The organism is Acinetobacter sp. 25-47-122 (assembly GCF_056779695.1).
In genome coordinates this window covers 57,672-169,083 of the sequence record NZ_JBWYIJ010000008.1, presented here as the reverse complement: position 1 = coordinate 169,083, position 111,412 = coordinate 57,672, and the positions used below count along the sequence as shown (strand labels likewise).

Here is a 111,412-nt window from a genome sequence, read left to right as displayed (position 1 = left end):
GTTGAAATGGAAGTTCGTGAACTTCTTTCTACTTATGACTTCCCAGGTGATGACACTCCAGTTATCCGTGGTTCTGCTCTTGCTGCACTTAACGGTGAAGCTGGTCAGTTCGGTGAAGATGCAGTTGTTGCTCTTGTTGAAGCGCTTGACACTTACATCCCAGAGCCAGAGCGTGCTATTGATAAAGCATTCTTAATGCCAATCGAAGACGTATTCTCTATTTCTGGTCGTGGTACAGTAGTAACTGGCCGTGTAGAAGCTGGTATCGTGAAAGTAGGCGAAGAAGTTGAAATCGTAGGTATCAAAGACACAGTTAAAACTACAGTTACTGGCGTTGAAATGTTCCGTAAACTTCTAGACGAAGGTCGTGCGGGCGAGAACTGTGGTATCTTATTACGTGGTACTAAGCGTGAAGACGTACAACGTGGTCAAGTACTTTCTAAACCAGGTGCGATCAAGCCACACACTAAATTCGATGCAGAAGTATACGTACTTTCTAAAGAAGAAGGTGGTCGTCACACTCCATTCCTTAACGGTTACCGTCCACAGTTCTACTTCCGTACAACTGACGTAACTGGCGCGATTCAATTGCAAGAAGGCGTTGAAATGGTTATGCCTGGTGACAACGTAGAAATGTCAGTAGAATTGATCCACCCAATCGCAATGGACCCAGGTCTACGTTTTGCGATCCGTGAAGGTGGTCGTACAGTTGGTGCTGGTGTTGTTGCTAAAGTAACTGCATAATAGAAGTATAAACGAAAACCGAGGGTTTCGATTCTCGGTTTTGTTATAGGTCAGTAGTTCAATTGGTAGAGCGTCGGTCTCCAAAACCGAATGTTGGGGGTTCGAGTCCCTCCTGGCCTGCCAAATTATTTTTGATAAAAAGCTTGATGCTGGCTAAACTGGTCATATAATAAGTCGCGAATTCAACGACGAGTACAAAAATGTCGAATGATAAATCGCGTGACGCATTAAGCGACGCGCCAATTCCTCAAAGAAACAATTCCGCTGAAGTCGTTAAGTCTGGTTCACCAGTTGACGTGATTTTATGGATTATTGCATTGGCATTACTTGCTGGTGCACTTATGGTAAATCAACATCTTCCAGCATATTGGGTTCCCGCAAACAATATTTGGGTGCGTGTTGGGGTAATTTTGGCTTGTATCGTTGTGGCTTTAGGTTTATTATACGCCACCCATCAAGGCAAAGGCTTTGTTCGTTTGTTGAAAGACTCACGCATTGAACTGCGTCGAGTGATTTGGCCAACAAAGCAAGAAACAGTAACTGCATCATGGCAAGTGTTACTTGTTGTTGTAATCACCGCTATTGGTTTATGGTGTTTTGATTACATTATTAGTTGGTTGATGAAGTTTATTATCGGGTAAAAGAGCTATGAAACGTTGGTACATTATTCATGCCTATTCAGGTTATGAAAAACAAGTGATGCGTTCGCTTAATGATCGAATCCAGCGTAGCGCTGTTGCCGATAGCTTTGGTGAAGTCCTTGTTCCTACCGAAGAAGTGGTAGAGATGAAGGATGGTAAGAAACGTAAGTCAGAGCGTAAATTCTTTCCTGGCTATGTGTTAGTTGAAATGGAAATGAATGACGATACTTGGCACATTGTTAAAGAATGTCCAAAAGTACTCGGATTTATTGGTGGTACGGCAGAAAAGCCTGCTCCAATTACGCAAAAAGAAGCTGACGCGATTCTTGCACGTGTACGCAATACTGGCGAAGCACCTCGTCCTAAGACAATGTTCGAGCCAGGCGAAGAATTATTGGTTACTGATGGTCCATTCACAGACTTTAAAGGTGTGGTGGAAGAAGTTCAGTACGAAAAGTCACGCTTAACGTTGACGATTAATGTATTCAATCGACCAACTCAAGTTGAATTGGAATTTCGCCAAGTCGAAAAAACAATTTAATTTGGATTGGTTGAAAACGCCCGATTTTATTAATCGGGCATTGTTGTTGTAACGGTATCGTTACTTGTAAATATTGGGGAGCCTTAATCGGCGTTTGTACCCAGAGGTAATTGAAATGGCTAAGAAGATTGACGGCTATATCAAGCTGCAAGTTCCAGCTGGTAAAGCGAATCCATCTCCACCAATCGGTCCTGCACTAGGTCAACGTGGTGTAAACATCATGGCATTCTGTAAAGAATTCAATGCTGCTACACAAAAACTTGAAGCTGGTCTTCCGATTCCTGTAGTGATCACTGTGTACAACGACAAGTCGTTCACATTTATCATGAAAACTCCGCCTGCTGCTATTCTGCTTAAGAAAGCTGCTGGTATCCAAAAGGGTTCAGCTGTACCTAACAAAACTAAAGTTGGTAAGTTGACTCGTGCTCAATTAGAAGAGATCGCGACTACTAAAGAACCAGATTTAACTGGTGCTGACTTAGACGCGCGTGTACGTACCATTGCTGGTTCTGCACGTTCTATGGGCTTGGAAGTGGAGCTTTAAGACATGGCTAAATTAACTAAACGTCAAAAAGCGATTGCAGCTGCTGTAGAAGCGAACAAAGTTTATACTTTGGAAGAAGCTGTAGCAGTACTTTCTAGCCTTCCAGCTGCTAAATTCAAAGAATCTTTGGATGTAGCTGTAAATCTAGGTGTTGATCCTCGTAAATCTGACCAAGTTGTTCGTGGCGCGACTACACTTCCTGCAGGTACTGGTAAAACTGTACGTGTAGCTGTGTTTGCTCAAGGCGCTGCTGCTGAAGCTGCTAAAGCTGAAGGCGCGGACGTAGTTGGTTTTGATGACCTTGCTGAAAGCATTCAAGCGGGTAACCTTGACTTTGATGTAGTAATTGCTGCTCCAGATGCAATGCGCGTTGTAGGTAAGTTGGGTACAATCCTTGGTCCACGTGGCTTAATGCCAAACCCTAAAGTGGGTACTGTAACTCCTGACGTAGCAACTGCAGTTAAAAATGCAAAAGCTGGTCAAGCGCGTTACCGTGTAGACAAAGCGGGTATCATCCACGCTGCGATCGGTCAAGTAGGTTTCACTGCTGAAGCTGTTCGTCAAAACGTTGAAGCTCTTGTAGCTGACCTTAAGAAAGCAAAACCTGCGACTTCTAAAGGTGTTTATATCAAAAAGATCACTTTAAGCTCAACTATGGGTCCTGGTCTTACTATTGATGTAACTAACGTTTCTAACTAAGTTTAACTTAGACAGAATTTTAAAGCCCTGAGTAAGATTTGAAGCGCTGCTTCAAATCTTACGCAAGATACCGGTTTGGGATTTCTTGCGAACTTAGGCAAACTTTGAATTGGTAAATGAGAATTTATCAGCGTCAAAGACCTCAGGCGAGGGGAGTTTTATGCTTCGCTCTTAATATTCCAGCCTGCGTAGACGCGGTGGTGTGATTTAGTTCATCCTCCGCGTGTTGACTCAGTGATGAGTTAACGAACTGGGAGTGTACTTCGCGTGAGTACATGAATCACCGTTAGGAGGTTTTACAATGGCTCTTCTTATCGAAGACAAAAAACAGATCGTAGCTGAAGTTAACGCTGTTGCTTCTACTGCTTTCACTGCTGTTGTTGCTGACTACCAAGGTTTAACTGTTGAGCAATTAACTGCTCTTCGTGTTGAAGCTCGTAAACTAGGTGTTACTACACGTATCGTGCGTAATACTTTAGCTAAACGTGCTCTTCAAGATACTCAGTTCGATATCTTGAACGACAACCTTGTTGGCCCAACAATTTTAGCTTTCTCGACTTCTGAAGACGACATGGGCGCAGCTGCTCGTTTGTTTGAAGAATTCGCTAAAACTAATAAAGCATTTGAACTTAAAGCTGCTGCATTCGATGGCAAGGTTTATCAAGGTGCTGAAGTTAGCGTAATCGCGAACCTTCCGAACCAAGAAAAAGCGCTTACTATGCTTGCAAACGTTCTTCAAGCTCCTATTTCGAAATTGGGTCGCCTTATTACTGCGCTCAAAGAGAAAAACGAGTCAGAAGCTGCTTAAGCTTAATAAATCAATTTCCACACCATTCAATATCCATTTGGAGTTATTCTCATGGCTTTAACTAACGAAGAAATCTTAAACGCAGTTGCTGAAAAAACTGTTCTTGAACTTGTTGAACTTATCTCTGCTTTTGAAGAGAAATTCAATGTATCTGCTGCTGCTGTAGCTGTTGCTGCTGCTCCAGGTGCTGGCGCTGCTGCTGCTGAAGAACAAACTGAATTCAACGTAGAGTTGACTTCTTTCGGTGCTAACAAAGTTGCTGTAATTAAAGCAGTTCGTGAAGCTACTGGTCTTGGTCTTAAAGAAGCTAAAGATTTAGTTGAAGGCGCTCCAGCTCTTCTTAAAGAAGGTGTTTCTAAAGAAGAAGCTGAAGAACTTAAGAAGAAACTTGAAGAAGCTGGTGCTCAAGTTACTGTTAAGTAATTTCGCCATGGGGCCAATATTAATTTGACCCCAAAAATTGGCTGATGGCTCTTGGGTCATCAGCCTTTTTGCGTTACAATTATCGGCTCGATTTTTGTTAACTTGATGTAAAAATCATCAATACTAACTATAATTGAATAAAATCAAACGCTTACCAATATTTTTCCATGTTTAAAAATATTGTTAAGCGTTTTAATACCACTGAACATTGCAGCATTTGAACAAAGTGGTGGTCATATCGACCTGCGTAATTCCTTCTAGACCCGTTCTGCAGGCGGGTTTAGTTTACTTTCCGAGGACTCCAGATGGCATACTCATATACCGAAAAGAAACGGATCCGTAAGAATTTTGGTAAATTGCCCCAAGTGATGGATGCTCCGTACCTGCTCGCGATTCAAGTCGACTCGTACAGAACGTTCCTTCAAGATGGCAAAACACCAAAAAACCGCGAAGATATCGGTCTCCAAGCCGCATTTCGTTCAGTTTTTCCAATTGAAAGTTATTCTGGGAATGCTGCTTTAGAATTCGTTGAGTATAGCCTTGGTAAACCAGAGTTTGACGTTCGCGAATGTATTCTTCGTGGCTCAACTTATGCGGCACCAATGCGCGTAAAAATTCGTTTGATCATTAAAGATCGCGAAACGAAATCAATTAAAGACGTACGTGAACAAGAAGTGTACATGGGTGAAATGCCACTTATGACACAGAACGGTACGTTCGTGATCAATGGTACTGAGCGTGTAATCGTATCTCAATTACATCGTTCACCTGGTGTGTTCTTTGATCATGACAAAGGTAAGACGCATTCAAGTGGTAAGGTGCTTTATTCTGCACGTATCATTCCTTACCGTGGCTCATGGTTGGACTTTGAATTTGATGCTAAAGATTTAGTATACGTACGTATTGACCGTCGTCGTAAGTTACTTGCGACTGTGATTCTTCGTGCCTTGAACTATACAAACGAACAAATTCTAGACATGTTCTATGAAAAAGTTCCTGTATATCTAGACATGGGCAGCTATCAAATTGACTTGGTTCCAGAGCGTCTGCGTGGTGAAATGGCACAATTTGATATCACAGATAATGACGGTAAGACAATCGTTGAGCAAGGTAAACGTATCAATGCGCGTCATGTTCGTCAAATGGAAGCTGCAGGCTTAACTAAACTTCCAGTACCTGATGAATATTTGTATGAGCGTATTACTGCTGAAGACATTACATTACACAATGGTGATGTGATTGCTGCAAACACAGTTCTTAGTCATGAAGTAATGGTTAAAATCGCTGAAGGCGGCGTTAAGCAATTTAACCTACTTTATACCAATGACATCGATCGCGGTTCATTCGTAGCTGATTCATTACGTGCTGATACGACTTCTGGTCGTGAAGAAGCGCTTGTAGAAATTTACAAGGTAATGCGTCCAGGTGAGCCACCAACGAAAGAAGCTGCAGAAAACTTATTTAACAACTTGTTCTTCTCTTCTGAACGTTATGACTTATCACCAGTTGGTCGTATGAAGTTCAACCGTCGTTTGGGCCGTCCTTACGAAGTGGGTACGGATCAGAAGTCACGTGAAGTTGAAGGTATTCTTTCAAACGATGACATCATTGACGTATTAAAAACACTGGTTGAAATCCGTAACGGTAAAGGTGAAGTCGATGATATCGACCACTTAGGTAACCGTCGCGTACGTTCTGTTGGTGAAATGACAGAAAACCAATTCCGTGTTGGTCTAGTTCGTGTTGAACGTGCTGTGAAAGAGCGTTTATCACAAGCAGAGACAGATAACTTGTCTCCACAAGACTTGATTAATGCAAAACCAGTAGCGGCTGCAATCAAAGAATTCTTTGGTTCAAGCCAGTTATCTCAGTTCATGGATCAAAACAACCCATTGTCTGAAATTACACACAAACGTCGTGTATCAGCATTAGGTCCAGGTGGTTTAACACGTGAACGTGCGGGCTTCGAAGTACGTGACGTACATCAGACTCACTACGGTCGTGTTTGTCCAATTGAAACGCCTGAAGGTCCAAACATTGGTTTGATCAACTCATTATCTGTATATGCGAAAGCGAATAGCTTTGGTTTCTTAGAAACTCCATATCGTAAAGTTGTTGATGGTCGTGTAACGGATGAAGTTGAATATTTATCAGCAATTGAAGAAGTAGGTACTGTGATTGCACAGGCCGATTCTCAATTGGATAAAGATGGTAACTTAACAGAAGAATTCGTATCTGTTCGTCACCAAGGTGACTTCGTACGTATGCCGCCAGAAAAAGTAACGCACATGGACGTATCTGCTCAGCAGGTTGTTTCTGTGGCTGCGTCACTGATTCCATTCCTTGAACACGATGATGCGAACCGTGCATTGATGGGTTCAAACATGCAACGTCAGGCTGTTCCTACGCTGATTGCTGACAAGCCTCTTGTTGGTACAGGTATGGAAGCGAACGTGGCGCATGACTCAGGCGTGTGTGTGATCGCGAAACGTGGCGGGCGTATTGAATACGTAGATGCATCTCGTGTCGTTATTCGTGTGAATGAAGATGAAATGGTTGCGGGTGAAGCAGGTGTAGATATTTACAACTTGATTAAATACACACGTTCAAACCAAAACACATGTATTAACCAAAAAGTGCTTGTGAACCTAGGCGACAAAGTTGGTCGTGGTGATGTACTTGCTGATGGTCCATCAACTGATGGCGGTGAATTGGCACTTGGTCAAAACATGCGTGTCGCGTTCATGACTTGGAACGGTTACAACTACGAAGACTCGATCTTATTATCTGAGCGTGTTCTTCAAGAAGATCGTTTGACGTCTATTCACATTCAAGAACTCTCTTGTGTCGCGCGTGATACTAAACTTGGTTCAGAAGAAATTACTGCTGATATCCCTAACGTAGGTGAGGCTGCTCTTTCTAAGCTTGATGAATCAGGTATTGTCTATATCGGTGCTGAAGTAACTGCTGGCGACATCTTAGTTGGTAAAGTAACACCTAAGGGCGAAACGCAGTTGACTCCTGAAGAAAAATTGCTTCGTGCAATCTTTGGTGAAAAAGCAGCTGATGTGAAAGACTCTTCACTTCGTGTTCCATCTGGTACGAAGGGTACAGTTATCGACGTTCAAGTGTTTACTCGTGATGGTATCGAGAAAGACGAACGTGCTCAAGCGATTGAGAAAGCTCAACTTGATGCATACCGTAAAGACTTGAAAGAAGAATACAAAATCTTCGAAGAAGCTGCACGTGAGCGCGTTGTACGTTTGTTGAATGGTCAAGAGTCTAATGGCGGCGGTACAACAAAACGTGGCGACAAGTTAACTGATGAAATTCTTTCAAATCTAGAACTTGTTGATCTACTTGATATCCAACCAGTAGATGAAGGCATCGCGGAGCGTTTAACTCAAATTCAAGTATTCTTGAAAGAAAAGAGTCTTGAAATCGATGAGAAATTCGCTGAGAAAAAACGTAAGCTTTCTACTGGTGATGAGTTAACAACTGGCGTATTGAAAGTTGTTAAAGTTTACCTAGCAGTAAAACGTCGTATTCAGCCTGGTGATAAGATGGCGGGTCGTCACGGTAACAAAGGTGTTGTATCAAACATCTTGCCAGTTGAAGACATGCCACATGATGCGAATGGTGTTCCAGTAGATATCGTATTGAACCCACTAGGTGTACCTTCACGTATGAACGTGGGTCAGATTCTTGAAACTCACTTGGGTATGGCTGCGAAAGGTCTTGGTGACAAGATCGATCAAATGTTGAAAGAACAACGTACTGTACTTGAACTTCGTGAATTCTTAGACAAGATTTACAACAAAGTTGGTGGCGAGCAAGAAGATCTTGATAGCTTAACTGATGATGAAATCTTGGCACTTTCAGGCAACCTCCGTAAAGGTGTTCCACTTGCAACACCAGTATTTGACGGTGCCGAAGAAGGTCAAATCAAAGAGTTATTAGAACTATCTGGTCTTTCACGTACTGGTCAGACAGTACTGTATGATGGCCGTACTGGTGAACGTTTTGACCGTCCTGTAACTGTAGGTTACATGTACATGTTGAAATTGAACCACTTGGTTGATGACAAGATGCATGCGCGTTCTACAGGTTCTTACTCGCTTGTAACGCAACAGCCGCTTGGTGGTAAAGCACAATTCGGTGGTCAGCGTTTCGGTGAGATGGAGGTCTGGGCACTCGAAGCATATGGCGCAGCTTATACGCTTCAAGAAATGCTGACTGTGAAGTCGGATGACGTTGAGGGTCGTACCCGTATCTATAAGAACATTGTAGATGGTAACCATTATATGGACCCAGGTATGCCTGAATCGTTCAACGTATTGACCAAAGAGATCCGTTCTTTAGGTATCAACATTGAACTGAAAAATGGTGACTAAATCCCCCTCAATCCCCCCTTTGATAAAGGGGAGACTTTCCCCTCTTTAAAAAAGAGGGGTTAGGGGAGATTACCAATTCAGTTAAAAAACAATATTTGTGACCCAGTTGTGAAGTGAAAATCTCCACAACACACGGAGAAAAAAATTGAAAGACTTGCTCGATATCATGCGCAAAAAGACGGATTCAGACGGTCATGCTCCTGTAGAGTTTGATCGCATCCGTATTGGTCTTGCGTCACCAGAAATGATTAAGTCATGGTCTCATGGTGAAGTTAAAAAGCCAGAGACAATTAACTATCGTACGTTCAAACCTGAACGTGATGGTTTATTCTGTGCCAAAATTTTTGGTCCAGTAAAAGATTACGAATGCTTGTGTGGTAAATACAAGCGTATGAAATACAAAGGCGTCATTTGTGAAAAATGTGGCGTTGAAGTAACAACTGCGAAAGTTCGTCGTGAACGTATGGGTCACATTGAGCTTGCTTCACCAGTTGCACACATTTGGTTCTTAAAATCACTGCCTAGCCGTATCGGTCTTCTTTTAGACATGACGCTACGTGATATCGAACGTGTATTGTATTTCGAATCTTACGTTGTAACAGATCCTGGTATGACTCCGTTCGAAAAATACCAACTTCTGAATGACGAAGAATACTTCACAGCATTAGAAGAGCACGGTGATGAATTCACTGCGAAAATGGGTGCTGAAGCAGTTCAAGATTTGTTGAAAGACATTGATCTTGAGGCTGAGATTTCTCGTTTACGTGAAGAAATTCCGAATACAACTTCTGAAACGAAGCTTAAGAAAGCATCTAAGCGTTTGAAGTTAATGGAAGCGTTCAAAGAGTCGAATAACAAACCAGAATGGATGGTGTTGACTGTACTTCCTGTACTTCCACCAGATCTTCGTCCGCTTGTACCACTTGAAGGTGGTCGTTTCGCGACATCTGATTTGAACGATCTTTATCGTCGTGTGATCAACCGTAACAACCGTTTAAAGCGTCTTCTTGATCTAGCTGCTCCAGATATCATCGTACGTAACGAAAAACGTATGTTGCAAGAATCTGTAGATGCATTGTTAGATAACGGTCGTCGTGGTCGTGCAATTACTGGTTCGAACAAACGTCCTCTTAAATCTTTGGCAGACATGATCAAAGGTAAACAAGGTCGTTTCCGTCAGAACTTACTTGGTAAGCGTGTTGACTATTCTGGTCGTTCGGTAATTACTGTAGGTCCTACTTTACGTCTTCACCAATGTGGTCTTCCTAAGAAAATGGCACTTGAGTTATTCAAGCCGTTTATTTTCGCGAAATTACAAGCGTCTGGCCAAGCAACTACCATTAAAGCTGCGAAGAAAATGGTTGAGCGTGAGACTCCAGAAGTTTGGGACGTTCTTGCATCTGTGATTCGTCAACATCCAGTGATGTTGAACCGTGCGCCAACACTTCACCGTTTAGGTCTTCAAGCATTTGAGCCTGTACTGATTGAAGGTAAAGCGATCCGTCTACACCCACTCGTATGTGCTGCGTTCAACGCCGACTTCGATGGTGACCAAATGGCGGTACACGTTCCATTAACACTTGAAGCTCAATTAGAAGCTCGTGCGTTAATGATGTCAACGAACAACATCTTGTCTCCAGCAAACGGTGAACCAATCATCGTTCCATCGCAAGACGTTGTCTTAGGCTTGTATTACATCACCCGTGATGCAATCAATGCCAAAGGTGAAGGCATGGTGTTCGCGGATACTCACGAAGTAAACCGTGCGCTTGCAACAGGTCAAGTTGATTTACATGCTCGTGTTAAAGCTCGTGTACATCAAACTGTGATCAATGAAAATGGTGAGCGTGAGCAACAAACCATTATCGTTGATACAACACCAGGCCGTTGCTTACTTTGGGAAGTTGTGCCAGAAGGTTTAAGCTTCGAGCAAATCAACGTTGAGATGACCAAAAAGAACATCTCTAAATTGATCAACTCTTGCTACCGTAAGCTTGGTTTGAAAGATACTGTTATTTTTGCTGATCAATTGATGTACCTCGGTTTCCGTCAAGCAACACGTTCAGGCGTGTCTGTTGGTATGGAAGACATGGTGATTCCACCTGCGAAGTATTCAATTATCGAGAAAGCTGAAGTTGAAGTTCGTGAAATTGAGCAACAGTTCGAACAAGGTTTCGTAACTGCCGGCGAACGTTATAACAAAGTTGTCGATATTTGGGCGCGTACAAACGACCAAGTAGCGAAAGCGATGATGGATAACTTGTCTTACACGACTGTTAAGAACAAACAGGGTGAAGACGAGAAACAAAAATCATTCAACTCGATCTACATGATGTCTGACTCGGGTGCCCGTGGTTCGGCAGCTCAGATTCGTCAGCTTGCAGGTATGCGTGGTTTGATGGCAAAACCGGATGGCTCAATTATTGAGACACCAATTAAAGCGAACTTCCGTGAAGGTTTGACGGTACTTCAGTACTTCATTTCAACACACGGTGCGCGTAAAGGTTTGGCCGATACAGCATTGAAGACAGCGAACTCGGGTTACTTGACACGTCGTCTTGTAGACGTAGCGCAAGACTTAGTGATTACTGAGCCAGATTGCGGTACTTTTGACGGTCTAGTAATGACGCCATTCATTCAAGGTGGTGATGTTATCGAGAACTTAGGTACTCGTGTACTCGGTCGTGTATTAGCTGAAGATGCGAAGCGACCAGGTTCTGATGAAGTGGTACTACCACGTAATACACTCATCGATGAGAAACTTGCAAACTACCTAGAAGAGCAAGGTGTCGATGAAGTTAAAGTGCGTTCAGTTGTAAACTGTGCATCTACTTTTGGTGTATGTGCGAAATGTTATGGTCGTGACCTTGCACGTGGTCACTTGGTGAATCCAGGTGAATCAGTGGGTGTAATGGCTGCTCAATCAATTGGTGAGCCAGGTACACAGTTAACGATGCGTACATTCCACGTGGGTGGTGCTGCGAGCCGAACTTCTGCTGCGAACAGTGTTCAAGTACGTAATGCAGGCTTTGTCCGATTCCATAATGTGAAGACAGTTCAACACGCTAAAGGTCACTTGGTGTCTGTCTCTCGTTCTGGTGAGATTGGTATCACTGATGACATCGGTCGTGAGCGTGAGCGTTATAAACTTCCTTACGGTGCCTCAATCTTGATTAAAGATGGTGGTGCGGTAGAAGCTGGCGGTATTGTAGCGACTTGGGATCCGCATACGCATCCATTGGTAACAGAAGTTGCTGGTAAAGCACGTTTCAGCCAAATTGCTGATGGCGTGACTGCAACATCGAAAACTGATGATGCAACAGGTATGACGACAGTTGAAATTTTACCTGTAACGTCTCGTCCAGCTTCTGGTAAAGACTTACGTCCAGCGATTGTGTTAGATACAGTTGATGGTGGTGAACAGTTCTACTTCTTACCACAAAATACAATTGTGACTGTCCGAGATGGCGAAACAATTGGTGTGGGTGATGTAATTGGTCGTGTACCTCAAGAAACTTCACGTACTCGTGATATTACCGGTGGTCTTCCACGTGTAGCTGACTTGTTTGAAGCACGTAAGCCGAAAGAACATGCGATCCTTGCAGAAGTTTCAGGTGTTGTAAGCTTTGGTAAAGAAACTAAAGGTAAGAATCGTTTGGTGATCACACCGGATGATGGCTCAGAGATTTACGAAGAGTTAATTCCTAAGTGGCGTACGATTAACGTGTTTGAAGGTGAGCATGTTAACCGTGGTGAAACGATTTCTGATGGTCCGCAAAATCCACATGACATCTTACGTTTGAAAGGTGAAGTGGCATTAACCAACTACATCGTGAACGAAGTTCAAGACGTATATCGTCTCCAAGGTGTAAAAATCAACGATAAGCACATTGAAGTCATCGTACGTCAAATGTTGCGTAAAGTTGAGATCATCGATGGTGGTGATACAAGCTTCATCAAAGGCGAGCAAGTGGATTACATCCGTGTTGTCCAAGAAAACCAAGCAGTACTTGCTCAGAACAAGTTCCCTGCGAAGTTTGAACGTCAATTGATGGGTATCACGAAAGCTTCACTTTCTACTGACTCGTTCATTTCTGCTGCATCGTTCCAGGAAACAACACGTGTGTTAACTGAAGCTGCTGTAACAGGTAAAGAAGATGATTTACGCGGTCTAAAAGAAAACGTGGTTGTTGGTCGCTTGATCCCAGCGGGTACAGGTTTGGCTTACCACTTAGAGCGTCGTCGTCAAGAAGCAGAAGCTGCTGAACACGAATTGGTTAATGACTTCTCTGAAGTTGACCAAGCGTTCTCACAAGCATTAAATGAAGATCAGTTTTAATCTAAACTGAATTAAGAAGGCACCTACGGGTGCCTTTTTTTATTGAGTTTGATAATGTGAATTTGAGGCTAAATATCTATTTTGAAAAAAACTCTTTACAAATAGCATCATTTTCGCGTTCTCTTGTAACAGAAATTGAAAATTTTATTCTCTAGATCGCGATATGCTTATATAAATAGACAAAGAGGGACATCAAGATGAAAAAGTTAACAGCTGTCATGGCGATGGCAACCGTATCTACAATGCTACTTGCAGGTTGTGAAAGCATGACGCCGAATCAACAGCGTATTGGTGCAGCTGCTGCAGGCGGCGCACTTGGTGGTGGTGTTGGTAATAATGTTGGTGGTGGTGTTGGTGCAACGCTTGGTGGTGGTGCAGGTGCCGCTGTAGGTAGTAAAGCTCAAGGGGGCTCAGATCGTAATGCCACTTATAGTGGTGTAGGCGGTGCAATCGGGTCTGCAGTCGGTAAAAGTATTTTTGGTGGTAACTCTGGCGCTGCAATTGGTGGTGCAATTGGCGGCGGTGCAGGAGCAGCGATAGAGCAAAAGCGATAGAACAAAATAATCGTTAATTTGCTAAAGTGATAAAAAAAAGCGCTCATAGAGCGCTTTTTTTATTAACGGAAACGTGTGGCTTTTGCCTTCTTGCGACGGATATACACAGTTTTGTGAACTTCTGCGATCCGTAAGCCTGATTCATCCATAATATTCACAGTATAGTTACGGTAAACAGGAGCATGATTGCTAGCGAGCTCTTTGATGAGTTGTATTTCACTGGAATCAATGCGGATATCTGCATAAACAGTGCTACGACCAGGAGTTAAAAAATCGATGCTTGCAGCCTTATCCCAAACAATATATTTATCACCTAAGTGATACATGAGTAATGTCATATAGAATGGGTCAACCATAGAATAAAGGCTACCGCCAAAGTGGACACCCACAATATTTTTATTTTTTCGTGTAAGTGGCATTTTTACACGAATATGATGATTTTTTAAGTCGATTTTATCGATAGTAATGCCTGCGCCTTGAAAGGGTGCAAAGCTATTAAACATATACTTGGAGATTAACGGAATTGTCGTTAGCTTTTTCAAAATACTCATTTAGGTCAATTATTTTTATTTCATTAGTTAGCATACTAAAGTACAAAAAATATTCTGGCATTGATCGAAAATCATCGTAGACCAAGAAAACGGTCAATCAATAACAAAAAAGGTTGAGCATATTATGCAATTTGAATCGCATTGGATTAACACGACAGATCAACAAAAACTCTATGCTAAAACATGGGGAGATCGGAATAAGCCGGCATTGGTGCTTGTGCATGGTTATCCAGACAATCAAGAAGTATGGGAACCAATCATTTCGAATTTAATCGAAGATTATTTTGTTGTAACTTATGATGTGCGTGGCGCTGGTCAATCGAGCGTACCGAAAAAGATTCGCGCTTATGCATTAGCTCAACTGTCTTTGGATTTGGAGAGTGTGGTAAATCATCTGTTGCCAAATCGAAACTTTCATGTGGCAGCACACGATTGGGGCTCAATTCAAACATGGGAATCCGTAACAGAATCTAAATTTAAAGGTCGTATTCTTTCATATACCACTATATCTGGACCATGCTTGGACCATGCTGCTTATTGGATGCGTGAACAATTCAAACATCAAAAACCAAAGTTCTTTAAGCAATTGATTAAGTCTTGGTACATCGTACTATTTCAGCTACCCGTAGTTGCACCGACGATGTGGAATTTTCTCAATCCAGATCGCTGGGGCAAAATATTTGAAATTCTTGAAGATACAAAAGGCTTACCTGTAAACCAAAATATCTCTAAGGATGGTGAGTATGGTGTGGCACTGTATCGCGCGAACTTTATTCCACGTCTAACGATGCCTCGTCAACGTCATGCGATTTGTCCCGTTCAAGCGGTGGTCTTAAAACGTGATAAATATGTAAGTCCTGAGTTGATTGATGAAATTCCAAAATGGGCGACAGGTTTTGAACGTGTTGAGGTAGATGCGAATCACTGGGCAGTTTTAAGTCGTGCACAAGAGATCGCATCGTATATTAAACAATTTGCAAAAAAAAATGCGCAAGGCGAATAGAATCTGACGAGTGAAGGTTTCAACCCCTGATGAGCAGATTTATTACAAACAAATTCTGATAAAATAGTTTTTTTGTCTGATTCCTATTTCTTATGTTTGCAATTCTTGCTGCCATTGGGGTCATGTTTGGCCTCTCTTTGGCTCGTGTGCCTGTGGTATTTGCACTGATCATTGGTGCTGTAACAGGAGGCCTATTGGCTGGTCTTGGTTTACAAGGCACTATGGAAGCGTTTAATGGTGGTTTAGGCAAGGGTGCCCAGATTGCTTTAGCTTATGGTGTACTTGGTGCATTTGCCTTAACTTTGGCTCGTTCAGGTTTGCCAGATCTTCTAGCATATAAAATGATTAATTCACTTAAAGGTGAGGCTAATCTTAAAATACAAAATCGTGTCAAATATGCCATCTTTGCAACGGTTGCAATAGCGGCTGTTTGTTCTCAAAACGTAATTCCCGTGCATATTGCTTTTATTCCTGTATTGATTCCACCATTATTGATGGTATTCAACCATTTAAAGCTTGATCGACGATTGGTTGCATGTCTACTCACATTTGGTTTATGTGCAACCTATATGTTGATCCCAGTCGGTTTTGGTGCAATTTTCCTAAATGATATTTTAGGTCAAAACATCAATACTTTTGGTGAACCACTTGGCTTCCAAATTGATTATGATCAAATCCCTTCTGCGATGGCGATTCCTGTGTTTGGGATGTTCGTAGGTTTATTAATCGCAGTGTTTTATAGCTATCGTAAACCACGAGAATATCGTGACATTCATGTCGAAGAACAACCACAAAGCATTTCGGGTGAAATGGGTGTTCGAGAAGGTTCTGCGAAACCGGAGGTTTCTAAATTTACGATTTATATGGCGGGGGTTGCTGTTTTAGCAACGCTTGCAGTGCAATTGTATTCTGATTCGATGATTTTAGCTGGTTTAGTCGGCGTGGCGATCCTAAGCTGTGCAGGTATTTTCAAGTGGAAAGAAGCTGACGATGTCATCATTACTGGTATGCGTATGATGGCACTCGTGGGTTTTATTATGATCGCAGCACAAGGTTTTGCAGCCGTGATCGGCGCTACTGGTCAGGTTCCAACGCTAGTTGAGGCTTCAGTCGCATGGATTGGTGATAGTCAAGGTTGGGCAGCATTCTGGATGTTACTCATCGGATTGTTAATTACACTAGGTATAGGATCATCATTCTCCACAGTGCCAATTCTTGCAATCATTTATGTCCCATTATGTATTCAGTTTGGTTTTAGTCCAGCAGCAACAATTGCGCTCATAGGTACTGCTGCAGCTCTAGGTGATGCAGGCTCTCCAGCTTCAGACTCGACTTTAGGACCAACATCAGGCTTGAATATGGATGGTCAACATGATCATATGAAAGACAGTGTGATTCCGACATTTATTCATTTCAATATTCCATTGATGATTTTTGGTTGGATCGCGGCAATGGTCCTATAACTACATTTAAAAAATGATTGAATAAAAGGCGATTAATATAATCGCCTTTTTTATTTTAAATCAGATTAAAATAGTAGGATTAAATAAAAAATTCCGAGTAAAATAATATGATTAATAGGTTATTTAAAATAATTGATGGTTTTATAATTGACTAAATTGGTATGATTTAAAATAAATTATTATTATAATCAGTTATTTATAAATAAAATGTATTTTATTTAATTTTTGAGAGTTGCATATTAATTTTTGGCATGTTTATTATATTTAAATAGTGGTTTATTTAGATATTTCTTTCAGAGGTTATAATAATGTTAAATAAAATTGCACTGATTGTTTTAGTTGGGATGTCAGCAAATGCGCTGGCAGGAGAATGGCAACTTAAGGTAGGTGCATCTGCAATTTCTCCAACGCAAGATACCACTGTGGCTGCTCTAGGAGGAGCTAAAGTGGAAGCCGATGATGAATTTGCTTTTACCCCTTCGGTGGAATATTTCTTTAATGATCAAATTTCTGCTGAATTATTATTAGCCACACCAGTTCGCCATGATGTTTTGATTAATGGCGCTGATGCAGTGACGATTAAACATTTACCACCAACACTGACTGCGAAATATCATTTTAAAAATACCTCGGGATTTACACCATATGTTGGTCTTGGTGCAACAGCATTTATCGCTTGGGATGAGCAAGGCGTTCAAAGTGTAAAAGAAGATTTTGGTTATGCAGCGCAGTTAGGTTTCAATTTCCAACCAGCTGATGCAAAAAACTGGGGTGTATTTGCTGACGTACGTTATGCAGATTTGAACCCTGAAGTGAATGTAGATGGAACAACAAAGTTCAAGCTAGATATAGATCCAGTCATCTATAGCATTGGTTACAGCTACAAATTCTAAAAATAAAGTTGCTCCTAGCCCTATTATTCAATAGGGCTTTTTTTATGTGTTGTACTATAACAGGTAGAAAATACCATATAAAAAAACAATTTTTTTCAATAATCTAGAAAGCTCATAACCGAGTAGTATGCATGAAGAACCAATTCATAAAACTCATCATTGTACTGGCTGCATGTGGAAGTGTTCCAGTATTTGCAGCGAGTTTTGATTGCAAAAAGGCGCAGTCCGAAACTGAGAAAGCTGTTTGTGAACATCGTATCCTGAATGATGCAGATGTTAAAATGGCTACGACTTATCAAATTCTACGTCGTTTAGTACCGATGGGAATGCGATCAATCATTCAGAATGAACAAGTCAAATGGCTGGAATTACGTGATCAATGCCAAGCAAATTTGCAATGCTTAAATCATGTCTATCAAATGCGTCAGCAAAAACTAGAAATACATCTTGATCGAATTTACAAACAAGGTCCTTTTTAAAAAAATTTAATTTTGACCATTGAAAAAATTAGAAGCTACACCATTCATTAAGCATTCAAAAAAATTGTTTTGATGTGTTTAAGGAGTAGTTTATGAGCGAGCAGAATACACAAAAACATAGTTTCCAAGCGGAAGTTGCTCAGCTTTTACATTTAGTGACGCATTCACTTTATTCAAATCCAGAAATTTTCCTTCGTGAGCTAATTTCAAACGCTTCAGACGCATGTGATAAATTACGTTTTGAAGGGATTAATCATCCTGAATACTATGAAAATGATCCAGATTTACGTGTTCGCGTACAATTGGATAAAGATAATAAAACCATCACCATTTCAGACAACGGTATTGGTTTAAGCCAACAAGAAGCTATTGATAATTTGGGTACGATTGCTAAATCTGGTACTAAAGACTTTATGTCTAAATTAACCGGTGATCAAAAGTCAGATGCACAGTTAATTGGTCAGTTTGGTGTCGGTTTTTATTCTGGCTTTATTGTCGCTGATAAAATCACAGTTGAATCACGTCGTGCAGGGGCTGAAGCTTCAGAAGGTGTACGTTGGATCAGTGGTGGTACAGGCGAATTTGAAGTTGAGCAAATTACAAAAGAAGGTCGCGGTACAGATATTATTCTACACTTGCGCGAAGACGCATTAGATTATTTGCAAAGTTATAAAGTAAAGCAAATTATCAATAAATATTCAGACCATATCAGTTTACCAATTCAAATGGAAAAAGAGGTATGGCAACAAGAAGAAGCAGCTGAGGGCGAAGAAGCGAAACCAGGCCAGTATGTCAAAACGGGTGAATGGGAGGCGATCAATTCTGCCAGCGCATTGTGGACACGTAGTAAGAATGACATTACTGAAGAACAGTATATTGAGTTTTATAAAAACTTAAGTCACGACTTTGAAGCACCGATTACTTGGGCGCATAACCGTGTAGAAGGGAGCACTGAATATACGCAATTACTGTATATCCCAAGTAAAGCACCGCACAACATTTTCTCACGTGAAGCGAAAGCAGGTATCAAGCTCTATGTGAAACGTGTCTTCATCATGGATGATGCAGATAATCTCATCCCGAACTATTTACGATTCGTTCAAGGTGTTGTGGATAGCGCAGACTTACCGTTGAATGTGAGTCGTGAATTACTTCAAGAAAGTCGAGATGTTAAAACCATCCGTGAAGGTAACACACGTCGAATCTTAACAACTTTAGATACTTTAGCTAAATCTGAAGATGAAGCAGATCAAGAGAAATTTAAGAAGTTTTATGCTGAGTTTGGTTCTGTCTTAAAAGAAGGTTTGGGTGAAGATTTCACCAATCGTGACCGAATTTTGAAGCTTCTACGCTTTGCAACTTCAAACAATGATGAGGTCACCACTTCATTGGCTGACTACAAAGCAGCAATGAAAGAAGGTCAAAAGGCGATTTATTATGTAACGGCGGAAAGCTTAGCCGCTGCTAAAAACTCGCCACAACTTGAATTATTCAAGAAAAAAGGCATCGATGTTCTGCTAATGACTGAACGTGTAGATGAATGGGCAATGGAATTTGTTCATGAGTTTGACGGGACACCAATGCAGAATGTCGCAAAAGGTGCTGTAGACTTAGGTGATTTACAGGATGCTGAAGAGAAAAAGGCATTAGAAGCGGCGGCTGAGCAGTTTAAACCTGTGGTTGAAAAGTTGTCTGAGTCATTAAAAGACAAAACCAAAGAAGTGCGCGTAACCACTCGTTTGGTTGATTCTCCAGCGTGTCTGGTAACTGGTGAAGGCGAATTGTCTCCACAGTTGATTCGCATGTTAAAACAAGCAGGTCAAGCAGTCCCAGAAAGCAAGCCAATTTTAGAGATTAACCCTGAGCATCCATTAGTGAAAAAATTGGATGGTTCAGCACAATTTGACGATCTTGCAAATGTGATTTTTGATCAAGCGATGATTGCGGAAGGTGGTTTACCAGAAGATCCAGCTGCATATTTAAAACGCATTAACAGCTTATTATTGAAATAAGCGCATATTTTAAATTGTGATCCAAAGCCTATCTTCGGATAGGCTTTTTTTATGCAGCGCCGTCGTAGGATGTAAAAGGAACTATTTAAGCTTTGGGTTAAACTAGATAAATTTTTTCGATGTTAATGATAAAAAAATACGTCCAAGTTTTGATTTGTAAAACATATTAAACAATAATAATTAATCTATAATAGCGATCATTAAATATTGGGAATATTCTATGAAAACTTCAATGATGCTCGCATTTAGCATGTTTTGTCTGAGCTTAACCAATGTCTCTTATGCAGAACAAGATGTGAAAAAAATTGTTCGAAATGATCGTGTAACCGTGGTGAAGCATCAAATTCCACAGTTTGATATTAATCCTTTTGTGGATAGTAAACGTATCGCACGCACAGATCGTGTCGGTTATGTTTTACCTAAAACTGAAGCTGAAGTGGTGCCTAAAAAAACACGTATTACACGTAATGATCGTATCATGATTCAAAAGCCTGTCATTTGAGAATCTAAGATCCAAAAAAAGCCCATCAGTGATGGGCTTTTTTTATGACTATTATCGAGCGCTAAAATCTAGCTTCAAGACGAACTAATGCACGAGGATAGTGTGATCGATCTTCACGCTTGTCATTAAAATAGTTAAGATCACCTTGAACAAAGAACCATTCGCGGAATAAGGGTTGGCGCCAAGAAACAAAAGGTCCCCAACTGTTCATACGTAAATCATCGTTGTTGTAATAACCACCCACATACATACCATAGTTAAAGCGGTTATCATGGAAAAACTGATGTTGGCGATAGGTACGATTATCCCAAGTCCAATCATCATCCTGCTCATCTGCATAAGTTAGATAAAGCTGATTTGAAATAAACGCTTCATTTGGACGTGCGTGGGTGAGTTCCAAATTGGTTCTTAGATAATTTTCACTATCTATACCATAACGATAGATTTGTTCAGCATGAAAGGAAAAATCATTCCCGAGAGTCCAATCTTTTTTTGCCTTCAAGCGGGCATAAATGTCATCTCCAGATCGAATACCTAAATCAGCATCTAAATCGAAAGGTAACTTATCAGACAGTTGTGACCAACGTAATGCGATCGAACTGTTATCTTCACGGATTCGCTTAGTGTCGACATTTTTGTCGGGATCACCAGCAGGATTTTCATTGGTAATGGCAATATTGTTGTCAATTTCATTATCCAGTGAATCATCACCAAAGACTAAACTTAATTTACGCTCTAAGGTTGGTAAGTCGATTTTACCGCGTATACGTGGCTTGAATTCGTAATCATCATACTTATTCCATTTATTATCAAAGATTACACGTAGCGTTGCTTTGGCGGTTTCATCTTCATAACCTTCACCAAACCAACCATCGATTCGCTGAGCGGTTCGGTCTGCCCAGTGGCGAATCGATTTTTGACGTCGGTCAATCCATGATAAATCTTCAGTCGCTTGGGTCGGGGCGTATATTTTTTTATTGGATTGTTCAGGGAATAGAGTGGGGGTTGAATCTACCATGCGAGGAACGTAGTTAATCCAACCTAAGCTATTTTCATCCGATGTTGGCCAATCTTTTTGTTGAAATTCTAAAGGATAGTCTAAAGTAGAGAATTCGCTACTGACACTGATTTCATCTGTTTGATAAGGATCAGTCAAGTGATCTATCTGATCTTGGCTATACACGAAAGTACTTAAAAAGCTACAACTTAAGACAAGACTTAAGGTTGACGGTTTGAATTGCTGCATGATTCTTTTCATATTCGCTCTAAGTCATTTTCATTGTTAAGCCACTGAATTTATTTATAAAATTAAAAATGGGCTTAAGCATCGTGATATTATTAAAAATCAATGTTTGATCTATTCTAATGAATTGTTCAACAAAATTCACAATAAACAACAATGAATTTGAAGTGATTTAAAATTGGAACAGATAATGAGAAGACTTGAAACTGAAATAATTTTATTAAATGATTGTTTTATAGATAAAAAAAGACCTCCTTGGGGAAAGAGGTCTATAAAAATTTACCATGTATAGAGTCATGCAGTGAATCTATACATGAAGTATATTCAGTTCCGATTCACTTGAATAGGCTTGTTTATGCAACGCTGAATTCTATTTTTATAACAGTCTAAATATGGCTTAAGTCATGCAACCTTAAACCAGTATTTAGGTTGTCGAAGGTGTTTTATGATTTGCTTGGTGGTACTTCACAATGCTCATCAGTACAAGTTTCTGCATCTTCAACAGTGGGTTGATCTGTTTGTTCATTGGCAGTTGTTAATACTTTGTTAATCACATCTTGGAAGACTTCAGTCGGTTGAGCACCAGCTAAAGCTACACGCTGATCGAATACAAAGAATGGTACGCCAGTCACTTTCAATTGATCACGTGCAAGTTCTTCATCAAATTGGACAAAATCGGCATATTGATCAGAATCCAAAATATCATCCACTTCAACTGGATTTAAACCAATGCGCGAAGCAACATCTTCGAGGGTTTCACGCTCGCCAATGGCTAAACCTTGGGTCATATAGCTATAAAAAAAGGCTTCTTTTGCTTCCGAACCCAATCCTAAGCTTTGTGCATGATGAATAATTCGATGGGCGTTGAATGTATTTCCTGAGTTGGCATTTTCCCAATTGAACTCGATGCCTTCTGCTTTTGCCATTTCCGCAATATTGCGTTGCATTTCTTCAACTTCAGCGACAGTACGCCCATATTTTAATGCTAAACGTTCGCTATTTGAGACTTCTTGACGTGGCGGTGCATCAGGATCTAGCTGAAAACTGTGCCAATGGACTTCAAGTTCTACACCAGTTGCAGCAGCTGCTGCTTCTAAACGTTTTTTTCCGATATAGCAAAAAGGGCATACTACATCTGACCACACATCTACACGCATAAAAAATCTCTAATCATCATTTATGAATCTATAGTGTGGGCAATGACAACAAAATTAAAGGTCTAAATCTGAAACGCAGAGTTTCAATCCGATATATTTCTGTCGAAAATATGAATTTTGCGTAATAAATTATTGAAACTTGATCACAGAATCACGAATAAATCGACAAAATCACAGCAATATCCACTAAATTCATTCCTATTTCTGCTTAAAAAATATGCTATACAATACACATCATGTGCTTGTCATTGTTCGCAAGTGATTCATTACTCAAACAAAAAAAAGGATAGGAGTTTGAGATGCGCGGAATTTTAGCGGTGGTTATCGTCATGGTGACCTTATTATTTGGTTATTGTGCCTACGCGCAAAATGAAAAAAATGATGAAGTGCAACGTCAACAATTTGATTTGGTGATGACGGAAAAAATTGAGCAGCTTTATGTTCAAGCGAAGGATTGGAAAACCCCTCTGAATTTTAAAGTTGAAGATGAGCGTTTGGATGGTGACTATAAGGTACTTTCTGAATTTATTTTGAAGTATTGGGTAGACAATATTGAATCACGAAATATGTATTTACGTGAGTTAGATCAAGCCAAGTGGGATGAGTTTCTGAACGTTCGTCGCCTAGAATTAGATAAAAAGAATAAATATCAAGACACCGAAAAGATATTTGTCCAAGTGAAAAAAATTCAATCTGAATATCAAACGCGTGACCAACAAATTTATGCGACAGCTTTACAAGCGCTTGATGCTTTGGAGATGAAAGCAGACTTGCGTGAGCCAATGAAAGAAAAGTTAAAATTCAGCCGACAGCATAATAATGATCAAGCTTTGTTTGCTTTAGAACTTAAGATCACAAAAAAAGCTGAAGAAATGTTTGAGTTTTTGAAGAATCATGACTGGCAACGCCGTAATGAAATGATCCTATTTAAAAGTGATCTCAGTGTGAATCGCTTTAACGAGTTATATCGCGAATTAAATCAATTACAACGCGAAATTGATCAGTTAAAAAATCAAAATGCCGAAGTGATTGAAGCACAAACAGTGAATCAAAGTCCAAGTTCTGAACCCGTTGTTCAGGAAGAAACGCAATAAACATTCTTTCTTGGTTGTTTCTTTCAGCGTGGTTATAAACAATGGACGCCTGTTTTACTCACGGAGTAAAGCAGAGAATGCTTTACTTGAAAGTAAATGTACATCATGAACATGCTCAATTTTAGGATTAATATGTGCTTTTTCTTTCCATTGATCTAAGGTGATACCATTATCGAGGACTTTTTTGTCATATAAATAGTTTGGAATTAAGCCTGGTAAGGTCACGCGATAATCTCGTGGAATTTGTCCTACTGCATGTTCTAATAAATCAAACAAGATGGTCGTACAATTGCTGATATAGGTGTTATACCAAACTGGGGTATGATTTAGCCGATTGGCTTTGTTCAGGAATTCTAAAAACAACATCTGAATTTCGGTTTGATTCATTTGAATTGGATAAATATAGACATCTTCTTCGCGAATATTTGAGCGGGTATAAATCAAATCATTTTCATCGCCTACGACCAGTGCCAATTCATACTGCCGAAAAAAACCGCCAATGGTGGAGAAACCTTCATCCTTTTCCTGACGAACCTCTAAAGAAAATGCGAGATGTTCGCCACCATCAAAACCAAATGTAATAAAAACATGCGCAATAGGACCTTGCATAAAATGAGATACCACTAAATCTATACGATCTAACTTTTCTAAATCGTATTGTCGTGTTTCCCATCGCGTCACGTAGTCTTTATCACTGTGCCAAATAAAATTTCTGACATTCTGTAATTCCACTTTGCCATCTTTGAATTGGAATTGAATAATTTTGTCGGTTTCATCCTGCCAAACGCGATCATTGCGCGGCTCTAAGGAAAAAAAGCTAATCATGGCAATCAAAAAAATAATCAAATACGCCCATGTGAAATAGGGCTTATAGCTGTGTTGCTTGAAATGGAATATCCCTGTAATGATGGCAAGTCCAACCCAAAACAAGATTAGTGCATAAGTGAAAATGGCATTAACAGGCTGATGTGTCCAAATGAATAAGATTGCCCAGAGTGATGTGAGACATAAAAATATAACGAGTAGGCTGTTTTTTATTTTAGTTTTCATGGCTGATGGATATGTATGAGTTTTCTATTTTTATAATGAATTGAAGTTAAGCTTTGAAGTCCATATTTGTAAAATCAGACCGAGTCTTGAAATTCAGTTGCTTAGCAAAACCTTTAAAAAACACTTGAAACCATTTATCTGAGTGCTGATGAATACGTAAATAAATTGGTGTAGTTTAGATAAATAATAGCTCTATTTGTTTAGTTATTCTTCTTTCTTGGTGCTCGATTTGAACGATGCATGTCAGAGTCTTGCTTATGACTAATTCTAAATTATGTTTGATGTTCGGTGTGATCTCAGCTTTGCTGATGAGTTTGACTCATGCCGAAAATATTGCGAGCCTGCCTTCAATTCAATTGTTGGCGGACGATGACTTACGTGATGAAGTTGTGACGACTGTTACACCTTTTCAAGAAGATCAAAAGGTGCGTCAATCTTTGCAACATCAAGTGATCAAAAAAGAACAGGATATTCAAAATGCTGCTTTAGAGCAAAGTTCACCTGCACTGAATATTCAACCAAAAACCCCAGTGCCTGATATGAGTCATCTATCACCTTTACAGCAGCAGTATGTTTTGTCTGTTGCAGCAGGTTTACAGTCGAATGATCCGAGTTCAGGCATTTTTAGAATGTTAGAGCCTTTAGGGATTGATCGGGAAAAAGCATTGAATCATGTACGTCAGGGAGGAGGCGTGATTCCAGTGACCTTTGATGAGCAACGTTTAAATCAGTTGTTTGGTGATCAATGGCGTGGTGGTATTAAATAAATTCTAATAATCATATTATTCTTTTAGGGTATAATTATAAGCATTATATAAACTTGTAGTAAAAATACAGGATACAACATGTTTAAAGTCATTGGAAAGGCAAGAGATTTAAAAAGTAATACTGATGTTGTTTATTGTCAGGTAAGTCCTGAAAAGTATCTAAAAATTGTGGGTGATGATTTTCAAAATTTTGAATTACAAAGAAAAAAAGAAAATCACAAAGGATATGGTCGATTGAAACAGGATATTATTGAAGGAGCATTACTGCCTTCAATAACTTTAGCTGTAAAGCATGATCTTGTAGAGGATATTGTAAAGAATATAGAGGATATAGATAAGTTAGAGAAAAGCTTATCTTCAGAGGATGGCATAGTAGATATTTTAGATGGATTACAACGTACGTATATTTTAAAAGAGTTGAAAGAAAATAATGTTGAATTTAAAGAAGGGCAAAGCTTACTTTTAGAGTATTGGTTAGAGTTAGATCTTAAAAACATCGTATATAGAATGATTGTATTAAACTCTGGTCAAAAAGCAATGTCGATGCGTCATCAAATTGATTTACTTTTTGCAACTACTAAGCAAACTATACAAGAAAATGTAGATGGTATTGAGCTATTTACAGAAAGAGATGGTGCTCGACGAACATCTGCCAATAAATATCCATTAAATAATATAGCCGCGGCTTACTATTCGTTTCTTAAAGCTTCTCCAGAACAAGACAGTGAAAATATTGTTAACGATCAAATCAAAAACAATGAAATTTTCGAGTCAAGTAAAGAAAAAATAAATGAAGATTTTGATACTTTTATAAAAATATTAAATAAATTTAAAGTTATTGATGGGCTTGTTTGGCAATTATATCAAGATGAACCAAACATAGATGATGGGCATATGTGGTTAGGTTCTGATAACGTTATTGTAAGTTTTTTTGCTGCAACTGGTTTACTAGTAAAAAATAATATGCAGGATAAGGTTTTCTCAACTTTAGATAAAATGATTAATTCATTACATAATTTAATTGAGCAGGGTGCCCCTTATGATTATTTTAATTTAGATACTTATGAAAATCTTTTAAAAGGTATTAATTCTAAAAAACTAAATATAGGTTCAGCTAGAAGAAAATATATATTTTTAATGTTTAAAGAGTATTTGAAGTCTGATGGTGATTTTGATTTTAAAGCTTGTTGGGATATGGCGGCTATCTAAATGCAACAACTTGATAGTTTAAAGGATCGATACTTAGATAGCCTCGGTGAAACTAACCGTAATATCATAATTAAAAAAGTAACTTTTAATGATTCAATGTATGTAGTAGTCGATGGATTAGTCTTAATAGATGTTGAAGAGGTAGATGAGCTTATACGACATGAAAAGAGCATCACTTTAAAATATGATGGAAGTGAAATTGGTGCATTGTTAATAACTGATATTAATAAAAATATTTATGATTTTAGCGATTTAACTTCCTCAGAAATTATATATTTAATTTCAAAAAAAATTTTAGGAGAAAATCTTGATTCTGTAAAATTTGAAAAAAATTTTGTTTTAATTAAAGAGGATTTTTTAATTAAATATATTAGAGATTTTTATGAGACTTCAAGTTTTTGGGGTAAATATTCACATGATTCTAAAAGTCATAATTTTGTACCCCAGATAAGTGAAATTGAAATACCTGAAAATATATTTAAATTTCCAACACCATTTCATAAAAATACTTCTATAAATAATTTAATTTCTGTTTCACCTTTTGATAAATATCTAAAAACGTACCATCAGATTGAATTGTTATTTAATTTAATAATGGTTAAGGCTATACAAAAAATTGATATATCGAGTATTAATAATATTAATAGTATTTATAAGGATTTAGGAAAAAACGAGTTTGAAACTATAGTCTATATTATTGATAAATATTCAAAAATTGATGAGAAATATTTGAAGATTATTGTGGATGGGTTTGCCAATAATGAAAATTTATGTGAAGAGTTTCTACAAAAATACTCAAAGTCCTCTAATCCGTTATCCGATATAGTGCGTTGGGAAAAGTTTAAGAAGTTTGCAATTAAGTCAAATCAAAGTGGCTGTATTAGTTTAGATGATTTTTTTAATATAGCATGTGATGAGAATGTTGCATTTTCCAAACCGACGCAGAAACAAGATTTTATAAATATAATAAGACGTATTAATGGATATTGGATTTATAGAATTAGATGTAGTATTGCACATAATAAGCTTGGTGAATTCATCTTTGAGTCTAATGAATCTCATTATGAATTTGTATATAATTACGGATTGCCACTGTTGACTACAACTTTATCTTGTATATTTGCAGATAAAGATTTTGAACAGTTATTCTCATAAAAAACCCCGCAATAAGCGGGGTTTTCTTTGGTCACGTATTTAAAAACTTAAACACGTTCGATCACAGTTGCGATACCTTGACCTAAACCAATACACATCGTCGCAAGACCGATTTGTGTATCTTGTTGTTCCATCACGTTTAACAACGTCGTTGTGATACGAGCACCAGAACAACCCAATGGGTGACCAAGCGCAATCGCACCACCGTTTAAGTTCACGATGTCTTGTTTGTCATGTAAACCTAGACCTTTCAATACTGAAAGACCTTGAGCAGCAAATGCTTCGTTTAACTCAACAGTTTGAATGTCACCAATGCTCAAGCCAGCACGTTTAAGCGCTTTTTGAGTTGCTGGAACTGGACCATAACCCATGATCGCAGCATCACAACCTGCAACCGCCATAGAGCGAATTACAGCACGTGGCTTAAGACCTAATGCTTGCGCACGCTCAGCAGACATCAATAACATTGCAGATGCACCGTCAGACAACGCTGATGATGTAGCAGCAGTCACTGTACCGCCTTTAGGGTCAAACACAGGACGTAACGCTTTAAATGCTTCAAGGTTCGCATCTGGACGAATCACTTCGTCTACATCACATAGGATTTTGAACCCATTTGCATCATGACCTTCAACACCAATGATTTCGTTTTTGAAACGACCTTCTTGAGTAGCAGCCCAAGCACGACGGTGAGATTCAACACCAAAAGCGTCTTGCTCTTCACGGCTAATGCCATTCATACGACCTAACATTTCAGCCGTTAAGCCCATCATGTTAGATGCTTTCGCATAATGTTTAGATGCTTGTGGGTTCAAGTCGATACCATGCATCATGCCAACGTGGCCCATGTGCTCAACACCACCAATGATGAAGATATCACCTTGGTTTGTCGCAATTTGAGCAGCTGCGGTATGAATTGCTTGCATTGAAGAACCGCAAAGACGGTTAACAGTTTGACCTGCAACAGTTTTTGGTAAGTCTGCCAATAACACGATGTTACGACCGATGTTCATGCCTTGCTCTAGAGTCTGGTTCACACAACCCCAGATCACATCTTCAACTTCGTTCACATCAAACTGGTTACGAGCAACCAATGCACGAACTAATTCAGCAGATAAGTTATCGGCACGTACATTGCGGAACATACCATTTTTGGTTTTACCCATTGCTGAACGTACGCCATCAACGATGACAACGTCACGTGGATTTAAAGTAGCCATTCACGTTGCTCCTTAACCGTAGAATTTTTTGTTGTTAGCAGCCATGTCACGCAACATTTGTGGCGCTTCATAAGCCTTACCTAAATGCGCATACTTGTCGCAAAGCGCAACATACTCAGCTACACCAGTTTGATCGATGTAACGGCATGGACCACCACGGAATGGAGGGAAGCCTACACCCATGATCATTGCCATATCTGCTTCGTTTGGTGTTGCAACGATGTTGTCTTCTAAGCAACGAACAGTTTCGTTACAGAAAGCAATCATCATACGGTCAATGATCTCTTGAGAATCAAATTCACGTTTTTCACCAGTCACGACAGAAGCAATCACGTCATACGCTGTTGGATCAACAGTTTTTGCTTTCTTGCCTTTCTTGTCCAATTCATATTTGTAGAAACCAACATCGTTCTTTTGACCAAGACGTTGTGCTTCATACATTGTTTGGATTGAACCTTTGAAATCAGGCTTCATACGGTCAGGGAAACCTTCAGCCATCACTTCTGCACCGTGAACGCCAGTATCAATACCGACAACGTCCATTAAGTATGCAGGACCCATTGGCCAGCCAAATTTTTCCATCACTTTGTCGACTTGTTGGAAGTCAGCGCCGTCTTTAAGAAGAAGGTCAAACGCACCAAAGTAAGGGAACAATACGCGGTTTACAAGGAAGCCCGGGCAGTCATTGACAACGATAGGAGTTTTACCCATTTTTTGAGCGAGTACGACAGTCGTTGCAATCGCTTCAGCTGAAGTTTTTTCACCGCGGATCACTTCAACCAAAGGCATCATATGCACTGGGTTAAAGAAGTGCATCCCTACAAAGTTCTCAGGACGTTCAAGGTTTTCAGCCAAACGCGTGATTGAGATCGTAGAAGTGTTTGATGCAATGATCGTGTTTTCACGTACTTTAGATTCTGTTTCTTTGAGTACGATGCCTTTCACTTTCGGGTTTTCAGTTACCGCTTCGATCACGATATCGACTTCTTTAAACTCATCATAGCTTAATGTCGGACGGATACGTGCAAGCGTTTCACCCATTTGAGCAGGCTTGATTTTCTTACGTTCAACTTGTTTAGTCAGAAGACCGTTTGCTTCTTTCATTCCTAAAGCAAGTTGTGGGTTACCAATATCTTTCATGATAATTGGTGTGCCTTTGCTTGCCGCTTGATAAGCAATACCACCACCCATGATACCTGCACCAAGTACTGCAGCTTGATTTACAGGGTGAGCGCCTTGTTCATATTTTTTCGAAGTTTTCTTCACAACTTGGTCGTTGATGAATAAACCAATCAACGCACCTGCTTGTGGCGTTACCGCTGCTTTTGCAAAGTGTTCAGCTTCTTGGCGAAGTGCACCAGCACGATCTAAGCTTGAACCTGCTTGCATAGAATCAAGCAATAATTTTGGCGCAGGGTATTGTGTAGGATTAGCTTTCGCAAGCACCACACCTTTAGACGAGTTGAAAGCCATCATTTGTTCTAATGGATTCAACTTAATTGGATCTAATTTTTCTTGACGCTTCGCTTTCCAGTCTAAACGTCCTTCGATTGCTTGTTTAACGATAGAGATCGCAGCATCTTGTAATTTATCAGCAGCAACCACCGCATCGACCGCACCATCTTTAAGTGCAGCAGGTGCTTTTTTCGGGTTCGCCATTGCCATCCATTCAACAGCGTTATCGATACCGATAACACGGCTTAGACGAACAGTACCACCGAAACCAGGAATGATCCCAAGTTTAATTTCTGGAAGACCAACTTGTGCTGATTCTGACATCACGCGATAGTCACACACCAAGCACATTTCAAAACCGCCGCCCAATGCCATACCATTGATTGCAGCAACTTTAGGAATATTTAAATCTTCGAATGAGTTGAAGATTTCATGAACAGGCATCGCCCAATCTACAATGACTTGTTCGCCTTGCGCAAAGTTTTCACCAAACTCAGTGATGTCTGCACCAACGATAAATGTAGATTTACCAGATGTAACGATAAGACCTTTAATCTCAGCGTTTGATTGAACAGCAGCAATTGCAGCTTTAAAGTCGTCAATTGTTGCGCGGTTGAATTTATTAACCGACTCACCTTGTAAGTCAAAGCGGAATTCTGCAATTCCGTCCGAAAGCATTTGGACGGTAATGGCATTGCCAGCGTGGATCATGCCCTGATCTCCTTTTTTTTGGAGGACTTCTAAGTTGATGTTGTGAAGCAAGTGCGTATTTCCTGCGCACATTAAAGCTTCGCTAATCTTACGATAACTATATCGAAAAAGAACATAACAAGTTGTATCAAGCCGTGACGCAATGGTCATCTATTTATTGCACCAGCATGCGTTATAAAACAGCAGATGCGCATGTAGAGTTTGTTCTTCTTACAATAAAGCGATTGTTTCAATTGGCATTTTATTTAAAAACACTTCAACTTATATCTGGGGTAGGTAGGTAATTTCAAGTTATTTTGCACTTTAAATTTCGTCATAAAAGTCAATAAACTGAAATATAAAGCCATCAAAAGTCTATTTGTAGAACACAATGTTTCGTTGTTTGGGGTAGTCGTTATACAATTTACGTGATTATCTATACATCTAAATTGGAACAATTCACTTCCAATTTAGATGCAGCATCTCCTCATTTAACCCGCTAACCAAAGATAAACCGAGTCAATCAATGATCAAGTGGATTATTCTCGCGATATTCATCATATCGGCACTGTATATTCAACGTCGTGGAAAAGTACGACATTCGTTCTATCGTCAATTCTTTGATCATTCGACCATTTTGGCACCTATTAATTTTTTGATGTATATGTTCTCTAAGGTGCCAAACCAGCCTTATATCGACACACAGCATTTTAAAGATTTAAAAGTGTTAGATGAAAATTGGGAAATGATTCGTGATGAAGCCAAAGCTTTATATGAGCAGGGTGGGATCAAAGCCTCTGAAAAATATGATGACCTAGGCTTTAACTCATTTTTTAAAACTGGTTGGAAGCGTTTTTATTTAAAATGGTATGACTCTGCACATCCTTCAGCAGCAGAACTGTGCCCTAAAACGACAGCATTGCTTAAAACATTGCCAACCATTAAAGCAGCGATGTTTACTGAGCTTGCTCCTGATAGTCGATTAGTTCGTCATCGTGATCCTTATGCGGGATCTTTACGCTATCATTTAGGGTTGTTGACGCCAAATGATGATCGTTGCTTTATTGATGTAGATGGTCAGCGATATTCATGGAGAGATGGTGAAAGCGTTGTGTTTGATGAAACCTACATTCATTATGCAGAAAACACGACGGATCAAAATCGTATTATTTTCTTTGCTGATGTAGAGCGTCCTTTAAAGACACGTTGGATGGAGCGGTTTAATCATTGGTTTGGTAAAAATGTAATGACTGCGGCAAGTTCACCGAATGAAGCAGGTGATCAAACGGGTGGTCTGAACAAAGCATTTGGTTATATTTATCGCTTGCGTGTGAAAGCAAAAGCACTGAAAGCGAAGAACCGTCAGTTATATTACTTTTTAAAATGGTTCTTGATGTTAGGGATATTCTTCCTGATTTTTATTCGACCTTATGTGTTTTAAGACCATTTAGATCAAAATGCGCTCAGGGCGCATTTTTTAATTTTACTTAAAATTCTGTAAATTAAAATTGAGAATTGGTTCAATAAAAGCTATGCTTTTGTGTGTAAAATATACAAAAGAAAATTCAAATGAATCTCAAAAAAACAATATTAGTACTAAGTGTTTTACCGTTTTTTTTAAGTGCCTGTGGCGGCGGTGGGTCGGGAGATTCGTATGAATCATCACCGAGTACACAATTTCGAAACGGTGATCAACTCTATTCAATTTACTATAATTCCAACGATCGATTCGGCTTAAACTATATTGAATTTCAAAATGGACAATTTACTTATACGGATAGTTTTAAACCGTTGAATAGTGTGATTGTGACGCGAAATCGTATCTATCAAACCTATGATCAAGCCCAAAATACGCTCAGTGTGAATAGTCCTAGTCATTGGACGATGAATATCATTGGTGACATCCAAACGGATATCGAAATGGAGCGTGTAAACCTATCGGGTAAAAATGTTTTTGATACAGTTTTACCAGGTTATCGCAACATTGATCGAAATGATTTGAGCCCTAATGTGAGATTGTTTATCGCCAAAGATGGTCTTAAAAATTTTTCTTCAGGTAGCTATTGTTATAGAAAGAAAGCAGAACAAAACCGAGTAGATTTTTTACAACTCTATCCAAACACCAGTGAACCATTGGAAGAGAGTTTTAACCAATTTTATGAAGATAACTTGCTGTATCTTGATCTTTTAAATGAAAAAAATCCAATAGTTAAATTTCAACTTGCTAAAGATCGTTGGATGGGTATGAATTTTAGCAGTATTTTTGACACCAGTATGAAGATTAGTTTAGATGATTCAACAGCCATTGAATTTGAAAGCAAACTATATCCTGCTGAATATCATCAAACTTTGAAGCGTACGACTGATGATGAATATAAGCTCTATGAAAAATTGCTAATGAACGATGATGTTGCAGAAAATAGACAGCGTTATCAGTTATTAATGGCAAATATTGAAAAAGGGTGTACGTATTATAATAAAACGGCAGCAGAATCCTTTGTCACGATTCCTGGTTTAAGATGATTTGTTTAAAAAAAGCCCATAATGGGCTTTTTTTATTAATTGATGATCGAGAGCTGACCGTCTTTGCAATCCAGCTGGAGATGAAGTTGATCTGGATGCTTTAGAAAGTAGATCGCAATAATGGGTTCTAGTTCAGTTCTCATTTTACGTGCTAAATGACGTGCCCCAAAGCGGATATCATGACCCTGATAGAAATATGCTTTGGCAAGGTCTGATAAATGAACCTGACGTTTTTGATGTTGCAAACGAATGTTGAGTTTTTCCAGTTCAATATCAACCAACTTAGGGAGTGCATCATCTTGAACAGGTTGATAATGAAGGACACGATCAATTCGATTCAGAAATTCGGGATCAAAACTGCGATGCAGTATTTTTTCAATGATGGCTTTCGTGGGTAGGCGTTTTAAACATAGATTTTGAAGTTTTTGTGGTAAAACATTTAATTTATCTAAATATTGTTGTGCTGCGCGTGCTCCTGCATTACTGGTCATAAAAATCATACAATTACGAAAATCAATCGTTTTTGTTCCAGCAGTAAGGGTTAGGCGACCTGTATCCAACACATTCATTAAGCCACGAATCACTTCGGGAGAGGCTTTTTCAAGTTCATCAAATAGCATAATGCCAGGACGGGTATGAGAGCCATTAATCGCAGTTTCATCGAACAAACTGTGACCTTCTTTCGAACCGACATATCCAGGCGGAGCGCCTGTTAATGCGGCTGCATAATGTTCTTGAGCCAGTGTATTCATATCGATACGACAAAACGCATCAGGACGACCATAAATCGCTTCAGCAATCAAACGAACAGTCTCTGTTTTACCAACACCTGTTGGTCCAAGCATTAAGGTGACAGACAAGGGGCGTTCAGGACTTGAAAAGTCAGCTTTGACCACGTGAAGCATTTTTTCGATTTCATCTAAGGCTGGATTTTGCCCAATGATGCGATCACGCAATAACTGCATCACTTTGGCTGGTTCAAAATGAAAGCGAGACTTTCCAATGAGTCGATCTTTTTCTGAAGGACTATGAGATGAGAGTGCAGGTTGTATGGCGTGGAAAGCACGATCGGTCGCAGTCATGTTGGCGCATCCATGAATGAATCAGTTGAAAAGCATATCAAACTTGAATTTAACAACTCAGACTTTTTAACAATCAGCTGATTATAAAATCTGCGATCATTGCCCTGAACTGTTGGATCAACAAGGTTTTAAAATCGTCTACCGAAATGCACTTGAAATAGAGCGCGTTACCATCACAATAAGCTCATGCTGTTGCATGAATGACTGACTCTACATTAAAGGCTGCTTGTGAACGAAAACGCACGTGAACACATTGAAAAAATCTTAGCCAATCTTACGACTTTACCTGGTGTCTATCGCATGTTAGGTAAAGATGGAGAGTTGTTGTATGTGGGAAAAGCGAAGAATTTAAAAAATCGTGTTTCTAGCTATTTTGTTAAAACTATTGAGCATCCCAAAACACAGGCTTTAGTTGCCCGCATTCATGATATTGAAACCATGGTGGTCCGCTCAGAAACGGAAGCATTACTTCTTGAACAAAACTTAATTAAGCTTCATCGACCGCCGTATAACATCATGCTGCGAGATGATAAATCTTACGTCTATATTTTTGTGTCTAGTGATAAGCCTTATCCACGTATTGCAGCAGGTCGTGGTAAGGGGAAACATCAAGCAGGTAAATTTTTTGGACCTTATCCAAGTGCCTATAATGCACGTGATACATTGGTGGTCTTACAAAAATTATTCAATGTCCGCCAATGTGAAAATAGTTATTTTGCGCAACGTAAAAGACCATGTTTGCAGTATCAAATTAAACGTTGCTCAGCTCCATGTGTGGGCATGATATCACCTGAAGACTATAAAGATGATGTTGATAACTCTATTCGTTTTTTACAAGGGGACACACGTGAGCTTAACCAAGAATTAATTGCTAAAATGGAAGCGGCAGCAGATGCTCTTGAATTTGAAAAAGCCGTTTTTTACCGTGATCGAATGGCATTATTGCGTGATGTTCAAACTCAACAAGCGATTTACAAAGTCAAAGGTGAAGCAGATATATTGGCGATCGCATACCAAGCGGGGGTAACGTGCGTTCAAATTATGCACGTGCGTAATGGCAAGATGTTGGGTGGAAAAAGTTATTTCCCAGATATGTTGGGCGATGATTTGGGACAAATGCTGGCAGATTTTATCGCAAACTTTTATTTCCAAGTTGCCGATGAGATTCCAACAGAATTAATCGTCAACGTGGAGCTGCCAGACAAAAAAGACATAGAAGAGGCACTACAACAAAATTTTGGCAAAAAAATTCTGATTAAATCAAAAGTTCGAGAAACCCGTGCAGAATGGCTCGAGCTTGCGACCATGAATGTACAGCATGCCATTAAAGGACAACTTGCTAACCATTATGAATTGAATGAACGTTTTCATCAGTTAGAAGAGGTGGTCGGACGTCCAATTGATCGTATCGAATGTTTTGATATATCCCATACGATGGGCGAAGCAACGATCGCTTCTTGTGTTGTCTTTGATAGTGGAGGGGCTCGTAAGCGTGATTACCGTCAGTTTGCTATCGAAGATATCACTGGCGGTGATGATTATGCTGCCATGCGTCAGGCTTTAACACGACGTTATAAGAAGGCAATGTTACCAGACTTGCTTCTCATCGATGGTGGTAAAGGGCAATTACATATGGCAAAGCAGGTCATGCAAGATCTTGGATTGGATGCATTCATGGTGGGGGTTTCAAAAGGGGAAGGGCGTAAGCCTGGTTTGGAAACCTTACATTTCACTGATGGTACAAAGATTCAACTGCCTGAAGACCATAAAGCGCTACATTTAATTCAACAGGTTCGTGATGAGGCGCATCGATTTGCCATTACTAAACATCGTGCCAAGCGCGATAAACGTCGTGGGCAGTCAGTTTTAGAAGCCATTCCAGGGCTAGGACCAAAACGCCGCCGTGATTTATTAACACATTTTGGTGGGATTCAAGGGGTATTAAAAGCCTCTGAAAAGGATCTGAATTTAGTCCCTGGTTTTGGTGCAAATCTCGCTCGGACTGTGTACAAAATCTTGCATGAGTAATCATGCATATCAATTTGCCAAAATGATCATTGACCTGTGAGTCATTGATCATTTACCTCAATCTGAAAATTCAGCATGCTAGCGCGATAAGAAATTTAAAATAAAAGGGTTGCGCATGTCATTTGGACAGGTATTTCAAGAAATTGATCAACAAGAATGGGTGGAGATCCCTGAGGGCTGGTTGCAAGGTCGTACCATTTTTGGTGGTTTAACCACGGCGATGATGCTACACAAAGCAACACAAATGATTCATGACCCTCAAAAAAGATTATTGAGCACCAGTGTGGTATTTGTGGGTCCTGTTCAGGAAAAGCCAGTCAAAGTGACAGTGGAAATTTTAAGGCAAGGTAAATCTGTGACCAATATTGAGGCTCGGATTTGGCAGGATGATGCTGTACAGGGAATTCTGCTGGCAAGTTTTGGTTCAGACCGTGAATCAGTCGTGAATATGGATCAAACTCGCTCAGCACCACAGTATGATTCACCTGAAAGTTTAGTTAAGTTGCCTTATCATCCTCTTATGCCGCAATGCTATCAGAACTATGATCTGATTTGGGCTGAAGGGAAATACCCTTGTACGGCTGCTGAAAAGCCAGATTTTGGTGGATGGTTTCGATATGCAGAATCTAAATTTGAAGCAGGTCCGCTGAGCATGCCTGAATTTATAGCAATGTTAGATATTTGGCCTGCAGGAATTTTTCCTATATTAAAAAAACCAGCACCGGGAAGTTCAATTTCTTGGTATGTGACGCTGTTAGAACCTATTCAAGCTGACCGACGAGATTGGTTTAAATATAAAGTATTTACAGATCATTCTGCGCATGGTTATTCTACTGAATATGCCCATATTTGGGACCATAATGACCGTCTCGTTGCAATTTGTAGACAGACTGTCGCGATTTTTGCCTAGTCGACAGCGGGTAGTGAATCGTTTAAAGTAAGCGGATTAAAGAATCAAAGCTCAAGTTTTTATTGCAAATTTTAGCTGTAATTGGGGCAAACTGGCGGTGTCTATGTCTACAGGTCGCATCCTGAATATACCAAATATCTTGACGCTAGCACGTATTGCGTTAATACCTGTTTTTTTAATTATTGCCTATTGGCCTCCTGCGATTGGTGTGGGTGGGCATGAAGGGGGTATGACGCGTCATATCATTCTGACTGCAATTTTTGTGATTGCTGCTGTCACAGATTGGTTTGATGGTTATTTGGCAAGAACATTGAATCAGACTTCTGCATTCGGACGTTTTTTAGATCCTGTTGCGGATAAATTAATGGTCGCAGCAGCATTGATTGTTTTGGTGCAATGGCAACCTACAATTTCGATGGCTTTTGCTGCGATTGTGATTATTTCACGCGAGATTACGGTTTCTGCTTTGCGTGAGTGGATGGCTGAGCTCGGTGCACGTACCAATGTGGCTGTATCTACGGTTGGCAAATATAAAACAGCTTTTCAGATGATCGCTATTTCGGTGTTCTTACTCAATTGGAAACCACTTGAATTAGTTGCATATGGTTTGTTGTATACCGCTGTAATTTTAACACTGTGGTCCATGTTTATTTATTTAAGAGCGGCATGGCCATATCTAAAACAACCCTAATATATTTAAAGCGCCAAAAGGCGCTTTTTTATTGTGTTGAGAAAGTGATCTAAAAATGAAAATTAAATTTGCTATTGGTTTAAGTATCTTGTTGAGTTCAAACATTTATGCGGATGATTTATCAAGGGCACAAGAGTATTTGCATAATTACGGAATCGCGTATTGTCTATCTCATTCTGAGATTTATGCAAATGAAGCAAATATTGCGAGAGGTGGATATTTTCAACTCGGTGAGCATAGCCATGAGGCGGCAAAACAAGTGCAAAATTATATTGATCAAGCGCTCAAAGAAGCGTTAGGCAGCTATCAATATTCAAAAGAGAAAGCATACCTTATGCGTTGTTTGGAAATCTCTTATTCAACGCAGTATCGAAATTATATTAAAACTGTTTATGCGTTAGATGTTATCGAAAATCAAAAATAACCTTAATTGCTTAAGCTTTTCTGCTGAGGGTTAAAGTAATTCATATTGGGGGATTCAACCGCTTTAAAGTTGAATCATCTTAGAGATTAAAAATAACAATGAAAAAAATACACTTTCAAAAAGTCATTGATGACTTAAACCTTATGGAAATACTCAAGCGGTATCAAGTTACAGTGGTCGGTACGCCACCTTTAGAAATTGCAACAGCACAAAGTGATATCGACCTCATTTGTAGTTATCCGATTGAGCAAGAGAATCATTTGATTGAAACACTAAAATTATTTCAAACATATAAGGCATGGTGCATTGAGCGAAGTTATTTTGAACGTGATACTTGGATTTGCCGATTTGAATATTATGCTTGGTCAATTGAGATATTTTGTTCTACAACACCAATTCATCAGCAGGCGGGATTCCAGCACTTCTATGTTGAACGTAAAATATTAGATTTGGCAAATGACCAATTTAAACAGGAAATCATTCGCCTTAAGCGAAAAGGTATAAAAACTGAACCTGCATTTGCACAGATGTTAGCGCTCGATGGTGATCCTTACACGAAGTTAGGTCAGCTCTATGAAGCAGATGGCTGTGTGTTGATTCAACTGCTTCAATGCCAAGGTTACCTAGATTAAACTTTAACTATGGGTTTCCTCATCCCCATCGTCTTCAAAAGTTTTTGCAATTTTTTCGATATTCAAACTTTTAGCCATCGCATCAAAAATTTGTTTATATACACCGTCTTGATGGTAAAGAGCATCATGTTCTCCATGCTCGGCAATTTCGCCTTCTTTCATGACATAGGTGTAATCCGCATCAATAATTTGCGACAGGCTGTGCGAGATAATAATGACAGTACGTCCTTGTTTAATCTCATCAAGGCTTTGTTTAATTTGTTCCGAAGCAATGGCATCCAAACTCGCTGTCGGTTCATCTAAAAAGATAATCGGTGGATTTTTCAAGAACATACGAGCAATCGCAATACGCTGTTGTTGTCCTCCAGAGAGTTGCAATGCATCGGAATGATAGCCATCTGGAAGTTGTAAAATTTGCTCATGAATGGATGCTTTTTTAGCAGCAATGATCACGTCTTCTTCAGTAGCATCTGTTTTACCATAGCGAATATTTTCAAAAATAGTCCCTTGGAAAATATGATTTTTTTGTAGGACTAATCCAATATGATCTCTCAAATATTGTGTATCAATTTGATTGAGATCGATGCCATCGAGTTCGATACACCCCTGATTAGGTTCATAAAATTTATCTAAAAGACTGATTAAGGTTGATTTTCCCGCACCTGATAAGCCAACTAATGCAGTAATTTTATTGGGTCGAATCTCCATATTGATATTCTTTAGTGCGTGGTGACCGTTTGGATAAAAGAATTCAACATTTTTCAGCGTAAATTTTCCTTGAATTTGCGGTTTGAGTTGACCTGTAGGTTCAATTTGATCATCTGCTTCTAAAATTTTAAAGAAGCTTTCTGAATAGATCATGGCATCATTCACTTCATCATATATACGATGTAAGGAGCGAATTGGCGCGGATACATTATTGAACAACAGTACATGAAACATGATCATACCGATGCTCATCTGACCATCAAGCACAAAATACGCAGTTAGGATGATGATTAAAACAATACCTATTTGTTCAATAAAGGTTTTTAACCCATCAAATAAAAAGCTGACCTGACGGGTTTGCATTTGATTATCTGTGAGTTTTTTTTGTAGTTTGAGTTGTTTGGTTGATTCTATTGACTCGCGGTTGAAAGATTTGATAACCGTAATTGAATTAATAATTCCGAGGATACCTTGGCTTTTCTTTTCTCGACCATCACGTAAATTTCGACGCCAGCCTCCGAGTTTTTGTGCTTGTTTATAAGTTAACCAGAAGTAGATTGGAACGATAGTGGTCGCCACCAAGCCAACATAAAAGTTGGCGTAGTACATTAATCCTAAAGCCACGATCGCACTGGTAAATAACGGCAAAATTTCAATAAAGAATATTTGAACTAGACGAGTCAGAGAGCCAATACCACGATCGATTCTTGTTTGTAATTTTCCCGCCTGATTATCCTCTTCATTGAAAAAAGCTAATCTATAGGTCAGAAATTTTTCAATGATGCCTTGTGCTAGATCTTGTGAAATAAAAATTCTAAGTTTTTCACCATAAAACTTTTGTCCGAATTGGACAAAAGCATTAATTACTTCTTTACCCAATAATATCGCTGTAATGGTAATCAGGATATTCCAGCCTTCAGCTAAGCCAAAACCATTCTCAACCAGCGCATTAATTTCATCAACCGCATACTGCAAAGTGAGTGCATTCACTTGAGCTGTGAAAGAGCCGATGAGTGTAAGAAAGAGAGTGGCAATTACTAAAAAGCGATAAGGTCGAACGAAAGGTTTAAGTTTTAGAAAAAGTTGCCATAAATTCATAAGCGATTGTTTTTATTGTCTAGATTTATGCCAGTCTAAGCTTGATTGTCCAGTGTCACAAGCGTTCACAATGTTTCAATTTGTCAGTTAAAATACTCAGCTAATATACGGTTATATTTTCATGGCAAATTGGTTATGAACTTCGAGCTGTTTGCACCCGAACCCAATTCAAACCTCCTACCTTGTGATGGGATTGTAGAAGATTACGGCCTTATACTTACTCATGCTGAATCACAGGATTATTTCGATTATTTTTTAGAAGGTTTGGCTTGGAAACAGGATGAAGTGATTTTATACGGCCAATATTTTAAGACGGGTCGTAAAGTCGTATGGTATGGTGACCAAAACTATCAATATCACTATTCAGGAATGGATAAACAAGCACAGATTTGGGATTTGAAATTATTAGCACTCAAGCAAAAAATTGAACTTATAACAGGAGTTCAATTTAATTCTTGTTTGGCTAATTTGTATGAAGATGGAACTCAAGGTGTAGGATGGCATAGTGATGATGAGGCTGCATTAAGAGATCCTGAACATGGCGAGACTGTCATTGCCTCACTGAGTCTCGGTGCAACACGAAAATTTAGATTTAAACATCGTGATAAAACTCATACTGCGGAAATGTATCTACAATCAGGACAGTTAATTGTAATGAAAGGTCAAACACAGCGTTTTTGGAAACACACTTTAGCGAAATCAACCAAAGTATTAGAGCCTAGAATCAATTTAACCTTTCGCTATTTTTATCCTAGATGAAATGGCAAGTATTCTATTAAGGTTGAATACCTTGAGGATTACGATACCAACTTTCAATAAATAAAGCGGCTGCCAAGCTGTCTGCGGACAACTTTTTTCCACGCCCTTGCGCCTGATAATGATCGAGTTCATCACGCGCTTCGCGAGTTGTTAATCGCTCATCCACCATCCATGTTTCTATATTGGTTTGGTGTCTTAAACGACGGGCAAATTTACGTGCTCGTGTTGATAGTTCCGATTCGCTATCATCCATATTCAGTGGTAGCCCGACTAAAAACAGATTTGGAGAATGCTGTTTTACAATTTTGAGTAGATCATCCCAATTGGGAATGCCATCTTTCATCGGTAAAAGTGAAAGTGGGGTAGCACTTTCAATAATAGACGATCCTACAGCCATTCCTGTTTTTTGTGTGCCAAAGTCAAAGGCCATAATAAGTTGAGCGGTAGTTGAATCAGGCATGTCCAATCTCAGATGAAAGCCATGTACGATCGACCCCCATTTTTCTATAGGCAGCGTCCCAGCGATCGTCATAGGGTAAGTTAAAAATCAAATCCATATCAGAGTCACAAATGAGCCAGTCACCTCGAGCGATTTCTTGCTCCAACTGGTTTTTACTCCAACTTGCATAGCCTAAAGCAATTTGATAGCGACCAACACCTTCATTGTGTGCGATTGCATCAAGAATATCCTTTGAAGTTGTTAAACAGAGATTTTCACCTACAGCGATGGACGCATGCCAAGTAGGTTGACCCGTATGAAGTACAAAACCCGCTTCTGGTCGTAAAGGACCACCTTGTAAGACATCATGTGGGTGAACATGATCTGCCACGATATCAAGATCTGTTAAGAGTTCTTTAACCTGAATCCCAGCTGGACGATTGATCATAATTCCCTGCGCACCTTCATGATCATGACGAGCGATATAGACCACACTATTTGCGAAGAAATCATCTGCTAAATCAGGTGGGGCAATCAGGCAACGGTGCGTTAGAAATTGTTTACTCACCTAATGGCTTCTCCTATGTTTGAGTATCACTTTACTTCAACATACTAGACTTATGGGTTTTCAACAATCCTTTTAAAATAATCAAGATGTGCTGACCTGAAACTTTAATTGTCTTAATTGTTTTGCATGTTGAAGGGTGGTCTCGCTAATTTCGACACCACCAGTCATACGAGCAAGCTCTAATATCCGTTGATCTTCATCAAGCTCAACGATAGTGCTGCTAGCAGGGTCTGTTTGCAGTTTTTTCACTAACAAATGTTGGTCCGATTGCGCTGCAACTTGGGCTTGATGTGTAATACATAGAATTTGAACATGTTGACCTAATCCAGCCAATAAGCGACCGACAATCTCAGCTGTTCCACCGCTGATGCCCACATCAATTTCGTCAAAAACGAGTACTTCTGCTTCAGTTTTTTCTGCATTCATGACTTGCATGACCAATGCAATACGTGACAATTCACCACCAGAAGCAACCTTCGCAAGCGGTTGAGGTGGAATCCCTTTGTTTGCTGTGAACAATAATTGAATAAAACTAAACCCTTCAGATGAAGGTTGCTCCAGAGGATCAAAACGGAATTCAAAATGAGCTTCTGGTAAAGCCAGTTGCTTGACTTGTTCTGTTAAGAGTTTGGCTAAGGGTTCTGCTGCTTTACGACGGATATCATCTAGATATTGAGCTTTCTCTATAAACTGTTGATGTGAAATGTCAACTTGTTCAGCCAAAGTCTCTGGATCTTCAAGCTGATGTAATTGTTCTAGCTCTGCCTGCCAATGTTCGTATTCTGATTTTAAATCTTCGGGTTGTACTCGATATTTGCGCGCTAAACGATGGAATATTTCCAGTTGCGTGTTTAACTCTTCCATTCGTTCAGGGTCAAAACTCTGACGGTCAATGAATTGTTTTAAATTCGCACTGGCATCATCGAGTTCACTTTGCGCATTTAATAATGAGTTATAAATTTCAGAGAGTAAATCACTACGACCTGCATGAGATTCAAGCTTGCGAATAATACTTGAAATTTCCTGAGTGATATTTTGATCAGACTCATCTAAAACGTTGATTGCATAACTACAATCTTGCATGATGTGTTCATGATGACTTAAGCGATCGAACTCTTGTTCAATTTCTTTATAGTCAAGTCGAACCACTTCTTCTAATTCTTCTAATTGAAGATTAAGTGTCTCAATGCGTTGAAGGCGGGTGGTCTGTGCATCAAGCGCAGCTTGATGCTGTCGGATATTTTTTTGCCATGCGTTATAACTGTCTTTGACAGCAAGCGTATGTTGAGCAAAGTTGCTGTAACGATCTAACCAATGTTTTGGATAGGGCGGTTCTAACAATTGTTGCTGACTATGCTGGCTGTAAAGTTGGACTAAGAGTCTGCCTATTTCCTTTAATTCTGAAAGACTACTTGGACGTCCATTGATCCAAGCTTTACTACGACCTGTAGCAAAGATTACCCGTCTTAGATGAATTTCACCCGATTCATCTGCCAGCTCATGAGTGCTTAACCATTCAGCTTCAGGACTTTGATCTTGATAACTAAATACGGCTGTAACATCAGCCTTATCTGAACCATAACGAACGTAATTCGTATCAGTACGCTCGCCTAAACACGCTGATAATGCATCGAGTAATAAAGATTTACCTGCACCAGTTTCACCCGTAAGAACATTGAAACCTTGATCAATATCAATGGCTAAGTTATCGGCTAAAGCAAAGTTGATCAGATTAAGGTGTGTCAGCATAAACGCATCCGAGCTGCGAAAGTGTGGATTCTAAGATAGAGAAATTTTGTTTTAGTCTCAAGTCACGACATTTGAATATGAGAACTTTTAGTTTGCATTTTAACTGAAATTAGGTTGATTACTAGTGACTGAATATATTCTTTTACCTGTGTACAAAAGATATATAGAAGAAATCAAAAAAATCTTTAAATTTCATCAATAGGGAACAAAAGTTGCTTATAAAAACCATTGCAAAACACTGATTGATTAGTTGCTCGAGCGCAATTAAACTACGGCAATTAAAATTTATAAAATGCGCATTATTTGGAGAATACGCATGTCATCACAATTTGATCATGTATCTGTTGTAAAAAAATCAAATGTTTATTTTGGCGGGACGTGTATTAGCCACACTGTTCAATTTGAAGACGGTACGAAAAAAACACTTGGGGTTATTCTACCGACGGAACAACCGCTTACTTTTGAAACACATGTACCAGAGCGTATGGAAATTATTTCTGGTGAATGTCGTGTCACAATTGCAGACAATGAAGAACATGAGCTTTTCCGTGCAGGGCAGTCGTTTTACGTGCCTGGTGAGAGCCGTTTCAAAATCGAAACAGATGACGTATTAGACTACGTTTGTCATTTCGAAGGCTAACAGCCCGACAAAAAATTTGACCAACATTCAATGGTCAAATCGGTTAAACTATTCGCTATATAAAATCCTGTAAAGTTGGCTTTGCGGGATTTTTCTTTTCTATATTATTGTATTGTCTTAGTGAGTTGAGGTCGTTCATGGCTAAACCCGAATATTATTATGGCGTTCATTCTGTGGAGTCATTGTTGGAGTTAGAACCTGAACGCGTTTTGACTCTATTTGCACTAAAAGGTCGTGATGATCAACGTTTAAAACGTATTTTTGAGTTGGCTGAACCTTTCGGAATTAGTATTCAAAAAGCGAGCCGAGACAGCCTTGAAAAACTGGCTGGACAACCTTTTCATCAAGGTGTCGTTGCTGCAGTTCGTCCTCATCCAACGCTGAATGAAAATGATCTTGAGCAATTAATCAAAAGTACAGACAATGTTTTTTTACTGGCGCTTGACCAAGTGACGGACCCGCATAATTTGGGTGCGTGTATTCGAACTGCGGCAGCCATGGGCGTACACGCGGTTGTTGTTCCTCGTGATCGTTCTGCGAGCTTAACACCAACGGCTCGTAAGGTTGCTGCTGGTGGTGCAGAGAAAGTTAAATTTATCCAAGTGACGAATTTGGCTCGTACTTTAGCCAAAATCAAAGATGATTTTAATGTACGAGTGATTGGCACGATGTTAGATGAGCATGCTCTACCTATTCACGAATGTGATTTGACTGGTCCTGTTGCAGTGATTATGGGTGCTGAAGATACTGGTTTAAGACCGATTACACAGGCGCAATGCGATCACAAAGTTTATATTCCAATGAGTGGCAATTTACAAAGTTTGAATGTGAGTGTGGCGACAGGCATGGCACTTTACGAAGCGTGTAGACAACGTCAAGCCTAATTTGAGATGGCACTTTCAGATCGAGCCCAAGGCTATTTTTTTCTTATTACTACCATGTGCATCTGGGGGGGATTTACCCTCACTGCACGATTAAATGCGCTATGGCACATCAATACGTGGGACATTGTGGCACTGCGTTTTTCACTGGCTTTTTTGATCTTAATGCCGATTTTACTTTATCGTAGAGAAGCCTCTTTTTTACTTAAAAAAGAACCATTTATTTTGGCAATGATTGGTGGTGTGATCTATTGTTTGTTGGCTTATAGCGCATTTCACTATGCACCGACTGCGCATGCTGCAATTTTTCTCAATGGTTGTATTCCTATTTGTACTGCCATCGTGGCTTTTATATTGATGAAACAGGCTTTTGATCGTCATACATGGGCAAGTTTGATCATTATGATCACCGTGCTCGGTATTATGAGTCTCCTGATGTATCGTGAATCTGGCATTCCTTTTGGTGCTGGTGATGGATTATTCTTCTTGAGCGCCATTTTTTGGGCAATATTTACCGTATTACTGCGTAAATTCCAACTGAGTGCATGGCAGGCGATGTGTGGGGTTGCCATCTGGTCAGCCATGATTTATGTACCCATTTACGTGTTATTTTTACCCAAAGATCTTAGTACTCCTGAGCCTCAGCATTTAATGTTTCAAACAATATTTCATGGCATATTTGTGGTCATTATTGCAACTTTAACTTATGTGGAAGCGATTAAAAGACTCGGGGCTTTTAAAGCAGGGAGCATTACCAATTTAGCACCTTTTTTGGCTGCAATTTTGGCAGTGCCTTTGTTAAATGAACCTTTAAGTATTGCGATGTTATTTGGGTTGTTGGGTATGGCGATAGGCGCATTACAACCATGGCGATGGCTGGGTCGCCAAGATGCACTAAGCCAAAAACTTGAGCAACAAAAAAAGCAGTCTTCTTAGACTGCTTTTTTTCAATTTAAGCTTGTTGTGCAAGACCAAGATAATATTGGTGTTTTACTGCGAGTTGTTGATAGAGATGATCAAGTTCACCATCATTTATAACAACATCGTCTGCACGTTTTAATTTTTCTTCACGAGACATTTGCGCACTCATTATTTTTTTAATTTGCTCAATGTCTTGATGATCACGTTGCGAAGCACGCAAGATTTGTAATTCTGTTGATGCATCGATCAGTAAAGTACGTTGAGTAAGTTGGTGTTGATTGGTTTCAAACAAGAGTGGGGAAACTAAAATGGCATAAAGACTGGTCGCCCGTTGTAGTTGTTCAATAATCGATAGGCGAATTGCAGGATGCGTAATATTTTCTAATATCTTTCTAGCTTCAGGATGTTTAAAAATATGGTCTCTTAACGCTCTGCGGTCGAGTGCGCCATCTTCCAATAGCACCCAATCCCCAAAATGATCTTTAATTTTTTGTAGTGCAGGTTTTCCAATTTCAACCACTTCACGTGCTACGATATCTGCATCAACAACAGTAATACCTTGTGTTTCAAACCACTGACTTGCAGCAGTTTTTCCACTTCCAATACCACCTGTTAAGCCCAAAATAAAGCGCATGTAAAAAAACCTTGTAATTATCATAATGGGGCTTATTTTAGCTTAACCCCCTAAATAAACCTTCATAATTTCGTTACCCCATAAGAATGCAATCCATCCAGCAATCGCAATATAAGGTCCAAAAGCAAAGGGCTGATTTTCTTTTTTGACTTTCATCAAAATGATGCCGATGATTGCACCGACTAAGGATGAAAGTAGGACAATGAGCGGTAATAAAAATGGACCCATCCATGCACCAAGCGCGGCCAGTAATTTGAAGTCGCCATATCCCATTCCTTCTTTGCCTGTCACGATTTTAAATAGATAGTACACCACCCATAAACAGAGGAAACCAATCAAATATCCCCAAATTGCGGAGGTAGGTGAGGTGTAGAGTGCATAGCTATTTAACGCTAAACCAAGTGCAGCCAAGGGGAGAGTATATCGATCGGGTAAAAGTTGTGTATCGAAGTCGATGAATGTGAGTGCGATCAGTGTCCACGTTAAAATTAAGCCAAAAAGCATTTGTAGGCTTGGACCAAATACCGCGACGACCACTAATGAGCAAACAGCAGTCAAAACTTCTACCAGTGGATAACGAATGCCAATCGGATTTTCACATTCACCACATTTTCCACGTAAAAATAACCAACTTATCACGGGGATATTTTGATACCAACGAATAGGTGTTTTACATTTTGGGCAGGTCGATGCAGGTTTACTTAGCGTGAGCTTATCTTCATCAATTATGGCTTGGTCGGGATGTAAAAACATCTGACAGTCTTGACGCCATTCTTGCTCCATCATTTTAGGTGTGCGGTAAATGACAACATTTAAAAAACTGCCGACACATAAGCTGATGATTCCTACAGTTAAATAGAGTGCTGTAGGCGATTGAATTAAATACGCAATTATTTCGTTCATTACACCACAGAACCCATTTGGAAGATTGGAAGATACATTGCGATGACTAAGCCGCCGACCAAGACACCTAGAATGGCCATAATCAAAGGCTCCATCATGGAGGTTAAGCCATCGACAGCATTGTCGACTTCACTTTCATAATGGGTTGCAACCTTATCTAGCATAGCATCGAGTGAACCCGATTCTTCACCAATCGCTACCATTTGCACAGCCATAGATGGGAATAAATTGGTCGAGCGCATAGCGAAATGAAGTTGTTGACCAGTCGCAACGTCGTCACGAATACGCATAACTGCTTGCTCATATACCACGTTATTCGTTGCGCCAGCTGTTGATTGGAGTGCATCGATTAAAGGGACGCCGGCAGCAAATGTGGTTGAAAGTGTACGGCTATAACGTGCGATAATTGCTTTATAAACCAAATCACCAAAAATAGGCAGCCTTAAAGCCGTGCGATCTAATGCATCCGCAAATTTTTGACTACGTTTTTTGGCTTCAATAAAGCCGATAATGGTCAGCGCGATACCAATAATTAAAATAAACCAATATTTTTGCACCCACTCAGACATTGCCACTACGAGTTGCGTGAACGCAGGTAAGTCTGCGCCAAATGAGCTAAACATCTCAGAGAAGACAGGAACCACTTTGACCATCAAAATAATGGTCACAATAATTGCAACCACAATGACAGCAATTGGATACTTCATCGCTTTTTTAATTTTTTGTTTGAGAACTTCACTTTTTTCTTTATAAATCGCAACTCGATCGAGCATGGTTTCAAGCGCACCTGATTGCTCACCTGATTCTACCAATGAGCAGAATAACTGATCAAAATGCTGAGGATATTTGCGTAGTGCACCTGCAAAAGTATTACCACCTTCGACCTCAGTTTTAATACCCAAAACCACTTCACGCATTGCAGGATTATCTAAGCCTTCTGCAACAATTTCAAAGCTTTGAACAAGTGGTACACCTGCTTTCATCATGGTGGCAAGCTGACGCGTAAAGATGGTGATGTCCAAAGTAGACACTTTCTTCTTCATTAAGCCTTCAAGAATATTCTTGCGCTTCTCGCGGATACTACGCACCGTAATGCCTTGTTTGCGGAGCATGACTTTTGCAAGTTGAATATTACGCGCAGGCATTTCACCTTTAACTTTGGTTCCCTTGCGATCCACGCCGTCATATACAAACGTTGGCATCATCTGTGCTTTTTTCACCGCCATAATGATTTCCTTATTTTTAATTATTCACTGGTCACTCGATTCACTTCTTGTAAAGAAGTAAGTCCGTTCATGACCTTAATTAATCCTGAACGTCGAAGATTCTTAAACCCCAGTCTTTCAGATGCAGCTGCAATCTCTAATGCATTGCCATCATCCATAATAATCTTCGAAATTTCAGGTGTCACTTTCATGACTTCATAAATACCGACACGTCCTTTATAACCATCACGGCACTCAGGACAACCGACAGGTTGATAAATTTTAAAATCTGGATCTGCTAAATCCTGTTCTGTGAATCCCATTTCTAACAAACTTGGTTTAGGAATATCAGCAGGTACTTTACAGTGTACACACAGTCGTCTAGCAAGTCGTTGAGCAATGACGAGATTCACCGAAGTTGCAATATTAAAAGAGGGAACCCCCATATTGCGCAACCGGGTTAAGGTTTCAGGAGCACTATTGGTATGAAGTGTAGACATCACCATGTGGCCTGTTTGTGCTGCCTTAATTGCAATTTCAGCTGTTTCGAGATCTCGAATCTCCCCGACCATAATAATATCAGGATCTTGACGCAGGAATGATTTCAATGCGACTGAGAAGCTTAAGCCCACTTTATAGTTGACGTTGACCTGATTAATGCCTTCTAAGTTAATTTCTACGGGATCTTCTGCTGTAGAGATGTTGGCATTTTCAGTATTTAAAATATTCAATCCTGTATAAAGCGATACTGTTTTACCAGAACCTGTTGGACCCGTAATCAGTAACATGCCTTGAGGCTTCTCAAGTGCCTCAAGGAATAAAGCTTTCTGATCTTCTTCATAACCTAATGCATCAATACCGAGCATTGCACTAGACGGATCCAAAATACGTAATACGATTTTTTCGCCAAATAGGGTTGGTAATGAGTTAACACGAAAATCAATCGCTTTAGTACGAGATAATTTAAGCTTAATACGGCCATCTTGCGGAATACGCTTTTCTGAAATATCCATTTGAGACATAACTTTCAAGCGTGAAGCTAATCGATTCGCGAGTTGCAATGGTGGATTTGCAATAGTTCTTAAAACACCATCAACGCGGTATCGAACTCGGTACGTTTTTTCATAAGGTTCGAAGTGTAAATCTGATGCACCCATGCGAATGGCGTCAACCAAAAGCTTGTTGATGTACTTAACAATCGGGGAATCATCACCTGAAGGACCATCATCGTTATTATTTTGCGGTGTATCGTTCTCGACCACGTTAACGTCAAGATCTTCATCACCGAAATTGAAATTCTCATTTTCAGAAAAATGCTTTTCGATCAGTTTTTCAAGTTTATTATGTTCTACAGTAATAGGAACGACGTTTAATTTACTATTAAATCGAATTGCTTCCAATGCTTCGATATCTGTAGGATCACTCGTCGCTACAAATAAAGATATACCTCTTTGATACAAAGGTAAGATTACATGTTTTGTAACAAGATTTTCTGCAACGATATCTTTGGGTAGTAACTCAACATTATATGCATCTAAATCGAACAATGGCTCCCCAAACTCTTGAGCAACCATTTCAGCAATCGTATTTGCTCGTATTTTGAGATGTTCAACGAGGTAAGGTACTAATTTTTGATGAGATTTTTTTGAATTAATAATAGCATTTTGCATTTGCTGGGAGGTCAAAATGCCTTCATCAACCAAACGACGACTTAACCCAGAAAATTTTGGCCCACTTTGATCTAAAGTCATCCCCAATACGCCTTAAATTCATTTTATAATTCGAATATTAAAATTATACGGTTATAAGTAGAAAATTCTATACTTAAAATCATTAATATTATCCGAAAACTATGAAAAAATTGAATTTTTTCACTTATTCTGTTGGATATTGTGTCTTATGTTGTCTTTTTTTAAAGAATTCTAGGTGCTGAATCTGTATCCATTGAATTTTTACGTTAATTTTTTAAAATCCGTGTAGAATGTGCGCATTTTTGATAGAAGGTTAGATCTATGTCGGGTTCGACAATTACTCCGTGGGTTGTAGGCAATTGGAAAATGAACCCAATGCAGGCTAACACGCAACAGCTTTTAGCTGATTTGAAACAACAGCTTGAGCAAGCTTCAATCGCTCATGATGTTTGTAAAATTGGTGTTGCGCCAACTTTATTGGCTTTACTCCAAGTAAAAAATGAACTTGCAACAGATGCTCATGAAGTGTTTGTGGTCGCTCAAGATGTATCACGTATTGCGGGTACTGGTGCATTTACAGGTGAAGTTAGCGCAGATCTTTTAAAGGATAGCCAAGTCGATTATGTATTAATTGGACATTCTGAGCGTCGTGAAATATTTAATGACACGCCTGCGATTCTTAATGAAAAAATAAAAAATGCTTTAGCTGCTAACTTACATATCATCTATTGTGTGGGTGAAAGCCTTGAACAGCGTGAAAGTGGGCAAGCTGAGCAAGTGGTGTTACAACAAATTTGTGACATTGCAGGTGTTGTGAATCCAGAGCAATGGGTGCATATTACCGTCGCCTACGAGCCAATTTGGGCAATTGGAACTGGTAAAACAGCTTCCCCGGATGATGCACAAGCAATGCATGCTAAAATTCGTGAAGGATTGAGTCAAATTACACCTGTAGGTCAAAACATAGCAATTCTTTATGGTGGTAGTGTAAAACCTGAGAATGCTGTTGAATTGGCAGCATGCCCTGATATCAATGGTGCCCTCGTAGGCGGTGCATCACTCAATGCGGAATCATTTGTTCAAATTGCGCAAGCATTTGCCCAATCAAAATAATTAGGAGTTCATCATGCAATCTTTTGTACTGGTGCTACACATCATTTTAGCGTTATTGATGATTATTTTAATTCTAGTACAGCATGGTAAAGGTGCAGATGCAGGTGCGTCTTTTGGCGGTGGCGGTGCAGCGACTGTATTCGGCGCTTCTGGTTCTGGTAACTTCTTAACTCGTTTAACCGGGATACTTACTGCTTTATTCTTTATCACAAGTATTAGCTTGGCTTACTTTGCGAAGCAGCAAACGACAGATGCTTATGGTTTGAAAACGATTAATACAACTGAGCAAGTTGATCAAAAATCGCCTGAAACTTCATCAACTGCACCAAAACCAGCTGAATAATTGAATATTTCGCTTTCAATTTTTCATTGAAACCACTAGAATGCGTCACAGCTGCGGTGGTGGTGGAATTGGTAGACACGCTACCTTGAGGTGGTAGTGCTTTCGGGCGTGGGGGTTCAAGTCCCCCCTTCCGCACCAACTTATAATCCAGAAGTTTAAGTTGGTGTTTGCAGCAAAATCTGTTGATGCGGGATGGAGCAGTCTGGTAGCTCGTCGGGCTCATAACCCGAAGGTCGTTGGTTCAAATCCAGCTCCCGCTACCAATCAATCCTATAATTAAGATGCAAACTTAAGATAGGCAACTTAAACAAAGTTTGAGTTGAGATATATTTTTTGCACGTTGATGCGGGATGGAGCAGTCTGGTAGCTCGTCGGGCTCATAACCCGAAGGTCGTTGGTTCAAATCCAGCTCCCGCTACCACTTTTGATTAAGGTGCGACTTAATCAAGTCTAATTAGAAAGTTTTTCTGATTGAAAAATGATTCAAATTTAGATATAATTTTGCACGTTGATGCGGGATGGAGCAGTCTGGTAGCTCGTCGGGCTCATAACCCGAAGGTCGTTGGTTCAAATCCAGCTCCCGCTACCAAGTTTCTAAAGAGGCTCACAACTAGGTGGGCCTTTTTGCACAGTGGGCATTGCTTTTCTGTGCAATAATGGGGGCGAATGCGCCCTTTTTTGTTATCTATCGTGTAGTGTGGACATCAATTGGTCAAATAATCATGCTATCACTATAGTTAGTCTGTGTCGGTCTGTTGGCCGATTGAATCGCACATAAATGACGAGAGTAAATGAAGTTATCAAATAAAACCCAAGCATTGTATGAACTGATCGCACCCGCTGTTGAGGCGTGCGATGTTGAACTATGGGGTTTAGAATTTACACCTCAGGGTAAGCGTTCGCTAGTACGTATCTACATTGACAAGCCTGAAGATCCAAACAAAGAACCTGTTATTTCCGAAGACGGTGAAATTGATCTTGGTCGTGGTGTGGGTGTGCAAGATTGTGTACGTGTTACCCAACAAGTTGGTGCAATCCTCGATGTTCATGATCCAATTTCTGGTGAATATGCATTAGAAGTGTCATCTCCAGGTTGGGATCGTACTTTCTTTAAACTTGAACAGATGCAAGCATATATTGGTCAACAAGTTGCTTTACGTTTGATTTCTGCAGTGGATAACCGCCGTAAATTCCAAGCGAAACTAGTTGCTGTAGATGTAGAAAATGAAATGATCCAAGTTGAAGTTGAAAAGCAACAAGTGCTCGAGATCGATAGTCACAATATCGATAAGGCCAACTTGATCTACCAAGACTAAATTAATCTTAACTAAAAGAATTTGAATAGTAGGTGACTTATGGGCCGTGAAATTCTTACCGTTGCTGAGACGGTTAGTAATGAAAAAGGTGTTAGTCGTGAAGCGATTTTCGAAGCGCTCGAGCAAGCTCTAGTTGCTGCAACGAAGAAAAAATTCTACGAAGGCACAAATTCTGAAGAAGCACAGTTGCGCGTTGAAATCGATCGTAAGACTGGTGAATACCGTACTTTCCGTCAATGGACTGTAGTAGCAGATGAAGATCATGAAATGCCTGCATGCCAAGACGCGATTTCTGATGTGGACCCAGCGAAATGGTCAATCGGTGATGTGCGTGAGCTTGAAGTAGAATCAATTGAATTTGGTCGTATTGCAGCTCAAATCGCGAAGCAAGTTATTGTTCAGAAAATTCGTGAAGCTGAACGTGCGCTTATTGCAGATGCATATGAATCTAAAGTTGGTGAGTTAATTTACGGTGAAGTAAAGAAACAAACTAAAGATGGTTTCATTATTGACCTCGGTGAGAATGCGGAAGCATATCTTGCACGTGAAGAAATGATCGCAAAAGAAATTTTACGTCCTAAACAGCGTGTAAATGCGATTTTATTTAACGTAAACCGTGAAGGTCGTGGTGCGCAGCTACAACTTTCTCGTGCTAAGCCAGAAATGTTAATGGCATTGATGAAAAAAGAAATTCCAGAAATTTCTGAAGAAATCATCGAAATTAAAGCTGCTGCACGTCAACCGGGTGTTCGTGCTAAAATTGCAGTGAAAACGAACGATCATCGTATTGATCCAGTCGGTGCATGTATTGGTATGCGTGGAACACGTATCCAAGCTGTACAGCAAGAATTGAACGGTGAACGTATTGATGTTGTAGTTTGGTCAGATGATCCAGCTCAATATATCGCAAGTGCTTTAGAGCCAGCTGATGTATCGGGTATTGTGATTGATGAAGAAGAACGCACAGCAGATATTATTTTTGCTACAAGCGATCAATTGGCGCGTGCAATTGGTTCTCAAGGTCAAAACGTACGTTTAGCTTCTGAGTTAACTGGTTACAAGCTCAATATGATGCTTGAAGAAGAGTACCGTGCTCGTCAACAAAATGAAGCACAGCAATATCTCGATATGTTTGTAGGTCGTCTTGATATTGAAGAAGACCTTGCGATGGCATTGGTAGAAATGGGCTTTACTTCACTTGAAGAGATTGCTTACGTTCCAGCTGAAACATTTGATGAAATCGAATTAGATGCAGAAACGGTTGAGCTTTTACAAAGCCGTGCGAAAGAAGTTGCATTAGCAGATGCACTGAAAGAGCAAGAAAATATTCAAGAACCGAGCGAAGAGCTTCTAGCGATGGAAGGAATGAGTTCAGAGCTTGCTTATGCATTAGCGGCTCGCGGTGTAATCACAGTAGATGATTTAGCAGATCAGGCAACTGATGATATCTCTGATATCGAAGGTTTAGGTGCTGAGAAAGCAGGTCAATTGATCATGAAAGCACGTGAATCATGGTTTAATTAACGAGGAGGTCATACATGACGGATAAGTCAATTAAAGAGTTAGCAGTCAGCGTAGGTCTTCCAGTTGAAAAACTATTAGATCAGGTGCGAGATGCTGGGTTGCCTCAATCTAAGGCAGAAGACACAATCTCAGTAGAACAGCAAGACCGTTTAGTCGCTCATTTGAAAAAAGCGCATGGGCAAGACAGCGGCAGCGCAGGAAAAATCACGTTGAAACGTAAAACTACGAGTACTGCAAAAGTAGCAAGTACATCAGGTAAAGCTAAAACTATTAACGTAGAAGTTCGTAAGAAGCATACGTTCACTAAGCCAGATCCTGAACAAATTAAAGCTGAAGCATTGGCAAAAGCAAAAGCTGAAACTGAAGCAAAAGCACAGCAAAAAGTTGAAGTTAAACCAGCTCAAGCTGAAGAGAAGGCGCAACCTGCAGTAAGTAAAGCGAAAGCGAACTTAGATGCAATGCGTGCTGCAGCGAAACAATCGAGTGAGAAGCAAGAAGTTGCTAAAGCTGCGGTTGTGGTTAAGCGCAAGTCAACAAATAAACCGATTGTTAAACAAGCAACTAAGCCAACTGAAACTGCAGAACAGAAAAAAGCACGTGAAGCTGAAGCTGCTAAATTAAAAGCAGTCGAAGAAGCAGCACGTCGTAAAGCAGCTGAAGAAGCACAACAACGTACGCTTGAACAAATGCGTCAGATGGCTTCTAAGTACTCTAATGAAGATGCAACTGCAACGATTCGTGTGGTCGATGATTCTCCATTGGCTGCTGGTCTTGTTGGTCAAGCATACGAAGATTCATTCGCGAAAGAAGACCGTGACATTAAGCGTGGTAATAACACACCAGGTGCACGTTCTCCTAAGAAAGGTGGTCGTCGCGGTCAAGAAGAGCAATCTTTCCGTGACAACTCTCATAAACGTGGTTTGAAATCAAGCCAAGCTAATAAACATGGTTTCGAGAAGCCAGTTAAAAAGCAAGTTTATGATGTTGAAATCGGTGCAACTATTGTTGTTGCTGACCTTGCTGCAAAAATGGCGATTAAGGTTCGTGAAGTAATTAAAACACTCATGAAAATGGGTGAGCTTGTCACTCAAAACCAATCAATTGACCAAGATACAGCAGTTCTAGTGGTTGAAGAAATGGGTCATAACCCAGTTCTAGTATCAGATACTCAAGCGGAAGATAACTTGCTTGAAGCGGCTGAAGAAGCACGTGGTGCACAAACAACGCGTCCACCAGTGGTTACTATCATGGGTCACGTTGACCATGGTAAGACATCGCTTCTTGATCGTATTCGTCGTGCGAAAGTAGCGCAAGGTGAAGCGGGCGGTATTACACAGCATATCGGTGCTTATCACGTTACAACGGATAAAGGTATTATCACTTTCTTAGATACTCCGGGACACGCAGCATTTACTGCGATGCGTTCACGTGGTGCGAAAGCAACTGATATCGTTGTATTGGTGGTCGCAGCTGATGATGGTGTTATGCCACAAACAGCGGAAGCGATTGACCATGCTCGTGCAGCAGGTACGCCAATCATTGTTGCAATCAACAAGATGGATAAAGAATCTGCTGATCCAGATCGCGTATTGAATGAATTGACAACTAAAGAAATCGTGCCTGAGCAATGGGGTGGTGATGTCCCTGTCGCGATGGTTTCTGCGCACACGGGTGCAGGTATTGATGAACTTCTTGACTTGATCTTGATTCAATCTGAACTTCTAGAGCTTAAAGCTTCTGAAGAAGGTGCGGCACAAGGTGTTGTAATCGAAGCACGTGTTGATAAAGGCCGTGGTGCGGTTACTTCGATTCTTGTTCAAAATGGTACATTAAAAGTAGGTGACCTTGTTCTAGCTGGTGCATCTTACGGTCGTGTACGTGCGATGACTGATGAAAATGGTCAACGTATTAAGTCTGCAGGTCCATCGATTCCAGTTGAAATCTTAGGTCTTCCAGAAGCGCCAATGGCAGGTGACGAAGTTCTTGTTGTAAATGATGAGAAGAAAGCACGTGAAGTGGCTGATGCGCGTATGGATCGTGAACGTCAAAAACGTTTAGAGCGTCAATCTGCAATGCGTCTTGAAAACTTAATGGCTTCAATGGGCAAAAAAGACGTGCCGATTGTGAATGTAGTTCTGAAGACAGATGTTCGCGGTACATTGGAAGCGCTTCATGTTGCATTGGCTGAACTTTCAACTGATGAAGTGAAAGTGCGTGTCATTGGTTCAGGTGTTGGTGCGATCACTGAGTCTGATGTGACACTTGCAGAATCTTCAGAAGCATTCTTATTAGGCTTTAACGTTCGTGCAGACAATACAGCGCGCCAAAAAGCCGACGCAGATGGTATCGACATCCGTTACTACTCAATCATTTACCAATTGATTGATGATGTGAAAGATGCAATGAGTGGTAAGCTTGCACCAGAACATCGTGAAACAATTCTTGGTGTGGCTGAAGTACGTGAAGTATTCCACTCGAGTAAGTTTGGTGCTGCAGCAGGTTGTATGGTTCTTGAGGGCTTATTACACCGTAATAAACCAATTCGTGTCTTACGTGATGACGTGGTCGTGTTCCAAGGTGAACTTGAATCACTTCGCCGTTATAAAGAAGTGGTTGAAGAGGTTCGTGCTGGCATGGAATGTGGTCTTGCGGTCAAAGGCTATAAAGACATCAAAGTGCTCGATAAAATCGAAGTCTATGATGTTCAATTAATTAAACGGAGTCTTTAATGGCGGGTAGTCAACGTCTTAAGCGTATGGCGGACACGGTTCAGCGAGAATTGTCTGAACTCATCCGTCAGGAGCTGAAAGATCCACGCTTAGGTGGTCTTGTGACCATCTCAGCGGTGAAAGTGAGCCCAGATTTAGGCTATGCTGAAGTTTATGTTACTGTCATGGGGCGTGAACTTGGTGATGAGCAAAGTGAAGCAGCAAATAAAGATACTCTAGATGTTTTAAATAAAGCATCAGGTTTTCTGCGCCATGAGCTGAGTCGTCGTATTAAGACACGTATCACACCTCGTTTACGTTTCCATTATGATAAAACTAATGCATACGGAAACTACATGTTTGGTCTAATTGCTGAAGCTGTGAAGGACTTACCTCCAGCTGACGATAAAAAAGACGAAGAGTAATTTCAAACAAAAAGCCACCTTAGGGTGGCTTTTTTTATCTTAATGTTTTTATATAAATTAAAGCCATAAAATAAATGCTACATTCAATTTTGAATTTGCGTATACAATATTTTTAATTAAACAAATACAAATAAATAATGAGGTTGATGTCATGCAAATTTTAAAAAAATCAGCTGTTGTGCTCGCATTATCAAGTACCTTGCTTATCACAGGTTGTGGGTACAATACACTTCAAGCGAAAGATGAAGCCGTGACTGCATCATGGTCTGAGGTACAAAACCAATACCAGCGTCGAGCAGACCTTGTTCCGAATTTGGTGAATGTAGTTAAAGGATATGCAAAACATGAAGAACAAGTTTTAACTGAAGTCACAGAGGCACGTGCAAATGTTGCAGGGCTCAAAGTTGATAAAGAAGCCCTTGAAAATCCTGAACTATTCAAGCGTTATCAAGAAGCGCAATCGCAAATGACAAGTGCATTATCACGTTTGCTGGCAGTGACTGAGAATTATCCAGATCTTAAAGCGAATGAGCAATTCCGTGATTTGCAGGTACAATTAGAGGGTACAGAAAACCGTATAGCAGTTGCGCGTAATCGCTATATTTCTACCGTCCAAGATTACAACACCTATGTTCGTCAATTCCCACAAGTCGTAACTGCGAAAGTCATTGGCATGGATGCAAAAGAAAACTTTAGTGCTGAAGCAAGTGCACAAAAGGCACCTAACGTTTCTTTTGATTAAATCAAAGATTTGAAGTTGATGAATATGAGCATGAGAACTCAGCATCTTAGACAAAATAGTATGAAATTGATTTCATGGCTATTTGTCTTTGTGATGACCTGTACATTGCAAACGGTTCATGCAGAATCTGCAACAGCAGTAGATCATGAGTCTGACGCGATTGTGCTGGGAAAAGTGATTCAATCCAACTCAACAAATCCATCAACAAGTGCTCAGCAAAATAAACCAACACCAGTATCTCCTGTTACTGTCTCAAATGATATGCAGGAAGGAGACACACAACGTCAACTCCCTACATTAAATGAACCTGTGATAGATCAGGCGAATATACTTTCTCCTCAAGAAAAGTCAGAACTCGATACAATAATTCGTGGTCTGTATAACGAGGGTAAGGCTCAAATTGGGATCGTCATTGTTCCGACAACTGGTCAGGAAGGTATCTTTGATTTTGCAATGCGGACTGCACAGACTTGGGGGTTAGGTTCTGCTCAACAAGATAATGGTTTATTAATCGCAGTGGCAATTAATGATCGAAGATTACATATCGCAACAGGTTATGGATTGGAAGGTGTGATTCCAGATATCGTTGCGAGTCGAATCATCCGCGAACAAATCACCCCTTATTTTAAAGTCAATCAATTTGGACAGGGTTTAATTTCAGGAGTCAGAGAAATTGAACGAATCGTTAACCTTGATCCTGAAATTGCCCAACAAGCCGCTGAAGAGCTGAAACTTAGACAAGAACAAGCCTTAAAAGCACAATATGCAAAAGAAAAGACATTTAACACGGTATTATTCATTTTGATTGCTGGTGTGATTGGTTCTTTTATTATTGGTAATCGTTTAAGTGCTTCGGTCGCGGGTGTTACTGCTTTTGCTGCGAGCATGATTTATGGTTCAGGGATTTTAATCAGCTTGATTGTGGGTATTGGAATTTTCTTTTTATTATTTACATCCATCGCACAGTTGATTTTCCAAGCATTTTTGTCTGGCGGAGGACGCGGCGGCAGTGGCGGTCGAGGCGGATTTGGCGGTGGTGGATTTAGTGGCGGTGGTGGTGGCTTTGGTGGGGGAGGTGCGTCAGGCTCATGGTAACAAAAACTGAAACGACAGAAATTATCACTGAACCAAAGTTGCAACAAGCATCTCAACCGAGCTTCAAGCGTTGGATTAAGCATTTTTGTTATTTGCCTGCGTCTAAACGTTATTTTTCCAAAATGGATCAAAATGCGATTGCAGAGGCAGTGAAACAAGCGGAGCAAGGTCATGTTGGAGAGATCCAAGTGGTCATAGAGGGATATATTCCATGTGCCTTGGCTTATTCAATGAATACTCGTCAGCGAGCAGAACAACTTTTTGCTGAATTAGGTGTATGGGATACAGAGTTTAATAGTGGTGTACTGATATATTTAAATCTATGTGAGCAGAAAGTTGAAATTGTGATTGATCGTGGAATTCAAAAGGCCACAACGCAACAGGATTGGCAAGCAATTTGTGATCACATGATTAATGAGCTAAAAAATAAAAATTATAAACAGGGTGTTATTGTTGGCGTGATGGAAGTCGGCGAAATTTTGAATCGTTTTTATGATGATAAAGTGCAAGATTTGGAAAACGAGCTCAGTAATCAGCCAATTATTTTAAATTGATTTAAGAAAAGTGACAAAAAATGTCACTTTTTTACATAAATTAACATTAAAAATAAATTTTAAAATTATTTATTGGCAACCTTGAAGCGTTATACGAAAATAGCATCAGTTAGTTAGCAACAACAAAATCTATTTTGGGGATAGGTTGTTAACTTTGAACTTAAAAAATTAGGAGAGATGTTATGAACGCTCAAAAAGGTTTTACTTTAATCGAGTTAATGATTGTTGTTGCAATTATCGGTATTCTTGCTGCGATTGCGATTCCTGCTTACCAAAACTACATCGCTAAATCTCAAGTGAGTGAAGCTTTAAGTTTATCTGCAGGTCTAAAAACAGCTATTCAAACCAACTTACAAAATAATACTTGTTTTGCTGATGGTAAAACTACTGCTGGTGATAAAGATAAATTGGCAGGTAAGTATGGCGATGCGGTAATTGGTGGTACTGCAGCTACTGCACCTACAGCAGGTGAAACAGGTTGTACTATTACATATACTTTTAAAGAAACAGGTGTTTCGAATAAAGTTTCAAAATCAAAAATTGTTGTTGGTGTTCAAGAGAATGGAACATTGGTTCTTGATACAACGAATACAACTACTAATGCAGACTTTCTACCACAATCTTTAACGGTTTCTGGTTCATAAGTTAAATTGAATTAAAAAGAGGATTTTAAAATCCTCTTTTTTTATGAGAAAAATAAATGTTGTACTTGGTCATTTTCTTTTTATCCCTATTTTTGTTAGGGATAAACTTTGCTGGGCTCACTAGTGAGTATGATGAGTTACGAATCCTACAAATTTTATTAATTAGTCTAACTGGACCATTTCTCTTATTTAGTAAAAAACAAAAGTATCTTTCTAAAAATCAAAGTTCACTCATTTTTCTGGTTGGTATATTGGCAATTATTCTAAGTTTCTGGCATTTTTCAATCTATCACATTTATGATTTTCTTCAACTTTTGGGTCTATTTCTACTATTTATTTGTCTAACTTATACTGATTTGACAAGCGATCGGAGTAATATGTTGATCGTTATTTTATTGGTTCTGTCTTGCATACCTTTTTTGAATTTATTTTTTTCTATTTTTGAGTTAATTAAGAGTGGTATTTGGTACCGATGGCAGTTAAATACTGGATCTGTACGAATCATTGATAGTATTTTAGTTGTAATGTTTTGGTTAGGTTTCTATCTAAAAGATAAAAATACTTTTATGTGGAAATTCTTTCCCATTTTCAGTTTTTTATTGTTTTTAGGATTATTTTTCGATGGTGCACGTGCAGCTTTACTGAGTATTATCGCACCTCTTATTTTTTTATTCATTATTGGTCCACAGCATCGTAAATCTATAATGATCTGTGCTGTAGGGATTTTAATTGCATACGTTATTTTTAACCTAACCCAGTTCTTTTACTCACAATTATATCCAGAGAAAAAGATCTTAAATATCGTCCGATATTCAAGTTCTGGGCGCTCTGAAATGTGGGAGTTTGTTGCTCAACAATGGTTATATCAACCTTTTACAGGTTTAGGGGGAGGCTATCTAGCTAGTATCCAATATCATATTGCTCATCATATGCATAATATTTATTTTCGTTTGATATTTGAATGGGGAGTTGCTGGGATTTTACTCTTAAGTTGGATTTTGATTAAGCTATTTGTATTTTTTAGATCAGAAACACCAATAATCCTAAAAATGGGTGTCCTTGCGATAATGATTGATGGCTTCTTTTCGGGTAATTTTATTTATCCAGCTGCTCAGGTCATTTGCATCTTGTATCTTGCTTTAGCTTTTCAAGTGAAGTATCAAATTACAGCTGAGAGTTGTGAAGTTAAACAAGGGTTGAATCAAAAGTATATATTCGGATTATTCTATTGCATTTTTATCATTTTAGTAATCAGTTTCCTCCGAGAGGACTTTCTATGTCAAGGGTGTGCTGGAATGCAAGGAAAAGCATTACCTTATTTTTGGGGATTAGGTCACAGCCCTAGCTTAGAAAAGTAGCAATAATTTAATTAATCTAATAGAAGCAAATGTTTTAACATAGTGTAAATTTAATTTAGCACCATAGTTATGATTTTTTATGCCCTAAGTATTGTATTGATCATGGTTGCTTGGCTGTTGCCATACCATCGTTCTCCTTGGCCAACCTTCGGTTCAGAAATACTAACTTTTATTGCAGCATCATTTTTATTGTTAGGCTTAGCAAAGTTTAAACTAAACATACCAAAACCACAGCTTTATTTATTGCCATTTCTAAGTATTCCACTTATTCAATTTATTTTCGGACAGAACATCTATTTCAGCAATGCTTTATTCAGTTTTACATATATTCTGTTCTTTGTATTGATGGTCATTGCTGGATATCAACTTTGCCTCGAGCAAAAAAAGAGAGAGCAAGTATTTAAAATTACCTGTTTAACATTTGTTTCAGTTGGGGTTATCTCAGCTGTATTTGCGATGCTTCAATGGCTCCAGTTGAATTGGATTTTAGGCGATCTCATTTATCCACTAAAGGGAAATAGACCTTACGCCAATTTAGCTCAACCCAATAACTTAGGGACTTTACTTTTTTTAGGGTTGCTGAGTTCGCTATATCTATTTGAAAAACGGTTACTTTCCAATCTTTATCTTATACCAATCGCATTTGTCATTTTATTCGGAATTGTTTTAGCACAATCCCGAACAAGCATTATTGTTTGTGCTTTTATCGTAATCTATTGGTTAATCAAACAATTCAGAAAACAGAATCGATTTTCATTGACCTATTTAGCTTTTTGGTTAGGTGTATTTGTACTCTTAACACTGAATTTAACGGCGATCAATCAGTTGATATTTTCTGTTGGTGATTCAGCTTCAGTCGTGCAAAGTTCCGCAGCAAACCGTGCTGTCCAAGGTATGGGCGATATTCGTCTTGATATGTGGCAACAAATGATAGCTGCGATTCTGCATCAACCATGGTGGGGGTATGGATGGAATCAAACAGGCTTAGCACAATACTATATTACCGATACCTTCCAAGTTTCACTTTGGTATAAAAGTGCACACAACATGATTCTAGATCTATTGGTCTGGAATGGATTGATTCTAGGTGGGCTTATTCTTCTGTACTTTACAGCTTGGCTACTGTGGCTCAATAAAGGGGTGAAGGATAATATCTCGATTATTGCAACATTGATGGTATGTGCAATCCTCATTCATGGCATGTTAGAGTTTCCTTTACATTATGCTTATTTTTTACTTCCAGCAGGTTTCTTACTGGGCATTATTCAGGCGCAATATACAAATTTGCCTTCATTAAAAATGAATGGTCGAGTGTTCGCAGTGGTTGCTCTTATCACGATTGTGGGGGCTTTAGCTACGACACGGGATTATTTTTTATATAAAGAGCAAAGTGTACTCGCATCAAAGACTGAAGCTTTAACAGCTGATCAACAACACACCATGCAAAAGAAAATTTGGTTGATTATCCAATTTAAAGAGCGTGTGTGGTGGATCGGATTAGATCCTAAAACTGAAATGACAGAACAACAACTTGCTGATCTAGAGCGTATGGTTGCAAACTTGGCATCAAAATATGATTTACATAAGTATGCACAAGTGTTGGCTTTTAACGGTAAGGAGCAAAAAGCGAAGCATCAATTATGGATTTTAGAAACATTGCATAAGCAATATATTGAGTATGATGACTTATTGAAATAAAAAAATCCCCGAAAGGGGATTTTTTTATTTCAATCATCAAATTTGGCTTTGAATATAATTCTCTACACCAACTTGATCGACAAGGTCGAGTTGAGTGGTCGCCCAATCTAAATACTCTTCTTCTTTTTCTAAAATCTCTTGTACCAAATCGCGCGTAACGTAATCGAGTTGTTCTTCTGCTAATTTCACAGCAGTTTGAATCGTTTCAATATTTTCTTTTACTTTCCGAACATCGCATTGCAGCACTTCAATGGTGTGTTGACCAATATAGAGCTTACCCAGATGTTGCAGATTTGGAAGACCTTCTAAAAATAAAATGCGCTCAATGATTTTATCTGCATGCTTCATTTGACGGATAGATTCTTTATATTCCGCTGAACCGAGTTGTTCGATGCCCCAATCATTAAACATACGTGAATGTAAGAAATATTGGTTGATGGCTGTAAGATGGTGGTAAAGCACCTGATTTAACTGATGAATAACGTCACGGTTGCCTTTCATGATCTTAGCTCCAAACTCAAAATTCAGCCTATCATAGAAGGCTATCGATAGAGATTATCTTAACCCAACTTGCTAAAGCCTGACGAGTAATTTATTGAACAGCAAATGAAAATCGCAATCAAATACACTTTTGCAAAAAATAACCCCGCTGAGTCAAAGCGGGGGGAGAAATTGGAAATCTCAATTATAGTTATAGAATGAGTTGTTATTATTTTTTAGCACATTCTGAGTTAAGCGGCGATTGAAATTCTGGCAGCTATTTCAGCAAGTTCTTCATTAATAATACTGCGTGCTTCAGGAACACAGCGTCCACAACAAGTGCCTAGGTCAAGCAAGTCACGAATTTCACGATAAGATTCAGCGCCATTTGCCATAGCATTTTTAATATCTTGATCTGTAATTCCACGACATAAACAAACGTACATTTCTGCTCAACCACAAGGATAAATGCGATAGTTGATATTATTGATAATTATTATCGTTTGTCAATGAAATTCATTTAAAAATGCTGTTTAATTCATCGTTTTTCTAGATAAAAAAATACCACCTTATAGGTGGTATTTTCTAAGATGTTGAAATTATTTAGAAATAATCACAATACCATCCATTTCAACCAGTGCACCTTTAGGTAAACTTGCAACGCCTAATGCCGCTCGTGCAGGGTAAGGCTGAGCGAAATATTCACCCATAATTTGGTTTACCAGTTGAAAGTGAGATAAATCAGTAAGGAAAATATTCAGTTTAACAATATCAGCTAAAGAACCACCAGCAGCTTCACAAACTGCTTTGAGATTATCAAATACACGACGAATTTGAGCTTCAATGCCTTCAACCAATTCCATGCTATATGGATCTAATCCAATTTGTCCTGAAAGATAAAGTGTATCGCCGACAAGAATGGCTTGAGAGTAAGTACCAATTGCAGCAGGTGCATTTTCAGTATGAATGACTTGGCGGGACATCTATTTCTCCATTATTCAAATCTAGCTTCATCATAAAGGATGAACACTATAGGTGAAAGCTCTAATCTGTATTCTTTAGCAGGCTTGTGAGACTTCTTCAACCGCAAGAGGAGCTGACATGCGTGAAATACGCGGAAAACCAAATTGCATGCGGAGTTCACGAATGATTTGCGCAATTTGCTGACGACTATGAACAACAATACTCAGATAGGTTTTTGAATCGTATTTTCGAACGGACTCGATTCCTATTTTTGATTTACGGCAGATATAAATCAGTTCTGAAATTTGCTCATCACTTAATAATAGATCGATACACAAGTAAGCATTGAAGTTGATTTCTGATTCACCTTCATCTTTCCAGTGCAACGGCATAATATTTTCAGGATGTAACTGTTGTTCGTGTAGAAGGTTCTTACAGCGAGCACGGTGAACAATAAGACCACGGCGAGATAAATGCCCCTGTATAGGATCGCCTAACACTGCATTACAACAATGGGCATATTTTACATCTACACCATCAGTACCTAAGATCAGGCGACTTGATGCTTGATCTTGATGATGATCTTGAGCAAAGAGATGGTTCGCCACAAGTTGTGGGAGCAAATCACCTACAGCAATTTGTTCAAAAAGTTGATTCTTGCTTGGAATATGGCGCCATTGTAATAGTTCAGTCCAATTTTGATCAGTTAGATCATGAATAGAGGTATTAAATAACTTTAATGCACGATTTAAGGCTTGTTGACCGACAAGGCGCTGTTCATCAATATCTTGGTCTCGCAAAATATTTTGAATAGAGCGTCTGGCTTTTTGAGTGTTGATAAAGCTCAGCCAATCCGGGTTGGGTGAAGCGAGAACATCTGTAATCACCTCAATGACTTGACCACTTGAGAGTGGTGTAGAAAGCGGTTTGATTTCACCATCAATTTTACAGCCGACTGCATGGTTACCTAAGAACAAGCTTGCAGAGTAAGCGAAATCTACTGCTGTCGCTCCTTGTGGTAACTCATGTAAGTGACCTTGAGGAGTATAGACCCATATTTTTTCTTGATGTAGATAATCTAATAGATCATTAAACGTGGTCTTTGCACAGTCGCCACCGACTAAGGTGTGCAAATTCTGCATAGATGCTTGAATGGCAGATCGGCATGTTTGAGGAGCATTTTCACCTAATACCACCCCAAATCGCGCAGCCTTACGCATAAGTTCAGTTTGTATGGTGAGCGAAAGCGTTGTTTTCTCGCCTTTCAAACGCAGCATTAAGGATTGATTGCCACCTGGAAGAGGGCGGCGGATATGATCTTGGTAATTTAAAACTTGGAAGTTATCTTTTAACAACTCAACTAAACGATCGCAATCGGCAATGGTCTGGAGAACGATTTCAAACGCATGACTATGTGTGAGTTCTTGAAGGTTAATTTCGTTTTTAACAAAGTGGCGTAATAATTCAATGTTATTGTTTTTCTTTTTAATCCGCCCAGGAATATTGGAGTTTTCCAAGAGATCGCTCAAATGCTTTTCCCAAATGGCTTGGTACTTACAGCGTTGAGGTTTGGTTTGCGCCAAAGCATTTTGAACATCATTGAACATATCTAGATCAAGATTTTGATAACAGAGGTGTTCAAGATTGTCAGCCATTTCATTCATGCCGACCAAACGTGCCATTGGCACGAATATATCAAAAGTTTCTTGTGCAATACGGGCACGTTTATCTGGTCTTAAAGCTTCCAAAGTCGTCATATTATGGTAACGGTCTGAAAGTTTAATGATGATCACACGAGGATCTTGTAACGTGGCTTGTAGGATTTTTCGGAATGAGGCTGCTTTATTATATTCCTTGTCACTAGAGTGGCTTAATTTCGTAACACCATCGACCAGCTCAGCCACTGTTTTGCCAAATTTTTCAGTAATGTCTTCTTTGCTAAAGTCGGTATCTTCAATAACATCGTGCAGTAGTGCTGCCATTAACGTTTCTGGGTCTAGGCGCATATGCGCCAGAATACAACTTACGGCTATCGGATGCAGAATATAGGGTTCACCGCTTTTGCGTGTAATACCATCATGCGCCATGTCAGCATAATCGCAGGCCACAAGTACTCTGTCGACGTCCTTTTCAGATAAATACGCGTCGATGATGACTTTTAGCTGTTGCTTAGCTTGGCTGACCAATGGGCCTGGCATACTACACCTTTGAATCCGTGGAAGAGAGTAAAAAGTAAAAGACTTTACTAAAAATTCATATTGCTACAATGCTCTATTTTTAAATAGAGAATAGCTCTAATTTTTTTAACAAATTTTTTCAATTTTGTCGAATCATTCTCTAAAAAAATTCAATAAAAAAGCCTAGTCACTGGACTAGGCTCTTTTAAATGCAGGTCTTAAAGCTTATTGGAAAGAAAAACCATCTAAGTTTAAGTTATTTGCAGAAAGTGCTAAATCTAAGCTAGACGTTTGATAATCTTGCTCACGCTGTTTCAAGATATCTTTAGTGACATGACCTTCAGCGATTTCACGTAAAGCAACCACTGTTGGTTTGTCATTGTCCCATTCTACAGTTGGTTCGATACCTTGACGAGCAAGTTGACGCGCGCGTTTGCTTGCCACTAGTACAAGCTCAAAGCGGTTGTCTACATGGTCTAAACAATCTTCAACGGTTACGCGTGCCATAAGAGTTCTCGTATGTATGAAATTTTTTAACAGACTGCGCAGTATAAAATGCTTTGTCTATAGACTCAAGTTTAATCACGAATTCGGTGTGATTAATTTTTGAATTAAATCTTTATGTCGGTGAGCCTGTTGTGATAATGAAAGACGGTTCGCATTAATGACAGACTCAAGATCATGTAAAGCTTTATTAAAATCATCATTCAAGATGATGTAATCGAAGTTTACGTACTGTTGCATATCTTCTACCGCACAACTTAAGCGATGTTCAATCACTTCAACAGAATCTGTACCGCGGTTTGATAGGCGTTGGCGAAGATCAAATTGAGTAGGTGGAAGAATGAAAATTTGTTTTGATTCAGGAAAAAGTTTGCGAACCTGTTCTGCACCTTGCCAATCAATTTCAAGTAAAACATCATGACCCTTTGCAAGTTGTTCTTTTACAGTCGCTTGTGAAGTGCCGTAGTAGTTACCGAAAACTTCCGCGTATTCGATGAAACCACCTTGATTCACTTGCTCAATGAAAGATTCTTTGCTGGTAAAGTGATAATGCACACCATCTAATTCACCAGGGCGTTGACCTCGAGTAGTGTGTGAAACAGAAACGTGTAAATTGCTTACGCGCTCAAGTAGGGCTTTAACTAATGATGTTTTGCCAGTTCCAGAAGCAGCTGAAACGACAAACAAGAGACCCGACATGATATTTTTCCTGATATGATAAAATATCTTCTCTATTTTAGAGCAGAGTGCTTTTAAACTAAATAGCAATTCGCATTTGTTTTAAAAAATATTCTGATTCATTGACCAAATTTTAGCGATCGTTTGAGGGTCTTATGGAAATTGTTTTAGCTAATCCACGTGGTTTCTGTGCTGGTGTAGACCGCGCTATTGCGATCGTTAATCGTGCACTTGAAAGCTTCAATCCTCCCATTTACGTTCGTCATGAAGTGGTACATAACAAATTTGTTGTGGACGATTTACGCCAACGTGGTGCAATTTTTGTAGATGAATTAGATGAAGTTCCTGATGACAATATTGTGATTTTTAGTGCACATGGTGTATCAAAAGCTGTACAACAAGAAGCTGAGCGCCGTGGATTAAAAGTATTTGATGCCACATGTCCTCTCGTGACAAAAGTGCATATCGAAGTCACAAAATATGCGCGTGAAGGGATTGAAGCTATTCTGATTGGTCATGAAGGGCATCCAGAAGTTGAAGGCACCATGGGTCAATATGATCTAAAAAATGGTGGTGCAATTTATCTGGTTGAAGATGAAGATGATGTTGCTGCTTTACAGGTGAATAATCCTAATAAGTTAGCATTTGTCACTCAAACGACACTTTCAATTGATGATACTGCAAAGGTCATTGATGCATTGCGTGCTAAATTCCCAGCGATCCAAGGGCCGCGTAAAGATGATATCTGCTATGCAACTCAAAACCGTCAAGATGCGGTCCGTGATTTAGCGACTCAATGTGATGTCGTTTTAGTTGTTGGTTCTCCAAACTCTTCGAACTCTAATCGTCTTCGTGAATTGGCAGAGCGAATGGGTAAGCATGCTTATCTCGTAGATAATGCGGATGAGCTGAAAAAGGAATGGTTTGCTGAAACCACTAAAATTGGTGTTACCGCAGGTGCTTCAGCACCTGAAATTTTGATTAAACAAGTGATTCAGCGTCTACAAGATTGGGGCGCTACGTCACCACAGGAATTAAATGGGCGAGAAGAGAACATAACCTTTAGCTTGCCTAAAGAATTGAGAATTCAAGTTACTCAAGCTTAATAATGAATTATCAATGACATACCAGGATAAGTGAACAGATTGCAAAAGCGTGATCTTATCCTCATTTTAATACCATTTGTCATAACTGTGTTGGTTTTATAATTATAAAATATTACTTTTGTAACATTAATAAATAAATACAAAAGTTTGAATATGAAAGACTTACAACGGGGCTTTACCATTATTGAGCTGTTGATTACCACAATTGTGCTATCAATCACAGCAACCATGGCTATTCCATCTTTTAAAAATCTTGTTGCGCAATATCGCCTAAATTCAGATGTGCGTGAATTATCAAGCGTGCTGATGATGGCGCGTAATCAAGCAACATTGTTAAGAAAAGATGTGACTGTAGATCTTAAGTCGAATCAATCAGATAGCAGTACAATCTTTCATTGGACACCCAAAGCGCAAAATAAATTGACTTCATCACAAGAAAAAGTCACATTCTGGATGGATGGGGGAATTTCTGACTTTACATCTGACATAAATTTTTCTATTTGTAATAAGGTGTTAGGTGTTTCTAAAACGATAGCAATAACAAGAATGGGAACACAATATTTAAAAGCAGAGGGGACATGCTAATGCGTGCTGCGCAACAGGGGGTAGGAATGATCGAAATTCTAGTTGCCTTATTGGTTTTGGCCATTGGGGTATTGGGGTTTTCATTTTTACAAATGCGCGCAATTGATGCTTCACATGAAGCAATGTCTAAATTACAAGCCATGAATTTAGCGCGTGACTTATCTGAGAAGATACGTGCGAACTCAAATGCTTATACTCAGTATCAAGCTAGAATAAATGCAGAAACACAAACAACTACAGCCAAATCATGTGTGCAAAAAGGAACGACGAATCCATGTGTTCAAGCAGCCGATTTTGCCCATTATGATGCTGCCCAGATAATAAAAAATGCCAATGATCTTGGTATGAGTATCAAAATGCCGAATTGCCAAGTCAGTAATAATTTGCAATCTCGCCGATGCATTTACGTAGCCTGGGGAAAAACAAAACCTATCGATGATGCTTCTGCAAAAGATGCATGTACCCATGGTGGAAGTTATTTACCAAAAGCGCAATGCATCGTTATGGAGCTTTATTGATGCAGCATCGTAGGTATACACAAAAAGGTTTGACGCTAGTCGAGCTTATGATCGCTTTGGTGCTTGGATTATTGATTACCGCTGCTGCGGTACATCTGTTTTTTACAGGGCAGATGGGATTCACGATGCAGAAAGGGATGTCGGAGGTTCAAGATAACGGGAACTTCGGTCTGCGCTTTCTTACTTATGAAATTCGTAAAGCAAATTATGGTCAAGTAAATATCATAAATGATCGTTTGACGCATGGTGGCATTGTTATCACTTCAGCTCAGTCTCCAGTGGTGCCTACATCTGGTGATTTGGCATTTAATGCGACCAATATTCCCGTCAATATTTCACGAAATATTCCAAATACGGAGGTTGTGCCTGTATCGCAATCTGGTATGCCGAGTAATATAGAGTTGGTTTCCGCTGAATCTTCACAACCTGCTCAAGCGGGAATGAGCGACCAATTGGTCATGCAGTTTTATGCTGATACACAAGGTGTGGATTGTGAAGGTAATAATTACGATGCTGGACGATATATTGTTCAACGTTTTTTTCTACGTAAAGATGCAAATGCAAATATTCAAAAAGAACCACACGATGCATTGGTCTTGGCCTGTGAAGCAGGGTGGTACACGCGTAACAGCACTCAAATTTTAAAAAATTTTAATAATAAACAGACTGTCTTTGGAACAACGAATGGTGAAATTTTGATGCATCGTGTTGATCACTTTCACTATCTGTTGGGGATTTCTAATGACGATAATACGGCACAGCAAAGATATATAAGTATTGAAGATTATAAAAAGCTCAATGTTTATCCACGTCCACGCATCAATTCAATACAGGTCGGTTTATTAGTAAGGTCATCTGAGAATGTAGGTCAAAATCAAGCAATTTCTCCTCATCAAGAATTTGAAGTTCTTGATCAAAAAGTAAAATTAAAAAAAGCACAAAAAACCGTCGCGACTAAATTTATTCGACAAGTCATTACACAAACGATCGCGATTCGAAATGGTATGAGTGTGATGGATTCAGCGGAGGGCTTATGATTCAACATCAACGTGGTGCAACGCTGATTGTGGTACTGATTATGTTAGTTCTGCTCACCATTATTGGTACTTGGGCGATTCGACAAAGTATGGTGAGTTTGAATATCACCACCAACAGCCAAGCGCAACAATTGTTAATGCAATCTTCCGATACTGTTTTTTATCGATTGGGGCATGGCGGCTATGCTGCCTCCAGTGGTAACCCTCTGAGCTTAATTGGTTACTCGATTCAGAATGAAGGTGACGAAGTCGTATTCTGTTTTAGAAACCAATCCAATAGTGCGATGTTTAATGTTTCCAACAGTAGTGTATTGCGTTGGAATGAAGCAATGAGTGATGTCTCAGTCGATGGTGTTTCTGGGTTTTGTTCCTTATCAAACGATGGGGATTATGCCAGTGCTCGTAAGGCGCAATTAACTCAGGTGTCTGTAATCGTAAGCCCTCCATCAGACAGTGATCATGATATCCCACTTTCAAACGCAAACGTTGGAACTGACACTGAAAGTATAGGACAACCTTCTGATACTAAAAAAATAACAGTCTATTCAACATCGCTCTTACCCGCATTGTCTTCGACAGATTTAACGGATGAAATCCATCTTTGTTTGCGCCGACCACATACAGCACCATTGGTGGGTAATGCACAAACCATTTCATCTTGTTTAAAGGATATTGGTGTGCCGTATAACACCCAAATTCAAAGTTACATTTTTGATGCTTATCAGCGCGCTGAATCTTAATGGGGATGTGTTGTGAATAAAAAGATAAAGAATCATTTTACAAAAAAGATGATTGCGCAAAGTATTGCAGTCGTGATGGCATTGGGTGCGATCCCAATGCAATTGAGTGCCAGTGATCTACAAATTTATCAAAATCCTGTAGCAAAAAATAATCCGATTATCATGTTGGCGATTGATAACTCGATGAGTATGAGTGCAGTAGATGCAACTTATAAAGGTCAAAGTGTTAGCCGTTTAAATGCCTTAAAAAACTCATTGGTAGATGCCTTAAATGCAAAGGACTTATCAGGAAATTATCGTATTCCAGATAATGTTTATATTGGGGTGTCGGTGTTTACGTCAACAGGTGAAATAGGGACAACAGAAGATTGGTTAAGCTATGGTGAAAATGCTCGTTCATCTAAAATCTTACTAGAAGCAAAACAACTTACACCTGCTCACCGTACGGATTTAATCAATAAAATTAATAGTATTGGAGCCGTAGGTAGTACGCCCACACCACTATTACTCTCAGAAACTTATGCATATTTACTAGGAAATCGTACCTTTGGGGCTAACCTAAAAGGCATCGATTTACTTCCTTCATCTAAATATTCTAATTATAGCCGTGGTTTATCTGGAGCATCATTTGCGCCAGCGGACATTCGCAAAGCGGATGGTAGTTATAGAGCGCCACTCAACAAGTTGAATAACAGTGATGCCCAATGTAGTACGCAAGGTGTTTTTTTCTTAACAGATGGGGCGCCAGTTGGTTTGAGACCAAAGACGGTACTCCCTGTCATGCAAAATGCGTTGGCAGATGACAGCTTTACTTGTGAAGGCTCGCCCTTAAAAGATGTCTACTACAATTACGGTAATGCCAAAGGTGCCAGTGGTGCCGCGACCTTCAATGGCGAGTTTAAGGAAATGGCGACGCAGCCATATCGTTTTTATGAAGATGATATTGGTAATGCTGTGTCAGCCAATCAAACCACCTGGCAAAACCGTAGTTCATGGGCTTGTGTGGGTAAGATGGTTCAGCGTTTGGCAAATCAAACACAGATGACCAGCGATGCGAATCAGAAGCGTGTTTATACATCTACTGTAGGTTTTGGTCCCTTATTCCAAAAGCATCCACGAGAAACCTGTCGTGATTATGACAATGACGGTCTATACGATCATTGTACTTTTGATAGTAGCTATACAGGTTCTGGAAATGACATTTCCAATAGTATGAATGCTCAAGCATTAAAACAGTTGGGGAATGTGATTGGTAAAGGGGATACCTACGGGACTCGCCAAGAAATTGGGGGGTATACCCAAGCGACTTCTGGTGAAGATATTCAGAATGCATTGAATACCTTCTTGGTTGCCGTCTCTCACGGTAACTTTGAGGCTGCTAGTTTTGGTACTTATGTGGTGCCATTTGACCGTTTATCAACAAGTTCAGCATATCCTTATGTGTTCGCACCGCAGTTTCAACCACAGGTGAGCACAGCAAATTCGGTATTGGCTTCCACACATCAATTATGGTTAGGGAACTTAAAGAAATACAGTATTAACGCTCAAGCTGTGATGATTGATCGTGCGGGGAAAGAGGTACTTGATCGATCAGGTGCAATACGAACCAATACGCAGGATTTTTGGAACAATACTGGAATCGATGATGGTTTGAGTGCAATTCAAGGGGGCGTGTTCTCTCGGATTGCCACACCTTCACCACTAGCAGGTGTTACTGCTACAGACAAAATAAAAACGCGCCCGTTATTCACCAATGCAACGATTGCCACAACGGGTGATCAAGCAAAACGATTGGTAGGTTCTGAGAATGGACAACTGACGAAATTAACGACACAGAATGTGCTGGCCGCGACCTATATTGATTCAACCAAGTCGGGGTGGCGACAAAATGTATATCAACCCTATTTACTGTCGGCTTTGGGTTATCGACTTGATAAAAACTACTTAAGTAGCTTACCTGCTGGATACATTTGGAATGATCTAAATAAGGTTAAAGATCTTAAGGTGATGCAGCAAATGGGAGGCGTTGTTCACTCGGAACCACTATTGGTCACGCTCGAAGCAAAATATAACGCGGGGTCTGGTACCATTTTAGCGAATACCCGTAATGCGACTCATCGAAAAGATTACGTGGTATTTGGGACGATGCAAGGATTATTGCATGTTGTGGATCAAGAAACTGGTGAAGAGGCATTTAGTTTCTTAGCTCATGAAATGGTTCAAGATCCAAGTCGACGAGACGCGTTACTTGAACAGTCCAATACATTATTGTCATCTGCGCATCCTATTTATGGCATGGATGGATCATGGACTTCAGATGTTCAATATAAGATTGATCAGAACAACAATAAGTTTATTGCTGCGAAAGCCAACATTTATGGTGGTATGCGCATGGGTGGGCGTAGTTATTATGCCTTGGATATGAAAAATCCGAACCAACCTGAATTACTTTTCCATGTTGATCCAAGTTCTGGAACGATAAAGAGTAAATCAACATCAGTGAGTGGCACAAATCAATCAGATGCCTTAAAAGCTATGGGATATAGTTGGTCTAAACCTACCATTGCTAAAATTCGTTTTGACGGCAAAGTTAAAACGGTCATGATTGTGGGTGGTGGCTATGATATGGCCTATGAAACGGATGGTTATCAGCCTCAATCTGCATTAACTGGTCAACGAGCTAATCAAGGGGCGGGCGTCTATATTTTTGATGCTGAAACGGGCGAATTATTGTGGAATGCACGCTATGGCAACCAATCGAATCAAACCAGTGTTGATGTTAAGCATGCTGAGATGAAATATAGTGTGGTCAGTCAAATTAAAGCATTTGACCGCAATACGGATGGTTTGATCGATCACCTATATTTTGGTGATTTAGGTGGGCAAGTGTGGCGCGTCGATCTCAATAATCGTCTTGGAACGAATACAACCGCGTTTGGACGAGTGACACGTCTTGCTGATTTTAGTGCGTATCACCAACGTTTTTATGAAATGCCTGCTTTGACCATCCATGATCTGAATGGTGAGCGATTTGGTGCGGTGAGTATTGCGTCAGGAAATCGCAGCTTTCCATTAAATACCAGCAATATTTATGACAATCGAGTCTATGTGTTACATGATTATGACTTGGCACAACCGAATTTGTTTCAAGCGAATTTTGCTAAAACACAAAACCTTACCGAAGCTCATTTAACTGCATGGTCTAATTTATCAGGTACAACAGTGCCACATCTGATGAACCGTAATAAGCGTGGTTGGTTCTATGTGCTGCAACGAACAACGGCTAAAAACGAAACAGCGAATACTGGTACAGTTAAAGCATTAAATGGTTATATTGCGATCGCAAATAGTCCAAGTCATTCAGATTTATATGTGTCTTTATACAATCCAAATGATGCATCGTCACAACAACCGAACCAATGTACTGGGGGCATTAAAGGAGCAAGTCGTACCTTAAAGCTTTGCTTGCCGTATGGTGTTTGTGGAGATGCTGGATCAACGTCTAATCTTCAAAATAAAATTGTGGCAGAAATCTCAGACACTAAGTCTGATGGGATTAGTAAGCTAAACAGCGTACCTATTGTCCAGAATGGTAAAAAGAAAACGACTTTGCTGGGCGGTGGTTATACCAACTACATCACAACCAAAGTGCTGAAAGCTTATAACTGGTTTGAGCGTCAGTAGGTGGTTACCATGAATCAAAAAGGTTTTACGCTGATTGAGTTGATGGTTGTTGTAGTGATAATTGCCATATTGATGACAATCGCAGTGCCATCATACCAAAGTTATTTAAAACGTAATGCTGCTGCACAGGCTCAGCAAGAAGTATCCAAAATTATTGAACAACTAGAACGCTATAAAAGTCGCAGTTTTTCCTATCGAGGTTTTGATGCGAAGTATATTTACGATCAAGATACTTCAATGACGAGTATTTCCCTGCCTGATGCGAAGAAACCAAAATATGTGATTAGTATTGCCGATATCAGTGAAAAAACACCTAAAACCTTATTAAGTTCAGATCAGGGCTTGGGACGGGCATGGGGGATTCGAGCTGTACCAACGCAGACAGGCTATGATGCGTTTTTGGCGACGAGTCAGGGTATTCGTTGTAAAACAGAATATTTGGTGGAAAATGACTTAAAAGAAGTCAATGCATATACAGGATGTGGTGCAAATGCAAAACAATGGTAATTCAGGATTTACTTTAGTAGAGATTATGATTGCAGTGGTCATCATTGGAATTTTAGCCATGATTGCCTATCCGTCCTACCAAGAATATGTTCGTAAAACTAAACGTGTCGAAGTAAAAACCACATTGGCAGATATTGCAGCTCGACTTCAGCACTATCAGGCTGCGAATTACAGTTATATTAAATCGGATGGCAAAGCAGTCACGTTAGCTGAATTGGGATTTCAGACCAATGCGCAAAATCGAGTTGAAGTTCCGCATTATGATCCTGTCTATACGGTTGGTATATTAGATGTAACCAACAACAGTTGGGTGTTGAGTGCAGTGCCTGTGAGTGGAAAATTGATGCAAACAGATGGTCACTTTGTCATAAATGAAGCCAATGAAAAATGTTGGGTGAAAGCAGCTTCTTGTACGCCTTCTTCAAGTACAAACTGGGATGGAAAATAAATTTAAATTCAAAAATGTGGATAAATAATTTTTGAGCTTTCAATCGGATCAAAGTTCACGTAAAATACTGCCCTCTATGAAAGGGGTTTGAAATGTATCGATGGTCGGTGCAGGGATAATCCGTAAAAACTATAAGGTTCTATCATGGTTGTTATTCGTCTTGCACGCGGTGGTGCTAAAAAACGTCCGTTCTATCAAATCATCGTGACTGATAGCCGTAATGCACGTGACGGTCGTTTCATCGAACGTATCGGTTTCTTCAACCCTACAGCTCAAGGTAAAGCAGAAAAACTTCGTTTAGATGCTGATCGTTTCGCTCACTGGGTTGCTCAAGGTGCTCAACCTTCTGAACGTGTTGCTTCATTAGCTGCTCAAGCTAAAAAAGCTGCAGCTGCTGTTTAATACGGTAGAAGCTAGCCCATGACACCAACACAGAATGTTCCCGAAGATCGTATTCAGATTGGACAGCTACGTTCAGCTTATGGATTAAATGGGTGGCTCTGGGTCTATTCCAATACAGAACCTATGAGCAACATATTTGACTATCTGCCTTGGTACATCGAGACCAAAGCAGGTTGGCAAATTGTAGATGTGAAACGTTGGAAGCCACATGGTAAAGGCTTAGTTGTTTCGCTGAAAGGTGTGAGTGATCGTACTGCAGCAGACAATTTAGTTGGCGCAAATATCTGGATTTCTAAATCGCAACTGCCTCAACCAGGCGTGGACGAGTATTATTGGTCTGATCTAAAGGGTCTAACAGTGTTAGGTCTGGATGATGAAGAGCAAGAAGTCAATCTTGGTCAAATCCACGAATTGTTTGAAACAGGTGCTAACGATGTGATGGTAGTTCGCGCAACTGCTGACAGTGTCGATGGCGAAGAGCGAATGATTCCATGGCATAAAGATGTGGTGCAACGCGTTGATCTCGAAACTGGTCGTATCTATGTCAATTGGGGCGTAGATTACTAATATTTTCGGAAATACGGGAGTCTGCGATGTTTTTTGCAGTCATTACGCTTTTTCCTGAAATGTTTGAAGCGATTACAAGTTTTGGTATTAGCGGTCGCGCAGCGAAACGCGATTTAATGCAAATTCATTGTATTAATCCTCGTGATTTTGCAACAGGGAACTACAAACGAGTGGATGAGCGTCCATTTGGTGGTGGTCCTGGTATGGTGATGATGGCTGAGCCATTGGCAAAAGCAATTCATCGTGCCAAAGAGCTTGCAACGCAAGCAGGTGCTGTTCATGTACCTGTGGTGTATATGTCGCCACAAGGTAAAACCTTAAATGAACCTTCAGTACAAGATTTCGTGCAATATGACGGATTAATTGTATTGTGTGGTCGTTATGAAGGTGTTGATGAGCGTTTGATCCAAAAATATGTTGATCAGGAATGGTCCATAGGGGATTACGTTTTATCTGGGGGAGAACTGCCTGCGATGGTTTTATTGGACAGTATTATTCGGAGACTTCCGGGTGCAATGTCTGATGAACAATCACACGTTCAAGACTCATTTGTAGATGGTTTACTCGACTGTCCGCAATATACAAAGCCTGATCATTTTGAAGGTTTGGATGTGCCTGAGGTACTAAAATCAGGTCATCATGCAAATATTGAAAAATGGCGTTTTTTGCAGCGCTATCAACGAACGCTTGAACGTCGACCTGAATTGGTTGAAAAAGTTGAGTTGACTAAGCAGCAAAAGAAATGGCTCAAAGATTCGCAAAAATAAATCTTTTAGATTTATTTAAGCAAATATGACCTCAAGTATATTGCTTGAAGTATTAAATAGGCTCTTTATGCATTGAAGCGGTCAAGCATAAAGGGAAAGTCAATCGGGTCTATGCGCCTTAGCCTCTAGCCCCAGTGGATATCAGACCTCTTCTGACCCACACATATTGGAGATACCCCATGAGCGGTAAGCATCCTTTAGTACAAGCTGTAGAAAATGCTCAGCTTAAACAAGACATCCCAGCTTTTGCACCAGGTGACACAGTAGTTGTCCAAGTAAAAGTAAAAGAAGGTGACCGTGAACGTTTACAAGCGTTCGAAGGCGTTGTAATCGCTAAGAAAAACCGTGGTTTGAACTCTGCGTTCACAGTACGTAAAATTTCTAGCGGTGTTGGTGTTGAGCGTGTTTTCCAAACTCATTCACCAATCGTAGCTAAAATCGAAGTTAAACGTCGTGGTGACGTTCGTCGTGCTAAACTTTATTACCTACGTGAACTTTCTGGTAAAGCTGCACGTATTCGTGAAAAGTTACCAGCTCGTAAACAAGGTTAATTTTAGCCTTGCTTCGAAGCAAAAAATGCGCCTTTTGGCGCATTTTTTTATGATCAAAACTTACAAACCTTGAATCTTCAAACGATTGGCATGTTGTCTAAAGATTGATACTGGATCAGGAGCAAAGAAGCCTTTAAGCCCAAGTATTTGATTGACTTCATCAAAATGATTTAAGTTGTAATTATCACGAATTACTTTGCCGTATTTAGCACTACAAATAGGCACGAGACCATCGTGATTGCGTTCATTAGGCATAATCGCTGTCCCTAAGACAACAATTGCGGTATCTAAAATATCGAGAACATTGGTCACCTTTGAAGAACCAATCCAAGAATAATGATATACGCCGTTAGCCGTTTGTGATGAACCGTTAGAATTACAGTCTTTCGGGATCGCAGCAGAAGGGAACTTTTGATTAAATTCTAAAGAACCTTTTACAGAAAGATCATACATGGATTGTTCGTAATTAACGCTAAGACTTGGATTACCTTCCATAATTGAAATTGCAGGTGCCAAAATATCACCAATAACTAATTTTGCTACACTATTAAGCACTTTACTATTTACGAAAGTATCTCCTAGGGGAGAGCCCTTAATACTGCCTGCAACAGCAGTTAGAGAAGCAACTTTCTCAGGAGCAATGGCTTCAACGTAACGTACAGTAGGTCCTCCATGACTATGGCCGATCAAATTGACCTTGTCTTTACCCGTAATAGCTAAAGCTGTTTCTACTTGTTGTAACAGTTGCTCACCACGAACCACAGTTGATTCGACAGGAGACATTTGAGCGACAAAAACACGTGCACCATTTCGTGCGAGGTCAGGGGTAATTTGATAGAACTGATCTAAACCGAAATGTTCTGTACCAATGCGGCTAAAACCTAATGCAAAGCCATGGGCCATAACAATAGGGTACTTAGTTTGCGCATAATTGGTATTTACGTATTTAGCTTCGACATCGATCAGGCCGGAAGCATATGTAAGTTGAGATAATCCTACCAGACTTAGCAGAAGTGCTGGGATCATTTTTTTTGTTTTCATTTTTTCTTCCTTAAAAAGACAATATTTATTGTCAAAAAATATTGTAAAGAAAAACTAAACAAAAATAAGATAAATCTGACTAAATGTTAATCATTATTAAACTGAAAGAAAGGGTGAAAAGCTCACCCTTTGTGTTTAGGTTTTATAGCCCTTGGAGTTTAAGTCGATTTGCATGCTGACGATAAACATCTACAGCGCTTGGTGCAAAAATGCTTTTTAAACCGAGTAGATGGTTAATTTCATCTAAATGATTCCATTTATAATTATCACGAATGACCTTGCCAAATCGAGCGGAGCAACGCCCTACAATTCCATCTCCATTTTTTTCAGCCAAAAGAGAAGAAGCTAACATGCCATAATCAGATGGATCTAAAGCGGTATTAAATGGAGAGTTACCCATAAATGAATAATAATGAGTATTGTTGACACGATAAGCCCCTTCACCACATTGGGTTGTAGGTACACCATTTGGAAAATTCTGACTAAATTTGAGAGATTCTTTCGTTCCTAAACTTTGTAGGGCTGCTTTAGCATCATAAGGAAAGACTTTTGGATCAAGACCAGATGCGAATGTAATCACTGGCGATACCAGATTGTCAAAAATCGCGCGAGCAGGTGCTTCTAAAATATTACCTACCAGAACACCTTCTAGTATATCAGCCATTCTTGCTCCTTGATTTCCAGAAGCAATTGTCGTAACAGATGCGACATGATCAGGTATAACACCTGCAATATACCGAACAGTCTGACCACCATGACTATGTCCGATTAAATTCACTTTTTGCTTGCCGGTAATGGCAAGTATCTCTTCAACTTGACTCAGTGCTTGTTCGCCTCGCACTTCACTTGAGTTCATCGTTGAAACACGTGTTTGCCAGATGTTTGCACCATTTCGAGCAAGATCAGGAGTGATCTGATAAAAGTAGTCAACACCGACCATACTACCAAAGCCAAATAAGCCATGGGCAAGCACAATAGGGTATTGGGTTTGTGCATAATTTGATTTAGGTGTTTTGACGGTATGGTTAACGGCTAGATCTTTAATTTGGGTTGAGGCTTGTGCAACAGGAAGAAAACATGAACCTATGCATAGGCTCATGACTATTTTTTTTAGTTTCATTTTCGATACTCATTCAGTGATTCGTTTATTTTTATGATTCAGGCGATATCCATCGCCATAATTTAAGATACTAAAATTGTGACTTAAGTCTATAAAAAAAGAGATAAAGTGCAAATTTATTTATATAAATTGGATGGGTGACTCATTTATAGGATAGATATGTCATGCTAATGAGGGCTATTTAAACAGTCTGGACCCATCTAGAGATGAGTGCAGACAAAAAAATATATTAGAGACCTTGTTGTTTAAGGCGATTTGCATGTTGACGATACATCGAGACTGGATCTGGCGCAAAGACACTTTTTAAACCAAGCACTTGATTGACTTCATCTAGATGATTCCAATTGAGATCATCACGGATGGTTTTACCGAATTTCGCACTACAGCGTGAAACTAGACCATCATTCTCTTGACCACCATCAATTAATAAACTGGTAATTTTTAAAGCTGAGTCTACATCAAGTGGGTTTGTGACCGTTCCGATACCCGTAAAGGAATAGTTATATATTCCTTGTTCACGATATAAACCTTCAGAGCATGAGTTTTGAGGAACGCCTATAGGATATTTTTGATTAAATATTGCTGATCCTGCTAAGCTCAAACTATTGGCTCCCGCAAGTGAGTCATGAGGGAAGGATGCTGGATCAAGTCCCTGTGCCCAAATAATAGCTTTAGACAGTAGATTGACTACAGCCACAATTGGTGTTTCAAGGATTGGTGCTGTATCACGAATTTTTAATATAAAATCAGACACTGGTGAGCCTTGATGTGGCGCCCCAATCGCTGTCATTGATGCAACTAATTCAGGTCTTACACCTGCGACATATCGAATTGTGGGCCCGCCGTGAGAGTGACCGATTAGATTGACCTTAGGCGACCCAGTGAGTGCAATGACTTCTTCAACTTGATGTAAAAGTTGCTCACCCCGAATTTCTGATGAGTTAAATGGCGATACACGGGAAGCCCATACATTTGCACCGTTACGGGCGAGATCAGGTAAAATTTGATACCAATAATCTACACCGAGTGGATCAGTGCCAATACGGATAAAACCAGACATTCCGTGACTAAATACGATTGGATACTGGGTTTTTGCATAGGTAGTTTGAAATTTTGAAGTCACTTGTTCAGGTGCTGTAGCAGCGTAACTCGTGCCAATTAAACAGGCGAAAGAGAGGCATGTCCCCAAAATAAATTTTCTCATCTCTATTCCTTAGATGGATTGAAATATTCGACAATTTCCGTTGTCACAATAAGAGTATAGCGAAGCAAAAGGAAAGAAAAGCGGATTTAAATTTTAGGGAACAATTTTTAAGATAAGCCTCCATAATTTCGTGATGAGCGTATGGAGGCTTGATAAGATTATAGTCCTTGAAGTTTCAAACGATTTGCATGTTGTCGATAAACCGATACTGGATCTGCTGCAAAAATGCTAGTCATCCCCATCATTTGATTGACCTCATCTAAATGATTCCAACGGTAATCATCCCGAATCGTTTGTCCGAAGCGAGCACTGCAAACTGGGACTAAACCATCATTTGCACCTTCCTTAGATACAATGAAAGATGCCGCTTGCATTGCATAATCCGATGGATCAAGGGCATTGGTAAACGGTGTATTACCAGTAAATGAATACATACGCATGCCATTGACTTGATATGCACCCTCACCACATTTTGTGGTTGGTACACCCGCAGGGAAACGTTGTGTAAATGCTAATGAGCCTGCTGTAGATAAACTTTTAGCCGAGGCAAGCGAATCATGTGGTAGGCTTTTCGCATTTAATCCTTGTGCCCAAACAATTGCTCCCGAGACAAAATTCATCGCTGTCGCAAGCACAGTATCAAGTCCTGTTCCTTCTGAACGCAAGATAAAGTCTGCCATAGGTGATCCTTTATTCACACCAGCGACAGTGGTCATGGATGCCACATGTTCAGGAATTGTTCCACCAATATAACGTATTGATGGTCCACCTTGACTATGCCCAATTAAGTTCACTTTTTGTGCACCAGTGATGGCTAAAATATCTTCAACTTGTTGAAGCAATTGCTCTCCACGAATTTCGTTGGAGTTGAATGGAGATACTCGTGTAGGCCAGACATTGGCACCATTACGCGCTAGATCTGGCAGGATTTGGTGCCAATAATCTAAACCAAAGCTCTCTGTACCAAGACGGATAAATCCTGTTAGTCCGTGTGCAAATACGATTGGGTATTTAGTTTTTGCGTAGGTATTGTATTTGCCAAGTGTCGAGGTTACAGGTTTCACTTCTAATGCAGAAGCATTAGATAATTGAGTCGTTAAGCAAGCTGCAGACGTAAGTAGGCACGCCATAATTTTGTTGTATTTCATCATCATCCTCAACTTTTTATTATCAAACCCTAATCCTAGAGTTAAATTGATTATAGTGATGTAAATCACATTTTAAATATCGAATAGATGAATGGTAAATTTTTAAGGTTAAAAAAGAGAGGTAGATTTGATCAATGAACTATCTTGATGAAGATTTGAATCTGCTTTCAAATCCAGCCTAATGAATTTGAAAGCAATTACTCAATTAAAGAGCTAGAGATTTAAAGTCCTTGTAATTTAAGGCGGTTGGCGTGCTGTCTATAAACTGCAACTGGGTCAGGAGCAAAAAGTCCTTTAATTCCGAACAGCAAGTTCACCTCATCTAAATGATTCCACGGAAAGTCATCACGAATAGTTTTACCAAAATGGGCACTACAAACTGGAACGATGCCATCATTTTTTCCTGCTTTATGAACCGACAAACGGTCAAGTAGAACCATGACAGGGTCACCTAGATCCAAGGCATTCGTAAAAGGCTTGTTTCCTGTCATTGAATATAAATGAATTCCTTTTTCTTGATAAGCACCTTCGCCACAGTGGGTTAATGGTAAACCGAGAGGGAATTTTTGATTAAACAAGGCAGTTCCTTCAACAGATGTACTCACACCAGCGGCCATCGCATCATGTGGGAACGTATCAGCAGGAAGACCTTGCGCCCACATAATGACTTTACCAAAAGTGCTGATGAGAACATTCAGTAGCTCAGATGTTCCTGTTTTATCTGCGATTTTTAATACATCTGACGCGATGATTGTACCTTTGTTGGCACCGGCTACAGTCATCACCGATGCAACATGTTCAGGCATTACACCTGCGGCATAACGAACAGAGTTTGCACCATGACTATGACCAATCAGATTGAGTTTGTCAGCACCAGTAATCGCCATGACTTCTTCAAGTTGTTGAACATATTGTTCACCTCGGACTTCAGAAGAATTGAAAGGAGACATCCTAGCCGCCCATGTGTTTGCACCGTTTCTCGCTAGATCAGGTAAAATTTGATACCAGTAATCCATGCCTAGACTTTCAGTGCCTAAACGTATAAATCCGACCATTCCATGAGCGAATACAATAGGATATTTCGTTTTGGCATAATCAGATTTGACACTTGAGACTTTGATCTGTTGAGCTTGAGTAGCATAAGTTGTCGTAGATGTTAGACATAGCGCTGTCACCAGCGAGCCTAGAATGTGTTTTATTTTCATTATTATTCCTAGTTTTTTAGTGAATCTATGATGTTCTTCCAGATGAACATACAGAAGACCTTAAAAGATGTTATTGAATGCAACAAGATACAAAAAATGCCAATTTAGCTTGCCGAATTAACATATAAAAAGCAAAAAAAAATCAAAAGTTGAAATAATTAAAGGGTTTAATCATTAGCAAATGTGTTCAAAAAGCATTATTTAAATTTTGTCGAGAGTCGCTGATGGTCGGAAAAGCTATTCTGATGAATAGCTTTCCATTTAACTGCGCTATTTTGTGCGTCTAGAGTCCTGTCAGTTTCAAACGATTGGCATGCTGGCGATAAAGTGAAATAGGATCTGGGGCAAATAAACCTTTGAGACCGAACATCATATTAGCTAAATCGGTATGATTTAGTTTGTAATCATCACGAATCACACGTCCAATATGCGTGCTACAGCGCCCAACCATGCCATCATTATCTTTATTGCCATACGCTAAAGGCCCTAGCTGCATTAAAATGGTATCGATATCTAAGAGGTTGGTGGTTTGTGCAACACCAGTCCAAGAATAATAAAAGATTCCGTTGTCTATTAGGCTGCCTAAACGAGTACAACTTGACGCGAGAGCTTTTGTTGGAAAACGTTCATTAAATGCAGCAGAGCCTGTTTCAGTTAATGATTTCATCGAAGCATCAAAGCTGATCGGCATATCAGGACGACCTTGTGCATAAGCAATTAATGGGGGAATGATGTAATCCCCTAAAATATTAAATATTGTTCGAGTTGCTTCATTATTTTGAATTTTATCTGCGACCATAGAACCTCTGAAAGTCCCTCCTACACCAGTAACAGACGCAACATAGTCGGGTTTTACTGCTGCAACATAACGCACAGTCGGTCCGCCGTGCGAATGACCAATCAGATTGACCTTTTTCTGCCCAGTGATCGCAATTACTTCTTCAACCTGAGAAATTAATTGTTCTCCTCGAAATTCAGTCGTATGAGCAGGTGAGAGTTGTGCTGCAAAAACGCGTGCACCATTGCGCGATAGATCAGGTAAGATTTGATACCAATAGTCAATATTGAATGTTTCATTGCCTATGCGAGACCAGCCTAACCAACCGTGTGTCATCACAATAGGATATTTGGTTTTTGCATAACTACCGATCTTTGTCTCATTTACTTCGAGTAATCCCGGACCTGCGTGGGCAGTGAATGAGCTTGATAAGCATAGCGTTGTGACGAATGCTAACGTCGTAGGTATCAATTTAAGTTTTAAGTTTTTCATCGTTCTTCCTTGTGAATGAATGTGTTCCTTGAAAAGATTAATCGGCAAAAGGAAGTTGACCGCCTTGATCATGAACTTGCTCGAATGTTTCTACCCGAAGTTGCTCTTGTGAATTATTAAAATGTTGAGAACGGAGGCGTTGTACAGCTTCCTGCTTTGCACTAGGACTCATATTACTTTTTACAATGCTGTCACGCTCAGACAAATATTGATTGACTTTGCTTTTCCAATTTGAGCGCTGTCCATCAAGATTTTCTAGACGTTGTGTTGCTTCAGGACCCACTAAGCTGAGACGCATTTGACGAATTTCTTCTGCGCTACCACCACGTGCTTTAATTTCTGCAGTTAATTGACGAAGATCTTCGAGTTGAGAAAGTTGTTTTAAATTTTCTTTCCAATCTTCAGGTAGATCATTGAACAGTTCTTTTAATTTATCGGCTTTTTGTTTTTCAGATAAATTTTTATCCTCCATAACACTCATGCGAGCCAAGGTATAATCATGATATTCATCTTCGATACCAAATAAACCTTCAATTTCATAGTCTGAAAAAAATTGTTTACGCAATGATTTCATCTGATTAAAAATAGCTTTGTAATACTGCGCACTATCTTTGTCATGGTTTGGTGGTGTTAGGTCACCCATTTTTTCACGATATTGAACATAACGTGACCATAAATCTGTCAGTTGACCTAGTAATGGTTCTTGATAGGTGCTTTGAGCAAATTTAATAAAATCAGCCTTGATTTGCGGAATCTCTTTTTCACCGTATTGGGTAATAAAAAACTCAAAACAGTTCTTAGTATTTTCATTCACAATCAAACGGTTGGCATTATCGGTTTGGATTTGACAATTGATTTGAATATCTTGCTGACTTTTACTTGCAAAGCTAGAACCATTCACGGTTGTACTTTGTTGTAGCGCCATATTTTCTGATTGAATTTCGGCATCTTGTGCTGCTCGTTGTGAGTTTTCAGCAGATTCAGCTGAGTCAGGTTTCAACCATTGAAAGAGAAGGAATAAAACGATCAGACACGCTACAATCAGCAGTGTAATTTTCAATTTAGCTTTTGAATTCATTTCACATCCTATGAAATCATTTAGTTATTATTAATGGTGTAGAATAATTTGCCACAAATGTCACATTTTATGCATAAAAATTTAATCAATATTCGATAAATGGATTTGATAAAATAGCAGTATTTTACTGATCTGAATATTATCTAATGTCTGCTAAATCTCCAAAAATTACTCGACGTCATATAAGTGGTGTATTTCTACTCAACAAACCTTTGGGGATTAGCTCAAATGCAGCATTGCAAAAAGTGCGTTGGCTCTATCGTGCTGAAAAAGGTGGTCATACTGGCGCTTTAGATCCATTAGCATCAGGCTTACTCCCGATTTGCTTAGGTGAAGCGACCAAGTTTTCACACTTTTTATTGGAATCCACTAAACGTTATCAAACGACGATTCAATTGGGAAATAGTACAACTACAGGTGATGTCGAGGGTGAAGTTTTGCTCGAGGCACAATCGATTGAACTTAACGAAGATAAAATTCAAAGCGTGATTCAGCAATTCGTTGGAGACATTCAACAAGTTCCTCCAATGTATTCTGCTTTAAAGAAAGAAGGTCGTCCTTTGTACGAGCTGGCACGTAAAGGAATTGAAATCGAACGTGAGGCTCGTCCAATTCATATTTTTGCCATTGAACTGATGTCTTTCACTCAAGATTCAATTACTTTGGATGTGACATGCTCAAAAGGAACGTATATCCGAGTATTGGGTGAGGATATTGCTCAAGCTTTAGGAAGTTATGGGCACTTAACATATTTACATCGTATTCAAACTGGGCATTTTGGTATTGTGCCAGAGTACACTATTGAATATTTAGAAAGTCTAACTGAACAACAACGTGAAGCATTATTGTTGCCTGCTTATGCGCCTGTCGATCATTTTCCAAAGGTTCAAGTACCAGAAGGTCGTGCAGAATATTTCTGTCGTGGGATGGAAAGTAATATTGATCATCCTGCCGAATCTCAAGTCCTCGTATTTGATGAAAAAAAGTGTTTAGGTTTAGCTGAAATTACTGATAAAAAACGTCTAGTTCCTAAACGTGTATTAAATTTATAAGCGAACTCAATTATGGAATTAGACATCATCCTCAGCCTGATTTTTTTTGCATTTTGCGCAGGCGCGATTGATGCAGCAGTCGGTGGTGGTGGTCTCATTCAGATTCCAGCATTGATGAGTGCTTTTCCTCATATGGCGCCAGCAACATTATTTGGCACCAATAAGCTAGCTGCGGTTGTTGGAACAGCAACATCCGCGTGGACTTTCGCTAAAAAAGTTAAGTTTGAATGGAAGTTATTACTGGTGGTGGCGATATGTGCTGCCATCAGTTCTTTTGCGGGAGCTGCCAGTGTTTCTATGATTCCGAAATCAATCTTGCAGCCCTTTGTCTTGGTGATGCTGATTGTGATGGCAATTTACACATTGTCAAAGAAGGAGTTTGGACAGGTTCAGATTGCACAAACGGTAAACACTAAAATTCTGATCTTGGCTGGAATAGGAAGTTTGGCGATTGGGTTTTATGACGGATTATTCGGTCCGGGAACGGGAAGTTTTTTTATTTTTTATTTTATTCGATATTTACAAGTCGATTTTTTGCATGCAGCAGCTTTGGCCAAGATTGGTAATGTGATGACCAATTTAGCCGCTCTTACATTCTTTATTCCTGCAGGCCACATTTTATTTGCAGTAGGTGCCATGATGGCTGTCGCTAATATGATCGGCTCGATTGTCGGGGTGAAGTTGGCGCTTAAATACGGTAGCGGTTTTATTCGTATTCTGTTTTTAATTCTACTATCTATTTTAATTGTTCGATTAAGTTATCAGATGTTCTTAATGTAAACCATTCTCAACATTAAACTTTTTTATACAAATCGCTTCTTAAACCTATCTCTAAGTTATCGCCTAAGCTCTTATAGTAAGTTGAGTGTTTTGAAGATCATTCAAGTTTTTCTTTTTTCAAATCATATTTATAAGACAGGATAACAAGATGAATATTTTTGAAGCTTTACGTGAAAGTCATGATGTTCAACGTGAACTTGCTGAGAAGCTGGTTCAAACTTCAGGGGACACGCCAGAACGCCGAACATTATTTGAGCAGCTAAAAAATGAATTGTTTGCTCATGCAGTGGCAGAAGACCGATACTTCTATATTCCACTGATGATGACCGATTCAGGTTTGAATATTACGCGTCATGCATTAGCTGAACATCATGAAATGGACGAATTACTTGAGCAACTCACCGAAACTGAATTCAGTAATCCAGGATGGTTAGCCATCGCGAAAAAATTGTCAGAAACCGTGCATCATCATCTTGAAGAAGAAGAGCATGGCTTTTTTCAGCAAGCAGGAAAAATTCTAGAGGATAAACAAAAGGAGAGTTTGGCTAAAAAATATCAAACTGAATATAAGAAATATAAGAAATTAGATAAAGACAGCTTGGTTTAACCCCATGATAAAAAAAGATGGCATGTGCCATCTTTTTTTTATGTTTCTATGCCATGTGATTTCATTCTAGCAGCGCGATAAGTAACACCAATTGATGCAATCATAATACAACCCAAAGCAACGGCTTGTAATAAGGTAATGTGTTCATTCAACAGTAACCAACCTGTCAATGCACCTAATGCTGGTGACAAACTTGATAGCGTTCCATAAGACATTTTACTTAAATTCTTTAATGCCAATAAATCCAATGCATAGGGAATGGCTGTAGCCAAAAGCGCAATGACGATGGCTTGTGGCCAATATTCAAATTGAACTAATGCGGATGGATTATGAACCATACTGATCGGTAATAATGTCAACGCTGAGAGGACGATTGCAATGCTGAGAGCATGCATGCCGATATTCTGCCGAACGACTTTCTGTCCAAAATAAATATAGAATGCCCAACAAATGCCTGCACCAATGGCCATAGCAGCACCAAGATATGAAAAGTTAGTCGCATTGGCATCTTGCCAAGGCACCATCAGCACTACACCGAAAATTGCCATGATGACCCAAATGTAATCACTTCGATGTTGGATTGACAGTAAAGCCAAGGTGAGTGGTCCTAAGAACTCAAGTCCTACTGCAATCCCTTGCGGTAGTTTTCCTAATGATGCATAAAACAAGACATTCATCAAAGCGACTGAACCACTATAAAAGAGAAGATCTTTCCATTTTAAGTAAGGAAGGCGACGAAGAATTTTCCATGAACGGAACATCAATACAACCATAATTGATGCAAAGCATAGACGTAAAGTGACCACAGTAAATGGATCTAAAACTTCAAAAAGCTGCTTTGCGAAGGATGCACTAATTTGATAGGCGATCATGGATAAGACCATGAACAGCACGGCAGTGAGTTGAGCATTTGGCATTGGGAAAACGAAGCCGAATTAAAAAGAGTGAGACTGCTCAAATTTTAACATTATTATGATGACCACAGTGCTTAAATCCATCATGGAAAATGTAGTTTAAATTAAGTATGAGATCATTCTTGTTTGGCGTGTTGAGTGGTATAGGTGCAGCCAATTGAGGCACAAATGATGGTAAACAATGCTAGCCATTGATTCCATAACAATTGCTCACCCAAAAATACAAACCCAGATAATGCGGCAACAGCTGGTTCAATACTCATCAGGGTACCGAAACTTAATGCTGTTAGATTTCGTAGTGCAATCATTTCTAAAGTAAAGGGTAAAGCACTGGCGAGTATCGCTAAAGTGATGAATAACATTAGATGATTAATTTCAAATACGCTTGCTGGCAAGCCGATACTGAGGGCGATCGGCATGAGAATGATACTTCCAACAAACATGCCTAAACATACGGTGTGATTACCTGAAACTCCCGAAGGCCGCTGACCAGCAATAATATAAAGTGCCCAACATGCGCCAGCTGCCAACGCAAAAAATACACCAAGTAAATCCAAAGTTTGTTTGGCTTGGTCAAAGGGAAATAAAAGGATCAGTCCAATAATGGCCAAACTAACCCAAATAAAATCAAACTTTTGACGCGCATAATATAAGGCCACACTGAGTGGACCAATAAATTCAAATGAAACTGCTAAACCGAGTGGAAGACGATCAATGGCAAGATAGAACAACATATTCATGCCAGCTAATGCGACACCATAACTGACAATGGCTGTCCATTTAATTTGTTTAAATTGAATTTTCCAAACTTGAAAAATAAGCGCCAAAATCACAGCACTAAATGTCAGACGTAGAGCTGACACAGTAATGATCGGGAATTGTTCAAATAAAACTTTTGCTAATGAACCACTACTTTGTAGACTGATCATGGCAATCAATAACAAACCGAGTGCTTGTAACTGCGGGTTTATTTTTAACAAAGACATGGTTTTAAATGTATGGTGGTTAGATTAGAAAGGGATATCTTTCATCTAAGTTGGCGGAGCCAACGTCAACTCAGATGAGACACCATAAAAAAACCACAGCTCGAAAAAGCTGTGGTTTTCCAAATGTATTAGAGATTAGAACAATACGCGAGCGCGGATTGTACCTTCTACGTTATGAAGTGTATCAAGTGCTTCAGCAGAAGCTGTAGCATCAACGTCCATGACTAAATAACCCACATCACCTTTGGTCATAAGAGACTGACCAGAGATGTTAATCCCGTGTTCAGCAAACAGGTTGTTAATTTTAGACAACACGCCTGGAATGTTTTTGTGAATGTGAAGTAAACGGTGTTTACCTTCAGTCAATGGAAGCGCAATTTCAGGGAAGTTAACTGCTGACAATGTCATACCTTTGTCAGAGTAAGCAACGAATTTCTCTGCAACTTCTAGACCGATGTTTGCTTGAGCTTCCATCGTAGAACCACCCACGTGCGGTGTTAAAATCACGTTCGGGATATTACGTAGTGGAGAGATAAACTCTTCACCGTTCGCTTTAGGCTCTTTCGGGAATACGTCAACAGCAGCACCAGCCAAATGACCTGATTTCAGAGCATCAGCTAAATCTTCAATTACTACACATGTGCCACGTGCAGCATTGATGAAGATTGAACCTTGTTTCATCTGAGCAAATTGCTCTTTGGTCATGAAATTACGTGTAGAAGGGACATCTGGCACGTGTAGTGATACAACATCAGCATTGGCAAGAAGTTCGCCCATTGAGCCAACTTGGCGAGCATTACCTAAAGGTAATTTTGTTACTGTATCAAAGTAAATCACTTTCATACCCATGCTTTCAGCAAGTACAGAAAGTTGTGAACCAATTGAACCGTAACCCACAATACCTAAAGTTTTACCACGTGTTTCAAATGAACCTACTGCAGATTTGTTCCAACCACCTGCATGTGTATCTGTAGATTTTTCAGGTACACGACGAAGGAGAAGAATAGCTTCAGCTAATACAAGTTCAGCAACAGAACGAGTATTTGAGTATGGTGCGTTGAACACTGGAATACCACGGCTCATCGCAGCATTCAAGTTCACTTGGTTTGTACCAATACAGAAACAACCGACCGCGATCAATTTATTCGCAGCTTCAAAAACTTCTTCAGTTAATTGTGTGCGCGAACGAATACCGATGAAGTGAGCATCTTTAATCGCTTCTTTCAGCGCTTCACCTTCAAGCGCAGTTTTACGATAGTCGATGTTGGTGTATCCAGCAGCATTCAAAGTGTCGATTGCGTTTTGGTGAACGCCTTCTAACAATAGGAAACGAATTTTATCTTTAGGCAAAGAGAGATGTTGGCTCATTACGGCTCCGCTACAAAGGCCAAATTTAGTGGCAGTATGATAGCATACGTGAGCGTGCTATATACATTTCCTTTATGACTTGAGCTATGGATATTTTTGCAAGATATAGTCCTTATCAGACAAACTGCGGTTGAATTAACTGCATCATATCTAAGTAACATTCGCAAAATGTCTGATTTTATCAGGGTTTCATGGGAAAATGCTTTATAATGCACAATCGTGAAATTGACTCATCCAGTCGTGGTGATATTTTCTTCACATTCGCTTAACAAATACGCTTTTAAAATCTTGATTAAAGGTTTGTTTTTTAAGCAATCTACAACTTGTATCTTTCTTGCTAGGTCTGCAAACGATGAATGCTCCAGTTGCTTTAACCCCAGAGTTATTGACTCAATTAACGTCAATTGTTGGTGAAAACCGTATCAAAACTGATGCGGACAGCCTACAAAATTGGGGACGCGATCACACTAAACATTTTGATCCAAACCCATCAGTCATCGTTTTTCCTTCGACGACTGAACAAGTTCAGGCAATTGTGAAACTAGCAAACCAATTTAATGTTGCTGTGACACCATCAGGTGGTCGTACTGGTCTTTCTGCAGGGGCTGTCGCTGCCAACGGTGAAATCGTGGTCAGCATGGATAAGATGAACCAAATTTTGGAATTCTTCCCAGCAGACCGTATGGTACGTGTACAAGCAGGTGTGGTGACTGAGCAACTTCAGAACTATGCTGAAGAACAAGGTATGTATTATCCAGTTGATTTCGCTTCAGCTGGTTCATCACAAATCGGCGGTAACATCGGTACTAATGCAGGCGGTATTAAAGTCATTAAATACGGTATGACACGTAACTGGGTACTCGGTTTGACAGTGGTCACTGGTAAAGGTGATGTGCTTCGTTTAAACAAAGGCATGATCAAGAATGCGACAGGTTATGCGTTGCAACACTTATTTATTGGTGGTGAAGGTACGTTAGGCTTAGTGACCGAAGCGGAAATTAAACTTGAGCGTCAACCACAAGATCTACAAGTGATGGTGCTCGGTGTACCTGACTTTGATGCAGTGATGCCAGTTCTTCACGCGTTCCAAGCGAAAATTGATTTAACTGCGTTCGAGTTCTTCGGTGAACTTGCGATGCAAAAAGTATTGGCAAATGGTCACGTGCAACGTCCATTTGAAACCGAATGCCCATTCTATGTATTGCTTGAGTTTGAAGCGCCATTTGAGCCAATTATGGACAAGGCAATGGAAATCTTTGAGCATTGTATGGAACAAGGTTGGGTACTTGATGGCGTGCTTAGTCAAAGCTTAGACCAAGTAGAAAGCTTATGGCGTCTGCGTGAAGATATTTCTGAGTCAATCGCACCATTTATCCCATACAAAAATGATATTTCAGTGCTCATCACACACGTACCTGCATTCATTAAAGAAATTGATGCAATTGTTGCTGACAATTATCCTGACTTTGAAATTTGCTGGTTTGGTCATATTGGCGATGGTAACTTGCACTTAAATATCTTAAAACCTGAAAATTTAACCAAAGATGAATTCTTTGCGAAATGTCAGGTGGTGAACAAGTATGTATTTGATACTGTGAAAAAGTATGATGGTTCAATTTCTGCGGAACATGGTGTGGGTATGACGAAGAAGCCATATCTTGAGTACACACGTTCAGCTGAAGAAATTGAATATATGAAAGCACTCAAACAAGTATTTGATCCAAATGGGATTATGAATCCAGGGAAGTTATTTGATTTGAATTAAGCAAATCCCAAACAGCACTTCGGTGCTGTTTTTTTTATGCCAGCCAAAGGATATCGAGTGATATACATTTGATCCTGAAAAAAATAGCATACATATCTGTTCTTTTTTGTCACAACAGTTCAGAACATCATATGTAAAAGATCAATGGCGAACTGAGTAATACAATGATGATGAAAATAATGACCACAGTTGGTCTAGTTAGCATGATGCTCACGGGGTGTGCTACTACGAAAAATGTTATTTCTAAAGTACATGGGAATGACACTCCTTTAGAGCAAGTCATGAAGCTACATCCTGAATTACGCAATGAACTTGCGACTGTTGAATTACGTCAGTATTTCAATCGTGTCGAAGCACCGACCGTAGCAGAAGTCAAAGTGACACAAACAGGCTTGATGGATGACTCAATTGCTGCCGAACGCTTTATCTATAGTTTTAAATTGAACGATGGTAAATGGCAGCAAGTGAATAAGAAAACTGAATACAAATGTGTGCGTGGAAAAAATACAAAATCTTTCCAAACCGCGCTTTGTCCATGACATCAGACCAGAAATTCGGTTTAAAAAGGCATAGTGAGTTATGCCTTTTTTATTGCGTGCATTATTGAGTCGAATAAGGATGAGCAGACGAGAAGCGCCACTCACGATAGCAAATATAGCCCATCGCTAAAATGGGAAAAATCATACATAAGAAGCCAAACAACATATAAGTAATCGCACCTAATATTGCACCTGAACTGAAGGATAAAATAGTCGGTAAGATTTTTAGAATATTTTGTTTGGCAATTTGTTTGCGTTCTTCTGATACATGAGGCGCCCCATAAGCAATAGTACAATCAATGGTCAGTTGAGCAAGATTGCCCGTCATTAAGGTTGAGGTAGCCATTGTAGATAGTAATGTTCGGATAATGGCATTTCGAATTCCCATTGCAGCAATGCCCAATGTTGCGGTAAGTACTGCGCCAAATTCTGCCAAAGTATAAAAGGGGCTGAAATTAAGTCCCGCCAGCATGAAGAGCGTTAACAGTATTGTCTCTGCAATAAAGAACCCAAGTAAGATGTTCGGATACTTGTCTTTCCAACGTTGTTCACACCACGCAGTAATACCAATCGTAAATACGAAAATGCCAATAAAAAGAGCCCACAGTCCTAATCCTCCCAAGATCGTTTCTTTGCCTGCAGTCACGATATAGCCAGTAACATGATTGGTATAAATGCCAAATAATGAAATAAATCCAACGGTATTTAGCCAACCACCGACGAGCGATAGAATCGAAGCTTCATGATGATGTCGCCAGCGATTTTTAATTGGTATGTAGCATTTTGACATAGTTCTAAAAGCTCAAGGTGCACTGAGAGATTACATCGACAAAACAAGTGTTTTATCGAGTCTGCAGATCCTTTGCTTTGTGGAATAAATCCACATGAACATTAAGTAATTAAAAATTTCATATTGATCATTGGTGAATGTTCAGATTAGATGATTTCTAACATTTTATATGTTTCAAATTGCATCAAATTTTGATGACAAAAATATTTCAATTGATAAAACACAACTGAAAGCATCATAAAATTAACGTAGAGGGAAATCTAAAACCGCATTAAACTAAAGTCATTCAATAAATAAGATAAAAAATGAAAACACTCGCTTTTATCCATCGTAACGACAGTCATTTTTCAGTTGGAGACTTTAATCCGGTCGTGTCTGTTTTTTCACACTATGAACTCGGAAATACAGTATCCCCATTTTTACTTCTCGATCATATTGGTCCTAGTACGTTGAAACCCTCTCAACTGCGTAAAGGTGTTGAAGAGCATCCGCACCGTGGTTTTGAGACAGTCACTTTTGTGTATGAAGGTGAGTTAGAGCATTGGGATTCGCAAGGTGGTGGAGGTGTTATTCAGAAAGGTGATGTACAGTGGATGACAGCTGCATCAGGCATTATTCATAAAGAAAAATTTAGTGAGTCATTTTCCCGAGAAGGTGGACGATTTGAAATGATTCAGCTTTGGGTGAATTTGCCAGCAACTGCAAAAAAATCGAATCCGCGTTATCAAAGCTTACTCAAATCTAACATCCCAGTTGTAGATTTAGCTCATGATGCGGGTACTGCGCGTGTCATTGCTGGTGCCTTTATGCAAGTGCAAGGACCAGCATTAGTCCACAGTCCTTTGCTGGTTTTGGATTTGGATTTAAAAGCAGGTCACACACTCACATTACCAGCAGGGCATTTGGATACCACACTGATGTATATGCGCCGTGGTAAAGTTGAATTTGGCATAGATGATGAATTGCTGACTGATCAGGGAATGGCGGTGTTTTCAAGTCATGGTGAAAACGTTGAATTCACCACATTGTCTGATAGCAAAATTTTATATCTCATGGGGCAGCCGCTGAACGAACCTTTAGTCGGGCGTGGTTTCTATGTCATGAATACGCAAGATGAGATTGTTGAAGCGATTGAGGAAATGAAGCATGGTACTTTTTTGAAAAGTCATGCAATTGATGCCAAATGATGTCAATGTTTGGGTGAGAAATTGATTTGCGATAAAGATTAAATTTTCGTTTAATTTTCAGACTTTGTTTCGCAATTCAGGGTTACAAAAACGCAAAACTTTGTCATGGCATTGTGATGCATTTCACGTAAACTACGCTTCCAAAAAATATTCAAACATGTGAAAAAAACATGCAAAAGGTGAGTAAAGCAACCTTAAGTCGGGCAACAATTATGTTTCCTTTGGCATTGGTGCTCTTCGAATTTTCAGTCTATATCTGTAATGATCTTGTACAACCTGCGATGCTTACGATTACACGTGAGTTTGGTGTAGGCAGTGAGTGGGCGCCATCATCCATGTCTTTCTTTTTATTGGGTGGAGCATGTTTGGCGTGGTTTTTAGGACCGTTATCAGATCGCTTAGGTCGTAAAAAAGTACTCCTTGGTGGTGTTTTCTTTTTTGTGGTCTGCTGTTTGCTCATTTTATTCACCCAGTCTATAGAGCAATTTCTTGCATTTCGTTTTTTACAAGGGATTGGGCTGACCATTATTTCAGCAGTGGGTTATGCTGCCATCCAAGAAATTTTTGAAGAAAGAGATGCGATTAAAGTCATGGCTTTAATGGCGAATATTTCATTGATCGCACCATTACTTGGTCCTGTGCTAGGCGCATTTATGATAGACCATGTGTCTTGGCATTGGGGTTTCATTGGGATTGCCTTTTTAGCAGCCTTAAGTTGGTTTGGTCTTAAAGCAAAAATGCCTGAGCAGTATTTGAGTATTCCAAAGCAACCATTAAGCTATGTATGGGATGACTTCAAAGCCATTTTTAAAAATAAAAAATTCATGGGCTTGGCTTTGTCAGTACCCATGGTCTCAATTCCACTAATTTTGTGGATCGCCATGTCACCTGTAATTTTGGTCGAACAGCTCGGTCTGACCAATATGCAATATGGCTATGCACAGGTGCCTGTATTGGGTGGTTTAATTATTGGAAATATTGTCCTGATTCGCGTCATTGATCGCTATGCAGTAGGAAAGACCGTGGTAGTTGCATTGCCGTTGATGTTGGTTGGAACGCTTATCGTTTTGGCAGGTGCGATTTGGCAGGATTATTTGTTATGGTGCTTAATTATCGGTATGACCTTAATCAGTTTTGGTGAGGGCTGCAGTTTTTCTGTGCTTTATCGTTTCAGTTTAGATGCATCTGAGGTATCTAAAGGAACTGTTGCTGCCGCAGTAGGCATGATTATGATGATTGCATTCTTTGTTGTGATCGAAATTGTACGCATTATGTATGAATCTTACGGCACGATGGCATATGCATTGGCTTGTTTTATCCTTATTGCACTGTGGTTTAGTGCTCCAAGAAAAATTGTTCATCAGATCATGCAAGAAAGAGCCACTTCAGCATAAAAAAAATCCTCCTTGTGGAGGATTTTTTAATCATTGTATTTGTTCGAGATGTTTGAGTTTACGATCAAAAATAAAAGGGGCAAAGGGTAGAACGGAAGCTATCAGCCCAAGAATAAATACATTGATAGACCACTTTTGCTTCTCGCATACCACAAATAATACGACTAAAAACAACACAAATAGAACGCCATGTCCCATGCCAATATATTTCACATAAATAGGCTGATCTAACATATATTTCATTGGCATGGCAAAAAAAAGCAGTAGTAGGAATGAAATCCCTTCAAGTAAACCAATAATACGTAAGGACTTAATATTCATTCTCAAACCCCACAAAAGAAGACATCCTATTTTACCTAATCGTTGTTGTAGCAAAGTTAGAATCTATGTGGACTAGATCGCATTGTTTAAGGGAAATATAATTTATAATAATCGTTTTTTATGATAGTAGATTTAAAAATAAGCTAATATGTCAATCATGTCTATAAAGATGAATATGAAGTGATACTCACAACATTTTATAGATCATCAGCGAAATAAAAAAAGGACTAAGCTAGAGCTTAATCCTTTGATGAGTCTTGGGTGTAGCTTAGCGTATAACACCACATGCTACACGATCACCCCCACCACCTAGTGGTTTAGGTTGGTCTGAATAATTGTCACCACCTGCATGTACCATGATGGATAGACCTTGAATGTCTGCAAGTGTAAGACGTGGTGCAATCACTTGTGTTTTTGCATTACCTGACGCGTCAACATTTAATACTGGTAAGTCACCTAAATGACCATCGTTTGGCGTACCATGCCCAGGCGCTTGATTTGGATTGTAATGTCCACCAGCGGCAAGCGCAGCACCCATTTTTCCATCTTTTTCAGCAGGTTCACATGAGCCTTTTTCATGGATATGGAACCCGTGATATCCAGGTGATAATTTAGTTAAGTCCGTTGTGATCACAAGACCTTTGTCACTATCTTGGAAGCTAATCGTTCCAATTTGATCATGAACTCCTTGAGCACTCACCGCATTTACAGGAATGGTTTGGATTTTAGTGTTGGATTCTTTGGATGCAGATGTATTTTGCGTTGCTGCACATCCCACAAAGCCTAAACTCAGCAATGCACTGAGCATAGAAATTTTGAATGCTGAAACTTTCGATTGCATTTGCATGCTGTTCTATCCTTGTTCCATCTAAGTGATAACGCATTGAAACAAATTTGGCATTTAGCAACAAGAACGATTTAAGTATTTGATTGTATAGATTTCTTATCAGTAAAAATAAAACACCACTTATGAGAGTGGTGTTTCATTGTCTTGATCGTAGGCCATCGTGGCTTTAGGCACGGGTTCTGGTTCCAGTGTTTCATGTAACCATTCACGCCAAATGGCTAAAAGAATGGCGAGAATTACAGGACCAATAAAGAGTCCAACTAACCCAAAGCTCGCTAACCCCCCCAGTACACCAAACATGATCAATAAGAACGGAATTTGAGTAGCACCTGAAATGACCAAAGGACGAATGACATTGTCGGCTGTACTCACCACACAAACGCCCCAAGCCATTACGCCAATCGCCTCAACGGTTTGACCTTGTGAAAATAACCACAGTGAAACAGCACCATATGCCACTGGAGGACCAAAAGGAATCAGCGCCATGATAAAGGTCATAATGGTTAAAAGCATTGGATTTGGAACACCAGCAACGTAATAGCTGATTCCTGCCAATATCGACTGTGCAACGGCAGTCAAACCAACACCATATACCACTGCACGCGTTGTTTCAGAGATCGTGTCGATATAATGTTGGATACGTGGACCAATGACTTTCTCCATCGCTTTACTGACCTGTTGAACAATCGTTTGTCCATCACGGTAAAAGAAAAATAGAGAGAGCATGGCGAAACCAAGTTTGACTAAATTTTTGGTAATTTCGCTAATCACGAATTTACCGTAATTTAAATGTCCTTGAATCCATACACTAATATTACTAAAAAGTGCATTTGGGTCGGCATTGATGTCACGTACAATTCGAGAAACTTCTTTACCTACAATGGGTAATTCACGTATCACATCAGGAACGGTGATATGACCAGAAGCCAGTTGGCGCTGTAAATCAAAGAATAAGTTTCGACCTTCATGTTGAAGTAAGAAGATAGCAAAAGTGAACGGTAAACCGACAACGAGTGCCAATAAGCATGTCATAACAGACGCACCCAATGTAGGTCGATTACCACACCAAGCGAGAATACGTTTGTATAAAGGCCAAGTCATATAGGCGATAATACAAGCCCATAACACAGGTACGATAAAGTATTTGACAATGTCATATCCCAAATAAAGCAGAATAAAAAACAAGCCAAATAAAAGTACACGCTGTAAAGTTGGATTAAAATCTTGCACTAAAGTCTCTGATCTATATTCTTGATTTTCAAACGTATCTGCCGCACATCTGATTCATTTCGAGTATGCATTTAACATCATATATGAAAATGAAAAAAAAGTGCGACGACAATCTGGATTCTTTATTTAGAACCAATCACTTGGATCATCAATTAAAACATCTAACAAGGGTTGCCATTGTTGTTGTATTGATAAATAAGTTTTTTGATTTTTATCAAAAATGTTGAGACCCTGCATCGCCAATTGACCATAAGCTGTTCGTTCAGAAATCCAAGCAACAGGTTGTTGATCAATCTTGGTAAAGAACTGTTGGATCTCTTGAGCACTCTGACTATTTGGTTTGACACGATTTGCCACCAAATGAACTTGAACTTTACCTTTCCGAATACGTTTAATGTCATGGATGTGTTTTAAGAAGCGACGCGTGCTGTCGATATCAAAAAAAGAAGGTTGCAGAGGTGTGACCACTGCATGACATTCTGCAATTAATTGTTCTGCGTGTTCGCCTGTTAATGCACCTGGAGCATCAATAATCAGATAATCAAGATTCTTCGGTGCATCACCAATCGATTTTTCATGGCGCCAATCTAAACTTTGAATGTGTGTTGCTGATTCTGGGCGCTGCTTTAACCATTGTAATGCAGATTTTTGATTGTCCGCATCCGCCAATGCAACTTTATAACCTTTCTGTGCGAGTGCTGTCGCCAGCGTAATCGCAGAAATTGTTTTTCCACAGCCACCTTTTTGGTTGGCAATCAGTATCGTTTTCATGAGTTTAAAATTATACATGCTTCAAATAAGGTCTAATCTTAGCTTAGCATTAAAATCAGCCAAAACGCGCATACATGACAAAAGTTTAGTTCTTGTTTAAATTGTCCGCATAACAAGTCATAGAGAACGTCAATGTCCATTTGGATGGCAATGTTAATAGGCGCCGGTATTGGCGTGGTAATCACCACAATGATGTTGAGCTCAACCCGCAATGGCCGTATTAAAGCAGAATATGAACAATATATTGCAGAGCTTGAACTTGAGCATCAACACGCATTAGCTGCTGCTCAAAAACGCAGTGTAAATACCAGTCGTGCGGTACTGAAAGGTAAAATGGCTGAACAATTAGCACCGATTATGCCAGAATTTCAATATTTACCCAGTGATGCTAAATTCTTAGGTGATCCTGTCGACTATGTGGTATTTGATGGATATACAGATTTCCGTGATGGTGATGGCGCGGCAGAAGATATTGAGGTTGTATTGATTGACATTAAAAGTGGTGGAGCACGGCTCACCAAAGGTCAGATGGCAATTGCGAATGCAATTGCCGAAGGGCGTGTGCGTTTTGAGACGATCCGTATCGACTTTCAAGACTAGCTTGGATCAATAATCCACTATGTGAAGTGATCAGTTGGTTTTAGTCGCGCGAGCAAGCATCATGCGACGACCTACTTTGGGCACTTCTTCTGCTTCGAAATAATCGAGTTCAGAAATCTCAAAGCCAGCATCAAGCAGTGCTTGCTCGATATTTCTGTTCAAATGACAACCATCAGCAATCACTTTCTGTAATGGCGTCAAAAGATATTGAAGACGCTTTAAACTCTTTTGCTGTTGTGCATTGTAAGCGACATGTTCAACCAAATGCAAAGTGCCACCGATGCGTAATACACGTTTAATTTCATGTAGAACTTGTTGAACATGACTCACACTACATAATGTCCATGTGCTGACGACATGTTGAATAGATTGATCTTCAAATGGTAAATTTTCCGCTTTAGCATGAACATGTTCCACATGGAACGGTGCATCTTGAATACGTTGTTCAGCTAATTTGTATACATCTAGGCTGGGTTCAAGCGCATAGAGACTGTCCACAGCTTGATAAAATGGCAGGTTAATTCCTGTACCAAAACCGATTTCTAATACCTCACCTTGAATCGGAAGCAGAAGACGGCGTCTGCTATCCATCATACTTGGTAACTGCATGACTTGATTCAGAATATGAGGGAATACTCGTTGCTGATAAAATTTATAGATCATTTTTGTTCTTAACATCTTCCATTATTCGATTATTTTACACGTTGAATACACTTTTAACAGTAGACAAAATTGTGACTAAATCACGATAGATTGTTACTGTTCATCAATTTCCTTTTCAGAATGAAGTTCTAAGATAGATCATATAGATGTAGGTTAAATACAATTCAGTCGGATGTTGTCCATAGTAGATGTATGTGCTGCTGTTGAGTTGTTTTTGACACTTAGAAAGAAGGATGGATGTCTGTTGAAAAAGTTAGTTCTCGCATTATGTATCGCCCTTGGTGGTGTTTCGGCTTATAGCTCTGCCAGTGTGAAATCGAGCGACTTTAATATTGCCAATGGTTTACCCCCAGCTTCGGCAGATCAAAAAATTTCGGTATTGGAACCTTTTGAAGGGGAATTTCGTATTCTTGGTTCGAAAGAATATACCGATGATCCGCAAGCCCAATTTTCACCCATCGACTATGCCGTAACCCGCGGTATTTTCACAGAACCTGAAATTGCACGACAAATTTCGATTAATCAGTATGACCGCTATTTAAATTGGAAAATGGCAAAACCACCGATTCACCCACGCTTAGCAACACAGTTGGTGAGTAACATGCACATTATCCCAGCTAATCCAGAAATTGCGAAAGAGATTAAGAAAGTTCAACGCGGTGATCTAGTGCGCTTAGAAGGGGAATTGGTGCAAATCAATGCCAAAGATTTGGTGTGGAAGTCTGCTTTGGATTGGAATGGTATCGGCGATGGTGCATGCAAATTAATTCGCGTCGAGTCGATTGAATGGTTAGAAAAGCGCAATATTTAAATATGATTTCAGATTGATGAGTTTGAAATGACTTTCAGCTCAAAGTCTTAGTCATTAGATAAATAAGAGAGTGTGGATCATGAGCGTTGGCAAGACATCCTTATGGATAAGTTTATGTATTGGCGTACTCGGGAGTAGTCTTGCCGCATGTCAAAATCCAGTCTCTGAAGTGCAAGCGGAGTCCCATCACTATACTGATCAGCAAAATTGTCCTGCACTATTGGTGATGAAAGTGGGTGAAACCTTAGAATTTAATGCAGCAGAAAATCCAAGTACGGGTTATCAATGGCAAATCATGCAACCGCTTCATCTCTTTAAAGTTGAAGAACAATATTTGGCGACTGAAAAATCAGAAGCGATGGTTGGCGTTGGAGGTAAAAAGACAGTGAAGCTGACTGCGCTAAAACCTGGTCAGGAACTCATTGAATTGGCATATGTGCGACCTTGGGAAGTTGCTCAAGACCGTACTCAAACAGACGTCCCAACATCCTGGCAATGTCGAGTACGTATTTCTTAAGCAGACAGAAGACCGTTTCTAAAATTGTGTTGTACTTTTACTATGTACGCTATTGTTCTTTCGTGACACTCGTATTTTGACTCCAATGTTGGAGTTGGGCTTTCGCAGTATAATAATCACTCATATTTCGAATTGCATCTTTAGGATTTCGAAGCTCATCTTCGGGAGACTGTTCGAGTTCTTGATAGACCTCAATCTGATTTTCCCAGTATTGATAAAATAAGCCTTGAATATATCTACCTTGTTCCGTCTTAAGATCTAAGTCTTTCAACATATTGAGGGAGGACTGAATGAGATCTCGTTTACGCTGAAACTCCATATCCGCATTTAAATTGCCATCTGCTTTTAATTGCTGAAGTTCTGCGTCTAGCTCATCACTTAATTGCTCAAAACTTTGATCATATTGATTCAGTAAAGCAACGTCATGTGCGTCATTTGGAGTAGATTCAAATGATTTGATCGGCTGAGCTTCGATCTGTGTTTTCAATTCAACGGATGGATCAACGGATTCTTTTTGTTCGGTCTGAGAGTTTTGTTCTGTTTTTTGGCATCCAATGAGCATGAAAGGCATAGTCAGGCAGAGTGCAAATATTGAAAGTCGAATAGGGTGAAGATTTGCCGTCATGAGAGTCAATCCTCTGTTGGTTTTTTTAATGAATGATCGAGATTAAGTTTAGTTTATCGCGCACGATAGTGATAGGCATAAGTGACATAAGGAAAGGAAACTTCGTCATGGGGCGTGAGTCCCGTATGTTCAAATACGATCGATTCAAATGCTGTCTTCATTTTTGCTTGGTCTGCCGCTGACATTGCCGCAATAAAACTGGTAGATAGGAGTCGTTTGCTGACGACCTGTTCAACACTGCCGACTTGATGCTGAGTGAAGGTGCTTAAACTTTGGTATTCAAATAATTCTTGCTGCTGAAATACATTTTGCCATTGGTCACTGTGAAAGCGTGGCGTATCGGACTCAAAAGGTTCGATGTAATCCGCCAATGCTTTGACCCAATCCACTGAGATATCTCGTTGGTTCCAGACTAGACCTAAATGTCCTTGAGGTTTAAGAAGGCGATGTATTTCTTGCAATGTTTGGCGTTCAGCAAACCAATGAAATGACTGTGCGCATAAAATAGCATCAACACTATGCGTTGATTGCGCAATTTGATGGCTTGATGCTTGTAGTGTCTTCACCTCAGGATGTACTATTTTCAATTGTTCGAGCATTGCTGGAATCGGTTCGACGGCGATTATGTTCGAGGTGACTTGTTTTAGATAGTGCAGGAATTTTCCTGTCCCCGAACCTAAGTCAATCGCAACTGCATCAGGATGAATATTCAACTCATCTTTCAACCACATGACGATAGCCTGTGGATAATTTGGTCGGACTTGTTGATAAAGTTCAGCCGCAGAACTAAAACCATTTTCAGCAGCAGGATGAAGTGAATGTGTCATATTTTGCGCTTTTTAATCTGAACAGTATCTATAAAATATGACACCGACAATGTGATGTAAGCAAGTGAACGATTGATTCATTTTGCAAACCAGATGATGAGAACCCTTTTTCGGAATTGCAATGGATAAGCAAATAGTATTTGAAGACGAACACATTAGAGCAATTTATTTAAAAGGAACAACAGAAACATTGGTTCTCTCTTTTGGTGACTTGATCAGTCGTGCCAAAGGCAATGCCATTAATGCTGAAAAATCCTTAGCCAAATATGACTACAATGTCATTGGTATCATGCCAAAACAAAAGTCATGGTTCCCATCACAGAGCATGCAAGCTTTAATTGAGCAAATATCGCCTTTGTTGAATCAATTTCAGCGTGTCGTGGCTTATGGTGGTTCTATGGGCGGCTACGCAGCGATTAAGTACAGTAAGTTATTGGGCGCAGCACGTGTGGTCTCTATGGTGCCACAATATTCAATTAATCCTGCTGAAATTGAAGACCGCCGTTATACTGATTTTTACGATCCTAACGTCAATGCTGACATGCAAATTGACGCGACAGATATTGCGTCCGATGCAGAATATATCGTGGTTTATGATCCTTACTTTGATCTAGATCGCGAGCACTATGAAAAGATCAAGCCGCTTATTCCTCAACTCAATACATTACATTTACCTTATACAGGCCATGATGCGGTTGCTGTATTAGCAAATTCTGCGTTATTGCATGATTTTATTGAACATGAATTTGATGCAACCTACTTTTATCGCCAGATTCGAGCAGTTAAAAAGAACAGTAAATTTTACTATCGAAGCGTGATCGCACATCTGCTTGGCACTCACAATGAAGCATTGGGTAATATTTTAAAAACCATCGATCTACAACTAGACAGTAGCTTTTTTGATGCCAGTCTTAAACAGACGATTACCCGTATTTTACTGACCAACAAACGAGTAGATGAACAAGATCTACAAAAGCTCGGTATTTCGATTCATTTGCCGTTTGAAAATAAAACACAACTTCATGACAGCTTTGGCAAAGTGTTGGTCTTTAACGTGATCACCCAAAAACTAGAAAGCTATGAACAACATGTGATTGATATTAATGGTAAATATATTATTCCATTACATGTGGAAAGTACTGGATTGGCCCAGATTGAAATTAAAAAACAGCACTATCTCATTTGTATGAATGATCGCCGTGTCACCAAATTGATCAAAATGGATGATGCGCTCAGTGCGGATATGAGCCCTTTGATTGTGAAAAAGGGCGAAGGTTTCTTTAGCATCAGTTATAAGCATCTTTATATGCACTGCGATGAGTTAGGAAACTGTATTTTTGAATCAGACACTGTTGGTGAGGCAGAAAAATTTTCAGTGGAGTAAGGCTGAATTTTTCATAGCAATTGATCAAAGCGCTTCGGCGCTTTTTTTATCTTTAAGTAAAAAATATAGAGTGTGTGATAGATCTCAATCTGTCGTAAAAAGCGATATTGTTTAAAATTTACCCGTGTTTATTTTGTAATTAAAGCGATGGAATGACTCTGTTTCATTGTTAAGATCAGGCAATATATAACGAATTTGAATGATTCAAATGATGATGTATTTATGAATATCGGAATATTCATGCATCTTTGACGTGTCTACTTGAGCACAAAAACCCATATAAATGGAATTTAGGTGGGACAGATGAATAAAAAGAAAATTGTAAAAACTGAAACAGGAATGAATCCTCCAAAACAATCGCGTACACATCGCCGTGTTATGCAGGTGATTCAAACTGCTGAAAAACTTTTAGTTAAAATGGGCTTAGAGTCAATTTCAATTCCCGAAATTGCCAATGCTTCAAACATTCCAAGAGCCAGTATTTATCAGTTCTTTCCGACAAAATATGATCTGTTGCATCATATGGCACAGTTGCATTTGCAGAAACTAGTAAGCTTGCTCAAGGAAGCTGGTTTAAACGTCATACGAGAACATCCGCACGAAAGTATGACGGCTTATGGTCGAATGGTGGCTGCAGCTGTGATTGAAACCACTGCCAAGTTTTATAATGAGTCTGCTGTGGCCCGATTATTGATTTTATCAGGACCACTGAACCGACAAGTATATTTACGTCATCAAATTGAACTCAAAAAGTTCAGTCAAGATTTAAGAGATGCACTTAAAGCCATTCGGGTAGATGATTATTTACCGCAACAACCTGACAGTATGTTGATCATTATTGAAATGATCTTTACTTGTATGAAACATGGTTATTACACAGAAGATCGGATTTCTGAACGTATTTGTGAGGAAGCGTATCGTTTGGCAACGGCATATTTAAATGCGCTGAAAGAAGATCAATTTTCCCTAAAAGCACAGCGTGCAGCAACGACGCAATCTGAGACAAAAAACCAGTCAAATCAGCTATTGTTGACCTACAATTAAGCTTACAATCAGTTGAATTATCATGAAAATCTTGCAGTCGAAATGCAGATAAATATTGCTGAGGTTCAACGTGAAAGCTGTTTTTTTGGATCAATTCTCTCTCGATCAGAATGATTTAGATTTTTCGGGGTGGTATCAAGTCTTTGATGAGGTAACATTTTTTGAGCGCACTGATCCAGATCAAGTGCTTGAACGCATTGCGAATGTAGATGTGGTGCTGACCAATAAAGTGGTGATTACGGCAGACATGATGCAACAACGACCGCAGCTTAAATTAATTTTAATTTCAGCCACAGGCACCAATAATGTCGACTTAATCCAAGCAAAAGCTCAAAACATTGTGGTATGTAACTGTCAGGCATATGGTACTGCCGCTGTAGCTCAACATACCATGATGTTAATGCTCAACTTGGCAACGTCTTTTATTCAATATGATCGTGCAGTTCGTGCGGGTGAATGGAATAAAGCATCACAATTCTGTTTATTAGATTTCCCCATTGCTGAATTGAATGGTAAGACCTTAGGGATTTTGGGCTATGGTGAACTTGGTCAAGCAGTAGCGAAATTGGCTGAAGCCTTTGATATGAAGGTGATTGTGGCTCATTTACCAGGACGACCTGCAGCCGATGATCGTGTCAGTTTAGAAAGCTTGCTGCGTCAATCAGACTTTATTAGCTTACATTGTCCATTAACTGAAACAACACGCGACTTAATTGATACGGAAGCATTCAGTCTAATGAAGGAAAGTGCATATTTAATTAATTGTGCCCGTGGTGGCATTGTGAATGAACAAGCATTGGCGGAAGCACTAATAAATCGGAGAATCGCAGGGGCAGCGACTGATGTATTGAGTACAGAACCGCCTCAGCAAGGCAATGTGTTATTGAATTCGGATATCCCTAATCTCATTATTACACCACACAGTGCATGGGGAAGCGTTGAAGCACGTCAACGCATTGTGCAACAAGTACAGG

Annotated in this window: 107 protein-coding genes and 5 tRNA genes (1 of these 112 running past the window's edge); 73 read left to right on the top strand and 39 right to left on the bottom strand. The window is 39.6% G+C overall.

Annotated features, from left to right (window positions below; translation table 11 throughout):
• The 11 genes from AC1M9P_RS09315 to AC1M9P_RS09265 form a co-directional block, all read left to right on the top strand.
• Nucleotides 1–744 (top strand): EF-Tu C-terminal domain-related protein (locus AC1M9P_RS09315; protein ID WP_481587410.1); only part of this gene is annotated, 744 nt, incomplete at its 5' end.
• 47 nt (nucleotides 745–791) lie between these two features.
• Nucleotides 792–867, top strand: a tRNA-Trp gene (locus AC1M9P_RS09310).
• Between the two features lie 77 nt (nucleotides 868–944).
• The gene (gene secE / locus AC1M9P_RS09305; RefSeq protein ID WP_035265936.1) at nucleotides 945–1,385 is read left to right on the top strand and encodes a preprotein translocase subunit SecE; all 441 of its coding nucleotides are present in this window, start codon (nucleotides 945–947) and stop codon (nucleotides 1,383–1,385) included.
• Between the two features lie 7 nt (nucleotides 1,386–1,392).
• Nucleotides 1,393–1,926, top strand: a complete 534-nt coding sequence (gene nusG, locus AC1M9P_RS09300) for a transcription termination/antitermination protein NusG (protein WP_035265938.1) — start codon at nucleotides 1,393–1,395, stop codon at nucleotides 1,924–1,926.
• 115 nt (nucleotides 1,927–2,041) lie between these two features.
• Nucleotides 2,042–2,470: a 50S ribosomal protein L11 gene (gene rplK, locus AC1M9P_RS09295; protein WP_004813566.1), complete on the top strand. Its 429-nt coding sequence runs from the start codon at nucleotides 2,042–2,044 to the stop codon at nucleotides 2,468–2,470.
• 3 nt (nucleotides 2,471–2,473) lie between these two features.
• Nucleotides 2,474–3,169, top strand: a complete 696-nt coding sequence (gene rplA / locus AC1M9P_RS09290) for a 50S ribosomal protein L1 (protein WP_035265940.1) — start codon at nucleotides 2,474–2,476, stop codon at nucleotides 3,167–3,169.
• Nucleotides 3,170–3,470: 301 nt separating this feature from the next.
• Nucleotides 3,471–3,977 carry a 50S ribosomal protein L10 gene (gene rplJ / locus AC1M9P_RS09285; protein ID WP_035265941.1) on the top strand — a complete coding sequence of 169 codons (507 nt, stop codon included), beginning with the start codon at nucleotides 3,471–3,473 and terminating at the stop codon, nucleotides 3,975–3,977.
• 51 nt (nucleotides 3,978–4,028) lie between these two features.
• On the top strand, nucleotides 4,029–4,400 hold the full coding sequence (rplL, locus tag AC1M9P_RS09280; RefSeq protein WP_035265942.1) for a 50S ribosomal protein L7/L12: 372 nt from the start codon (nucleotides 4,029–4,031) through the stop codon (nucleotides 4,398–4,400).
• 305 nt (nucleotides 4,401–4,705) lie between these two features.
• Entirely contained in the window at nucleotides 4,706–8,794 is a 4,089-nt protein-coding gene (rpoB, locus tag AC1M9P_RS09275) for a DNA-directed RNA polymerase subunit beta (protein ID WP_481587409.1), read from the top strand.
• A gap of 145 nt (nucleotides 8,795–8,939) precedes the next feature.
• Nucleotides 8,940–13,133 carry a DNA-directed RNA polymerase subunit beta' gene (gene rpoC / locus AC1M9P_RS09270; RefSeq protein ID WP_035265945.1) on the top strand — a complete coding sequence of 1,398 codons (4,194 nt, stop codon included), beginning with the start codon at nucleotides 8,940–8,942 and terminating at the stop codon, nucleotides 13,131–13,133.
• A 197-nt stretch (nucleotides 13,134–13,330) separates the two neighbouring features.
• Nucleotides 13,331–13,687: a hypothetical protein gene (locus AC1M9P_RS09265; RefSeq protein ID WP_035265949.1), complete on the top strand. Its 357-nt coding sequence runs from the start codon at nucleotides 13,331–13,333 to the stop codon at nucleotides 13,685–13,687.
• Nucleotides 13,688–13,749: 62 nt separating this feature from the next.
• Here AC1M9P_RS09265 and AC1M9P_RS09260 read toward each other — a convergent pair whose 3' ends face one another.
• Complete coding sequence (locus AC1M9P_RS09260; protein ID WP_035265952.1) at nucleotides 13,750–14,238, bottom strand: DUF4442 domain-containing protein; 489 nt, start codon at nucleotides 14,236–14,238, stop codon at nucleotides 13,750–13,752.
• Between the two features lie 124 nt (nucleotides 14,239–14,362).
• On the opposite strand from AC1M9P_RS09260, the gene AC1M9P_RS09255 reads away from it, so the two are divergent.
• The 6 genes from AC1M9P_RS09255 to AC1M9P_RS09230 all read left to right on the top strand — a co-directional run bounded on the left by AC1M9P_RS09255 (nucleotide 14,363) and on the right by AC1M9P_RS09230 (nucleotide 20,590).
• Nucleotides 14,363–15,241, top strand: a complete 879-nt coding sequence (locus tag AC1M9P_RS09255; protein WP_481587408.1) for an alpha/beta fold hydrolase — start codon at nucleotides 14,363–14,365, stop codon at nucleotides 15,239–15,241.
• 92 nt (nucleotides 15,242–15,333) lie between these two features.
• On the top strand, nucleotides 15,334–16,704 hold the full coding sequence (locus AC1M9P_RS09250; RefSeq protein WP_481587407.1) for a Na+/H+ antiporter family protein: 1,371 nt from the start codon (nucleotides 15,334–15,336) through the stop codon (nucleotides 16,702–16,704).
• A 308-nt stretch (nucleotides 16,705–17,012) separates the two neighbouring features.
• Nucleotides 17,013–17,597: an OmpW/AlkL family protein gene (locus AC1M9P_RS09245; protein ID WP_481587406.1), complete on the top strand. Its 585-nt coding sequence runs from the start codon at nucleotides 17,013–17,015 to the stop codon at nucleotides 17,595–17,597.
• A 131-nt stretch (nucleotides 17,598–17,728) separates the two neighbouring features.
• Nucleotides 17,729–18,076: a lysozyme inhibitor LprI family protein gene (locus tag AC1M9P_RS09240; RefSeq protein ID WP_481587405.1), complete on the top strand. Its 348-nt coding sequence runs from the start codon at nucleotides 17,729–17,731 to the stop codon at nucleotides 18,074–18,076.
• Nucleotides 18,077–18,168: 92 nt separating this feature from the next.
• On the top strand, nucleotides 18,169–20,088 hold the full coding sequence (htpG, locus tag AC1M9P_RS09235) for a molecular chaperone HtpG (protein ID WP_180028982.1): 1,920 nt from the start codon (nucleotides 18,169–18,171) through the stop codon (nucleotides 20,086–20,088).
• Nucleotides 20,089–20,308: 220 nt separating this feature from the next.
• Nucleotides 20,309–20,590 carry a hypothetical protein gene (locus tag AC1M9P_RS09230; protein WP_481587404.1) on the top strand — a complete coding sequence of 94 codons (282 nt, stop codon included), beginning with the start codon at nucleotides 20,309–20,311 and terminating at the stop codon, nucleotides 20,588–20,590.
• A gap of 61 nt (nucleotides 20,591–20,651) precedes the next feature.
• Here the strand turns inward: AC1M9P_RS09230 and AC1M9P_RS09225 are convergent, their stop codons facing one another.
• Nucleotides 20,652–21,848: a hypothetical protein gene (locus tag AC1M9P_RS09225; protein ID WP_481587403.1), complete on the bottom strand. Its 1,197-nt coding sequence runs from the start codon at nucleotides 21,846–21,848 to the stop codon at nucleotides 20,652–20,654.
• 428 nt (nucleotides 21,849–22,276) lie between these two features.
• A complete protein-coding gene (locus AC1M9P_RS09220; RefSeq protein WP_481587402.1) occupies nucleotides 22,277–22,990 on the bottom strand; it encodes a DsbA family oxidoreductase in 714 nt (237 codons plus the stop codon).
• 299 nt (nucleotides 22,991–23,289) lie between these two features.
• Here AC1M9P_RS09220 and AC1M9P_RS09215 point away from each other — a divergent pair, with 299 nt between their 5' ends.
• Nucleotides 23,290–24,084, top strand: coding sequence for a hypothetical protein (locus tag AC1M9P_RS09215; protein ID WP_481587401.1), 795 nt, complete (start codon nucleotides 23,290–23,292; stop codon nucleotides 24,082–24,084).
• A 54-nt stretch (nucleotides 24,085–24,138) separates the two neighbouring features.
• Here the strand turns inward: AC1M9P_RS09215 and AC1M9P_RS09210 are convergent, their stop codons facing one another.
• Nucleotides 24,139–25,134: an Lnb N-terminal periplasmic domain-containing protein gene (locus tag AC1M9P_RS09210; RefSeq protein ID WP_035265971.1), complete on the bottom strand. Its 996-nt coding sequence runs from the start codon at nucleotides 25,132–25,134 to the stop codon at nucleotides 24,139–24,141.
• Between the two features lie 257 nt (nucleotides 25,135–25,391).
• Here AC1M9P_RS09210 and AC1M9P_RS09205 point away from each other — a divergent pair, with 257 nt between their 5' ends.
• The 3 genes from AC1M9P_RS09205 to AC1M9P_RS09195 all read left to right on the top strand — a co-directional run bounded on the left by AC1M9P_RS09205 (nucleotide 25,392) and on the right by AC1M9P_RS09195 (nucleotide 28,265).
• Nucleotides 25,392–25,901: a hypothetical protein gene (locus AC1M9P_RS09205; protein WP_481587400.1), complete on the top strand. Its 510-nt coding sequence runs from the start codon at nucleotides 25,392–25,394 to the stop codon at nucleotides 25,899–25,901.
• Nucleotides 25,902–25,979: 78 nt separating this feature from the next.
• The gene (locus AC1M9P_RS09200) at nucleotides 25,980–27,110 is read left to right on the top strand and encodes a hypothetical protein (RefSeq protein ID WP_481587399.1); all 1,131 of its coding nucleotides are present in this window, start codon (nucleotides 25,980–25,982) and stop codon (nucleotides 27,108–27,110) included.
• Nucleotides 27,111–28,265 (top strand): hypothetical protein, encoded by a 1,155-nt coding sequence (locus tag AC1M9P_RS09195; RefSeq protein ID WP_481587398.1) that lies wholly within the window; start codon nucleotides 27,111–27,113, stop codon nucleotides 28,263–28,265.
• Nucleotides 28,266–28,312: 47 nt separating this feature from the next.
• Here the strand turns inward: AC1M9P_RS09195 and fadA are convergent, their stop codons facing one another.
• Both fadA and fadB read right to left on the bottom strand, forming a co-directional pair.
• A complete protein-coding gene (fadA, locus tag AC1M9P_RS09190) occupies nucleotides 28,313–29,485 on the bottom strand; it encodes an acetyl-CoA C-acyltransferase FadA (RefSeq protein ID WP_035265978.1) in 1,173 nt (390 codons plus the stop codon).
• 12 nt (nucleotides 29,486–29,497) lie between these two features.
• On the bottom strand, nucleotides 29,498–31,651 hold the full coding sequence (gene fadB, locus AC1M9P_RS09185; RefSeq protein WP_481587412.1) for a fatty acid oxidation complex subunit alpha FadB: 2,154 nt from the start codon (nucleotides 31,649–31,651) through the stop codon (nucleotides 29,498–29,500).
• A 505-nt stretch (nucleotides 31,652–32,156) separates the two neighbouring features.
• Here fadB and lpxO point away from each other — a divergent pair.
• Nucleotides 32,157–33,071 (top strand): lipid A hydroxylase LpxO, encoded by a 915-nt coding sequence (gene lpxO, locus AC1M9P_RS09180; RefSeq protein WP_035265982.1) that lies wholly within the window; start codon nucleotides 32,157–32,159, stop codon nucleotides 33,069–33,071.
• 128 nt (nucleotides 33,072–33,199) lie between these two features.
• Entirely contained in the window at nucleotides 33,200–34,153 is a 954-nt protein-coding gene (locus tag AC1M9P_RS09175; RefSeq protein ID WP_481587397.1) for a hypothetical protein, read from the top strand.
• Nucleotides 34,154–34,188: 35 nt separating this feature from the next.
• On the opposite strand, the gene AC1M9P_RS09170 is transcribed toward AC1M9P_RS09175, so the two are convergent.
• Nucleotides 34,189–35,235, bottom strand: coding sequence for an AAA family ATPase (locus AC1M9P_RS09170; RefSeq protein WP_481587396.1), 1,047 nt, complete (start codon nucleotides 35,233–35,235; stop codon nucleotides 34,189–34,191).
• 228 nt (nucleotides 35,236–35,463) lie between these two features.
• Here AC1M9P_RS09170 and uvrC point away from each other — a divergent pair, with 228 nt between their 5' ends.
• From uvrC to AC1M9P_RS09145, 5 genes are all read left to right on the top strand, one after another.
• Nucleotides 35,464–37,263: an excinuclease ABC subunit UvrC gene (gene uvrC / locus AC1M9P_RS09165; RefSeq protein ID WP_481587395.1), complete on the top strand. Its 1,800-nt coding sequence runs from the start codon at nucleotides 35,464–35,466 to the stop codon at nucleotides 37,261–37,263.
• Nucleotides 37,264–37,378: 115 nt separating this feature from the next.
• Nucleotides 37,379–38,173 (top strand): acyl-CoA thioesterase, encoded by a 795-nt coding sequence (locus AC1M9P_RS09160; protein ID WP_481587394.1) that lies wholly within the window; start codon nucleotides 37,379–37,381, stop codon nucleotides 38,171–38,173.
• 103 nt (nucleotides 38,174–38,276) lie between these two features.
• Entirely contained in the window at nucleotides 38,277–38,864 is a 588-nt protein-coding gene (pgsA, locus tag AC1M9P_RS09155) for a CDP-diacylglycerol--glycerol-3-phosphate 3-phosphatidyltransferase (protein WP_035265993.1), read from the top strand.
• Nucleotides 38,865–38,919: 55 nt separating this feature from the next.
• The gene (locus AC1M9P_RS09150) at nucleotides 38,920–39,288 is read left to right on the top strand and encodes a hypothetical protein (protein ID WP_481587393.1); all 369 of its coding nucleotides are present in this window, start codon (nucleotides 38,920–38,922) and stop codon (nucleotides 39,286–39,288) included.
• Nucleotides 39,289–39,386: 98 nt separating this feature from the next.
• Entirely contained in the window at nucleotides 39,387–39,920 is a 534-nt protein-coding gene (locus tag AC1M9P_RS09145; protein WP_481587392.1) for a DUF4269 domain-containing protein, read from the top strand.
• 3 nt (nucleotides 39,921–39,923) lie between these two features.
• On the opposite strand, the gene AC1M9P_RS09140 is transcribed toward AC1M9P_RS09145, so the two are convergent.
• A complete protein-coding gene (locus AC1M9P_RS09140; protein WP_481587391.1) occupies nucleotides 39,924–41,726 on the bottom strand; it encodes an ABC transporter ATP-binding protein in 1,803 nt (600 codons plus the stop codon).
• Nucleotides 41,727–41,861: 135 nt separating this feature from the next.
• Here AC1M9P_RS09140 and AC1M9P_RS09135 point away from each other — a divergent pair, with 135 nt between their 5' ends.
• Nucleotides 41,862–42,485: an alpha-ketoglutarate-dependent dioxygenase AlkB family protein gene (locus AC1M9P_RS09135; RefSeq protein WP_481587390.1), complete on the top strand. Its 624-nt coding sequence runs from the start codon at nucleotides 41,862–41,864 to the stop codon at nucleotides 42,483–42,485.
• Between the two features lie 16 nt (nucleotides 42,486–42,501).
• Here the strand turns inward: AC1M9P_RS09135 and ruvX are convergent, their stop codons facing one another.
• The 3 genes from ruvX to recN all read right to left on the bottom strand — a co-directional run bounded on the left by ruvX (nucleotide 42,502) and on the right by recN (nucleotide 45,241).
• Nucleotides 42,502–42,945: a Holliday junction resolvase RuvX gene (gene ruvX / locus AC1M9P_RS09130; RefSeq protein ID WP_035266001.1), complete on the bottom strand. Its 444-nt coding sequence runs from the start codon at nucleotides 42,943–42,945 to the stop codon at nucleotides 42,502–42,504.
• Entirely contained in the window at nucleotides 42,938–43,492 is a 555-nt protein-coding gene (locus AC1M9P_RS09125; protein WP_035266003.1) for a YqgE/AlgH family protein, read from the bottom strand. Before AC1M9P_RS09125 ends, ruvX begins: the two co-directional genes overlap by 8 nt.
• Before the next feature lie 81 nt (nucleotides 43,493–43,573).
• Nucleotides 43,574–45,241: a DNA repair protein RecN gene (gene recN / locus AC1M9P_RS09120; protein WP_481587389.1), complete on the bottom strand. Its 1,668-nt coding sequence runs from the start codon at nucleotides 45,239–45,241 to the stop codon at nucleotides 43,574–43,576.
• A 316-nt stretch (nucleotides 45,242–45,557) separates the two neighbouring features.
• On the opposite strand from recN, the gene ppnP reads away from it, so the two are divergent.
• The 3 genes from ppnP to AC1M9P_RS09105 all read left to right on the top strand — a co-directional run bounded on the left by ppnP (nucleotide 45,558) and on the right by AC1M9P_RS09105 (nucleotide 47,698).
• Entirely contained in the window at nucleotides 45,558–45,881 is a 324-nt protein-coding gene (gene ppnP, locus AC1M9P_RS09115) for a pyrimidine/purine nucleoside phosphorylase (protein WP_092766653.1), read from the top strand.
• A gap of 137 nt (nucleotides 45,882–46,018) precedes the next feature.
• Entirely contained in the window at nucleotides 46,019–46,765 is a 747-nt protein-coding gene (gene rlmB / locus AC1M9P_RS09110) for a 23S rRNA (guanosine(2251)-2'-O)-methyltransferase RlmB (RefSeq protein ID WP_179998797.1), read from the top strand.
• A gap of 6 nt (nucleotides 46,766–46,771) precedes the next feature.
• Nucleotides 46,772–47,698 (top strand): DMT family transporter, encoded by a 927-nt coding sequence (locus AC1M9P_RS09105; RefSeq protein ID WP_481587388.1) that lies wholly within the window; start codon nucleotides 46,772–46,774, stop codon nucleotides 47,696–47,698.
• Between the two features lie 16 nt (nucleotides 47,699–47,714).
• Here the strand turns inward: AC1M9P_RS09105 and coaE are convergent, their stop codons facing one another.
• Genes coaE through pilB form a run of 4 tightly spaced genes read right to left on the bottom strand, consistent with a single transcriptional unit; the run spans nucleotide 47,715 to nucleotide 52,176 of the window.
• Nucleotides 47,715–48,317, bottom strand: a complete 603-nt coding sequence (gene coaE / locus AC1M9P_RS09100) for a dephospho-CoA kinase (protein ID WP_481587387.1) — start codon at nucleotides 48,315–48,317, stop codon at nucleotides 47,715–47,717.
• A gap of 42 nt (nucleotides 48,318–48,359) precedes the next feature.
• The gene (locus AC1M9P_RS09095) at nucleotides 48,360–49,220 is read right to left on the bottom strand and encodes a prepilin peptidase (protein WP_481587386.1); all 861 of its coding nucleotides are present in this window, start codon (nucleotides 49,218–49,220) and stop codon (nucleotides 48,360–48,362) included.
• Complete coding sequence (locus AC1M9P_RS09090; RefSeq protein WP_035266014.1) at nucleotides 49,220–50,446, bottom strand: type II secretion system F family protein; 1,227 nt, start codon at nucleotides 50,444–50,446, stop codon at nucleotides 49,220–49,222. Before AC1M9P_RS09090 ends, AC1M9P_RS09095 begins: the two co-directional genes overlap by 1 nt.
• A 20-nt stretch (nucleotides 50,447–50,466) precedes the next feature.
• Complete coding sequence (gene pilB / locus AC1M9P_RS09085; RefSeq protein WP_092766658.1) at nucleotides 50,467–52,176, bottom strand: type IV-A pilus assembly ATPase PilB; 1,710 nt, start codon at nucleotides 52,174–52,176, stop codon at nucleotides 50,467–50,469.
• A 261-nt stretch (nucleotides 52,177–52,437) separates the two neighbouring features.
• Here pilB and tpiA point away from each other — a divergent pair, with 261 nt between their 5' ends.
• The 16 genes from tpiA to AC1M9P_RS09005 all read left to right on the top strand — a co-directional run bounded on the left by tpiA (nucleotide 52,438) and on the right by AC1M9P_RS09005 (nucleotide 65,636).
• Nucleotides 52,438–53,229 carry a triose-phosphate isomerase gene (gene tpiA, locus AC1M9P_RS09080; RefSeq protein WP_481587385.1) on the top strand — a complete coding sequence of 264 codons (792 nt, stop codon included), beginning with the start codon at nucleotides 52,438–52,440 and terminating at the stop codon, nucleotides 53,227–53,229.
• Nucleotides 53,230–53,242: 13 nt separating this feature from the next.
• On the top strand, nucleotides 53,243–53,572 hold the full coding sequence (gene secG, locus AC1M9P_RS09075) for a preprotein translocase subunit SecG (RefSeq protein WP_035266018.1): 330 nt from the start codon (nucleotides 53,243–53,245) through the stop codon (nucleotides 53,570–53,572).
• Between the two features lie 53 nt (nucleotides 53,573–53,625).
• Nucleotides 53,626–53,710, top strand: a tRNA-Leu gene (locus tag AC1M9P_RS09070).
• 48 nt (nucleotides 53,711–53,758) lie between these two features.
• Nucleotides 53,759–53,835 (top strand) — tRNA-Met (locus tag AC1M9P_RS09065).
• 81 nt (nucleotides 53,836–53,916) lie between these two features.
• Nucleotides 53,917–53,993 (top strand) — tRNA-Met (locus tag AC1M9P_RS09060).
• A gap of 91 nt (nucleotides 53,994–54,084) precedes the next feature.
• Nucleotides 54,085–54,161: transfer RNA gene (locus AC1M9P_RS09055), tRNA-Met, on the top strand.
• A 202-nt stretch (nucleotides 54,162–54,363) separates the two neighbouring features.
• Entirely contained in the window at nucleotides 54,364–54,888 is a 525-nt protein-coding gene (gene rimP, locus AC1M9P_RS09050) for a ribosome maturation factor RimP (protein ID WP_035266019.1), read from the top strand.
• 39 nt (nucleotides 54,889–54,927) lie between these two features.
• On the top strand, nucleotides 54,928–56,412 hold the full coding sequence (nusA, locus tag AC1M9P_RS09045; RefSeq protein ID WP_035266021.1) for a transcription termination factor NusA: 1,485 nt from the start codon (nucleotides 54,928–54,930) through the stop codon (nucleotides 56,410–56,412).
• A gap of 14 nt (nucleotides 56,413–56,426) precedes the next feature.
• Nucleotides 56,427–59,141 (top strand): translation initiation factor IF-2, encoded by a 2,715-nt coding sequence (gene infB / locus AC1M9P_RS09040; RefSeq protein WP_035266024.1) that lies wholly within the window; start codon nucleotides 56,427–56,429, stop codon nucleotides 59,139–59,141.
• Nucleotides 59,141–59,545 (top strand): ribosome-binding factor A, encoded by a 405-nt coding sequence (locus AC1M9P_RS09035; protein ID WP_035266025.1) that lies wholly within the window; start codon nucleotides 59,141–59,143, stop codon nucleotides 59,543–59,545. The genes infB and AC1M9P_RS09035 overlap by 1 nt, the downstream gene beginning before the upstream one ends.
• A 151-nt stretch (nucleotides 59,546–59,696) precedes the next feature.
• Nucleotides 59,697–60,287 (top strand): LemA family protein, encoded by a 591-nt coding sequence (locus AC1M9P_RS09030; RefSeq protein ID WP_481587384.1) that lies wholly within the window; start codon nucleotides 59,697–59,699, stop codon nucleotides 60,285–60,287.
• A 24-nt stretch (nucleotides 60,288–60,311) separates the two neighbouring features.
• The gene (locus AC1M9P_RS09025; protein ID WP_481587383.1) at nucleotides 60,312–61,382 is read left to right on the top strand and encodes a TPM domain-containing protein; all 1,071 of its coding nucleotides are present in this window, start codon (nucleotides 60,312–60,314) and stop codon (nucleotides 61,380–61,382) included.
• Complete coding sequence (locus AC1M9P_RS09020) at nucleotides 61,376–61,936, top strand: TPM domain-containing protein (RefSeq protein WP_481587382.1); 561 nt, start codon at nucleotides 61,376–61,378, stop codon at nucleotides 61,934–61,936. The genes AC1M9P_RS09025 and AC1M9P_RS09020 overlap by 7 nt, the downstream gene beginning before the upstream one ends.
• Before the next feature lie 182 nt (nucleotides 61,937–62,118).
• On the top strand, nucleotides 62,119–62,580 hold the full coding sequence (locus tag AC1M9P_RS09015) for a pilin (protein WP_481587381.1): 462 nt from the start codon (nucleotides 62,119–62,121) through the stop codon (nucleotides 62,578–62,580).
• A 59-nt stretch (nucleotides 62,581–62,639) separates the two neighbouring features.
• Nucleotides 62,640–63,938, top strand: a complete 1,299-nt coding sequence (locus AC1M9P_RS09010; protein ID WP_481587380.1) for an O-antigen ligase family protein — start codon at nucleotides 62,640–62,642, stop codon at nucleotides 63,936–63,938.
• A gap of 69 nt (nucleotides 63,939–64,007) precedes the next feature.
• On the top strand, nucleotides 64,008–65,636 hold the full coding sequence (locus tag AC1M9P_RS09005) for a PglL family O-oligosaccharyltransferase (RefSeq protein WP_481587379.1): 1,629 nt from the start codon (nucleotides 64,008–64,010) through the stop codon (nucleotides 65,634–65,636).
• A 36-nt stretch (nucleotides 65,637–65,672) separates the two neighbouring features.
• Here AC1M9P_RS09005 and bfr read toward each other — a convergent pair whose 3' ends face one another.
• The 6 genes from bfr to gmk form a co-directional block, all read right to left on the bottom strand.
• On the bottom strand, nucleotides 65,673–66,137 hold the full coding sequence (bfr, locus tag AC1M9P_RS09000) for a heteropolymeric bacterioferritin subunit Bfr (RefSeq protein ID WP_035264352.1): 465 nt from the start codon (nucleotides 66,135–66,137) through the stop codon (nucleotides 65,673–65,675).
• 230 nt (nucleotides 66,138–66,367) lie between these two features.
• On the bottom strand, nucleotides 66,368–66,562 hold the full coding sequence (locus AC1M9P_RS08995; RefSeq protein WP_481587378.1) for a bacterioferritin-associated ferredoxin: 195 nt from the start codon (nucleotides 66,560–66,562) through the stop codon (nucleotides 66,368–66,370).
• A 153-nt stretch (nucleotides 66,563–66,715) separates the two neighbouring features.
• Complete coding sequence (locus AC1M9P_RS08990) at nucleotides 66,716–67,099, bottom strand: RidA family protein (protein WP_481587377.1); 384 nt, start codon at nucleotides 67,097–67,099, stop codon at nucleotides 66,716–66,718.
• A gap of 75 nt (nucleotides 67,100–67,174) precedes the next feature.
• Nucleotides 67,175–69,277, bottom strand: a complete 2,103-nt coding sequence (locus AC1M9P_RS08985) for a RelA/SpoT family protein (RefSeq protein ID WP_481587376.1) — start codon at nucleotides 69,275–69,277, stop codon at nucleotides 67,175–67,177.
• 204 nt (nucleotides 69,278–69,481) lie between these two features.
• Nucleotides 69,482–69,763, bottom strand: coding sequence for a DNA-directed RNA polymerase subunit omega (gene rpoZ / locus AC1M9P_RS08980; protein ID WP_035264331.1), 282 nt, complete (start codon nucleotides 69,761–69,763; stop codon nucleotides 69,482–69,484).
• Between the two features lie 75 nt (nucleotides 69,764–69,838).
• The gene (gene gmk / locus AC1M9P_RS08975; RefSeq protein WP_035264330.1) at nucleotides 69,839–70,459 is read right to left on the bottom strand and encodes a guanylate kinase; all 621 of its coding nucleotides are present in this window, start codon (nucleotides 70,457–70,459) and stop codon (nucleotides 69,839–69,841) included.
• 134 nt (nucleotides 70,460–70,593) lie between these two features.
• On the opposite strand from gmk, the gene ispH reads away from it, so the two are divergent.
• From ispH to rplS, 12 genes are all read left to right on the top strand, one after another.
• On the top strand, nucleotides 70,594–71,544 hold the full coding sequence (ispH, locus tag AC1M9P_RS08970) for a 4-hydroxy-3-methylbut-2-enyl diphosphate reductase (protein WP_092766665.1): 951 nt from the start codon (nucleotides 70,594–70,596) through the stop codon (nucleotides 71,542–71,544).
• A gap of 153 nt (nucleotides 71,545–71,697) precedes the next feature.
• Nucleotides 71,698–72,129, top strand: a complete 432-nt coding sequence (locus AC1M9P_RS08965; RefSeq protein WP_481587375.1) for a pilus assembly FimT family protein — start codon at nucleotides 71,698–71,700, stop codon at nucleotides 72,127–72,129.
• Nucleotides 72,129–72,647, top strand: a complete 519-nt coding sequence (gene pilV, locus AC1M9P_RS08960) for a type IV pilus modification protein PilV (protein ID WP_481587374.1) — start codon at nucleotides 72,129–72,131, stop codon at nucleotides 72,645–72,647. Before AC1M9P_RS08965 ends, pilV begins: the two co-directional genes overlap by 1 nt.
• The gene (locus tag AC1M9P_RS08955; RefSeq protein WP_035264319.1) at nucleotides 72,647–73,684 is read left to right on the top strand and encodes a PilW family protein; all 1,038 of its coding nucleotides are present in this window, start codon (nucleotides 72,647–72,649) and stop codon (nucleotides 73,682–73,684) included. The genes pilV and AC1M9P_RS08955 overlap by 1 nt, the downstream gene beginning before the upstream one ends.
• Nucleotides 73,681–74,424: a pilus assembly PilX family protein gene (locus AC1M9P_RS08950; protein WP_081403224.1), complete on the top strand. Its 744-nt coding sequence runs from the start codon at nucleotides 73,681–73,683 to the stop codon at nucleotides 74,422–74,424. Before AC1M9P_RS08955 ends, AC1M9P_RS08950 begins: the two co-directional genes overlap by 4 nt.
• Before the next feature lie 12 nt (nucleotides 74,425–74,436).
• Nucleotides 74,437–78,108, top strand: a complete 3,672-nt coding sequence (locus tag AC1M9P_RS08945) for a PilC/PilY family type IV pilus protein (protein WP_481587373.1) — start codon at nucleotides 74,437–74,439, stop codon at nucleotides 78,106–78,108.
• Between the two features lie 9 nt (nucleotides 78,109–78,117).
• A complete protein-coding gene (locus AC1M9P_RS08940) occupies nucleotides 78,118–78,615 on the top strand; it encodes a type IV pilin protein (RefSeq protein ID WP_180028919.1) in 498 nt (165 codons plus the stop codon).
• On the top strand, nucleotides 78,599–79,063 hold the full coding sequence (locus AC1M9P_RS08935) for a type IV pilin protein (RefSeq protein ID WP_481587372.1): 465 nt from the start codon (nucleotides 78,599–78,601) through the stop codon (nucleotides 79,061–79,063). Before AC1M9P_RS08940 ends, AC1M9P_RS08935 begins: the two co-directional genes overlap by 17 nt.
• A gap of 144 nt (nucleotides 79,064–79,207) precedes the next feature.
• On the top strand, nucleotides 79,208–79,465 hold the full coding sequence (rpsP, locus tag AC1M9P_RS08930) for a 30S ribosomal protein S16 (protein WP_035264308.1): 258 nt from the start codon (nucleotides 79,208–79,210) through the stop codon (nucleotides 79,463–79,465).
• An 18-nt stretch (nucleotides 79,466–79,483) separates the two neighbouring features.
• Entirely contained in the window at nucleotides 79,484–80,032 is a 549-nt protein-coding gene (gene rimM, locus AC1M9P_RS08925) for a ribosome maturation factor RimM (RefSeq protein WP_035264305.1), read from the top strand.
• 26 nt (nucleotides 80,033–80,058) lie between these two features.
• Nucleotides 80,059–80,799, top strand: a complete 741-nt coding sequence (gene trmD, locus AC1M9P_RS08920) for a tRNA (guanosine(37)-N1)-methyltransferase TrmD (protein ID WP_092766672.1) — start codon at nucleotides 80,059–80,061, stop codon at nucleotides 80,797–80,799.
• A 179-nt stretch (nucleotides 80,800–80,978) separates the two neighbouring features.
• Nucleotides 80,979–81,350 carry a 50S ribosomal protein L19 gene (rplS, locus tag AC1M9P_RS08915; protein ID WP_004787066.1) on the top strand — a complete coding sequence of 124 codons (372 nt, stop codon included), beginning with the start codon at nucleotides 80,979–80,981 and terminating at the stop codon, nucleotides 81,348–81,350.
• 60 nt (nucleotides 81,351–81,410) lie between these two features.
• Here rplS and AC1M9P_RS08910 read toward each other — a convergent pair whose 3' ends face one another.
• The 7 genes from AC1M9P_RS08910 to AC1M9P_RS08880 all read right to left on the bottom strand — a co-directional run bounded on the left by AC1M9P_RS08910 (nucleotide 81,411) and on the right by AC1M9P_RS08880 (nucleotide 89,416).
• Nucleotides 81,411–82,391 carry a lipase family alpha/beta hydrolase gene (locus tag AC1M9P_RS08910; RefSeq protein ID WP_481587371.1) on the bottom strand — a complete coding sequence of 327 codons (981 nt, stop codon included), beginning with the start codon at nucleotides 82,389–82,391 and terminating at the stop codon, nucleotides 81,411–81,413.
• A 142-nt stretch (nucleotides 82,392–82,533) separates the two neighbouring features.
• Nucleotides 82,534–83,511, bottom strand: coding sequence for a lipase family alpha/beta hydrolase (locus tag AC1M9P_RS08905; protein WP_481587370.1), 978 nt, complete (start codon nucleotides 83,509–83,511; stop codon nucleotides 82,534–82,536).
• Nucleotides 83,512–83,740: 229 nt separating this feature from the next.
• Nucleotides 83,741–84,715, bottom strand: a complete 975-nt coding sequence (locus AC1M9P_RS08900; protein ID WP_035264290.1) for an esterase/lipase family protein — start codon at nucleotides 84,713–84,715, stop codon at nucleotides 83,741–83,743.
• 158 nt (nucleotides 84,716–84,873) lie between these two features.
• Nucleotides 84,874–85,863, bottom strand: a complete 990-nt coding sequence (locus AC1M9P_RS08895) for a lipase family alpha/beta hydrolase (protein ID WP_481587369.1) — start codon at nucleotides 85,861–85,863, stop codon at nucleotides 84,874–84,876.
• Between the two features lie 221 nt (nucleotides 85,864–86,084).
• The gene (locus tag AC1M9P_RS08890; protein ID WP_180028914.1) at nucleotides 86,085–87,068 is read right to left on the bottom strand and encodes an esterase/lipase family protein; all 984 of its coding nucleotides are present in this window, start codon (nucleotides 87,066–87,068) and stop codon (nucleotides 86,085–86,087) included.
• Nucleotides 87,069–87,351: 283 nt separating this feature from the next.
• A complete protein-coding gene (locus tag AC1M9P_RS08885) occupies nucleotides 87,352–88,338 on the bottom strand; it encodes an esterase/lipase family protein (RefSeq protein ID WP_481587368.1) in 987 nt (328 codons plus the stop codon).
• Between the two features lie 37 nt (nucleotides 88,339–88,375).
• Nucleotides 88,376–89,416: a lipase secretion chaperone gene (locus AC1M9P_RS08880; protein ID WP_481587367.1), complete on the bottom strand. Its 1,041-nt coding sequence runs from the start codon at nucleotides 89,414–89,416 to the stop codon at nucleotides 88,376–88,378.
• Between the two features lie 146 nt (nucleotides 89,417–89,562).
• Between AC1M9P_RS08880 and truB the strand changes: the two genes are divergently transcribed.
• The 3 genes from truB (at nucleotide 89,563) to AC1M9P_RS08865 (ending at nucleotide 91,855) form a co-directional block, all read left to right on the top strand.
• Entirely contained in the window at nucleotides 89,563–90,468 is a 906-nt protein-coding gene (truB, locus tag AC1M9P_RS08875) for a tRNA pseudouridine(55) synthase TruB (protein ID WP_481587366.1), read from the top strand.
• Nucleotides 90,469–90,480: 12 nt separating this feature from the next.
• Complete coding sequence (locus tag AC1M9P_RS08870) at nucleotides 90,481–91,248, top strand: sulfite exporter TauE/SafE family protein (RefSeq protein ID WP_035264281.1); 768 nt, start codon at nucleotides 90,481–90,483, stop codon at nucleotides 91,246–91,248.
• Nucleotides 91,249–91,396: 148 nt separating this feature from the next.
• Complete coding sequence (locus AC1M9P_RS08865) at nucleotides 91,397–91,855, top strand: hemerythrin domain-containing protein (protein ID WP_035264279.1); 459 nt, start codon at nucleotides 91,397–91,399, stop codon at nucleotides 91,853–91,855.
• 38 nt (nucleotides 91,856–91,893) lie between these two features.
• Here the strand turns inward: AC1M9P_RS08865 and AC1M9P_RS08860 are convergent, their stop codons facing one another.
• The 3 genes from AC1M9P_RS08860 to serA all read right to left on the bottom strand — a co-directional run bounded on the left by AC1M9P_RS08860 (nucleotide 91,894) and on the right by serA (nucleotide 95,123).
• On the bottom strand, nucleotides 91,894–92,772 hold the full coding sequence (locus AC1M9P_RS08860) for an EamA family transporter (protein ID WP_481587365.1): 879 nt from the start codon (nucleotides 92,770–92,772) through the stop codon (nucleotides 91,894–91,896).
• Between the two features lie 113 nt (nucleotides 92,773–92,885).
• The gene (locus tag AC1M9P_RS08855; protein WP_481587364.1) at nucleotides 92,886–93,755 is read right to left on the bottom strand and encodes an EamA family transporter; all 870 of its coding nucleotides are present in this window, start codon (nucleotides 93,753–93,755) and stop codon (nucleotides 92,886–92,888) included.
• Between the two features lie 135 nt (nucleotides 93,756–93,890).
• Nucleotides 93,891–95,123, bottom strand: a complete 1,233-nt coding sequence (gene serA, locus AC1M9P_RS08850; RefSeq protein WP_035264273.1) for a phosphoglycerate dehydrogenase — start codon at nucleotides 95,121–95,123, stop codon at nucleotides 93,891–93,893.
• Between the two features lie 352 nt (nucleotides 95,124–95,475).
• Between serA and AC1M9P_RS08845 the strand changes: the two genes are divergently transcribed.
• Together AC1M9P_RS08845 and AC1M9P_RS08840 are read left to right on the top strand one after the other, a co-directional pair.
• Nucleotides 95,476–96,888, top strand: coding sequence for an FAD-binding oxidoreductase (locus tag AC1M9P_RS08845; protein ID WP_481587363.1), 1,413 nt, complete (start codon nucleotides 95,476–95,478; stop codon nucleotides 96,886–96,888).
• 179 nt (nucleotides 96,889–97,067) lie between these two features.
• Nucleotides 97,068–97,427, top strand: a complete 360-nt coding sequence (locus tag AC1M9P_RS08840) for a hypothetical protein (protein ID WP_481587362.1) — start codon at nucleotides 97,068–97,070, stop codon at nucleotides 97,425–97,427.
• Nucleotides 97,428–97,488: 61 nt separating this feature from the next.
• Here AC1M9P_RS08840 and AC1M9P_RS08835 read toward each other — a convergent pair whose 3' ends face one another.
• Entirely contained in the window at nucleotides 97,489–98,217 is a 729-nt protein-coding gene (locus tag AC1M9P_RS08835) for a YoaK family protein (RefSeq protein ID WP_481587361.1), read from the bottom strand.
• Nucleotides 98,218–98,522: 305 nt separating this feature from the next.
• Here AC1M9P_RS08835 and AC1M9P_RS08830 point away from each other — a divergent pair, with 305 nt between their 5' ends.
• Nucleotides 98,523–99,404 carry a pirin family protein gene (locus AC1M9P_RS08830; protein WP_481587360.1) on the top strand — a complete coding sequence of 294 codons (882 nt, stop codon included), beginning with the start codon at nucleotides 98,523–98,525 and terminating at the stop codon, nucleotides 99,402–99,404.
• A 170-nt stretch (nucleotides 99,405–99,574) separates the two neighbouring features.
• The gene (gene craA, locus AC1M9P_RS08825) at nucleotides 99,575–100,798 is read left to right on the top strand and encodes a chloramphenicol efflux MFS transporter CraA (protein ID WP_481587359.1); all 1,224 of its coding nucleotides are present in this window, start codon (nucleotides 99,575–99,577) and stop codon (nucleotides 100,796–100,798) included.
• A gap of 30 nt (nucleotides 100,799–100,828) precedes the next feature.
• Here the strand turns inward: craA and AC1M9P_RS08820 are convergent, their stop codons facing one another.
• From AC1M9P_RS08820 to AC1M9P_RS08805, 4 genes are all read right to left on the bottom strand, one after another.
• Nucleotides 100,829–101,119 (bottom strand): DUF3817 domain-containing protein, encoded by a 291-nt coding sequence (locus AC1M9P_RS08820; protein ID WP_179998758.1) that lies wholly within the window; start codon nucleotides 101,117–101,119, stop codon nucleotides 100,829–100,831.
• Between the two features lie 268 nt (nucleotides 101,120–101,387).
• Complete coding sequence (gene sodC, locus AC1M9P_RS08815) at nucleotides 101,388–101,966, bottom strand: superoxide dismutase [Cu-Zn] SodC (protein WP_373687194.1); 579 nt, start codon at nucleotides 101,964–101,966, stop codon at nucleotides 101,388–101,390.
• Between the two features lie 120 nt (nucleotides 101,967–102,086).
• Complete coding sequence (locus tag AC1M9P_RS08810; RefSeq protein WP_481587358.1) at nucleotides 102,087–103,196, bottom strand: AI-2E family transporter; 1,110 nt, start codon at nucleotides 103,194–103,196, stop codon at nucleotides 102,087–102,089.
• A 126-nt stretch (nucleotides 103,197–103,322) separates the two neighbouring features.
• Nucleotides 103,323–103,967: a ParA family protein gene (locus tag AC1M9P_RS08805; protein ID WP_179998757.1), complete on the bottom strand. Its 645-nt coding sequence runs from the start codon at nucleotides 103,965–103,967 to the stop codon at nucleotides 103,323–103,325.
• 132 nt (nucleotides 103,968–104,099) lie between these two features.
• Between AC1M9P_RS08805 and AC1M9P_RS08800 the strand changes: the two genes are divergently transcribed.
• On the top strand, nucleotides 104,100–104,567 hold the full coding sequence (locus tag AC1M9P_RS08800; protein ID WP_481587357.1) for a Holliday junction resolvase-like protein: 468 nt from the start codon (nucleotides 104,100–104,102) through the stop codon (nucleotides 104,565–104,567).
• A gap of 30 nt (nucleotides 104,568–104,597) precedes the next feature.
• Here AC1M9P_RS08800 and AC1M9P_RS08795 read toward each other — a convergent pair whose 3' ends face one another.
• Entirely contained in the window at nucleotides 104,598–105,230 is a 633-nt protein-coding gene (locus AC1M9P_RS08795; protein ID WP_481587356.1) for a class I SAM-dependent methyltransferase, read from the bottom strand.
• A gap of 244 nt (nucleotides 105,231–105,474) precedes the next feature.
• Between AC1M9P_RS08795 and AC1M9P_RS08790 the strand changes: the two genes are divergently transcribed.
• Both AC1M9P_RS08790 and AC1M9P_RS08785 read left to right on the top strand, forming a co-directional pair.
• A complete protein-coding gene (locus tag AC1M9P_RS08790; RefSeq protein ID WP_171076732.1) occupies nucleotides 105,475–106,041 on the top strand; it encodes a hypothetical protein in 567 nt (188 codons plus the stop codon).
• A gap of 79 nt (nucleotides 106,042–106,120) precedes the next feature.
• Nucleotides 106,121–106,558, top strand: a complete 438-nt coding sequence (locus AC1M9P_RS08785) for a protease inhibitor I42 family protein (RefSeq protein WP_179998756.1) — start codon at nucleotides 106,121–106,123, stop codon at nucleotides 106,556–106,558.
• A gap of 49 nt (nucleotides 106,559–106,607) precedes the next feature.
• Here AC1M9P_RS08785 and AC1M9P_RS08780 read toward each other — a convergent pair whose 3' ends face one another.
• Together AC1M9P_RS08780 and AC1M9P_RS08775 are read right to left on the bottom strand one after the other, a co-directional pair.
• On the bottom strand, nucleotides 106,608–107,183 hold the full coding sequence (locus AC1M9P_RS08780; RefSeq protein ID WP_481587355.1) for a hypothetical protein: 576 nt from the start codon (nucleotides 107,181–107,183) through the stop codon (nucleotides 106,608–106,610).
• Between the two features lie 53 nt (nucleotides 107,184–107,236).
• A complete protein-coding gene (locus AC1M9P_RS08775; RefSeq protein WP_481587354.1) occupies nucleotides 107,237–108,010 on the bottom strand; it encodes a class I SAM-dependent methyltransferase in 774 nt (257 codons plus the stop codon).
• A gap of 121 nt (nucleotides 108,011–108,131) precedes the next feature.
• Between AC1M9P_RS08775 and AC1M9P_RS08770 the strand changes: the two genes are divergently transcribed.
• The 3 genes from AC1M9P_RS08770 to AC1M9P_RS08760 form a co-directional block, all read left to right on the top strand.
• The gene (locus tag AC1M9P_RS08770) at nucleotides 108,132–109,394 is read left to right on the top strand and encodes a hypothetical protein (protein WP_481587353.1); all 1,263 of its coding nucleotides are present in this window, start codon (nucleotides 108,132–108,134) and stop codon (nucleotides 109,392–109,394) included.
• Nucleotides 109,395–109,697: 303 nt separating this feature from the next.
• Nucleotides 109,698–110,438 (top strand): TetR/AcrR family transcriptional regulator, encoded by a 741-nt coding sequence (locus AC1M9P_RS08765; RefSeq protein ID WP_481587352.1) that lies wholly within the window; start codon nucleotides 109,698–109,700, stop codon nucleotides 110,436–110,438.
• A 70-nt stretch (nucleotides 110,439–110,508) separates the two neighbouring features.
• Nucleotides 110,509–111,412, top strand: the 5' portion of a protein-coding gene (locus AC1M9P_RS08760) for a 2-hydroxyacid dehydrogenase (RefSeq protein WP_481587351.1). It continues 50 nt past the right edge of the window; 904 of the gene's 954 nt are visible here — the first part of the coding sequence; the start codon lies at nucleotides 110,509–110,511; its stop codon lies beyond the right edge, outside the window.

Coding starts and splice junctions, on each gene's coding strand:
- secE (WP_035265936.1), top strand. CDS start 945: ATGTCGAATGATAAATCGCGTGACGCATTAAGCGACGCGCCAATTCCT.
- nusG (WP_035265938.1), top strand. CDS start 1,393: ATGAAACGTTGGTACATTATTCATGCCTATTCAGGTTATGAAAAACAA.
- rplK (WP_004813566.1), top strand. CDS start 2,042: ATGGCTAAGAAGATTGACGGCTATATCAAGCTGCAAGTTCCAGCTGGT.
- rplA (WP_035265940.1), top strand. CDS start 2,474: ATGGCTAAATTAACTAAACGTCAAAAAGCGATTGCAGCTGCTGTAGAA.
- rplJ (WP_035265941.1), top strand. CDS start 3,471: ATGGCTCTTCTTATCGAAGACAAAAAACAGATCGTAGCTGAAGTTAAC.
- rplL (WP_035265942.1), top strand. CDS start 4,029: ATGGCTTTAACTAACGAAGAAATCTTAAACGCAGTTGCTGAAAAAACT.
- rpoB (WP_481587409.1), top strand. CDS start 4,706: ATGGCATACTCATATACCGAAAAGAAACGGATCCGTAAGAATTTTGGT.
- AC1M9P_RS09265 (WP_035265949.1), top strand. CDS start 13,331: ATGAAAAAGTTAACAGCTGTCATGGCGATGGCAACCGTATCTACAATG.
- AC1M9P_RS09260 (WP_035265952.1), bottom strand. CDS start 14,238: ATGAGTATTTTGAAAAAGCTAACGACAATTCCGTTAATCTCCAAGTAT.
- AC1M9P_RS09255 (WP_481587408.1), top strand. CDS start 14,363: ATGCAATTTGAATCGCATTGGATTAACACGACAGATCAACAAAAACTC.
- AC1M9P_RS09250 (WP_481587407.1), top strand. CDS start 15,334: ATGTTTGCAATTCTTGCTGCCATTGGGGTCATGTTTGGCCTCTCTTTG.
- AC1M9P_RS09245 (WP_481587406.1), top strand. CDS start 17,013: ATGTTAAATAAAATTGCACTGATTGTTTTAGTTGGGATGTCAGCAAAT.
- AC1M9P_RS09240 (WP_481587405.1), top strand. CDS start 17,729: ATGAAGAACCAATTCATAAAACTCATCATTGTACTGGCTGCATGTGGA.
- htpG (WP_180028982.1), top strand. CDS start 18,169: ATGAGCGAGCAGAATACACAAAAACATAGTTTCCAAGCGGAAGTTGCT.
- AC1M9P_RS09230 (WP_481587404.1), top strand. CDS start 20,309: ATGAAAACTTCAATGATGCTCGCATTTAGCATGTTTTGTCTGAGCTTA.
- AC1M9P_RS09225 (WP_481587403.1), bottom strand. CDS start 21,848: ATGAAAAGAATCATGCAGCAATTCAAACCGTCAACCTTAAGTCTTGTC.
- AC1M9P_RS09220 (WP_481587402.1), bottom strand. CDS start 22,990: ATGCGTGTAGATGTGTGGTCAGATGTAGTATGCCCTTTTTGCTATATC.
- AC1M9P_RS09215 (WP_481587401.1), top strand. CDS start 23,290: ATGCGCGGAATTTTAGCGGTGGTTATCGTCATGGTGACCTTATTATTT.
- AC1M9P_RS09210 (WP_035265971.1), bottom strand. CDS start 25,134: ATGAAAACTAAAATAAAAAACAGCCTACTCGTTATATTTTTATGTCTC.
- AC1M9P_RS09205 (WP_481587400.1), top strand. CDS start 25,392: ATGACTAATTCTAAATTATGTTTGATGTTCGGTGTGATCTCAGCTTTG.
- AC1M9P_RS09200 (WP_481587399.1), top strand. CDS start 25,980: ATGTTTAAAGTCATTGGAAAGGCAAGAGATTTAAAAAGTAATACTGAT.
- AC1M9P_RS09195 (WP_481587398.1), top strand. CDS start 27,111: ATGCAACAACTTGATAGTTTAAAGGATCGATACTTAGATAGCCTCGGT.
- fadA (WP_035265978.1), bottom strand. CDS start 29,485: ATGGCTACTTTAAATCCACGTGACGTTGTCATCGTTGATGGCGTACGT.
- fadB (WP_481587412.1), bottom strand. CDS start 31,651: ATGATCCACGCTGGCAATGCCATTACCGTCCAAATGCTTTCGGACGGA.
- lpxO (WP_035265982.1), top strand. CDS start 32,157: ATGATCAAGTGGATTATTCTCGCGATATTCATCATATCGGCACTGTAT.
- AC1M9P_RS09175 (WP_481587397.1), top strand. CDS start 33,200: ATGAATCTCAAAAAAACAATATTAGTACTAAGTGTTTTACCGTTTTTT.
- AC1M9P_RS09170 (WP_481587396.1), bottom strand. CDS start 35,235: ATGACTGCGACCGATCGTGCTTTCCACGCCATACAACCTGCACTCTCA.
- AC1M9P_RS09160 (WP_481587394.1), top strand. CDS start 37,379: ATGTCATTTGGACAGGTATTTCAAGAAATTGATCAACAAGAATGGGTG.
- pgsA (WP_035265993.1), top strand. CDS start 38,277: ATGTCTACAGGTCGCATCCTGAATATACCAAATATCTTGACGCTAGCA.
- AC1M9P_RS09150 (WP_481587393.1), top strand. CDS start 38,920: ATGAAAATTAAATTTGCTATTGGTTTAAGTATCTTGTTGAGTTCAAAC.
- AC1M9P_RS09145 (WP_481587392.1), top strand. CDS start 39,387: ATGAAAAAAATACACTTTCAAAAAGTCATTGATGACTTAAACCTTATG.
- AC1M9P_RS09140 (WP_481587391.1), bottom strand. CDS start 41,726: ATGAATTTATGGCAACTTTTTCTAAAACTTAAACCTTTCGTTCGACCT.
- AC1M9P_RS09135 (WP_481587390.1), top strand. CDS start 41,862: ATGAACTTCGAGCTGTTTGCACCCGAACCCAATTCAAACCTCCTACCT.
- ruvX (WP_035266001.1), bottom strand. CDS start 42,945: ATGCCTGATTCAACTACCGCTCAACTTATTATGGCCTTTGACTTTGGC.
- recN (WP_481587389.1), bottom strand. CDS start 45,241: ATGCTGACACACCTTAATCTGATCAACTTTGCTTTAGCCGATAACTTA.
- ppnP (WP_092766653.1), top strand. CDS start 45,558: ATGTCATCACAATTTGATCATGTATCTGTTGTAAAAAAATCAAATGTT.
- rlmB (WP_179998797.1), top strand. CDS start 46,019: ATGGCTAAACCCGAATATTATTATGGCGTTCATTCTGTGGAGTCATTG.
- AC1M9P_RS09105 (WP_481587388.1), top strand. CDS start 46,772: ATGGCACTTTCAGATCGAGCCCAAGGCTATTTTTTTCTTATTACTACC.
- coaE (WP_481587387.1), bottom strand. CDS start 48,317: ATGCGCTTTATTTTGGGCTTAACAGGTGGTATTGGAAGTGGAAAAACT.
- AC1M9P_RS09095 (WP_481587386.1), bottom strand. CDS start 49,220: ATGAACGAAATAATTGCGTATTTAATTCAATCGCCTACAGCACTCTAT.
- AC1M9P_RS09090 (WP_035266014.1), bottom strand. CDS start 50,446: ATGGCGGTGAAAAAAGCACAGATGATGCCAACGTTTGTATATGACGGC.
- pilB (WP_092766658.1), bottom strand. CDS start 52,176: ATGACTTTAGATCAAAGTGGGCCAAAATTTTCTGGGTTAAGTCGTCGT.
- tpiA (WP_481587385.1), top strand. CDS start 52,438: ATGTCGGGTTCGACAATTACTCCGTGGGTTGTAGGCAATTGGAAAATG.
- secG (WP_035266018.1), top strand. CDS start 53,243: ATGCAATCTTTTGTACTGGTGCTACACATCATTTTAGCGTTATTGATG.
- rimP (WP_035266019.1), top strand. CDS start 54,364: ATGAAGTTATCAAATAAAACCCAAGCATTGTATGAACTGATCGCACCC.
- nusA (WP_035266021.1), top strand. CDS start 54,928: ATGGGCCGTGAAATTCTTACCGTTGCTGAGACGGTTAGTAATGAAAAA.
- infB (WP_035266024.1), top strand. CDS start 56,427: ATGACGGATAAGTCAATTAAAGAGTTAGCAGTCAGCGTAGGTCTTCCA.
- AC1M9P_RS09035 (WP_035266025.1), top strand. CDS start 59,141: ATGGCGGGTAGTCAACGTCTTAAGCGTATGGCGGACACGGTTCAGCGA.
- AC1M9P_RS09030 (WP_481587384.1), top strand. CDS start 59,697: ATGCAAATTTTAAAAAAATCAGCTGTTGTGCTCGCATTATCAAGTACC.
- AC1M9P_RS09025 (WP_481587383.1), top strand. CDS start 60,312: ATGAGCATGAGAACTCAGCATCTTAGACAAAATAGTATGAAATTGATT.
- AC1M9P_RS09020 (WP_481587382.1), top strand. CDS start 61,376: ATGGTAACAAAAACTGAAACGACAGAAATTATCACTGAACCAAAGTTG.
- AC1M9P_RS09015 (WP_481587381.1), top strand. CDS start 62,119: ATGAACGCTCAAAAAGGTTTTACTTTAATCGAGTTAATGATTGTTGTT.
- AC1M9P_RS09005 (WP_481587379.1), top strand. CDS start 64,008: ATGATTTTTTATGCCCTAAGTATTGTATTGATCATGGTTGCTTGGCTG.
- bfr (WP_035264352.1), bottom strand. CDS start 66,137: ATGAAAGGCAACCGTGACGTTATTCATCAGTTAAATCAGGTGCTTTAC.
- AC1M9P_RS08995 (WP_481587378.1), bottom strand. CDS start 66,562: ATGTACGTTTGTTTATGTCGTGGAATTACAGATCAAGATATTAAAAAT.
- AC1M9P_RS08990 (WP_481587377.1), bottom strand. CDS start 67,099: ATGTCCCGCCAAGTCATTCATACTGAAAATGCACCTGCTGCAATTGGT.
- AC1M9P_RS08985 (WP_481587376.1), bottom strand. CDS start 69,277: ATGCCAGGCCCATTGGTCAGCCAAGCTAAGCAACAGCTAAAAGTCATC.
- rpoZ (WP_035264331.1), bottom strand. CDS start 69,763: ATGGCACGCGTAACCGTTGAAGATTGTTTAGACCATGTAGACAACCGC.
- gmk (WP_035264330.1), bottom strand. CDS start 70,459: ATGTCGGGTCTCTTGTTTGTCGTTTCAGCTGCTTCTGGAACTGGCAAA.
- ispH (WP_092766665.1), top strand. CDS start 70,594: ATGGAAATTGTTTTAGCTAATCCACGTGGTTTCTGTGCTGGTGTAGAC.
- AC1M9P_RS08965 (WP_481587375.1), top strand. CDS start 71,698: ATGAAAGACTTACAACGGGGCTTTACCATTATTGAGCTGTTGATTACC.
- pilV (WP_481587374.1), top strand. CDS start 72,129: ATGCGTGCTGCGCAACAGGGGGTAGGAATGATCGAAATTCTAGTTGCC.
- AC1M9P_RS08955 (WP_035264319.1), top strand. CDS start 72,647: ATGCAGCATCGTAGGTATACACAAAAAGGTTTGACGCTAGTCGAGCTT.
- AC1M9P_RS08950 (WP_081403224.1), top strand. CDS start 73,681: ATGATTCAACATCAACGTGGTGCAACGCTGATTGTGGTACTGATTATG.
- AC1M9P_RS08940 (WP_180028919.1), top strand. CDS start 78,118: ATGAATCAAAAAGGTTTTACGCTGATTGAGTTGATGGTTGTTGTAGTG.
- AC1M9P_RS08935 (WP_481587372.1), top strand. CDS start 78,599: ATGCAAAACAATGGTAATTCAGGATTTACTTTAGTAGAGATTATGATT.
- rpsP (WP_035264308.1), top strand. CDS start 79,208: ATGGTTGTTATTCGTCTTGCACGCGGTGGTGCTAAAAAACGTCCGTTC.
- rimM (WP_035264305.1), top strand. CDS start 79,484: ATGACACCAACACAGAATGTTCCCGAAGATCGTATTCAGATTGGACAG.
- trmD (WP_092766672.1), top strand. CDS start 80,059: ATGTTTTTTGCAGTCATTACGCTTTTTCCTGAAATGTTTGAAGCGATT.
- rplS (WP_004787066.1), top strand. CDS start 80,979: ATGAGCGGTAAGCATCCTTTAGTACAAGCTGTAGAAAATGCTCAGCTT.
- AC1M9P_RS08910 (WP_481587371.1), bottom strand. CDS start 82,391: ATGAAAACAAAAAAAATGATCCCAGCACTTCTGCTAAGTCTGGTAGGA.
- AC1M9P_RS08905 (WP_481587370.1), bottom strand. CDS start 83,511: ATGAAACTAAAAAAAATAGTCATGAGCCTATGCATAGGTTCATGTTTT.
- AC1M9P_RS08900 (WP_035264290.1), bottom strand. CDS start 84,715: ATGAGAAAATTTATTTTGGGGACATGCCTCTCTTTCGCCTGTTTAATT.
- AC1M9P_RS08895 (WP_481587369.1), bottom strand. CDS start 85,863: ATGAAATACAACAAAATTATGGCGTGCCTACTTACGTCTGCAGCTTGC.
- AC1M9P_RS08890 (WP_180028914.1), bottom strand. CDS start 87,068: ATGAAAATAAAACACATTCTAGGCTCGCTGGTGACAGCGCTATGTCTA.
- AC1M9P_RS08885 (WP_481587368.1), bottom strand. CDS start 88,338: ATGAAAAACTTAAAACTTAAATTGATACCTACGACGTTAGCATTCGTC.
- AC1M9P_RS08880 (WP_481587367.1), bottom strand. CDS start 89,416: ATGAATTCAAAAGCTAAATTGAAAATTACACTGCTGATTGTAGCGTGT.
- truB (WP_481587366.1), top strand. CDS start 89,563: ATGTCTGCTAAATCTCCAAAAATTACTCGACGTCATATAAGTGGTGTA.
- AC1M9P_RS08870 (WP_035264281.1), top strand. CDS start 90,481: ATGGAATTAGACATCATCCTCAGCCTGATTTTTTTTGCATTTTGCGCA.
- AC1M9P_RS08865 (WP_035264279.1), top strand. CDS start 91,397: ATGAATATTTTTGAAGCTTTACGTGAAAGTCATGATGTTCAACGTGAA.
- AC1M9P_RS08860 (WP_481587365.1), bottom strand. CDS start 92,772: ATGCCAAATGCTCAACTCACTGCCGTGCTGTTCATGGTCTTATCCATG.
- AC1M9P_RS08855 (WP_481587364.1), bottom strand. CDS start 93,755: ATGTCTTTGTTAAAAATAAACCCGCAGTTACAAGCACTCGGTTTGTTA.
- serA (WP_035264273.1), bottom strand. CDS start 95,123: ATGAGCCAACATCTCTCTTTGCCTAAAGATAAAATTCGTTTCCTATTG.
- AC1M9P_RS08845 (WP_481587363.1), top strand. CDS start 95,476: ATGAATGCTCCAGTTGCTTTAACCCCAGAGTTATTGACTCAATTAACG.
- AC1M9P_RS08840 (WP_481587362.1), top strand. CDS start 97,068: ATGACCACAGTTGGTCTAGTTAGCATGATGCTCACGGGGTGTGCTACT.
- AC1M9P_RS08835 (WP_481587361.1), bottom strand. CDS start 98,217: ATGTCAAAATGCTACATACCAATTAAAAATCGCTGGCGACATCATCAT.
- AC1M9P_RS08830 (WP_481587360.1), top strand. CDS start 98,523: ATGAAAACACTCGCTTTTATCCATCGTAACGACAGTCATTTTTCAGTT.
- craA (WP_481587359.1), top strand. CDS start 99,575: ATGCAAAAGGTGAGTAAAGCAACCTTAAGTCGGGCAACAATTATGTTT.
- AC1M9P_RS08820 (WP_179998758.1), bottom strand. CDS start 101,119: ATGAATATTAAGTCCTTACGTATTATTGGTTTACTTGAAGGGATTTCA.
- sodC (WP_373687194.1), bottom strand. CDS start 101,966: ATGCAAATGCAATCGAAAGTTTCAGCATTCAAAATTTCTATGCTCAGT.
- AC1M9P_RS08805 (WP_179998757.1), bottom strand. CDS start 103,967: ATGAAAACGATACTGATTGCCAACCAAAAAGGTGGCTGTGGAAAAACA.
- AC1M9P_RS08800 (WP_481587357.1), top strand. CDS start 104,100: ATGTCCATTTGGATGGCAATGTTAATAGGCGCCGGTATTGGCGTGGTA.
- AC1M9P_RS08795 (WP_481587356.1), bottom strand. CDS start 105,230: ATGATCTATAAATTTTATCAGCAACGAGTATTCCCTCATATTCTGAAT.
- AC1M9P_RS08785 (WP_179998756.1), top strand. CDS start 106,121: ATGAGCGTTGGCAAGACATCCTTATGGATAAGTTTATGTATTGGCGTA.
- AC1M9P_RS08780 (WP_481587355.1), bottom strand. CDS start 107,183: ATGACGGCAAATCTTCACCCTATTCGACTTTCAATATTTGCACTCTGC.
- AC1M9P_RS08775 (WP_481587354.1), bottom strand. CDS start 108,010: ATGACACATTCACTTCATCCTGCTGCTGAAAATGGTTTTAGTTCTGCG.
- AC1M9P_RS08770 (WP_481587353.1), top strand. CDS start 108,132: ATGGATAAGCAAATAGTATTTGAAGACGAACACATTAGAGCAATTTAT.
- AC1M9P_RS08765 (WP_481587352.1), top strand. CDS start 109,698: ATGAATAAAAAGAAAATTGTAAAAACTGAAACAGGAATGAATCCTCCA.